Consider the following 115,343-nt stretch of genomic DNA (forward strand, 5'->3'; position numbering starts at 1 on the left):
ACTTTTGCTGATTAATTACATATAGTTGAAAAAGTGGTAAGATAAACATAATAAAGAACTCTCCAAATTAAACATGTAAAGGAGATTAAAGTTTGTCTACCAAAACCCAAAATCTAACCGAGATTGTTGATAAAATTGAAGCAAAAAGAATAAGTTATGGTGTTTTAAAAAAGTGTGAAATACACTTTCATACGCCAGCCTCACATGATTATGAGCTTATTAATGGAAAGAGTTATAATTTGTTAAATCTCATAGATATTATTAAGTATGCCGCAGAAGCTAACTATTTAACTAAAGATAATGTAAATGAATTAAAAGAGAACATCGATTATTATGAGACTGAAGAATATTCTAAGGTTCTAAGAAGAGAGAAAAAGCCGTTTGCATCATTTAAGGAATACATATCTTACATGATGATTGCTCATAAAATGTACCTTGAAGAAATAGAAGTGGCAGTAATAACTGACCATAATACAATTCAAGGCTATAAAAAATTAGAATTTGCTCTAAATGAATATTATAGAGAAAGAATAAAACCTCTAAAAGAAAATAGAAATTCAATAAAGCTTTTCTTAGGAGTAGAGATTTCTTGCTCAGAGCAAAATCACTTAATAGGTATTTTTGACGAGAGTAAAATAAAAGAAGTTCAAATATTTTTAGAAGATATTATTATTAGTGAGGAAGAGGGCACCTATTATACTAGTGAGTCCTTAATCAAAGAGATTGTTGGGAATTTAGATGGGATTACATATATTGCTCATTTGAATTCAAGTAACCTACATGGAAGTGGCCTTTATAATAGGACTTTGTTTGAATCAAAACAGATGGATGTTTTTGGCTTAACTAATTTAGCATCTGAGGATATGCAGAGGAAAAGAATAAGAAACTATAACAAATTTTCTTCTAATTGTATGGGCATTGTTCATGAAAGCGACTCACATTCAATAACTAGTATTGGGGTAAATAATACGTGGATAAAGTTTAGCAAGGTGAACTTTCCATCTTTAAAAAAGGCGTTTAAAAACCATAGTATTTGTATATATCCTGTAAAGCCTTTAAAATCCGATATCTTTATTAAGGGAATGACTGTACATCCTGGGACTAAAGGCTTTTTAAAGGCTAAGTATGATTCTTCTGAACCATTACTTATTGACTTCTCTAGAGATCTAAATTGCATAATCGGAGGTAGGGGTACAGGTAAAAGTACTTTGATAAATATTATCGAAGTTGCGTTAACTAGAGAAATCGATGATTTAGATACTTTGAAGTTTATTTCAAATCACAAAAAAATATATATACTATTTCGTTATCAGAAATTCGACTATTTATTAGAATTTATTCCCCAAATTAAAGATATTGATAAAGAGTACTTCGTTAATGATATATTTCTAGAAAAAGCTTTTTTTATAAATATGAGTGGAAGAAGGAAATTATCTTCCCATTGGACTTCATTATATAAGATAGAGGGAGATGATTTTGAAAAAATCAACGGAATAGAAGAATTAGAGGTACTTTCGGGAATTTATAGAAGGTCGTATTCTATCAACCATATAATAAGTAAAATAAATGAAGGAAAAGCAGATGATTTTATTCGGGAGGTAGTCTTATACGGGTTTAAGGGTGATAACTTTACTAACTACACCAATAAGATTAATAAAATCGATAACAGGAGCTTTAAGAAATATGTTAGGGAAAATAGCGAATCTATGATCGAAGCAGTTAAAAATCGCAAGAGCAAAATTAATGAAATGTTAGAGGGTTTTAACGATCTTCATAAAGATCTGATACTTATAAAATACTCCCCTAAACAGAAAGAAACTGATTACTACTTGAAAGATTTATTAGATGAAATAAGTTCCGATACTAATCTAGCAAATACGTATTTAACATGGAACGATGTTTCTCGATATATTCAAGAGTTTTCATTGAAATATGGTTTTATGCAATTTGTAAAATTGCTATTAAACAAAAGGTACACTGACCTTGATAAGAATTTAAATATTAACGGTATGGTGGATAAGAGTAGTATAGGGTTTAAAGAGGTTACTAACCTACAACCTGTTACAGATGAAGCCAAACCTAAACTTTATGCTTCCATATTTACAAAGGTAACAAAAGATAGGGATCTGTTAGAAGCGGCAATTATTAAGTGGTTTGATGTTATAGACGAATTTACAATAAAATTTAATGTGAATTCAAAAGAACAGAATGGAACTGTTGGCCCACTTATGAAAGATATAATTGATATGTCTTTAGGTCAAAAAGTAGTTGCAATCCTAACCCTTGTTTTCAAGTATGGATATTATACAAATGATCATACACCACTAATTATTGATCAGCCTGAAGATAATCTAGATAATCAGTATATTTATAAAAACCTTGTTGAGAGCTTAAGAAAAGTGAAAAATTCGAGGCAAGTTATTGTAGTGACGCACAATTCTACAATTGTAACAAACTCTGATACAGAGCAAGTAATAATTATGGAATCTAACAACAAAGAGGGCTGGATTGAAAATAAAGGATACCCTTCTGATAGCAAAATTACTAAAGCAATTATTAACTGTTTAGAAGGCGGAATTGATTCATTTAACCATAAAATGTCTACTTATGCTTTCTTCATTAAAGAGTTCAACCAATAATTAAAATACACCATCATTGGAAGATGGTGTATTTTGTGGATATTAAATTGTAATTCGCGTTTCTATAGTGCGTTGTAAAACAATCGCATGGCTGTAATCATTTAAAAATAAAGATCATAAGATCAATGGGTTTATATTCTCCATATTTAGCCTTAGATAATTTACTCCTTTTATAAATCTAATAAATTAAATTAATCATTTCGGATAGTTTCTCTCTGTCCCAAAGTATAATGTCTGCTCGCGAAGCTAGTTCTTTAGCTGACTTTGTATAATAATTATTTGTAATCACTGCACCTTTATCAGCCTGGTAATAGTTCATACCTGCTATTACTTGTTGGACTGCATCATTGCCAACTGAAGAACTGTAACATTTCAGTTGGATGGCGAGAGTCTCATGATTCTTCCTAGCAAGAAGGTCTACGCCTTGGTCCCCAGTAATGGATTGGTAGCTAAAAGGGATTTACTTTCATAAAACCTTTAAATGGTGTACGTAATAGGAAGTAAAGTAGTTAACGGGAAGTTAGGCAGAAATTCGCATCAAGCATCAAGTTGCTAAAGTAATAATTACATAGGTGAATTGTAAGTATATTTACATGAAAGTGGGTGATCTGGTGGACCTGACTACTTTTGCAAAAAGTTTTGCAGCTTATGCATTAAGTAAGGTGAAGAATCAAAAAATTGCTAGAGATTTTAGAGACAAATGGGTTAAGGATAATTATCATACTAAAGTTGTGTCCTTGTTTAAGGCAGGAATTGAAGATGCCAAAGAAGTGTTAGATATACCTGACAAACTTATAGAAGAACTTTTAGAAGATAGAACAAATAGGAGTGAGGTATTCCGTTGGATTCTTGAGGGCACTACCATGGAACAATTTGATGGAAATAAACTTTTCTTGGAACCTTACTTCGAGAGGTATCCGTTGTATGAAGAACAAATCATTCCTTTTTTTCAACTCATATTGCTTAAAATCCATGATTACAAGGAAAAAGAATGGGAGCCTGAATTCTTAACTATAATTAAGGGGATTACAGACTTTAGAGAAGAAATGAACTTGAGGTTTGATCGTGTTGAACAGCAAAATGAAAGACACAAAACCGAAATTAATGATAACTTTTCTACAACCTTGAGAGAGATTTTAGGTCCAGTAGAATATTTAGATTTAAAACAGCTTTTAGACCAAGAAAAGGTAGTTACAGCTAGAGAAAAAGCAGAAGAGAGATTAAAGACAGCCATAAAAAATGAAGATAAATTAGAACTTTATATAATAATTGCAAACAGCTACTTGTATAGTGACAAAGCAAGTGAATCAATTCCTTATATACACGCTGCTATCACGGTCTGTAATAATGACAAAAAGGTAAGTCGTTTAGAGGCTTTAGTGGATGTAATTGAAAAACGTTACGACTTTGCAATAAAAAAATTAAACGAAAACCTAACACTAGAAGTAAGGAAAGAAGACGTTCAACTTCTAGTAAACGCACACTTATTAAAGGGGGATCTTGACGAATGTATCTTTTTATTAGAAAAATATTCAGAGGTCTCTATGGAAATTCTCAAAGCACAAGTATACTTGTTAAAAAAAGATTATACTCAAGCGCTTGTAGAAATAGAGAAACAGGAATCGAAGCAAGCTCTTTTATTAAAGTCAGAGATAATTGTTTTGCAAATGGAGGAGGATTTATTAACTGAAAAAAAAATTGATGTAAAAGAGATTACAACACATGTGCAATATTTTTTAGAGAAAGTTGAAGAGAGCAATGAAAATTCTAAACAACTAATAAAAGTAAAGGAACTAAAAGCAGCATTATCTTTTAGGAATAAAAGATATAAAGAGGCTTCAGACTTATATAGTATTGTTTATCAAAAAGTGGAAAGTGAAAGAAAGGAGCAATATTTTAACAATTTAATTTATTCGTTATATCTCTGTAAGGAATGGAGTAAAGCAGAGAAGTTAATAAAAGAAAAGATTTCAGAAAGGTTCAACTTTAAAAATCTATTAGACCTAGGAAGAGTGTATTTAAATTCAAAAGAACCTGGTAAGGCTTTATTGGTATTAGAAAAATATAAAGACAGAGTTAATAATCAAGATATTAATTTAAAAGTAGAGTATTACTTAATAATGCTAAACTCGCTTTTCTTCTTAACAAAGCACAAAGAATTGACTGAGTTAATTAAATGTATAGAACATTCTGAGTCTGTAGAGCTAGCCGAAATTATTAATGGGTATTATTCTATTAGAATTAGCGACTGGGATTCCGCAATTTTAAAATTTGAAAATGTTCAAGGTAAATTTAATAGTATAATAAATCAAGAATTGTTAATTCATTTAGTTGATGCTTTAATGAAAAAAGGAACTGCAAATGAATTGGAAAAAGTTGTTAATATCATTCCGACTTTAAAAGGTTGGTTACAGCAAGAATTTTTAATTAAAGATTATGTTTTAGCACTTTACCGATTAGAAGAATTCGAAAAGATTCTTTCTTTTTATTATGAGAACGAATTCGAATATAACAACTTGTTTCTTTTGGAGATAGTTGCAAATATTTACTATAACTCAAAATGGTTTGAGATATCTAGTAATTTATTTGAAGTGATGTATCGAAAAACTCAAGATATAAAATACCTGGCCTATTACTCCAGTTGTCTATATCAATTAGGATATCCAGAGAAATGCTTAGAAAAACTACTACTAATTGAAAACCAAATAAAAGAGGACGCCAAATTAGACGATCTTCGTTTAATGGTAGTTGTTTATATAGAAGTAATGAACTTCGAAAAGGCCCTAGAATTTGCCTATAAGTTATTTGTACATGGTAAAAATTCACCTGATGCATGGAGATTTTATTTTGGACTATTTCCACAGTTAACTAACCCTTTAAAAGAAGTTCGAGAGGAATATAAAAACGCTTTTAATAGAGTAACTAATGATTTTCATAGCGTATTTCCTGATGAACCAGTATTATATGAGTCGTTTAATTTAATTAGTGGTGATGGGATAACAAATGACTTTCTAGGCAAGCTAAACGAAATTCAGTCCTTACAACTTGAGAAAGAGAATTACTTTGAAGACAATAAATTGCACGGATCTTTTTTGACTCAACTTTCAAAGGGAGATCCTTTTAGTATTTGGATGTATATGTCTTCTAACAGTCGATTACATTTTTGGGCAAGGTTAAATAATAAGAATCTTCAAAATGATGGAATTAGAACATTCTTCAATTCACGGCGGGTACTTTGTGATATCTTTTCTTTATTTACTCTAGAAAGGTTGGATCTGTTAAAGCAATTTTCAAAGAGTATCCAACCTTATGTGATGCAGGAACAATTTTCTTCATTTTATCAAGAGTATTCACAATTGAAATTGTCTAGGAACGAAGGAACATCCAGAATTGCTAACATTGAAGGGCAGGTTATAGTTAGTAAAACAACACCAGAGGAATTAGAAAATTTGCTTTTAAAATACGAATACTTAATCTCCTGGATTAATAATAACTGTATAAAGGTTGGGAATGGAAAACTTACTAGCTATAAAGATGATGAACTTGGTCTACAGGATCCCATCATACTATGCAAGGATAGTTTACTTACTTAATTGACAGCTTTCAAATAAAAACTTTGGCTAAGAAAGATTTTGAGGTTGATACATTTTCTGTAATTGACATTGTGGATGGGTTCTTATTAGAAGGGGTTATTGATCAAAAACGGTACTGTAATTTAATCAGCCAATTAATTATAATGGGGTACAGATATATTGAACCTCCTTCAGATGTATTTATCTATTACTTAGATGAGAACAATTTGGAGAACATGCATGATTTTAATATAATATTAGAGGTATTAAGTAAGGATAGTGTAAATAAAAAATATATATTGCTAACTTCGTTTGAGATATTAAAATGGATTTGGAAAAGTACTTATGGTATAGAAAGTAAGATACAAATTACCCTCCTCTTTAAACCTATCTTCTTAAAGTTCAAACAACCGTCGCTGATCTTAAGGGAATTTGTATCAAGTGAACTAAAGGGTATTTGTAAGGCAGAACAAAGAGAAATATATAACATAATTCAAACTATAGATGATAACTCTGTTTGAAAAAAGAAGGCGGCCTGTAAAAAGTCGTCTTTTTTTTATACTTTTATCTGAATGATTATATCTTTCTCACCACTAATGATTACTTTTTCGATAACTAATTTGATTAAATCTTTTGCTTCGAGAACTGGCAGAGATTCTAAAGAATATTTTAATTTACAGAACGCTTTGTTAATTTCTTTTCTATATTTTTTTAAATCCACTTTAGTGGATTTGTTTTTAGTATTTAGTTCTTTTACATCATTAAGTTTTCTTTTCTCTTTTCTTAAGTCATCTAGTTCAATTAACCCTTCAGCATAAGCCTCAGCTTTCCTCTTATACCTGCGTTCAAGCCTTTTAACTTCCTCCTCAGAATCCTTCTGACTTTCACGTTCTAACATTGACAATTGAACTACGACCTCTGAATCCAACTGGTTTGCCAAGTTCTCCAATCCCTCTAGGAACCACTTCTCCACATCATCCGCACGATACCCTTTACTCGTGCATGTTCCATTATTCTTATTCCGCGAACAACGATATACTCTGTACCGTTTATTCTTTGATCCTGACCAACTTATACTCATTCCTCCGCCACATTGGCCACACTTAAGAAGTCCACCTAATAAATGCGGTCTCGTTTGCGAACGTGAGTGGATTGGCTTCTCGTTTATTCTTTTCTGTGCTTTGTTCCATGTCTCTTTATCAATAATCGCTGGCAACTCATTATCAAGCATGATCCATTCTTTTTCATCTTTAAGTTTTCGTGTAGAGTAGGATGAATCCGTTCGGTTCCAAGCCAGTGTACCTTTATAAACAGGGTTACTTAGTACGAGCTTTACACCTCTATTTGACCATTGTTTTTTGTAGCGGGAAGGGATACTGCGTTTATTTAGCTCTTTTGCAATAAAGTAATATCCTCGTCCCTTGTTAACAAATACATCAAAAATCTCTCGTACAATTTCAGCTTCTTCTTCATGAATAAATAAAGTACCGTCTTTAAGGCGATATCCATAAGGGTGTTGGGTGAGCCACTTTCCTTTTCGTGCAGCATGCTCCATGTTCTCGATTACGCGTTCTCGAATACGCTCTCTTTCAAACTCTGCCATAGCGCCAAGCACTTGCAGGGTAAGTCGGCCAGATGGGGTACTGGTATCAAAGTTTTCCGAGATTGAGATAAATGAAACCTCGTGCTCTCTGAAGATTTTAAGGAGTGTTAAAAGATCCAGTAAGTTACGACTTAACCGATCCAACTTAGTGATTAACAAGCACTTGATTTCATTCTTTGCTACCTTACTAATTAAAGACTGTAATTGAGGGCGATCCATGCTCTTTGCAGAATACCCCTCATCCACGAAGAGATACATGGGGTCCTCAATTTTAAGCGCTTTACAGTACATCAATAAGCGCTCTTTTTGTTCTTCTAACGAAACACCTTCCCTTGCTTGTTCTTCTGTAGAGACTCGAGTATAAATTGCTACCCCACGCATAATCATCACCTTCTTTAAATTATGTATATGAATGCTTAGAAGATCATCATTCTTCATTTTCCAGGTTAGTCCCATAGGACTTCTTTCATATGCTTCAACAAGGAGGGGATGAGCCTGGACAAAGTTAATGTTCGTTATTCAATTACTACTGGTAAAGAAGTTATTACATTTTCTTCATTAAATGAAATTAGAAATTCAACAGTCCGAATATCACTTGAGAAGAGTCTTTTGGATTTGATGAAAAGCGTGAGGGTAGCAGCAGTAAATCATCATCTTGCAGAAAAGGGTATTAAAAATCAGATCGATGTTAGTACAACATTAGTCAACAAAGAAAAGCCCAACCATTATAGTGGTTAGGCTGTCTTTCTTTAACTAATTTATTCACATATAAAAATAATGTTTACAAATATGAATAAAAATTGGCAGGGTGATGCAAATTATGATTGTGAACGAAAGAAGGTTAATCCATGACGAAGTGAAGTGAGAAGGTAATCCGCTTCATTTGGATGTTTTTCAGCTAATTCCTTTAATTCTTTAAAAGACTTTTCCATTTCAAAAACAAATGGATCATCAGCTTTAAAGGGTGAGGAATATGTAAAGAGTCCGAGCATATTGTCGATTTTGGCAAGTGTTTCCCACTCGATATTGTTGGTCTTTCCAGTTTCGAGCTGGCTCAAGTATCCAGGTGAAACCCCGATTTCTCTTGCAAAATCGTTTAGGCCATATTCATTTTCGGTTCTTAAACGCCTAATTAACTGCCCCATATTTATCAAAAGTTCTGCCCCTCTCTTTATTGGTTACCTACTTACTTCGTTCATCTGTAGACATATTCCTACAAAGTGGAGGACAAAAATGGAGATAGAACAGGATAATCAACGTGTTTCAGTCAAAAAAATCGAGTATTTTGAAAATCAAGATTTACTAGATGAAGTAATTCACCGCTGTTACATCAAGATTAAGGGTGATTTCTTTAAGCAAATTGAAGAGAAAATGCGGGAGTGATTCAATGAAAAAGACAGCACTTTATGTCAGACAATCTCTCGAGAAAGACAAGCAAAAGATGTCCATTGATATGCAAAAAAGTGTTTGCATAGAATGGGCTGACAAAAATGGGTACCAGATCTCAAAGGTATATCAGGATTACAACGTCTCTGGGCTGAAAACAAAAATTGAAGATAGGAATGGGCTTAGTGAGTTGTTACGCGACATTGAAGGTGGATTTGTAGAAAATGTCATTGTTTATAAAAGAGATCGTCTTGCAAGGGACGTACAACAGTACTTAGAAATATACGAAAGGTTTAAAGATGAAAAGGTCCATATTCACTTTACAGCAGACAATGAACCACCATTGTTTCAAGGTCCAGTAGGGGAATTATTAGAGCTGGTCATAAGCGGGGTCGCTCAATATGAAGGGGAAAATATTAACAAAAAATTAATAGATTCGAGAATTGCGAAAGTAAAGATGAGTGTAGATAACAAGAAAATATATTGGGGAGGAGGTACTTTGCCTTTTGGGTTTGTAAGTAAGGACGGTGTACTTCAGCATATTAATGACGAAGCTGTAGAAAAGATAAGGTGCGTTTTCGAGACCTTTTCAAGGGGAGTTTTAGCAGATGAGGGAAATATTTCCATTCCTATCCCGAGCCTAACAGAAGCTGCTAAACATCTAAGGTTTAAAGATGCTAGCCAAGTTGAATCAATTGTCAAAAACAGAATCCATACTGGATATGTAGTACAACGAATCGGAAAATTTACAGCAGAACACTTTTTTAAAGACTTTAGGGTTGTAGATGAAGAGACTTTTCAAAGAGCACAAGAAATATACAATTCGTTTAAGAGGGGTAAAGTAAGTAGAAAATCCCCTCCAATAATAACGTGTGAATTTATCTGTGAAGAATGTCACAGCCCCATGGCCTTTAAAAAGGATAATCAAATGTACCGTTGTGAGAACAAGCCCCGTGCCCACAAAACACATCAAAACGATTTGGAAAATGCTGTTAGAAACCAAGTGTTATCGTATCTTGTTAAGCTCTTGAAAGTTAACAAGCGATACGTTCATAAGGAGCTTGCTAAGCTACTAAGTAATGAAATGGATTCTAAAATTGATACCTACAAGAAGGAAAGGGAAGAAAAAGTAAGTGAGCTAAAAAGGTATGTTGAGTGGGATATCAAAAGGAAGAAGCCTTTTCGTAAGGTTGATCTAAACAAAACATACCGAATTGTAAGTATGTGTGAAAAAAGATTTAATGTATTACTTAAAGAGAAGAAAAAGATAAAAAAGTGGATTGATAAGCATTCTATTGACTTGACAAGCGTTGAATCATTGCCTATGAAAGTTCAGGAAAAAGCTTTTGATCATATAGCGACTGTAACCTTCTCCCCGAAATCAGGTATTAAATGTATTTTTATAAATCACAATTACAGCGATGGTGAAGAAATTGGATGACTTGAAGAAGATTATCTACAATAAAAAAGGAGTTTTTTACGGTAGACACTCTACTGATAAGCAGGAGATTACTTGGCAGCAAAAAAGGGTGGAAGAGTTTATCGCACTTCACGGGGGTAAGCGGGCTAAGGACTTTGAATACATTGATAAAGCTGTTTCTGCGAGGAAGACAAAACTGAAAGACAGGGGGCAGCTTAATAGGCTGCTTGTTGATGCTGAACGGAAATGCTTTGAATTTGTTGTCATCTCTGATTATGATCGTATTGCAAGAGATCCTAAAGATCATTTAATCTTAAAAAAACATATGCAGGAATTAGGTGTACCTGTGTTTGTAGCTTCTACAGGCACGCAATACGGGAGTGAAGATTTTCTTACGCAATTATTGTTTGATGGACTTTCAAAGTTTGAAGCTGATCAAACTGCTCAAAGAACAAAAGATACCATAAAGTTGTTAGTATCAAATGGTAAATGGAAAGGTGGTAATACACCTTATGGATACATCTACGATAAGGATACGCAAAAACTTCTTCCCGATCCTTTAACTAAGGATAAAGTCAAAGAAATTTTTAATCAATATGAGCGTTCAAGGGGTTTTAAAACAATTTCTTCTTTTCTATCCAAACTGGAAAGTGATCAGTTTAAAGCAGATACAGATTATGACAAAACTCAAAGTTGGTATCCTCGAAAGATTAAAAGTATTATAACAAACCCCATCTACTCAGGGAGAGTAACACTTAATCGTAGAAAGCACCTGAAGGGCCACACACTTAATCCGAGAAGTGATTGGTTTGAATGGGAAGCAATTGAATGTATTGATGAACCAATCATAAGTGTTGATCAGTGGGAACGCTGTTGGAAAATTTACAATAAACGAAATGAAGAAAATTTAACTTCTTTAGATACACCATTTTATTTGAGGAACATAATAAAATGTGCCCATTGCCCAAACAAAGTTATTGGAAAAAACTACTCAACAAAAAAGTATGAGTATTATTATTATGTTTGTAAGAATTGCAAATACAAGGTATCTGTCGACCAAATACACCTTAGCTTTAATAAACAATGGCAAAAACAAATCACTGATCAAGGATTAAAAAAGAAGACTGAAGCTAAAATTGAAGAAATGTACGAAAGAGAAATTTATGAACTTGAGTGCGGATTAACACAAATAAAGGAAGGAATAGATCGAATCAATAATGAAATAAATGACTTATTAGATAAGAAACAAACATACGCTAAGGTTTCAAAGACAAACTATCCATATCTATTCGGCCTGGACTTGATCCTTAAAGAGAAGAAAGGTTTACTTGCTGAATTAGAGGTTAAAAGAGAAAAGCAGGAAGGCATGATTGGAGTTGCAACAAGGTGCGTAATACCGACTCCATTAATTGAGGAGTACCTTGTATTTGATTCTTTCACGGCAGCTGAAAAAAACGACTTGATTAAATTATTTGTTAAAAGCTGCACTATTTACAAAACAGGACGTCTGGATCTGGAGCTTCTGGACTTCTCCCCAAACGCATAAAATTTTGAACCCATTTAGGGTTCTTTTTTTCGTAAACAATCGGACAAGTCAAAAATTGATTGATTTTTACTCCTGGGACTCAAGTTCTAAAATTAATCTGAAAAGCAGATAATAAAAGTATTTAACTCGTCTGGTGGATCAGTTTAATTTGTGAAACTGATGCTCTCCAACCTAACCTTAGAATCAAGATTAAAATTACAACGTCTGAATGCGGCATTGAGGAGTGAACTTGTTTGGAGATTTGGACAAAGGTTTCCTATAAACCTATTAGTACTTCAAATAAATGGACTAGCTCAAGATTGTTTTTTCGGTAACAGGGGTCCAGTAGGGATCCCTACTGGACCCCTGTTACCGAAATGACCTAGTCCTATCTCCATTGCTGTAAAGCGGAAAGACAAGTATTCGAATAGTCTGTAAATGTAGCTTGGTCTATTGTTTCGGTAACAGGGGAAACAATCTATTGTTAAATTGAAACATTAAAATTTAACATTAAAAATTAATGTTAAAATTTTATATTAAAATGAATGAAAGCCATTTAAAAAGTTGCATTTTTTATCCACTTCATAGCTGACTATGGCTCGGCATACAAATGAAGGTGGAGGTGTGTAAAGTGAGAAGGTTTACAATTAATGAAGCAACTCAAATTTTAGCTAAATACTACATTTATGTTACACCTGAAAAGTTGACTCGGACTATTCGTGATGGTGATTTGACTGCATTCATTTCAAGTCGTAAAGAAGGTTATCGTATTGATGAAGAGGATCTGTTTGAGTACATTGAAATTCATCGTCCAGAGTTAAGGGAAATTATCGATGTTTATGAGCAAAATGAATATCAAAAAAGTAGTAATGCAACTAAGGCTGCAGAACAGAATTTGAATAATGAATTAACAGTTGTTTTAAAAAACATAAAAACTACTCTTGATTTACAAAACAAGTTTCTTACTGAGACGATGAAACACTCCTTTCCATTAAATACCTTACATCATCAATCAAGAATAACTGAAGAAAAAAACGATGCTGAGGAAGACGGTTTGTGTCAGGATAATTGTGAGCATAAAGAAAAAAGTAAAGATAATCATCCTAAAATAAAGAGAGTGGAATTCATTGATAAGTGTAAACAAATTTTTTCGAATGATAAGGACTATGACTTTGGAGGTTTATATGAACAGCTTCTAAAAGGGAAATTTGATTTGTATTACAGATCTGAACCATTCAGTATTCGAGTGAACGGTAAAGATTATGATATTTCCCCAAATAATGGTCAAAAAGGGGTTTCTCGAATGGTCAAATTATTAAAAACCTCTGTTGAGGATGCACAACCAACGCTTTTTGAAACAGCCGCTGGGGATAACCAAAATTAAGTAGTTGTCCAATATGTCGCATTAGTTAGGTAGTACTCTCATATGAATTAATTATCAGAATATGGGAGGTCATCGAATGTTAATTAATGACCGTGATAAAGAGCTTGTCAGAGCGATTGATGAAATAACAGAAATTGCAGATGGTTTCGGACTTGATTACTACCCTATGCGGTATGAAATTTGTCCCGCTGACATCATTTACACGTTCGGTGCTTACGGAATGCCGACTCGTTTTTCACACTGGAGTTTTGGAAAACAATTCCATAAAATGAAGCTACAGTATGATTTGGGTTTAAGTAAGATTTACGAGCTTGTAATTAACTCCGATCCTTGCTATGCTTTTTTGCTCGATACAAATACATTAATTCAAAACAAGCTGATTGTCGCCCACGTATTGGCACACTGCGATTTCTTTAAAAACAACGTACGTTTCTCCAACACGAGAAGAGATATGGTCGAAAGCATGACGTCTACGGCAGAACGAGTGTCCCACTATGAAATGGTTCATGGTCGAGAGGAAGTTGAAAAGTTCCTCGACGCGGTTCTGGCTATTCAGGAACACATCGATCCGAGTCTGGTTCGACCGAAGCTATCATGGACAAAAGAAGACATTTGGCTCGATGAAGAAGATGATGATCCAAAAGCAAGCCCTTATGATGATTTGTGGATTCTTGAAAACGCAGATAAGGTGAAGCCCAATCGACGTGACTTAATGAAAAAGAAAAAGAAACTTCCGCCCCAACCTGAAAAGGACATTCTCTTGTTTATTGAAGAATACAGCCGTGAGCTTGAAGAATGGCAGCGAGATATTCTAACAATGATGCGTGAGGAAATGCTTTATTTCTGGCCACAGCTGGAGACAAAAATAATGAATGAGGGCTGGGCCAGTTTTTGGCACCAAAGGATTATTCGTGAAATGGACCTCACCGAAGACGAAGCGATCGAATACGCCAAACTGAACGCAGGCGTTGTTCAGCCGTCCAAAACGCAAATCAACCCTTACTATTTAGGAATAAAAATCTTTGAAGACATCGAAGAGCGGTATGATAATCCGACTGAGGACATGATCAAGCGCCAGGGTGTGAAACCAGGCAGCGGCCGTGAGAAGATGTTCGAGGTTCGGGAAATTGAATCGGATATTTCGTTTATCCGAAACTATTTAACAAAAGAACTGGCCTCGCGTGAGGATATGTATCTGTTTCAGAAGAAAGGCCGTGACTATAAGATCGTAGATAAACAGTGGGAAGCTGTGAGGGATCAGCTTATCTCAAGCCGTGTGAATGGCGGGTTTCCTTATCTTCAGGTTACGGATGGGGATTATCTGAAGAACGGTGAGCTTTACATTTCTCATGCGTATGAAGACATTGAGCTTGATACGAAGTACCTTGAAAAGACACTGCCATACCTCCATCAGCTTTGGGGGCGACCTGTTCATATGGAGACTGTGCTGAGTGACCGTAAGATTGTATTCACATATGACGGAAAAAAAATCCACAAGAGATACCTGTGAGGGGGGTGAAACTATGGACCCCAAAAAAAACGAAGAGTTAATTGATGTATTAAAAGAGATAAGTGGTACGATAGCAAACTTAAATGAACAACTTAGTTATCAAGTTGAAATGTTGCATTCCTGTAAAGACGCAGCGGATAGGATTGCTTGTCACTTGGAGAGTTTAGTTTACAAGCAAGGTTAACTATTTTATAAGAAGCAACCTTTTTGGGGTGTATTTCCTAAGATGTGTATCTTTTCCAGTATGGAGGTCCCCTCAGATCAGTATAAAGCCATAGAGAATAATACTAAAAACTTGGAGAAGATACTGCCTTATTCGTATCAGCAATTGAGGGCTTAAGTTAAATAATTCAATAGTAGGATACGTTTAAAGGAATAAATTTAGAGCGAAATTAAAGCAACTAAAGGAAGATAAATAGGTGTAAAATATCTATCATCAAACGCCTCAAATATTATCAACTGCCATTTAGAATCTCTTGTATATATGTGATTGATTATTAGAAGTTCAGCTAATGAAAAGGCTGAACTTCTTATTTATCATTAGCGAAATATACAACTGAATATCGAAATGTTTCAATTATTTGTATTAGATTATCGCTTCCTGTACATTGTTGGAGTTTTCATAAAATGGTATTCTATAACTATATTAGGAAAAAGGAGGGAAGTATGTGGAAGAATATGAATTGTTTATTAGTCTTTTAGAACCTAAAGATATGAAAGAAATATGTGTAAGATTTAATATCCAGGTAGAAGGTTTTTCGAGATTAAGAATAACTCCTCCAAGAGAAAAGATGGTTGATGCCATAAGAATATACTTGATAAATGGTTTAATGAAAAAGAAAAAGAGAGCTATTAACTTTGCAACCTTGTTAAATTCTATTTCAAATTCAATGATAGAAAGAGACCCAACGTTGAGAGAACTTACTTTAGAGGAGTTTATTATTAGGGTTAAAATTGATCGGAATATAAAATTATATCAAGGTTTTGCAATGTTATATTCAATTCATAATAATATTTTTTATGAATTTAGAGAGTTGTTATTTCAGAATAGAAAAGAAGGAAAATGGTTATTTTCAAACTTAACAAATGCAGATAATTTACCTTCGCTTGATTTAATAAAAAGCTTAATTCATCAACAATCCTCATCTGAATTTGCAACAATACACAAAAAATTAAAATCTTATGAGAAATTAGAAAAAAATAGAATTGGAGAGGAGTTATATGAAAAACTTAAGTTAGAAATATCTGGATCCGAGGAGAAGTTGTTACAGGAGTTGGTAAGAACCCCAAAAGCTGAACACACTTGTTTATACCTTGTCTTCTTGTTAGAAAGTGATAATTACAAATATTCAAATTACTCTTTTATTGTAAAAGAAATAGATAGCGCTTACAAGAGTCAGGTGATAATTCAAAGAGTAAAAGAATACAAGGAAATGACAAATTTGCAATTGAAATATAGGGAGGAAGTTAATTTTCTATCAGAAAAGAATGAGATGCTAGAAGCCAAGAATGAAGAATTATTATTATCTATTAAAGAAAAAAATACTCTAATTAGTGAAACAGAGATTTTAAGGAAGAAACTAATGGAAGAAAAAACTTATATTCAAAAAAATGAACCATTCAGGTTGTTCTTTTATAAACTGCTGATTGATAAAGATTTTTTAATAATTACTATGGAGAAAGACAGCTTTGAGGAAACTCCATTTGAAGAGATAGTTATAAATAAAAAGGAATTTAGTACCATAAGTAAAAGAGATTTTAAAAAAATAAAAGGAAAGTATCTTTTTTTTATAAGAAATTCATTCACAAAACGAGAGTGGGAAGAAATCAAGAAATTTTTAGATACTAAGAACTTACTTTATTTTGAAGTCGGTAGATATACTATTACAGATTACATCGAAGAAATTATTTTACACTTGTATCGAGAGGAGAAGAATTATGAATTTTACAACTACACATGAGGGTTTAATTAATTCAGAGGAAAAGAGACGAATAGAAGAGTGTTTAATTATGGGAAGGTTAGCAGATGATGGTCCAGGATTACCTTCCACAGGGATAGAGCAAGGAAGAGCTGTCAGCTTAACAACTTTTGCGGGCCCAGATAAGGTTATTTTTTATATAAAGAGTTTATCTGAAGAACCTTTTTTATTAATGGAGAAGTTAGGGAAAAGAAATGAGGAAGTTTTTGTAACATTTGATAATAGAAATAAGACATATCTAGATCGCTTTAAGTATTTTACATTAAATGATGAGGAAAAAGTTGAATTTTTAAGAAGTCACTTTATTAATAAACCAATACTTTTTAAGCCGAAACTAACATATGGAAATCAAGAAAGGTATCATTATAATCTCGAAATGCAATTCGTTGAGACTGAACCATTCACATTGGAAGATAGTTATTTTACTATTCCTCATGTAAAGAAGGGGTTGCCTCATAATAGGTTTGAAAAGGCTATGATTGAAGGAAAACCAATTGAACTTCCGTCCTATAATCATGGATTAGAACTTCCAGAATTTATAATTTGTGATAAGTATTTGTATCGATTAGAAGATGATGCATTTGAAAAGTATCCGATAAACGATAACCTTTATCTATGCAAAAAACCTTCTTCTGTAAAGAGAATAGACATACCTAGTAAAGAGGAGTTTAAACAATTGACATTTAAGGAAGTATCCTTTGTTCCCTATAGTACAAAAATGGATTTTAATGACCTTCCTGGGCAGACAATTACAGAATTAAATAAGGCTGAAGAACAAAGAGTTAAAAAGAGTGAACGGGTAAATAAAGATAATAAAGCAAATAAAATAAATGAGGATAATTCTAAAAGTAGAACAAATTCTAACGTGTCAAATAATATAGCAGAAAACGAATTTATTGCTTGGTTACATTATTTGGCAGAGAAAAATAATTTAGTTTATGAGTCTCATGATTTAATAAATTTTCACACTTCCATGAAGACAGCAAGGTTTTCTATATTGGGTGGAATGAGTGGAACTGGTAAAAGTAAATTAGCTAGAGTTTATGCGGATGCCTTAGGATTAGAAGAGGGAAAAAATCTTCTATTCATTCCTGTTAGCCCTTCTTTTACAGAACCTTCGGATGTATTGGGATTTTTAAATCCTCAAACTGGTCTTTATTTAGAGAGTGAAACAGGGTTAATTAGTTTCTTGGTAGAGGCAAAAAAGAAGCCAAGACAGCTTCATATGGTTGTTTTTGACGAAATGAACTTAGGTCAAGTTGAGCATTATTTCTCACCTTTTATTTCTTTATTAGAAGGTGAAGAAGATGAAAGGATTCTACGACTTTTCAGTAAAAATCATTTCTCACACCATCCAGATTTAAAAGAGATAAAAATTGGTTCAAATGTATTATTTGTAGGTACAGCTAACTTTGATGAAACTACGAAGGATTTCTCTAATAGGATGCTTGATAGATCCAATGTAATATTATTGGAGAAAAAAAGGTTTATTGAGGCAAAGAAAGAAGAAGAGAAAGCAGCACAGAATATACTTGAATATCAAAACAAAACACTAAGTTCACTTGAAGATCCAAACCCAGTTTCAAAAGATAACTTTCTGTCGTGGATCAATAAAGAGAGTGGTCTTTCTTCACTAGAGGATGATGAATTAATTGTCTTAGACAAATTACATGAGGAAATTAGTAACTTCGATTCACAAACAGGGGTTAGCTTTCGAATTGCAAAAAGCATAGGGCATTATTTAGAAAATATCCCCAAAGATGAAGATGGTTATGATTTGTTTTCTCGAGAATTAGCCTTTGATTACCAGATAAAGCAACGTATTTTAACAAAAATTCGTGGTCATAGAGACCAAATTGAAAATTTAGTTGGTTTTATTGATGAGGAAGAAAACTATAGGGATGGACGAATAGGTCATATTCTTCCAGAAGAAGATAATCAATTTTTTATTTCGAGAAGATATCTGAAACAAAAAGCAAAAGAGTTGATGCGTAATGGCTATACTATGTAATGGGCAAAAGCTGCCATTGAAATTGTCGTTTTATTTTAGACCAAATAAAGAAGAAGAAGTTACCCAAGTATGGAAACCAAATAGCATGAATGGACAAAAAAATTTCATTACTATTAAGGAAAACTGGTATGTGGGTATAAAATTCTATTGTGAGAACAAAGAAGATTATTGTGATGAAGCCAGAGTATCTTTACAAACCTCACTTTATGATCAAGATGATAACCAACAGAAATTAACATATTCCCTCTCAAATAAAGATGAGATAAAGTGGATATATAATAAAGACATTAGCAAGGATACGGTATACCCATGGAGAATGGGGAGTTATTTTATAGATATTGAATATAGAGGAGAACGTTTTAGTACAGGTTTTATTGTATTGCCAACTCACTTGACTGTTGAGCAAATATATACCATTCATAATTTCTTAGAATCAAAATCTGAAGGGATTATATATGATCTCATTTATAGTACACCTTCTCTTTCCAAAGTAATTGAAGAGCCGACTTCTAATCAGTGGGTATACGATTATGCTCGTTTAATGGAAGATGTTAAAGATAAAATACTTTACTCTCTTTACGAAATTGATAAAAGCCCTAGCACCCAATTAGAAAACGTATATAAAATATCTCCAAAGCAGGGGAGACTAGGAATAAAAAGTGTGAAATGGGAATGCAGAGGTAAATCATCTTTTAAAAATAAAAATAAATGTGAAAGTGTAAATACCCCACCAAATCAATGGTTAGTGCATATATTACAGAAGTGGAAAAATCGTATAAGTGAAGTGAAGAAAATATTACTAAAAAACCATGTTATGTTAGAAGATGAACTTATAAGGATTAGCGATGAAATTGAAGAAATAAATGTTAAAAAGGTTAAGTTGAAAACTCATAGTAATGCAGCTAAATCTACATTTTACCATTATGAAAACCTATTGACAAAATATACCAAAAACATTAAGAAAAATGAATCATTATATTTGCAACATGAAAAATGGATAAACACGCTTGAGTTATTAGAAGGCAAAATGGGTTTTATGTTGACCAAATCCTTCCTAAAGTACACTGAACGAGGATTTAGACGCCCTTTCTTAAAACGAAATTCTTATGTGAATATTGATTCAATGTATGAAGAATCTTATAAAATAAGAAAAGATGATGGGTATCAAAAACGTATGCTCAAGATACTTAAGCCAACATGGCATATATACGAATATTATTGCCTTTTTAAAACCCTAGATTCAATTAAATGCTTGGGTTATAGACTTGTTGATGGTATAGGTCTTTCCTTTCTAAATCTATTTCAAGAGAATAATGTACCAGAAGGTCATAGGTTTGTATTTGAAAATGAGAATTCAATAATTCATGTTTGGTATGACAAGTATCATGCTCATACAGAGAAAGAAGCAATAGAAAAAGAAGAGTATTTCTTCACTCATCAAAATAAAAAACGTCCTGATATAAAAATTGATGTATTTAAAAAGGATGAAGAAAGGGGGCTGCTTTTTAAGGATAGCGTAGTCATAGATGCTAAATTTAGAAAATTGAGCAGTATCTATAGTCAAAATTATGTTAAGGAAGCGCATAGTCAACTATCCGCCTATCATTCATTCTTTTATTGTGGTGACAATCGTTTAAGTAATTCCTATGGAACTGCAGTCAACAGGGTAATATGTTTACATGCTAGCGGAAATGAGGACAAACCTAGACAAATATTAAGACCAATCACATACATTAATTTATTCCCTTATTTAGAGCAGGGGGGAGAAGAATTGGTGAATAATTCAATTAATGATATGGGAGCAGAAGAATTAAGAGAAGAGTTGAAAGAATGGCTTAGTGAATTAACAATTGAATCTAACTTTGTTTAGAAATTACTAACACACTCACGAAAGAGCAGGCCACGTGAGAAGACATGTACCAATTCTAGAAGAAAGGCCGTGACTACAAGATTGTGGATAAAGCAATGGGAAGCAGTGAGGAATCAGCTTATCTCAAGCCGCGAGAAAGGGGGATTCCATATCTTCAAGTTACGGAAGGAGATTACTTGAAAAACGGTGAGCTATACATAGCTCATGCGTATGAAAATATTGAGCTGGATACGAAGTACCTTGAAAAGACACTGCCATATCTCCATCAGCTTTGGTTACGCCCTGTTTATATGGAGACGGTGCTCAGTGACCGTAAGATTGTGTTTACCTATGACGGGAAGAAGATTCATAAGAGGTATTTATAAGGGAAAGGATTTATGGGAATCGTAAAAACCGACGAATTAATCCTTGTGAAATCTATTGCACAAAGGCACACCACAATGGTGTGCCTTTTGTTAAGATAACTCAAGGTTAGGATTCAACTCATATAGAGAAGAATCCATTGTTTCAATCCACAGATTCACCAAATCAACGCCATTGATTAGATCAATGTTTAAGTCTGAAGCATATTGTTTCGCCCCAGCAGTGAAATCACTTGTGGTTATTACATATCCTTTTTTAGCATTGTGTTTAATCATGTTGGAGTGGACAAGAGCAATAGGTTCATAATTTACATTACCTTTGTATGCTTTTACTTGTCCTAATGATAACTCTTCTTGGTTTTTAAGTTCAAAATCCACGCCAAAATCACCCGAAGAATTAGTTACAAACAGTTCTCCACCGTATTTTTCTTGAAACAGTTGACCTACAAAATGCTCAAAATCAGTAGGTGTATTTTTTAAAAACAACTCTGACACTTTTTCAGATTCGATATCCTTGTTTGCCAAGTTAAAGCGGTATGCTAAGCCCATGGCCAGTGTCTTTTTTAATTCTAGACTTGTATTGATTTTATTAGCTAACATATATGCCTCAATTTCTCTTCTTTTCTTTATATAAAGGCTCTGTTAAAGCTTGTTGTTGATATTTGCTCACACAGAACAAATGTTCTATAATAGAGTCATCAAAGTTGGGGGTAGTGATGACTGTGAGAGCAGCCGATATCATTAAAGCCATTCAAAAACTTAATCCAGCGGAAAAACATCGGCTACGGGAATATTTAATCGATGTTCTTACTGCCTCATCGTCAACAGGAACCGTGCTGGAAGAAATCTCGGAACGAAAGCATAAGGGTGGCTATCGTTGTCCTGGCTGCGAGTCAGAATATATTGTGCGGTTTGGAAGATACTCTACTATCGTAGATGGCGAAGAAGTGAAGAAGCAGCGTTATCGTTGTAAGGCTTGTAAAATGACTTTTACAGACCTCACCAATACGGCATTATATCGAACACGTCATCTCAATCGTTGGATGAAGTTTGTAGAATGTATGATAGAAGGTTATTCGCTTCGTAAATCAGCGGGGCTGATTGGAGACGTTACTCACGTCACATTATTTTATTGGAGACACAAGCTCTTAACGGCATTAAAACAAATGGAAAGCTCAAATTTCCAAGGTATCGTTGAAATGGACGAAACCTATTTCCTGTACTCTGAAAAAGGACAAAGAAAGATTAAAGATAGAAAGTCTCGGAAACGGGGCGGTTCTGCAAAGAAACGCGGCATAAGCAATGAACAGGTATGTGTCCTGGTCGCAAGAGACCGTGAGAAGGCGACCTTTTCACAGTCGTTGGGAATGGGACGATTAACTAAAGAGCAATTAGACAAAGCCATTGGGCATAAACTTACCAACGAGAATGTGTTATGCACCGATGCTTGGCGTGCCTTTAAAACCTATGCCACTGAAAAGGGAATATCCATTTACCAGTTTAAGTCTGACGGTAAAATTCGCACCAAGGGTCTATATCACATCCAAAACGTCAACAACTACCACCGAAGACTGAAGGGCTGGCTAGAACGCTTTAACGGCGTAGCGACCAAGTATCTTAACAATTACCTTGCGTGGTTTCAAACGTTAGAGAGCATCCATCATCAACGAAATGAAATTACAATGAACGATATGATAATAAAAGGGAATTTAATTCCAAGTACAGAAACATATGATACACTTAGATTATCCAAGTTTACTGTATAAGGGATATTTTCTTTATTCAACTAACGGGGAGATTCGTTTAATAAGGACATACCATTTTTTATTGAACTAACGAGCAGGATAATTGAAAAAGAAACGTGGGGGACTTAAATATGGATAGTTTAGAAGTTGTGAGAAAGTTTTATGATGAAACAGTAAATTATGAGTGGGAACGGCTCGAACGTCATAAAGTTGAGTATGAACTTAGCAAACGCTTTATGAATCGTCATATTAAGCCTGGGGATAAAGTATTGGACCTCGGCGGTGGCCCAGGTAAGTATTCACTTTATCTTGCTGAACGTGGATGCGATGTGACATTAGCAGATTTATCCCAAAATAATATCGATTTTGCTTTGAAAAAAGCACAGGAACTTGAACTTCCACTAAAAGGCTTGTGTGTAGATGCTCGTGATTTATCAAGCATTGAAGATGGTCAATTTGACCATGTGCTTTGTATGGGACCGATGTATCATCTCAAAATTGAGAATGACAGAATTAAAACTATCAAGGAATGTTTAAAAAAACTAAAGCCAAATGGAACTATATTTGTGGCATTTGTCTCTTCTTATTCTTTCGTTTGGGATTATCTAATCCGTAATCCTCAATTTATATTAGATGATGAACGGAAATCTCAATTAAATAATATAGTTGAAGATACGAACTTTGCAGGACAAGGGTTTACAGATAACTTTTTTATCTCTCCTAAGGATGTCCTTCCATTTTTTAATCAATTTAACCTTGAAAAACTTCATTTACTTAATTGCGAGGGTTTTCTATACTTACGAGAGACAGAACTACTCACCCAACCCCCTGAAGTAATATCTGCTTGGATTGACTTAGCAGAAAAAGTATGTGAACGAGAAGATTTACTGAGTTTATCAGAACATTTAATGTACATTGGTAAAAAGGCACAATAAATTTACTTCAACTAACGGGTAGCGTTAGTTTAATAAGGCAATAAAACAATACGGAACTTCCAGTTTTATGGGAGTTCCGTATTGTTCTATAAATATCAACATTGAACTTTAACAGAGCCTATATAAAAGAGCAGAGACCCGATGATAGCGAGTAAAGACATTACAATTGCTAATCCCATTGAAATCACCTCACATATTTAAGTTTCCAATAACAGCCTGTCCTTGTGACAATTTTTTAAACAAGAAACTAGAAAAGCTATAAAAGCACCAAACTAAGGTATTGGAATAAATTCTTCACCAAGTACCAACCAAGGTATAGAAATCAAAATTTATTTAGAAGTCCGTGCGTGATCAGTTTATCTCTAGCTGAATGAATGGGGGCTTATATCTTTAGGTTACAGACGGGGAGTACCTGGAGAACGGAGAGCTTTACATTTCTCATGCTTATGAAGGCATTGAGCTGGTTCGAAGTACCTGGAGAAGATACTGCAGTGCCTGTATTAGCTGTAGGGTGGCAATGGGCATATGGAGACGGTGCTCAGTGACCGTAAAATTATATTTACGTATGATAGGAAGAATATTCGTAAGATGTAGTTTTAAGAAATAGTTGTAAGAAATAAAGAGACTATGTCAAAAGGTTTATTTTTGGATAGCCTCTTTTTATAAAAATCAACACCTTAAGTATTCGGTACAAACTCAATAGTTCGGGCTGTTCGATTTGATGCTTCGTCACCAAGATATTTTTTTACGACATGTAGAGACATGTTGATTCCAGCAGAGATTCCTGCTGCAGTGATGACGTCTTCTTCGTCTACATACTTTACATCTTGCACAACTCTCGTATTCGGATAGGAACGTTCCATTAAGGCAAGTGCAGCTCTGTTTGTCGTCGCATTTTTATTATCCAACAAGCCTGCTTTTGCGAGGAAAAAAGCCCCAGTACAAACAGAAGTAATTAATGCTTGGCCACTTTGCTGTGCAATCCATTTAATGATTTTCTCGTCTGAATTTACAGTAGTTATAGCTTTAAAAGGACCTCCTGGAATGACAACAATGTCAAACAACGGAGCGTTGTTAAAAGCGCAGTCTGGCTTAACGACTAAACCATTATGGATCATAACTTCTTCTCCGTCTTTAGAGACAGTGGTAACCTTGAATGGCTTTTCTTCAATTAGGAGCTTACTCATAAATAATCTTTTTACATCTTCTTCATTATACGTGGTCAAGTTAAAAACTTCATAAGGGCCTGCAAAATCTAAAGCATCTACCATATCAAACAACAAAATACCTACGTTAAATTGTTTAATGTTAACCCCTCCTTAAAGAAAATATATACCTATACGGGGTATATGTAAATAGAAATTCCGAAATATGTAAAAAAGCCCCTCTTTAATATTTTTATGTAAACATTAAAATTCAAAATCTTTTAGAACCATTTAATAGAATCATATTTAATTTTTATGTGTATAAGTTATAATTAATTTACATGATAAACCCAAAGGAGGAAATATAATGAAACAACCTTGGTACCTGCAAACCTGGTTTATTGCTCTGTGGTTCAGTCTCACTTACTTTATAGTTCCATTTTTTATTGGAGTTGTGCTTCTTATTTGGCAATTTGTAGATAAGAAACGTCGTGAAAAAGAAATGGGGCTCGGTGAAGCATTTGACAAAGAAGCGTATAAAGAAAGAGCTGAAAAAGAAGCTGCTAAAGCAGAATCGAAAAAGGAAATGCTTGTGAGTGATATCACAAAGCTTGAAACTACCATTCAAGATAAAAGGAATGAACTTGTAGAAACAAATGAAGAAGTGCTATTACAATCATTCGGATTTTATGATCCTAAATATGAATTTGAAAAGGTTGAGGATTATAAGTTGGCATTGGATCGTATCCGACAGGAACAGAAACAGATGGTTAAAGATAATAGGGCGACCAATCATGCTGATAACTGGACCGTGGATGGCAGTAAGAAGAAAGGTGAGGCACTCAACAAGAATAACATTAAACTTACTCTCCGCGCTTTTAATAATGAGTGTGATGCTGCGATAACGAAAGTTACATTTGCAAATATTGATGCAATTGAAAAACGCATTAAAAAGGCTAAGGACACTCTTGATAAAACAAATAAAAACAATCGTATTGAGATACGACCTGAGTACATGGCAAAAAAAATTGATGAACTGTATCTTGCTTATGAATATCAAGTTAAAAAGGAAGAAGAGAAGGAAGAGCAACGCCAAATTAAAGAACAGATGAGGGAAGAAAAACGTATTCAGCAAGAGATTGAACTGGAAAAGAAAAAGTTGGAGAAGGAAGAACAGCATTTCGCCAATGCGAAAGCTAAATACCTAGAACAGTATAATGACGCTGACGAGGAAATGAAAAAAGAAATACTCGCAAAGATGGCTGAAATCGATGATAAACTTGCAGAACTTGAAAAAGCCAAACATGATGTGGATTTTAGAGAACAAAATGCTCGCGCTGGCTACGTATACATCATTTCCAATATTGGTTCTTTTGGTGAAAACGTATATAAAATCGGGATGACTCGCCGCCTTGAGCCTGATGAAAGAATTAAGGAGCTTGGAAATGCCTCTGTCCCGTTTATGTTTGATGTTCACGCAATGGTCTTCTCTGAAGACGCTCCAAAATTGGAATCGACCCTTCACAAGGTGTTTGAACAATATCAAGTGAATCGGGTAAACCCAAGAAAAGAATTCTTCCGAGTAACGTTGGATGAAATAATAGAAGTGGTGAAACAAAACCACAATAAAACAGTTGAGGTTACTAAACTTGCAGAAGCTGAAGAGTATCGAAAGTCCAAAAAGCTTGAAGAGGAAACAGAGGATAGAGTAGCAGTATAACCTAATAATTTGTATAGAGGAAAAGGATGAATGGTCTTAACTTATTGAGGTTCATTCATTCTTTTTCATTTTACAAGCACTTTAATTATCAGGAGGCGGCTTGTATGACTGAAAAAACTAGCATAAATATAGTACGAGAAATCAGTGATTTTATTAAGGAAAACAAAAAATCTTTACTCCTTACACTTGGTAAAGTCTCAGAAATAAAGCAGATAGATCAAGGGGGAAATGGTCTTGTTTATGGTGGAATTCAAAATAAAAGTGAGGTGGCAATTAAGTTTTGGTTGAGGATAGTCAGACAAGTAAATTAGAGCGCTTTAAGGCAGAATATTAGGTCATCACCTCTTCATAAAGATGGAGGTTATGCCAAATATCAAAAGCCAGACGTTGATTGACTTTGCAGAATGTCACATCCAAGGCGGCTCGGTGATTAGCAATGATGCGTACCATTTTTATAGAAAACTGTAAGATCAGGGATATACACACGAATACCACGTATACAACCCTAAGAAAACCCCCGATCACCTTCGTTGACTTCATCCCCTATTATCAAATGCCAAGGCACTTGTAGGCGGGACATTTCATGGTGATACTTCCCATCAGGAATAAATAACGGATTATTTTCATGACTTACTTCAATTGCACCTATGTATTGAATAACCCCCTTTACATAGCCCTCCTCATGTACTTCTCTTTGAAACGCTTCCTCTGGAGTTTCCCCTTTTTCAATATGACCACCAGGAATATTAAAACATCTATCCTTAACGTTTACTAACAATATTTTCTCCTGACTAAAACAAATCCCACGAACACTTGTAACTTTATTGTAGTCGATATTTAGTTTCATGGGGAGCCATGTAAGGTTAACTTCATGACCATCCCAATTAACGTGAATTTGGTTGTTCATTTGTTTATTTTCTTTTCATATATAGATTTCCGTATAGATAATAAACTCTTAAATTATTTTAATACTTCCTATTTTCTTCAACAATCCTCCCCGTTTGTTGAACAAGAGCAGCGACAGCATCTTGTGCTAACGCACCCAATAGTTGAATAACCCTTTTTAATTATCAACCTTATTTAAAAACTTTTCTAATATTCTCGAATATATATCTGGTTGTTCCGAATGAACCAAGTGGGATGCAAAAGGAATAATAGATACATGAACATCATCTTTTATTGAAGGATAAAATAATGTACCTTTAGCTTCAGCTTTATTCCCCTCACCAACCATATACAGAATAGGAGCAATAATACCATCCAAATCATTTGTCTCTTCAAATGGATACCAATTTTCGTTCTTAGCCATCTCAAGGAACTGTCTCCAATTGGACTTATGTAAATTTTCAAAGTAACCTACTGCATCATTATTTTTTAATAATTGAGACTGATGTTCAACACCTTCCTTTTGAAGTTCTATCCAATTGTCGGGTCTTTTGGCCAAAACACCAGAAATCGTTAAACTTTTTACTTTAGAAGGAAATCTTTTTGCGAAATAAAGTCCTACCAGAGCTCCTAATGAACATCCTACTAAATGTGTGGACTCTATACCTAAATGGCTAAGTGTTTCAGCTATGTCTTCTGCTGAGTCTTCAAAAAAGTTAGTAAAGTCATCTTCTACCGAATTGCCATGACCACGTAAATCAGGTAGAACAATTTTATATTTATTTTTAAAATATTCTCTCTGATATTCAAAGTCAGTCAGACCAGTTTGTAAACCAGTATGTAGAAAAACAATAGGTTGTCCTTCCCCAAAAACTTCAGTATGTAAAATCAAATTTAATTCCCCTCTTTTTTTACTTTCTTATGTTCAACTCTTCTCCCCGTTTAAGTACGCATATTCACAATATCTTTCCTAATTTTAACATACATTTAATTCATCGATATATTTCTTTAAATGAATGAGAAAACGTTTATGATCATGATCATACGAGTTTCTATAGCTATTCTGAGCTAATGGAATACTCATTAATGGTATTAGAATGAATAAGCACGAAGAGGTCAGTATCAGATTATAAGCTATAGTGATTAGAATAAAGCACCTAGACGAAACGAAGGCTGGGCGAGCTTCTGGCACCAGCGCATAATCCGTGAATTGGACCTCACAGAAGACGAGGCCATCGAATATGCCAAGCTGAACGCAGGCGTTGTCCAGCCGTCCAAAACGCAAATTAATCCGTACTATTTAGGTATTAAAATCTTTGAAGATATAGAGGAGCGCTACAATAACCCAACAGAAGACATGATCAAACGCCAGGGAGTGAAACCAGGCAGCGGGCGCGAGAAGATGTTCGAGGTGCGGGAGATTGAATCGGATATTTCGTTTATTCGAAACTATTTAACAAAAGAACTGGCCTCGCGTGAGGATATGTATCTGTTTCAGAAGAAAGGCCGTGACTATAAGATCGTAGACAAACAGTGGGAAGCCGTGCGTGATCAGCTTATCTCAAGCCGTGTGAATGGAGGATTCCCTTACCTTCAGGTTACAGATGGGGATTATCTGAAAAACGGTGAGCTTTACATTTCCCATGCGTATGAAGATATTGAGCTGGATACGAAGTACCTGGAAAAGACACTGCCATACCTTCATCAGCTTTGGGGGCGACCCGTTCATATGGAGACAGTGCTCAGTGACCGTAGGATTGTTTTTACGTATGACGGAAAGAAGATTCATAAGAGGTATTTATAAAATGAAAGGTATGGCCATCCGGGTCATACCTTTTTACTTGAATCATGAAGCAGTATTAAGAGAGAAGTGATTTAGAAGGTATTTAAATAATTGATTTCGACGTATGAAGGTATGTGGAAAAAAATCGTAGAATAAAGAATGTTATCAATTAAGATGTGAGTCTTTCACCCATAGGATTCCTTTTTTTAAGAATTGGGATAGTTTATGAACAAACGAAAAATGAAAACGACTTTAACTTTATTTGGAAGGCTTTTGGAATAATCTTTCCATTAACACTTTTTGTTTGGCAGACAATAACATTATTTCAGATTGAAAGAAAATGATTTAAGTACTAGTAAAGATTATTAACTCGTATGCTTGTATTATCAATTCGATTGGAGGAGAACTAAATGTTATTTATTTTAGCAAACGTATTCCTATGGATCTTTGTTTTTGTAGCTGTGTTACTAACTGCACTACTTCAATACAATTTACCAAGGTTCAATTTGGTTTGGTTATTTTCAGTCCTGGTACTGGTTGGATTTGTATATTCAATATCACACTTAGATTTTAGTCTCTTACTCTATTTTTTCATCATGTATGCCATTTTATGTGGAGTATCATTAATGAGTTTAAAAGTTCGCAGTAAATTAAAAGAGGTAGAAGAAAAGTGAAGCTGGAAAAATGGACCCCATAGTAGGAGAAGCCAAAGCTGAATTATGACCAAAACTCTCAATGAGCGTAAATCAAAAACGGAGTTTAACAGAGCCTTAAAATAAATGCTTTTTGCACTATTTCACAAATGGTAAAGGGAGCCCGTGGTCATGTTATACGGGAAAACATTCGTTTCACATAAATACGGAGATGTAACCAGACTTTTTGTCTGATTTTTTTGGATTTTTTTGTATCGAATGAATCCCGGCACAGTCTTACTTATGAAAGGGGGCGGGAGAGTGGATGACTTTCAATAGCCTCCCCCTGCCGGGATGCTGAACGTATAAAAGGATAAGGCTCTGTCATCTCACCAGCAATAAAATCAAAATGCATGCCCCCGGAGGACATGCATTTTGACGTGATATTCTTTATATCATTTACCCCTTCGGCAAAGGAGCCTTTTCAGACACAAACCCTCTGCCCACCAACTCCTCCCAAAAAGCGTGGGGAATACGTTCATCTTCAAGAGCAGTCAGATCTTCTTTAATCCGGTCGGTTCTTGTAGAGCCGGGAATCACAGCTTCTACTGCAGGGTGGGAGGAAGAAAATTGCAATGCAGCTGCTTTCAGGCTTGCACCATGCTTTTCAGCAATGTCTTTCAATTCCCTGGCGTGCTGCTTCTTTTCATCGGAGGCTTCTGCATAATCAAAGTAGTCGCCACCCAGTAAGGCGCCGGAATTATAAGGACTGCCAATGACAAAGCCCATTTCTTTCTTATCCGCCATAGGCATCATACGTTCCAGTGCCTGTTCATGCTGCATGAGCGTATATTGGGTAGCGGATAAACAAAGATTTGGCTGAACCTCTTCCAGCTCCATGACTTTCTCGATCGGCTCAGTCGTATTCACCCCAAGCCCCCACGACTTAATAACGCCTTCGTCCCGGAGACGGTCCAATGCAGGGAACGCCCCTTTACGGGCTTCCTCAAACTTGGCTGTCCATTCATCACCAAGAAAATCAGGTGAGATGTCGTGAACAAACACAAAGTCCAGGTGGTCTGTCTTTAAGCGTTTAAGGCTGTCTTCTATTGAGCGGAGTGTGCCGTCCTCAGAGTAATCAGTAAGCATTTTATTCTTTCGGCCGTGTTCAAAAAGCCCCGACTTATTCTCTTTTTCATCTAAAATGATCCTTCCCACTTTTGAACTGAGAATATAATCGCTTCGATCGTATTGGGACAAAACTTCTCCGAGGCGGATTTCCGAGAGTCCAAAGCCGTAAAAAGGAGCTGTATCATAATAGCGTATTCCGTGGTCCCACGCCGTTTGAATGGTTGCAAGAGCTTCCTCCTCGGAAACGTTTCGAAACATGTTGCCGAGTGGAGCAGTTCCAAGACCAATCTTCTTGTTTAAAGCATTTTTTAAATAACTCATGGTTTCCCTCCTATAGAACCTTCTCCAACGGGAATTACCCTTTTGTCCCCATATTTAAACGACTCTCCCAATGAGAATCAGGAAGCCTTCTTTCCGGTGATGGTATAATTAGAATAATTGAAATGCAGAACGGAGGAAGAGAAATGCCTCATTTCACACGTAAACCAACCATGACTGGAGAGAAGGTCATTCTAAGACCATTTAATACAGTCGAGGATTTTCCTTTTTTAGAAGAGTGTTTGAAAGACTATGAAGTGATTAAATTAACAGGAAGCTCAAATGAGTTCGATAGGGAAGCAGTACATAAATGGTACAGTACACGAAATGAACAGACGGACCGTTTGGATCTATCCATTATTGATAAAGCAGAAAGGAGACTCGTCGGGGAAGTGGTTGTCAATGCCTATGATGAACAGCATCACAGTATGAATTTCAGGATCCTCATCGGGCCGGGCGGGAGAAATAAAGGGTTGGGCTCGGAAGCGACCCGGCTTACAGTCGATTATGTTTTTATGAATACTGACTTGGACCAGCTGACTTTAAGTGTGTTTGCTTTCAATCCGAGAGCAAGGAACGTGTATGAAAAAGTTGGATTTACCTTGGACAGCATTGACAGAAATGAGTTGGAATATGAAGGAGAATGGATTGATTCACTGAACATGAAACTGAGCAGAAGCAACTGGAGGCAAAAAACAGAAAAATAGATTAAGTTTCAGCAAAAAAACGTTTTCAGAGAAGGCCACAGGTGCAAAAACCTGAGAATGGAGGTTGGAAGATATAGAAAGTGTTTAGCTGGGTATCCGAACAATACGCTGACATAGCAACGTTTATTTCAGGAGCGGTTTATCTGCACCGCATTTTATTTGTTCGGATTTTTGTTTCTAAAATTCCTTTTGTCCCCGCCTCAATCACCACCTGATGATTAACGCAATCATGTATTCAGGTATTCTCCAGGATAAACTGTTTAAACCTTTCGGCTGCAGGCGTTAGATATCTGCCCTTTACCCAGGCCAGGCCGATTGTTCGTTTGCACTCGGGACTTTTGACACGGATTTGTGAGATTTTACTTTGATCAATCCCTTTTAAATCCGGCAGAATCGATATTCCCAATCCGGCAGCCACAAGCCCTTCGACGGTTGCGGCTTCCTCCCCTTCAAACGTAATCTCAGGTGTAATACCTTCTTTTTGAAACAGGCGGTCAATCGTGTTCCGCAGAGAAAAGCCTTCTTTTAGATGAATAAACGGTTCATCTGCAATTTCATCAAATGTAATAAATGTCCGGCTGGCATACGTGTGGTCTTTTGGAACGATAACAAAAAGCTCTTCATCCCAGAGCTTTCTCCAATCAATTGCACCATTCCTTTCATTTGATACGATGAGACACAGATCGAACACTCCCTCCTGTAATTGCCTGGTCAGGCTGTGGGAGGGACCTTGTCCGAGCTTAAACGTTATTCCCGGGTAGGACGCACGAAACGACGCAAGCAAATCGGGAATATGGCTCGTACTTAACGTATGAAGAAAACCGAGAGACACTTCTCCCTGTTCCGGATCAAGCAAATTCTGAATATCCTTTATGCCTTCAGCATACTCGTTCAACATCGTATCCACACGGCTTAAAAACATTTGCCCATATTTATTTAACCGTATGGAACGCCCTTGCCGGTCAAATAACGGCACCCCTACCTCTTCCTCAAATCTCGCAATCGACCTGCTCAGGGCAGACTGAGAAATGGATAAAGCTTCCGCTGCCCGGGTAACGTGTTGTTTTCGTGCAAGTGTCTGAAAATAGATGAATTGCTGCCATTCCATCCTTCACACCTCTTTTAATTTTTCTACTATTATCGATAGACTAAAGAGCATGGTTGATTTGTGTTGCTGAAACGTTGGTACGATACCTAAAAAATTTCATGAAGGAAAAATCGTATTGATAACTTGGAGTTTGTTGTTTTAGAAGTGTTGAACTACTTAGTATTCTTTTTACTGGAAGCTTTCCGCGAGTTATTCTTGCTTCTTCCTATATTAGCTTATTAGTCTTCTGGAAGATGGGAAACGATGTAGCCGGAATGTCCGAAGACTCCTGCGGTAGCAGGGGCCAGGAGAGACCCCGCAACAGAGTGAGAAGGCTCGCCGGCACCACCGCGGAAAGCGCAGGACATTCCGACTACATATTGTATCTTCAGTTTTTATAACTTGTTCTATTACATAAACGCATTAAAATCATTAATATAATGAATTATACATCATAAATAAGCGGTGTTACTATAAAAACAACCAGCGATGACCGGACAATCAGTCACTTGTATTCAAATAATCAATAATAGGGTGATTGGATTATGAGTTACATACGACAAGGTACACCTAAGTTTCGTAAAACCAGCTTTGCTTTTTTTGCAGCTGGTTTTAATACATTTGCAATCCTTTACTGTGTACAGCCTCTGATGTCGGCATTAACAGACGAGTTCGGCGTCAGCCCGGCTGCTGCCAGTCTGTCTCTTTCCCTGACGACGATGGCACTTGCCATCAGTATGCTCGTTTTCGGATCCTTGTCAGAAGTGTGGGGCCGTAAAGCGATCATGGTCATTTCCATGCTTGCTGCTTCTGTATTCTGCATCATGACATCCTTCAGTCCGAATTTTCATTTTCTCCTTGTCCTGAGAACAATGGTTGGGGTTTCACTAGCCGGTCTGCCTTCTATTGCAATGGCTTATCTCGGTGAGGAAATTGAAGCAAAGAGCCTTGGGGCAGCAATGGGGTTATATATTTGCGGGAATGTCCTTGGTGCTGTATTCAGCAGGGTCTTCTCGGGTATCCTGAGTGACCATTTTGGATGGGACATGGCCATTGCGGGAATTGGAATCATCAGTCTGATTGCTACACTCATTTTCTGGTACAGCCTGCCACCATCACAGAACTTCAAAAGTCAGCCGTTGAACATAGGAGAACTAAGCCGGTCATTGGTAATCCATTTGAAGGATCCGGGTCTCCTCAGCTTATTTGCGATTGGTTTTTTACTTTTAGGAAGCAACGTAGCGTTGTTTAATTATATTGCTTTTGTTCTTCTTGGCAGCCCTTATTCCCTCAGTCAGACATTTGTGGGCTGGATATTCCTTGTTATGATCCTTGGTATGTACAGCTCGGTACTGACAGGGAGTTTAATCGATCACCATGGGAAGCAGAGAATATTAGTCATATGTATCGTCATTTCGTTAGCCGGTGTCTGTCTGACTTTGGCTTCTCCTGTCTTCCTTAAAATAGCGGGGCTTGGATTGTTTATTTTAGGCTTCTTCGGCGGTCATGCCATTACAAGCAGCTGGGTTGGGCAGCGTGCCCAATTTAATAAGGCACAGGCTTCTTCTTTATATCTTTTCTTTTACTACACAGGCTCAAGCGTAGTTGGAACAGTCGGAGGCGTGTTTTGGTACCTTTATCGGTGGGAAGGCGTCATTGCTATGATTGCGTGCTTTTTAATCCTTGTCCTTATCCTTGTTGGGATACTTTCAAAAGTTGAAAGTGAATCACAAAGAGGGACCACAGAAGACAGGTCCATTGGAAATGGATAAATCAGATTGATTTTTGTGCAAAAAATACTGAAATAACAGAAGAAACTGTGTTTATTTCGCAGACTGCGTGACAGTCGTATTTGGCTGTTTATGCTAAAGTGAGGTCAGGGTGAGACCTCGCAGAGCGCAGCTCAAGGCTCACCGGCACCTCCGCGGAAAGCGAAGGGCACTCAGGCGTCATCCCTATGAAAGGCGGGAAATTAAAATGCGATTAAAAGCAGGAGATACCATTACATTTGAACGAACGTTTACTCATAGAGATGTTGAACTATTTTCAAAGATTTCAGGTGATGAAGGGGTTCATCACAGAACTCCGGACGAACAGGGGAGACTTGTCATTCAGGGGCTATAAACAGCAACACTGCCCACAAAAGTAGGCGGGGATCATAACGTAATGGCCCGTAAGATGAATTTTGAGTTTTTAAGACCTGTGTTTACAGGCGATACAATCATTTGTGAAGTTGAGGTAAAAAAGTACGAAAGACAGCCCAATAACAGATCGGCTGTTACTGCCTCTTTTGTATGTAAAAAGCAGAATGAAAAAGAAGTAGTAATAGGAAAATTTTCAGGTGTAATACTGGATCAATAAGCTGCCCGGGCAGCTTATTTTATTGCCCCTTTACACCATAGACATGTTTAATGCTAAGATTAATTTATGCTTCATAATAGGAAAGCTGAGGAAGGTTTACATATGATAAGGAAACATTCACTGATGGTATTTTTCATAGTCTTCTTAACGGGCTGCGCAGGAAGTGAGAATGAGAGTGAAACCATTTATGTGGCAGCTGCATCTGACTTATACCACGCACTCACTGACATCGGAGACGCTTTTACAGAAGAAACAGGCATAATTGTAGAGTTTACCTATGGATCGACGGGACTGTTAACACAGCAAATCCAGGAAGGCGCTCCGTTTGATTTATTTGCTGCAGCACATGAATCGTATATTGACCAATTAATTGAGGGAAACGCCGTCTTTGAAGATTCAAAGGCGTATTATGGGATTGGCAGAATCGCAGCCGTGTCTTCCGGCGGTCAGGAAATCGTAATGGACAAAGACTATTTGTTAAGTGATGAAGTAAAGCTGATCACTATTGCCAACCCGGAACATGCCCCGTATGGAAAAGCGGCAAAAGAGACACTGGAATCTTGGGGCATTTGGGACGACATACAACCGAAGCTGGTTTTCGGGGAAAATATAAGACAGTCGTATCAGTATGTGGAATCAGGGAACGCCGATGCGGGAATCATCGCTCTGGCATTAATGAATGAAACGAATCTGCATTTTGATTTAATAGAGGAACATACGCATGAAACTATCCTTCAGGCGTTGGGAATTCCGGTTCAAACAGAGAAAAGGGAGTTAAGCGAACAGTTTGCCGACTTTATTCTGAGCCGGACAGGACAGGATATTTTAATCGAATACGGATTTGATCTCCCATGATGGACAGTATCCTGACTCCGTTATGGCTCTCCCTTAAAGTTGCCTCAACAGCAACGATTCTTGCGTTTATCATCGGACTTTTTTTAGCCTGGTGGTTTGCCTTTTCCAAGAATAAAGTAACGAACCTCCTATCCATTATCATTACGATTCCCCTTGTGATCCCTCCAACCGTTCTGGGGTATTATTTGCTCGTGGTATTGGGCAGGAACAGTTTTTTGGGGCAGTGGATAGAGGGGATAACAGGCGAGCCGGTAATTTTTACGTGGAAAGCGGCAGTTATCGCTGCAGCTATTGCAGCCCTGCCTCTGTTAATAAGACCGATGCAGGCCTCATTCGAATCAATCAATAAAGATATTATCCAGGCAGGAGCCCTCGATGGAGCAGGCAGACTTCAATTACTCCGTTACATCATCGTTCCCCTTGCTTACAAAGGTGTCCTTGCCGGGCTGTTACTGGGCTTTGCCAGAGCAATGGGAGAGTTTGGGGCTACGTTAATGGTTGCAGGCAACATTCCGGGGAAAACCCAGACTCTTTCCATTGCAATATATGACGCTGTCCAGGCCAACAGAATGATGGACGCAAATATTATGGTGATCATTTTAACAAGTACAACAATCCTTTTTTTGTTTCTGCTGCATAAATGGTTTAAGTAATTATAAAACAGGAGGCGAAAAAATGGCAGATTGCTGTTCTTCAGAAGTCGGTACTGAGTTCTTGCGGTGCCCGTCCTGCGGGAATAAAGGAAAAAAAGTAAAGATAATTACAGTTAAAGCCATGTTAAAACCAGCTTCACTCGGTACGCTTAATGCCGGTTCCGCTCATCTTTTCTGTCCGGCAAAAGACTGTCAGGCTGTCTATTTTGACGAAATCGAAAAGACATATGGGAAAACGGACGTTAAGGTTCCTGTCTATCAAAAAGAAGCTTCCTCTGATACTCCTGTATGCTAGTGCTTTAACTGGACAAAAGAGAAACTTAAAAATGTGATTCAGAAGGAGGAAGTTAATCCAATAGAACAGATACGTGAGAATATAAAGGAAGACCGTTGCGGGTGTGAGGTAAACAACCCTCAGGGCAACTGCTGTTTGGGAAATGTCACAGGGTTTATAAAGCAGGGCTGCGCATAAATGGCGCCGCCCTGTTCCTTTTTACGCTGGTTTTCTTCTATGAAATACAAGCAGGACCTGAGATATAACAGCCAAAATTGGCAGTTCCAGCAACGGGCTGATCACCAGCGTTAAGGCTATTAGAGGCTCGTCCGGAAAAGCTGTCATGGCAATCGCCAAAGCAATCGGTGAATTCCTTGCCAGAGTGGTCAGGCTTAAACTTGTTCTGTCAGGTAAAGAGAATTTCATAACCTGTCCGGCCGTTTGGCTGACGATAAAATTAATCGCAAAAAATAACAGGAGAGGTATGGTGATTTTCCAAAAAAGCTCAAGATTATCAAGTAATAACTGTCCCTGTGAGGCAAACATAGCCACGATCACAAGACTGAGGAACAGAATGGGCAGGGTGCTGACCTTAGAGAGAAACTTTTCAGCTGCGTCCTTGTTTCCGATGGCCTTTTTTGTAAGCAAAGCCAGACCAAGTGGTATCAACAATACAATAAGAATGCTCACTATCAAATATCCAGGTTCAACAACACCGGTGGTTCCTCCAAAATAAGGAGGCAGACCGGAAGCAGTATAACCTGTAAGAGTAAATTCAGCGGCAGGATAGCGGTTGACAGTGCCACGTATCCTTTCGCAATCTCTGTAAAAATCAAGTGCCAGTCTGTGCATGGTGTAACCATAAGTATAATAAAGCCGATATAAAGTGAAGGGTTGTCTCCAAGGAAAATCATGGCCAAAAGCCAGGCGAGCACGGGGACCCAGACAAAAATGATTAAAATTGAAGTGTAAGTAAACCTTATATTTTTGAATGCTTTCTTTACTTCTTCAAAAGGAATCTGCAGGAATGTGATATAAAGCATAACAACCAGCAAAGGCACAATCAGCAGGTCCGCATTTGTCCTTACCCACCCTATCTGCCCCAGGGCTGTTCCCAGCACGACAGCCGTGAAAATAATAAGCGTATAAAACTTCTCAACTATCCCCATAACAACACACCAGTTCCTATGAAATTTACATATTGATAATTTATACCATCTTTTATGGCTGCACCGATTCCATGTTTTCAAAGCATTAGCGAGTTTTCCGATTAAAAACAGTAAACCATTTCCGGTAAGCGATTAAGCAAACGTAAAACCAAAAGATGGAGATGGTGACTGCAGCAAGAATATCCGTTGGGAAATGCGCTCCGGTTACAATTCGGCTTAACGAAACGGTAAGAATAATCCCTAAAAGAAAGAGTGTTGCAGTGAGTTTTATCAGTTGTTTACTTATCAGTTGGTAACACAAGTAAATGAAGAAAGAAAACAAGATCACACTTCTCATCGTATGGCCGCTCGGAAAGCTGTAAGAAGATAGTTCAAGTGAATAGCCAAAAACTTCTATAACACTCATTTCACCAGGTCTCTCACGCTGGAATAAAACCTTAAGGGCAAAATTTAATAATATACCTCCAAATACAAGGGAAATCAGTAGTATGGTATAGCCAAACATTTTTTTCATTATTAAGTAAAAGCCTGTTATCACTGTAATAATTAAAATAACTTCTCCTGAACCGATTTTTGTGGCTTTTTCCATCAAACCGGTAATGAAAGGAGTCAGGGGCGCCTGCACCGTCCTAATAATTACCTGATCAAGAGCTGTTAAGTGGTTTTGTATGGATAAGACCGAAACAAGGATAAACAGAAAAAAACAGTTAACCGCCAGTATCTTTTGATATTTGTATGTTGATGCCATAAATAGTCACTCATTTCAAAATAAGGATAAATAATGATTATATCACTACTGTTCTAAGCTTTAAAACAGGGGAAACAATGTTTTCTGGCGGCATGGTCGTTTATATGTATTAAAGGTGTGTACAGCACTGCACAAGCACACAGTACGTTTTAACAGTATAATAATAAACCAATGTTTATTTTTATGGATGAGGCTGTTTTACAGGTTACCAGTAACGCACTGACGAATCTTCCACTTTATTCCCTTCATAAAATAGTATATAATTATCAGATAATACTAGATATTTTATTGTGGAAATTATTATAATAGTCTTGGATAATTTTTTATGAGACTTAAAAGGGATGTTCCCGGGCAGGGCCTTGAAGACCCTGGCAGGACAGCCTGTTGTTTTTTTGTGCAAGTGAAGAAGGAGGCCTATAATGAGTACCATCCAGAAGAAAACCGACGTTATTTTAATTGGTGCCGGAGTCATGAGTGCCACATTGGGATCATTACTGAAAGAATTGGCGCCGGACTGGGAAATCAAAGTTTTTGAGAAACTTGCAAATGCAGGTGAAGAGAGCTCCAACCAGTGGAACAATGCCGGTACGGGCCATGCTGCACTGTGCGAGCTTAACTATACATCAGAAAAACCTGACGGGTCGATCGATATCAGCAAAGCTGTAAAAGTCAATGAACAGTTTCAAATTTCAAGGCAGTTTTGGTCCTACCTTGTGAACTGCGGTCTTATTCGTAAGCCACAGGACTTTATCATGCCAATACCTCATATGAGTCTTGTGCAAGGGGAACAGAACGTTACTTTTTTAAAGAAACGTATGGAAGCGCTGTCAGATAACCCGTTGTTTGAGGAGATGGAATACTCCGATGACCCTGAGAAGCTGAAGGAGTGGCTGCCTCTTGTCATGGAAGGCCGAACATCAAATGAACCAATAGCCGCAACAAAAATTGATACCGGAACGGATGTTAACTTTGGTGCGTTAACCTGCACATTGTTTGACCAATTAAAGAGTGAAAACGTCGAGATTAACTACAATCACAGTGTGGAGGATCTTAAGCGCACAAGCGACGGTTCATGGGAAGTAAAAGTGCGTAATAATGAAAGCGGTAATATTGAACACCATACGGCGAAGTTTGTCTTTATCGGCGGCGGAGGAGGAAGCCTTCATTTACTGCAGAAGACAGGGATTCCTGAATCAAAACAGATTGGAGGATTTCCTGTAAGCGGGCTGTTTATGGTGTGTAAAAATCCTGAAGTTACAGCCATGCACCATGCAAAAGTCTACGGTAAAGCGAAGTCAGGCGCTCCGCCAATGTCTGTTCCACACCTTGATACAAGATATATTGATAATGAAAAAGCGCTGCTGTTCGGACCGTTTGCAGGCTTCTCGCCAAAGTTTTTAAAGACAGGTTCAAACCTTGATTTAATCACAAGCGTAAAGCCGAATAATGTTCTTACAATGCTGGCTGCAGGCGTAAAAGAGATGTCATTGACAAAATTTTTGATCCAGCAGGTGCTGTTATCGAATGAAAAGCGCTTGGATGAGTTACGTGAGTTTATCCCAAACGCGAAAAGCGAAGATTGGGAGATCGTAACGGCGGGTCAGCGTGTGCAGGTGATCAAGGATACCGAGGAAGGCGGTAAAGGAACCCTTCAATTTGGTACGGAAGTGGTGAGCGCCGCTGACGGCTCCATTGCTGCACTGCTCGGTGCGTCACCGGGTGCTTCCACTGCCGTTCATGTCATGCTTGATGTACTGGAAAGGTGCTTCCCGCAGCATATGAATGACTGGGAACCAAAAATTAAACAAATGATTCCTTCTTATGGTGTCTCCCTGTCGGATAACCCTGAAATGTTCAGAGAAATTCAGGCATCAACAGCAGAGACACTTGCCCTGAGCGAAAAAGAACTGGTTGTTAGTTAATTAAAACGAAGAACCTTCAATCTTTCACGGATTGAAGGTTCTTCATTAATTTAGCTGAACTAAATGTCATCGGATATGATCTTTTTATTCGATATGAATAACAATTTTTTTAGAGAGGTGGAAGTCTGAATGAAAATAAACCGCCAGCCTTTACCCACGTTGTCCATGTACCGTATTACAGCAAGACTGTTCACCCATGTGGAAGCGGCTGTGAACGCCGCATTCGGAGAACATGGAAAAGAGCTGATTCAAAAAGGTGTAAGCAGATTTGGTTTTGACCTCGCTCAAAATATTTCTTTAAGAGCGGCCGGTGAAGGGGAAACACACATCTTAGGCGATTACATACCAAGCCGGACTGAAAAGAAAAAGCTGGATCAGAATGAAGCAGTCATTTACAGTCAGATGGCCAGACTGTTCGGTCAGGTCGCAAAAGCGGTGGTGGATGTATACGGCGAAAAAGGAAAAGATGCCGTCCGTGAAGGTGTGAGAACCTTTGGCGAAGCAAGAGGGAAGGGAATTGCCGAAAGAGCCGCACACCTTGGTCAGGATAATACGATCGAAAATTACCTGTCAAACTATGATATGGGACGAAGCAAACTCTTTGAAATGGAAACACACCATTCCCCCGAGGTGATTGAACAGACATTTACAGCATGCCCGTTTGGACAACAGTGGGCAGATGACAATATGGGCGAATACGGGATTTTATATTGTGAAATGATCGACCCATCCATTGCCAAAGGCTATAACAAAGATTTTGAAGTGGACCATGATCAATATGTTTTAAAGGAAGGCGTTTGTGAATTTAAATTTAAGCTTAAGAAATAAGACTTGTTGCGTTCATTTTTATTTCACAGAGACCGGTCTTTACCGGATTTAAAATGACAGGATGACAGTTTTGCGGGGAGATAAAATGAAATCAGGAGGTGATTGTATGACGTTGGTCGAGTCGTTAAAGCAGACCATTAACATAATTGAAAAAGCGTTGCCGGATTCTGTTTCCATGGAGGAAGCTGCTAAAACGGCCCATATGTCACCGGCTCACCTGCAAAAAGCCTTCACGGTATTGACCGGCATGACGGTGGGAGAATACATCCGCAAACGAAGACTCACTCTTGCAGCAGAAGAACTGACCAGGGGAGACCGGAGAGTCATTGATATAGCTTTGGCCTTTGGATATGAAACACCTGAGTCATTTGCAAAAGCGTTTCGCAGGCAGCACGGAATTGCTCCTAAGGAAGCAAGGAACCCCGGGGCTCGTCTTTCGTGCTACAACCGGCTTCTCATTCACGTAACCTTGAAAGGAGAAAAGGCGATGAACTACAGAATTGAAGAGAGAGAAGAGTTTCAGGCAGTTGGCATCCACAGAGAGATGTCCATGGTTGATAACGAGCAAAGCAGGAAAATTCCAAAGCTGTGGGGAGAGGTAAACGAAAACGGAACGTCCGAAACACTCTTCAAGCTGAATAATGGAGACTTGGAAGGGGTACTCGGGGTCTGTGTGGATAAAGGAAATGAGATGCTGGATTACTGGGTCGCAACGGAATTCAAAGGGGCAGTTCCGAAGGGGTTTGAACAGATCAAGATTCCTGCTTCAAAGTGGGCTGTTTTCGAAGTTCACGGTGCAATGCCTGATGCTATGCAAAAGGCGTGGGAGCAAATCTTCTCTGAATGGTTTCCTTCAAGTAACTATGAGCATGCAGGGACTATGGACTTTGAAATGTATAAAAAAGGCGATCCAATGAGTGAAACCTATTACTCGGAAATTTGGATTCCGGTAAAATAAGGAGTGAGCGGGTGGGGAGTATTCTCCACTCGTGTTTTAATGAATGTACAAATAAAATCTGTTTGCTTATTTGTAGTGTTAAGCTCGTCACTGCCACAGAAGTCTCAGAAACTTCGGCTTCCTTATCTTTCAGCAAAAACAACAATCTTTACGAAAACAGAGATGCAAACGTATTCGTACCATAGCGCATGAAAATAGGCTTTGGGCTTTTTTCAGCTGAATTATTCTGTTCCTCTTATGTTTACAGCGCATCGTAGTTGAACGGAATACACGAGACTCCTGCGGAAGTGCGAGACAGATAAAGCCCCGAGGAGGCTCGGCGCGAGTACGCGGAAAGGGAGTGTATTCCGTTCAACGAAGTTGAATATCAATGAAGGGTTATAACACCTTTCCTGATTCATTTAAGGGTAACCTTTTAAATAGACCAACGTACGTTTTCCAGTCACAGGCATATCGTGTAGAGAGAATGCCTATGAAAGGAATGACTAACGTGTATTCGTATCCATATTATTACAGAAACACCTCGAATCAAATTGTAGAAGCCATTCAAGAAGGATTGAACAAAGAAGCAACTGCTGTGGACCTCTACAGCAGATTGGCGCATGAAATGCCAAACCAGGACCAGCAGCAGAACATTCTTCAAGCTGCCCAAAACAGATACATGCACTTTAACCAGTTTGCCAGTCTTTATCACTCCCTGACCGGAGTACAGCCTGTTTATCAAATGGAAAATATCCGTTTCCAGGACTTGCGGGAAGGCCTGGAAAAAGCCCATCAATTAGGGTCTGAATCCTCGAAGACTTACCGTAAACATGCTCAAAGCACACTCTATCCTTTGATTCAGCAGGTGTTTTTACAGGCGGCGGAAGATGAAGAAGCAGTCCGTTCGTTGTACCGGGATGACATTCAGGATTACGGGCAGACCCCTTATGTCGTTGATATTGAGGAAATAGTGAAACAAAACGATACATTCCGTACTGCACTCTGGACAGGAGAGCATTTGCAGTTAACGCTGATGAGTATTGAAGTTGGTGAAAGTATCGGCTTGGAAGTACATCCCGACGTTGATCAGTTTCTCCGCATTGAAGAAGGTGAAGGACTCGTTCAAATGGGGGACAGTGAGGATAATTTAACGTTTGAAACAAAAGCCTCTTCAGACTACGCAATCTTTGTACCGGCAGGAAAGTGGCATAACCTCACAAATACGGGTGATGTACCTCTCAAGCTTTACACAATCTACGCCCCGCCGGAGCACCCGTTTGGTACGGTTCAAAAAACTAAAGAAGATGCAATGGCAGCCGAGGAAAATTAGGAGAATAATAAAAGGCATGGACTTCAATGGATGAAGTTCATGCCTTTTTAATCCTTAAGAAAAGTGGAGGTGTTTGTTTGTTGGATGATAATCATTAGTGCTTATCAAGTACTTTATATAATTCTAAAATGTCTTGAAGGATTCTCTCTTTTAACGTGTAGTCATTGCTTTCTTCAAGTTCCATTTTCATTTTTTCAATTTCGTGCAGAAAAATCTGTTCTTCAACATCTGAAAGCAAGACTGCACCTCCTTTTCATCCTAAGTACAATTAAATGTACCATAACATTCTTTTCCATATGAAAACAAACGTTAGCTGCTGATAACTTACAAATCTTTATCATAAATGGAGAAACGCTTAAAAATATAATAGGCTGTTTGAAGAGTTTACCAGAAAATACAAGGGGTACATAAAGTTGGAAAAGTGGGTGGTCGCTCTCACAATTCTCTCTCTTCATGTTTTTCTGAGTGGATATGCTCATATCGAAAAAGAAGTCGCTGCAGAGAATTGTGGAGTGATCGAAACAATGTTGCATATAACGGTAGAGGATGAGCGTGCCGAAGCATTAATGGATGAACTGCCGGACTTATTCAACAGCTACGCAAGTTATGAAGTTTGGATAACAGAAGAAGAAGGGTTCACAACTGTAAGCATGACTGCCGGATTGTATGAAACTGATATTGCAGCAGCGCTTTCACACTATGAAACTGAGATTGCCGGCTACAGCAGCGCAGTAAGAAAAATCTGCCGTTTTACTATGTTGAAAACGTAGAAACAAATCTGACTCTTTCTGAAGATCTTGCTGTATTTTTAGAAGAAGAGGGTCTTGAATTAGAATCCTCCAATATTGTGAGTTACCCGGGAATGAAATCTGATGCTTCTGGAGATGGAGAAGATCACGTTTGGAAGTCAGACACAACCAATTTTCAATTTGAGTTTACGGTTGAAGAAAATAACCTGTATCTTCCGGCTGCAGGAATTCTCACAATCCTTGACGGAGTGATCGGTATTTATATACAAAGAAAGAGGGAGTCTCATGAATTATGTATCATAGGACTGCTTCTTTTAAAAGGGAATCTGCTCATCAATATCATCAATCAATAACTTTGTCTCTGCAAGAGCTTCCATAGCAGTGCCGAAGGATTCGAACCAGGCTCCGATAATACCGAGCTTTCTTCCCTGGATCTGCTGGCGTTCATCAGGTGAAATTTCAAGACTGAAACCAAATGCTGCGAGGGCTGTTCCGATTGTCTGCAGCCAGACCCCGGAAACCGCCTGCCGCTCCAATGCCAGTCCTTCATCATCTGTTTCGCCTTCTTCCTGAAGAGCCTGAAGTTCTTCCGTCACTCCGATTGCTTCAAGAGCCGAGCCGGCAAATTGAATCCATACTCCTGCCAGGACTTTGCTTTCTCCTGAAGAAAGGGCCGGGCTGGATTCTTTTTCAGCATGGTTCAACTGTGTCTGCAGTTCCCGTATGCTGTTTTTATTTATTTTCCCGTTCTCATCCAAAACAGGCTGACTGAACTGCCGTTTCTTCCCGTATTTTTTCGGCCCCATCTCGCTTCCTCCACCTGTTAAGTATCGCTACCTTCAACGTATTCGTGTAACACAGACGAGGTGAACAAAAGGCGGGTAATGGGGCTTTCTTTATTGGAAATTGTTTGTCCTGCCCGGCTCCGGTAAAAAACGCTGTTTGGAATAACCAATCCAGTCTGGTATAGAAAAAGGTATTACCCCCCCTTTAACATGGTAGAATAACGATATTGTTATTTTATTATTCAGATAAATAAAAGTGGAGGAATTCAGATGAGTGAGTTAACAGACCGTGAACGTCACCACCAGTTTAAAGAGGATATCGTCCGTGCTTTGAAAAAAGATACCTATGCGGAGCATTTGGGAATCGAGCTTACTGATATTGGTGAAGGAGAGGCAGCTGCTGAACTTCTGGTTAAAGAACATATGCTCAATGCCCACGGTACGCTTCACGGAGCGGTCACCTTTGCCATTGCTGATTTTGTGTTCGCTGCTGCCTGCAATTCACACGGCAGGACGGCTGTCGCATTAACCAATACTATCAGCTATATGGCAGCGGGAAAAAACGGTGCACGACTGAAGGCTTCGGCTAAAGAGATCAAGAAAAATTATCGCACAGCGTGGTACAAAATAGACATTTTAAGCGATGATGAGTTAATTGCCGCAATGGAAGCAACCGCCTACCGGAAAAATCATTATTTTGTTGGTGAAAAGGAATGAAAAGAAGAGACCCGTTTAAGACGGCGCAGTCATTCATCAAAGAGAATTATCCTGAATGTGAGGGAGCGCTTTTGGCCGGCAGTACAGTGAGAGGGCAAACCACTTCAACTTCCGACTTGGACATCGTCGTCTTTAGCGGAAAGGTCGCATATGCCTTTAGAAAATCACTTACATACAATGGCTGGCCTGTTGAAGTTTTTGTCTATAACCTCAATTCGTACCGCGACTTCTTTAAGAGTGATGCAGACAGAGGCCGGGCTTGTCTGCAGCGAATGGTCAAAGAAGGAAAAATTCTCGCAGACAGTGGATTGATTACAAGGATAAAAAAAGAAGCGGAAGAGAGCCTCAATGCCGGCCCTGCAGAGTGGGACGAGCCAATGCTAAGGATGAAGCAGTATTTTTTAACAGACCTGCTGGATGACTTTACCGGATCTGACGATCGTGGAGAGGGAATCTTTATTGCAGGAAGTTTGGGAGAAGCTGTCCACGAATTTCTGCTGCGTACAAACGGGAAGTGGATCGGGGCATCAAAATGGATTGTCCGTTCATTAAACGAATACGATGAATCAATGGCTAAGCATTTTATAAACGCGTTTGATACCTACTACCGGACAGGTGAAAAAGGGGAGGTCATCTCTTTTGTAGAGGATGTGCTCGAGCCATTCGGCGGGAGACTTTTTGAAGGGTTTTCAATAGGGAAAGAACAGGAGATTTATAGAAGGTGTTGATTGGAACGAATGAGCGACACTCCAGTCTTGAGTTTTATGAATAATTCCGGGACAGCAAGTTTTTAAAAATCAAGCCTGGCCCTGAGGAAGAAGATGAGAGAAAAGACCGGTTTAAGAAAAAATGAGTCGAATGGAACGTTTTACGTCCTCCATGACCGGTAATAGACACCTAACACATAAAGGAGGAATTGAATATGGCCAATAACGACAGTACATCTGATAAAGTAAAAGGGAACGTAAACAAGACGAAAGGTGAAGTGAAGGACCAGACAGGAAACCTCACGAACAATAAGGATCTTCAGCGCGAGGGCAAGAAGGACAAGGCAAAAGGCAAGGTTCAGGAAGAGGTTGGAAAGTGGAAAAATTAAGTCAGGAAAACCGGCCGGAGACGGCCGGTTTTTTTGTGGAAAAGCCTGCAGTTGCTTCGTTTTTGGAAGTTTGTTATTCGGCTCCCAATGTTAAGGATTGCACCTTTATTATTAAAAATTCCTCCCTGAATGTTGGCAATTGGATATCTTCTTTTATTAAATTGGATCCTCCAGCTATCTCCCGATTCATCAGCAATGCTTCAACCCCCTCAATCCATTCCCTATCGTATAACCTGGAATTAATGTGACGTAAAAAATACGCCACCTGTAAATAACATCTAAATTTATCAGTTAATTTAGAAAATAACAATAATAATCCTTTCTTCGTATTGACAGCGCTTTCATATGCCGTTACTTTTAATATAACGAGAAAGTTACTTGGCGTTATTTTTTTATGACAGGGAGGAAAGAGTGCATGTCATTTTATGTTCGGGAAGAAACACTGGGAAAAGAAGAAATGGAATCCATTCAGTTTGCTCGTCTCAAAACCACTGTAGACAAAGTCTGTGAAAACGTCCCGTTTTACAAAGAGAAGTTCCAGAAAGCAGGTGTGAAACCGGAGGACCTCACCAGCCTTGATGACCTCAAAAAGCTTCCTTTTACCAAAAAGACAGATCTTCGTGATCACTATCCATTTGGCCTTGTAGCTGTACCTATGGATGAGATAGTCCGTATACACGGATCTTCAGGAACGAGTGGGAAGCCGACTGTTGTAGCGTATACGAAGAATGACATCAATCATTGGTCGGACATTGTGGCCAGGTCGATTTATCTTGCCGGCGGAAGAAAAGGGGATCTTCTTCATAATGCCTATGGATACGGTCTTTTTACCGGAGGGCTCGGCCTTCATCATGGATCCGAACGGCTTGGGTGCGCCACTGTCCCTGTATCCGGAGGGAATACTGAACGGCAGATAACGCTGATCGAAGATTTTAAACCGAGGGTTATCTGTTCCACACCTTCGTATCTCCTGAACATTGGAGAAACGATGATTGCCAAAGGCCTCGAGCCAAAGAAAACAAGCTTGAAGTTTGCCATCCTTGGTGCTGAGCCATGGTCAGAAGAAATGAGAAATACCATCGAAGACATGTTTGACCTGAAAGCGATGGACATCTACGGTCTCAGTGAAGTGATGGGTCCGGGGATTGCCATGGAATGTGTGGACTGCCAGGATGGACTTCATATTGCAGACGATCACTTTATTGCAGAAGTCATTGACCCGAATACGCTGGAGCCTGTACCGGAGGGGGAGGACGGTGAGCTGGTCTTTACGAGTCTCACAAAAGAAGCGCTGCCGGTTATTCGTTACCGTACCGGGGATATTGCTTCCATTACCCGTGAGAAATGTGCATGCGGCAGAACCTCAACAAGAATGAGCCGGGTTAAAGGGAGAATCGATGATATGTTTATTATCCGCGGGGTGAACGTGTTTCCTTCTGAAGTGGAGCGAAACATACTGCAAATGGACGAGCTCGTCTGCCACTATCAGATCCACCTAAAGAAAAAAGGTTCCATGGACCATGCGGAACTTCACGTGGAAGTGTGCGACCCGTTTTTTGACAAACTGCCTGATGGGGACTTGAACCAGGGAGAAGGTCCGGAGCTTGTGAATAAAATCAAACACACACTGAAAACACAGGCACTCGTTTCGATGGATGTGTACTTAAAGCCGCCTCATTCCATTCCGAGGTCTGAAGGAAAAGCGAAACGGGTTGTTGATCATAGAGCAAAAACCGCACTTGCAGCAAAATAATCTGCCTTAATTTATCAGAAAGTTCTAACGACTATTTCGGGGAGGATAAAGAATGAAGATTGAAAGGAAGTATGGGGAGATACAGCCGGGGATTAAGTGGGGGCCGTTTACAATGCGGCTCCCGGGTGTGCACCTGAAGTTAACACCCAGTCAGCACATTCAAGGGGGTCTTCTTCTTTTAGCCACCTGTGGTTCAATCACGCCTTTAATGATGACGTATTTTGAAGTGTCGTTTGAAGTTGCCTGGACAGTCAGTCTCGTCATGCTCTTCTGGGTACTGGCCCAAACGGTTCTGTTCGGGGACATTTACGCTGCCGGGGCGATAACGCCGGCGTTACCGTTAACCCTCGTTTACATGAACACACTCGCTCCGGGAATTGATGCTGTACAAGGAATGATTGCCCTTTTCCTTGTGGTGATCGCCCTGTTTTTATTCTTTGGTTTAACAAAGCTCGGGGAGCGTTTTAACAACATGGTACCAGTCGCCTTAAAGGCAGGTATTATTATGGGTGCTGCTATTGCCGCGTTCCAGTCGGAAATTAACCGCCTGCCGAGTATGCCGTATTCTCTCATCACATCCTGGGTTATCGTCCTGGTGCTTTTATTTTCGATTCCATTTTCAAAGCTTCCTGATACAAGGTCAAAGATTATGATGGGATCAAATGCCCTACTCCTATCCCTTTTAGTAGCGGGGGGCGTCGGTTTTTTCACAGGAGAAATGACGTTTCAAATGGAGTGGGGATTCTTCGTTCCGCCCATTGCTGAAACAATGAGCACACTCTCGATCTGGGCTGTCGGCATACCTTCATGGGAAGTGTTCCTCGCAGTATTTCCCATCGCCCTGGTCGTTTATGTTCTTGCTTTTGGTGACCTGGTGATTGCTCATACCCTTTTAAGGGGGGCAGATAAAGCGAGGAAAGATGAAAAGATCGACATTAACCCAACACGAAGCCACTTTGTTCTGGCTGCACGAAACGCAGCCCAGCTGATGACAGCCGGACCGTTGCTGTGGATTCACGGTCCAATCTGGACAGGGGTTCAGGTATTCCTCATTGAGCGGTATAAAAAAGGCCGGAACGTTATGGAATCCATTTATGATGGTCCCATGAACTTTTACATTATGGCCATCCCCCTTGGTCTGTTGCTGCCGGTGATTGCGATAATCATGCCAATCTTCCCGGTCGCACTTAGCGTATCTCTCCTGTTAACGGGATTTGCCTGTGCCTACGTGGCGATGTCACTCGTAAAGAGCAACATCTCAAGAGGGGTGGTTCTAGCTATCGGTATGCTTACTGCTACATACGGACCGGTGTGGGGTATCGGCGTCGGAATCGCCCTCTACATTCTATTAATCGGCCGTCACGGTGAAAAAGTAGAAGAATCCCTTGGCGTGGAAACAGAAGAGGAGAAAAAAGAGGAAGCAGCGTCATAAATCAGTAGTAGTTTCAGTTCAAAACTAACAGGGTGACTCCTTCATGGAAATGGAGGAGTCACCCTGTTTATATTAACTTTGAATAGAGGACTATGGTTTCGACAAAGTTCGGATGGTGACAGTGCACCGGGATCATCTTGGTGCATGGTTGTTTCGTTTCTTGCGGTTGTTAAGCATATTTACGCCCATGACGACAGCGATCATTTCTTCATCGCTGATGTTCTCTGAAAGGTTCTTAAGTTCGTAGGATGAGGATTCGAAAAAGCTGCTCACCTTCTGGAATTCCCCGGCAGCATTTTCGTTGGCGTCAATGATTACATACTCCTAGCTGAGTGCTTTACCATTAATTGTATATGTGCCGCGACTGTCGGTTACGTACTCGTATTTTTTTGAAAAAAACGTAATGTTCTGCCTGAGTATACCCAGCTGCTTCCCTGAGTAATCCGTGATGATCCATCTGTTGGAGAAGAAGGGGAATGCTCCTTTCACGAGAAGTTCATCGTCCTTGTTAAGGATATCCACGTTGGAATTAAACGCACTTTTTAAATCGAGGGAGCCGATTTTTTTTACCTCCGTTGTAGATGGTCGTTCTTCCTGCAGAGAAAAAGTTGTCGGAAAAATGCATAGTCGTCATAGAGATCATCTCCGTTCATTAGTCGGTGGTAGTGTATACGGGTGAGGGAGGGGGAGGGTTTCATGGCTGATAATGAACAAATCGATGAACAAATGGGAGAATTCGCTTAACAAATCGGGCAAATTGATGAACAAACCGTGGAACTCGATGAACAACTATACAAAGGTGATTAACAAACTTTAACGATCAACGAGGGCCTCTGCTAGTCTATGATCCGCCGGGCTCCCTGATATTTTTTCTCCCACTTCGAATCAAGCTTTGAAACAGAGACACGACGGACAGGACGGAATGTATGAAGCATTTTGCCATTTCCCAGATAAATGGCCACGTGTCCGATTTTTTGCAGGCCGGTAAGGCGTTTTCGCTTTTTCGTCGTGAAAAATAACAGGTCGCCTCGCCTGATGTCATCTTGTCTTACACGGGTTCCGAAAAGATACTGCTGTCTTGAACACCTGGGCAGGCTGATACCGTGTACAAAAAAGATGTATTGAATAAAAGAGCTGCAGTCAAACGTCTCAGTCTGAAATGGCCGGGCGTTGAACAGGTACGGTTTGTCCATATGTTTAAACCCTGTAGCGATGATGTTGTTTATCAGCATGATGTTTACCTCCTGTTAGTCAACCTCTAGTATTCTATTAAAGATTGAAAGAGATTGTCTGGACAAGATGAACAGGGTGATCGTACATATTTCACATACTGCATTGAGGTACGAGAATAAAACAACTTCAAAAACAATCTAAAGTCATCATTCCAAAACCTGTGTCCAATCCGCTATAATGGAGAAACAAATAGCAGTTAATCAGGAGGATTTATGACGAAAAAAACGATTGTATTTACAGGTGGCGGTTCAGCCGGTCATGTGACACCGAACATTGCCATTATTAATGAACTTGACCAGTCGAAGTGGGACATCAAATACATCGGTTCGAAAAAAGGAATTGAAAAAGAGCTTATTGAAAAGAGGAACATTCCTTACTACAGCATTCGAAGCGGGAAGCTGCGCCGTTACATCGATAAAGAAAACATTATTGATATGTTTCGTGTCATAAAGGGGTGCCAGGAAGCGCGCTCTGTTCTAAAAAAACTCAAACCTTCTCTCGTGTTCTCAAAAGGGGGATTCGTCTCTGTTCCGGTCATTATTGCTGCACGATCTCTGGGGATTCCGATTTTTATCCACGAGAGTGACATGACGCCGGGGCTTGCGAATAAAATATCCCAGCGTTTTTCAACGCGGATCTTTACTTCTTTTGAAGAAACAAGAAAGTACTTTCCTTCAGCGAAAACAACCGTTATCGGATCACCAATCAGGAAGGAGATCCTTGCAGGTTCTGCTGAAAAAGGAAGAGCGATGCTTGACTTCACGCGCAAGCTTCCTGTTCTCACGATTATGGGAGGCAGTCTCGGGGCGAAGAAAATTAATGATTCGGTCAGAGGATCGTTAAACGAGCTTACAAAGGATTATCAGATTGTTCACCTGTGTGGAAAAGGGAACCTCGATGAGAACCTGACAGGAGTGAATGGATATAAGCAGTTTGAATATGTGAATGAAGAGCTCGCTGACATTCTGGCTGCTACAGATATGGTGATCACCCGTGGGGGATCAAACGCCATATTCGAGTTTCTTGCTCTTCACATCCCGATGATCATCATCCCTCTGACAAAAAAGCAGAGCCGGGGTGACCAGATTCTCAATGCCCAATCCTTTGAAGAAAAAGGCTTTGCCTTGAAGCTTGAAGAAGAGGACCTTACAGAGGTGTCCTTAAAAAAAGCGCTCGATACACTTAAGAAAAGACGTAACGACTACGTTGAGATGATGAAGTCATCGAAAGAAAGCAGTGCGCTTGATATTCTGGTTAAAGAGATTAACGAATATCAATAACAAAAAAAAGACGGAACCGTCATTGTAAGATGGGTTCCGTCTTTTAGCAGTTTATAAATTCTTAGTTTTAAGTATAACTTTTTCGTAAAACTTTTCCACGTCCAGCTACTGCGCCAAGCCAAAAAGCGGCTTGAATTTGATAGCCTAAAAAATACTTTACGCTCGTAATCAAGGCGCTTACGCTTTTGTTTTTGCCTATACTTTTTCCACGTAGGTACCGGCGATCAGGTCATGGAGGCTACGGTGGTCTTTTCTCACGATCACCAGGATGAGGCTGATAAAGGTGGTGAGTCCAAAGGTGAACATGGCGAGGAGAAAGTAGCCGATAACCTGCCGCATGAGCATGGTCCAAATGGTGAGAGGTTTCCCGTCTATGCGTGCGATCCGGATTCGGAGCAGCCGCTTTCCGACAACGTACCCTTTCCAGAGGAGAGGGGTCACGGTCAGGTAAACGACGTATGCGTAATCCCACCCGGACCGTTCAATAAAGGTAAACCAGTTTTCCCCCATGACGAGGGATACGATCAGGGTGGCGGGAAGGAGGATAAGAAAGCTGTCCGCCAGAAGTGCGCCTAGTCTGGGTAAAAATCCTGCTGCGTTGTCTTTGGGTGTCATATGTTTTCCTCCATTAATGTCTCTTAATAATAGTGTAGTACAAATATTCACGGGATGCGATACATACATTTTTACACAGGAGGTGTGTTTATGTTTCCTTCCAGAACTGTTACACTGGATGGGAACGGATGTTTCGCTCATTTTGTATTACGAGGAGTTTTTCATATATGCATAAATTCATTTCCGCTTCAGTGAAAAGGATGAGAGAGGGAGACGGAGGTCACATTTTTTACAAGTTTAACGACAGTGAAGCATACTTGAACAACGCTGTCACGTTTATCTTGGAAGGAGTCAATGCGGGTGATGATGTCGCTGTGATTGAAAGCGAAAGGATCATGCCCGCGCTCCAGTCTAAGTTAAATGAAGTGTTGACTGAAAAACAGCAAAAGAAGATTCACTATATGAATAACTTTCAGTTTTATCTATTTAACGGTAATTTTCATATCCATAAAGTTCAGAATTATTTCTCCAGGCTGATTGAGCCCTATGAAGGTGAAATCCCAGGTATTCGTACGTGGGCTCATGTGGAGTGGGGGGAAGACAGTGAGCTGCAGGATGAGGTTGCTAAATTTGAAGAAATTGCTGATGAGATGGTCAGTGAGAATAAATTAATTTCTGTCTGTGCATACAGTGCCGACCGCATATGCGAGAAAATAGAAGACCGCCTCCAGCGGTGTCATCCGTTTTTGATGACCGATAACAATCTTGTCCCTTGTGAAAGATACAAAAAATTAAGTTAAGAAAAGACCAGTCTGCAGGCTGGTCTTTTTTTTGTGCAGCGTGAGGGCGTGTGGTCCTGCTCCAGAGATGGTACTAAAGAAGAGTTTCCATTTATTTAGGCTTAGATATCCAATTCTTAACAAAGAGGGAGGAATTCTTAACAAAAAAAGTGTGAATTTTTAATAATCGTATCGGAATCCTTAACATAAATGTCAGAAAAAGAGAGCGAGCCTGCCCCTCCATCCCTGACCATCAGCACCATCAGAAAATAAATATTCCCAGCATATTGCAAAAATTACCACAATAACATATACTACATTACAACACTAACGCACTAACCTTGAGAGGAGGTGCCTCCTTTTGATTATTAATCCAGATGGCGCCAAACCTATTTATGTTCAAATATCAGAGTGGATTGAAACAGAAATTTTGAATGGGAACTTTACAGAAGATGAAAAAGTGTATTCGCAATATCAGCTGGCAGAAATGATGAACATTAATCCGGCCACAGCAGCCAAGGGATTAACAAAGCTTGTTGAAGAAGACATTCTTTATAAAAAGCGAGGGCTCGGTATGTTTGTAGCAGCGGAGGCGAAAGGAATTATTTTGAACAAAAGGAAGACGAACACGTTAACGAAACTGGTCGAAGATGTTGTTGCAGAGGCCAATCATTTAAACGTAAGCGAATCGGAACTTATAACCATGATTAAAACAAGTATGTCGGAAACGAAAGGGGAAAAGTCATGAACGCAGTTACATGCAGTCACCTGACAAAAACATATAGAGAGAAAAAGGCAGTTAATGACCTGTCAGTCTCCATCGAAGAGAATAAAATCACAGGGATCATTGGAAGGAACGGCGCCGGGAAAACAACATTCCTTCAAATTGTGGCAGGGTTTCAAAAGCCTACTTCCGGGGAGGTCATGGTTTTTGGGGAAAATCCATTTAATAGTCTGAATGCTTCTGCCAACACGATTTTTATTAATGACACTATGAATCTTCCAAACTCCCTGACGGTTTACGAGATTTTGGAGTCAGCAGCTTCGTTTTATCCGAACTGGGATAAAGAACTGGCTGAACGGTTGTTTGAGTACTTCTCCTTTCAGCGGTCACAGCGTCACGACCGGCTTTCAAAAGGAATGCGGAGCACCTTTAATATGATTCTCGGTCTGTCTTCAAGGTGCCAACTGACGATCTTTGATGAGCCGACAACCGGGATGGACGCGGCTGTCCGCAGTGACTTTTACAGAGCGCTCTTGAAAGACTATCTTGCTCACCCTCGGACACTTCTGCTTTCAAGCCATCATCTAAATGAAATTGAAGAGTTAATTGAAGACGTCTTTTTAATCAAAGACGGGACCGGTCACCTGCACCTGTCTGTTTCTGATTTGAAAGAGTACGGTGTTGGAATACAGGGGCCGGATGAGCAGGTCGAAGAATGGATAGAAGGAATCGATGTTTTTCATAAACGGGACATTCCGGTAAATAAAAGCTATGCCGTCATAAAGCGGGAAGATTTAAGGTCCGGATATGAAAAAGCGGGGCTTACAGTTTCTCCTGTATCGGCTACTGATATGAGCATGTATCTGACTGAAAAAAGAACAGGGGGAATTGATGATGTCTTTAACCGCAGTTAGCTTCTGGAGTGTTGTAAAAAAACAGTACTGGTTTAAAGTGAAAGCCTACAAGAATGCTTTTTCAACTCTGGTCATTCTCCAGCTTCTTGCCATTCTTTTTTCTATGAACGGTACATCACAGATGGGGTCGGGAAGTGAAATGGTTTATGTTTCCGTTACACACTATACCTCGTCGGTGGTGATCATTTTTTCGATGATCTGGTGCTTTATTACTGCGATTTTAATTACAACCAAGGCTTACAAAAACGATGACTTTGCCTTTGTGACGAACCGTTTGAGCGGAAATGCGGCCAACGTTCTTTTCTTATTGACAGCAAGCGTTATTGCAGGAATTACGGCGAGCCTCAGCGGCTATGCAATAAGAATTTCCGCCTTTTTTATCCACGGTGTGGAATATATGGGGGCGGAATCGATGCTGCAAAATCCATTGGAAGTACTGATGGGGACAGCTGCGGCTGTCTTGTATATCTTCCTGTTGGGGTCACTCGGCTACCTTCTCGGTAATCTGAGCCAGATAAACAGAGTATTTACATTTTTGGTGCCGGTCATCTTTTTCGGCTTTGCTTTTACGGGAGGGGGAAGTGAAGGAGGGGTTCTTGCTCAAATCGTTACCTTTTTTTCCGGTGAATCGTCTTTTCTCCTGTTCATGTTAAAAGCCATCATTGTCTCGACTGCTCTATACTCCCTGACATCGTGGCTTACGAATAAAATGGAGGTGCGTTTATCATGATGCTGGCTATGGTTTTACAACTGGTTGTATTCATTCTTTTGTTCGGCGGTATTTATTTTGTTATAAAAAAACAAAGAAGGATGGGAGTTGCCATGGTTAAAGGCAGAAGCCGGAACTGGTTTTTTACCCTTTACATTTGTGCACTTCTTATCTGTGCAGCTGCATTTTACCTGATCCCGGGTGAGCAGTTTAATCAGACGGTGGCTCTGGAATATGAGGCGGCTTTTGAAGCAGAGGAAGAACTTCGAACCTTATTGAATGAAGGGCGTTATGAGGAAGCTGTGGGAAACCTTGTGAACAGCTTTACCTTTGATTATTTCGATGATGTAGTGGTTGTTAATGCCATGTACAGAGACTACTTTGACGGATCGGTTATTGTAGATGCGACAGATGAACTGGACGGGGAAATGGAAGCGTACCTATATATGGGGAGGTCCTATGTGGATGGCTTTGACTTCACAGGCCAGATTAACGCTCCGCACCTGGTTGTTCACGAGGATGAGTTGCAGATTCATCTGGAAGAGACAAATATCAGCTTTGCCAACCTGGGTAAAGAGTTCACTATCTCTCAATTTATGGAGGATAATGACAGTGACGACCCCTTTGGTCATCGTTCTTCATCCAGCTATCACGGAAGCACTTATATCTATTTGAGAGTTCCGGCTGGAGTGAGTGTGGAATCTGCAGATGACGGATTGTATGTGGAGGAAGTGAAGAGGTAGTGGGAATGGTTCTAAACGTAGAATGACGGCGGCGAAGTGCAAAAACGGTCACAGTAACCGTTAAAAAGCGTGAGCTAAACGTTAAATAAGCAGATGCAAGTGTAAAAAGCACGGCAGCACCAGGAGGAGTCATTCTCTGCCGCAGGCTGGGGCGGAGCGAGGGGGCAAAACGCAGATAAGAGTTGTAACCGTAAATTAGCAGCAACCTACATCAATTCAGCGTTCACCCTCTCCTTTTCGAAATTGACAAAAACGCTTTCATTCACATATGATGGTATTAATTAATGGAAAGGAAGGTACCTTATACGATGAAGCAGTAATCCTATTTTCAAAGACAAGAATTTCATTTAACAAGAAATCATTTTGTCTGGATAGGATTAGTGTGTACATTTTTAAGGGAGCCTTCATATCGAACAAGACCGCCCTTTTCAGGGGGGAGGTCTGCCCAAAATGAATGCACACAATCCTCTCAGGCTTATCAGGGAGGATTTTTTATGCTTTTACTAAAGACTGCACCACTTGAGAAAAGTTATGGCGACAGAGTCATTATTAAAACGGAGAAATTGAGTATTTATAATGGGGAGAAAATCGGAATCGTCGGGCGGAACGGGGAAGGGAAATCGACGTTTCTTATAATACTGGCCGGTGAGCTCCCACCCGACAAAGGCGAAGTTCTTGCCCTTGCTGACAGGGCCTATTTGCCACAGCTCGAAGCAGGACAGATGCCGGTTACTAAAAAAGAGCGCAGCAAATGGGCTGTTCCCGATGGAAAGGGTATGAGCGGCGGTGAGGAAACAAGAAAGAAAATTGCTGCTGTCCTTTCCTCTGACGCTGAGCTGATTTTGGCTGATGAACCGACAAGTCACCTCGATATTGAGGGGGTTGAACAGTTCGAGAAAGGGATTTTAAAAAGAGAAGGAGCGGCAGTGCTCGTCTCTCATGACCGGGAACTGCTGGACCGTGTCTGCACATCCATATGGGAAGTGGAGAATGGCGAGCTTCTCATATATGATGGGAATTATTCCAGTTACACAGAGCAAAAGCAGTTAAAAGAAGAGCGGGACTGGTTTGAGTATGAGCAGTATACAAAAGAAAAGGCCAGGCTCACAGAAGCAAAGCTTGAAATATCACAGCGATCAACTGCACTGAGAAAAGCCCCGAGGAGAATGGGGAACTCGGAAGCCCGGCTTCATAAACGAAGTGTAGGAAAAAAGAAAGCAAAACTGGATAAAGGGACAAAAGCGATACAGTCAAGAATTGACCAGCTGGAGAAGAAAGACAAACCGAGGACAGAATCCGAAGTGACGTTTGATATGGAGAGGTTCACACCACTACACAGCAGAACAGCTGTAGCTTTCGAAGATGTTACTGTTAAAGCGGCCGGCCGTCTTCTGATTGAAAAGCTTCGGGCAGCTGTTAAACCGGGAGAGAAAGTTGCAATCACCGGTTGTAACGGAGCAGGCAAATCCACCCTCCTGAACATGATTAAAAACAGGGAGAGTGGTGTACGTGTTGCAAAGCCGGCTAAGATCGGTTTTTTCTATCAGCAGCTGGAGAATCTCGATGAAGAAAATTCGATTCTTGGGAATGTAATGGACACGACCAGGTATACTGAAGAGTTTGTCAGAACGATTTTGGCCAGGCTTTTATTTAAACGGGAAGAGGTTCACAAGGAAGTCTCAAAACTCAGCGGCGGAGAGCGTGTGAAAACAGCACTTGCAAAAGTATTTCTCAGTGATGTGAACGTACTTCTTCTCGATGAACCTACAAACTTTATCGACCTCCCCACAAAAGAAGCGCTCCAGGAAGTCCTTAGTGAATATCCCGGTACTATACTCTTTGTTACTCACGATCGCTACCTTATCCGCCATTTAGCTGACCGGGTCATCGAAATCGCAGGCAAACGGGGCATTGTCCAGGAGCCGGAAACCCTCGGAAACCCCCTTCATACCGGAGCCGAAGAGGAAGAGGCGATGGCGGAGCTTGCTATTGAATTGAAGCTTGCAGAATTGCTAGGAAAACTCGGTGAATCTGGGGATGAAGATGAGAAAAAACGTTTAGATGAAGAATATGCACGTATGCTTCAAAAGAAACAACAGTTATAAAAGGCTGATATGACAGTGGTTTTAGAACCGCTGTCTTTTTTTTGCCCACTTCCAATCAGCGTCTCGTGTCCTCTCACGCTCTCTCGTGCCGTATATCGTGATTAGAGGACCCTGTCGGAATAATGGAGGCGCTTTCATTCACTATTTGCCGTTTATCCTCACTACCTCACATTAACCCCTTGAAGTCAAAAATGAGAGTGTTACGATAAATAGCGGATTGAACAACAGGACGGAACAACAAATGCTTACAGATAAAAAAGGAGCTGGATATAGATATGGATACTAACTTACGCGTTGCATTTATCGGTGCAGGAAACATGGCAGAGGCGATGATTTCCGGCATTGTAAAAACCGGAACTCTTGAGCCGCATCAGGTGATTGTTACAAACAGAAGTAACGAAGAGAGGTTGCTCGAGCTTCACAATCGATACGGAATTCAGGGAATGGTACGTGACCGTTTGCCCATCCAATCAGCAGATGTGATTATTCTTGCGATGAAGCCAAAGGATGCAGAACAATCACTTCTTTCAATAAAAGATCAAATCAGACCCGATCAGGTGGTCATGAGTGTTCTTGCCGGGATCTCAACAAGCTTTATGGAAGAACATTTAAACACAAATCAGCAGGTTATCCGTGTGATGCCTAACACATCAAGCATGCTGCAGGAATCAGCGACAGCGATTTCCCCAGGTGAGCATGTAACGATGAAAAATGTAAAGATGGCGAAGACATTATTGAAATCAATCGGTGAAGTTTATGTGATCGAAGAAGATCAGATGGACCTTTTCACAGGAATTGCAGGAAGCGGTCCTGCATACTACTACTACCTGATGGAACACATTGAAAAGATTGCAAGAGAAAACGGAATGGATCCGGCGCAGGCAAGAGAAATCGGCGCCCAAACCATCCTCGGAGCAGCGAAAATGATGCTTGAGCGTGAGGAATCCCCTGCACAGCTCAGAGAAAATATAACGTCCAAAAACGGTACAACAGCTTCCGGCTTGGAAGCACTTGCTGAAAACGGCGGCGGTAAAGCAATTAAAGCAGCTGTTGAAGGCGCAATGAACCGCTCAAAAGAAATCAGCAAACAACTGGAAAAAACACCAGCCCACCAATAAGAAGTCTTATAGAACGTAGGAGTGATGAAATTAATGACTTTAACAAAACGTGTTGTAATTAAAATTGGAAGCAGCTCACTAACGAGCCAATCAGGAGATATCAGCAGAAGAAAACTTGAAAAGATTACAGACCAGGTTGCGGAACTTAAAGATCAAGGCCACGAAGTTCTTCTCGTATCATCAGGAGCGGTAGCAGCAGGCTACAGAACGCTCGGCTTCGTAAACCGTCCGACATCACTGCCTGAAAAACAGGCAGCCGCTTCTGTCGGTCAGGGCCGTTTAATTGAAACCTATTCCGAACTCTTTTCGTCACACGGATATGCTGCGTCTCAAATATTAATTACACGCGGCGACTTTTCCGACGAAAAACGATACAACAATGTCAGGAACACCGTGAATGTTCTTCTTGAACGAGGCATTGTTCCGATTGTTAACGAAAATGACACCATCACGACAGACCGTCTCCGCTTTGGCGATAACGATACACTGTCTGCGAAAGTAGCCGGTCTTGTGGATTCAGATCAACTGATCATTTTATCCGATATTGACGGGTTGTACGATGATGATCCACGTAAAAATCCAAATGCAGAACTGCTGCCAAAAGTAACTGAGATTACTGATGCAATCGAAGACATGGCCGGTGAACCAGGCTCTGCTGTGGGAACAGGCGGTATGCGCTCAAAAATCGATGCCTTTAAGATCTCAATGGCATCCGGCATTCCATCTTTCCTCGGACGTTCCGGTGTGAAAAATATTCTTATTGATGCTGTTGACGAAACAGCAAGAGGAACCTATTTCTCCTGTGAGGAAACCGTACACAATCTTGATCATAAGCGTCAGTGGATTGCGTTCAACTCTGGTCCTGAAGGGGAAATTACGATCATTAATGAAGCACGAGAAGCGATTGTTGATAACAAAGCCCACCTTCTTCCGAGTCAGGTTTACCAGGTTGACGGGCACTTCAGCAAGGGCTCTGTCGTAAAAATCCGTGACATCAACGGTACACAGCTCGGGCTTGGAATGATGAACTACTCCTCAGAAGATCTTGCAGCATTTCAATTAAAAAAGACACAGGATAAATCCCTTGATGCCGTAATGAACAGCGAAGCATTTGTTTGTGAACTGGAAGTGGCAATTCCTGTTGGAGTTTAAATCAGCGTGGCGTAATTTATAAATTAGAAACACCTCAATGATCAATACTGTTTTCAAGAGATTGTTGCAAAAACGATGCAGCCGGAATGCTCGAGACTCTGCGTGAGCAATTGCCGGGGGAAGAGCCCGTAATGGGGAGCAGACACACAGGCGGGCGTAGAAAGGAAGGGCATTTCGGTAGCATCAATATTAATTTATTACCTGAAGGAACAATTTCTTAGAAAGCAGCCAATAAATACAAGGAGTGGTTTGGTGACTAAAGTAGTCGAACCAGTAAGTGTAAAGTCTCAGGCAAAGTTGGCACAGAAAGCGTCAAAGTCCCTAGGAATGCTTTCAACGCAAGTAAAAAATGAAGCATTGCATGTGGTGGCGGACTATCTTGATCAAAATGTTGCAACAATTTTGACAGCCAATGAACAGGATCTTCAAAACGGAAAGAAAGCAGGCTATGATGACGCGTATATGGACCGTCTCGCCCTAAGTGAAGCGCGGGTAAAGGAATTTGCTCAGGGTCTTCGTGACGTAGCGAAGCTTGACGATCCATCAGGTGAAACATTAGATGAGTGGACACTTGAGAACGGTCTGAATGTAGCGACTGTCAGAGTACCTCTTGGAGTCATCGGGATGATTTACGAAGCCCGTCCTAACGTAACAGTCGATGCGACCGGTCTTGCCTTAAAATCCGGCAATGCGATCGTATTAAAAGGTGGGTCTTCTGCGATTCATTCGAACCGTGCGATCGTAAAATTGATGAAAGAAGCTCTCGCTAATACAGAAGTTTCCTCAGATGCCGTACAATTCATTGACAGCACTGACCGCGAAGCAACTGAAGAGTTGTTTACAATGAAAGAGCACATCGACGTGCTCATTCCACGTGGAGGCGGTAAACTAATTTCCGCAGTTGTAAACAACGCAACGGTGCCTGTTCTTGAAACGGGTGTAGGAAACTGTCACATTTATGTTGACAAAGATGCAGATGCACAAAAAGCCATCAGTATTTTTGTGAATGCAAAAACGGACCGCCCGGCTGTCTGTAATGCTGCAGAGACATTAATTGTTCACAGTGAATGGCTGAGCGCCAACAAAGAAGCTCTTGTGTCTGCTTTTAACGAACATGGAATCGGTGTTTACGGCTGTGAAAAAGCAGTGAAAGAGATTGAGCGAGCAGAGCCTGCGACAGAAGATCACTGGGCAAGTGAATTCCTCAGCCTAGATATAGCGGTGAAAGTAGTTAACGACGTTTCCGAAGCGGTTGAACACATCGACAACTACGGAACAAAGCATTCTGAGGCTATTGTAACGGAAAGTAAAGAAACGGCAGCCCGCTTCACAGGACTTGTTGATGCAGCTGCGGTTTATCACAATGCATCCACTCGTTTTACGGACGGAAGTGCCCTTGGCTTTGGTGCTGAAATCGGGATTTCTACTCAAAAACTCCACGCACGTGGCCCGATGGGACTGCCGGCGCTTACAACAGTGAAATATGTCATGAGCGGAAGTGGACAAATCAGATAGGTTTACTGGTATGGCCCTGAGGCTTTTAAAGCTTTCGGGGTCTTTTTTTTTTGCGAATTTAAAGGATACAGGACTTCTATCCAGAAGAGTGTGAACAAGGGGAGATTTTCTCTCCTAATACGAAATGGAGGAGTTCTTTTTTTGGAATTTCCTGAACTTGAGACGAAAAGGCTACGCCTGGTAAAGATCACCTACGATTACACAAAAGAACTTTACGACATTCTCTCGAGAAAAGAAGTCATGAAATATTACGGTATGGATCGTATTTCAAACTATGAAGAAGCTGCCCAGGTGATTGAATCGTACAGAAAGAATTTTGCAAATCAGCGAGGAATCCGTTGGGGCATTGTCATAAAAGATTCGAACGTATTTGTTGGAACAATCGGATTAAGTAATTTACTGCAAAAAAAAGCGGAGGTTGGATTTGAACTGCATCCGGATTATTGGCGAAAGGGATACATTTCTGAAGCTTTCAGAGTGATACTGAGATATTCATTTGAAGAACTTGATTTATTCAGGCTGGGAGCGGTAACTTTTCCTGAGAACACAGCATCCATATTTTTATTGGAGAAATTTGATTTTGAGAAAGAGGGCTGCCTGAGAGGATACTTTTATCAAAACAAAACCTCCTATGATGCACTCATCTTCTCCGTAATTTATCCAGAGTGGAAAGGAAGTATTTAAAGATTTTGACATTGTAAAATATTGTCGATATTTATTCAGGGAATCACATCATTCATACTCCTGCATTCATGAAAATAGTTTATAATTATTTAGATGAGATTAGTGGGTTTTAAAACTTTTCTTTAAAAAGGAAGGGGGTAGAAGAAGTGATAAACGAGGTTAAACCTCCATCATTGAGTGGGCATGTGTTTCTTGCGAAGCTGATTACGCAATATGCACACATTCACGAGCGTACAGTCGGTAAAGGAGCCCGGGATTATATCAGAGAAATCGGACTTCGAACCGGGGAATGGCTTGAAAGGTTTTATAAAGACGATCAGGAACGCTGGTCCGTTGAAAAATACGCAGACGTTATTGTCGATATAAAAAATTCAATCGGTGGGCACTTCAGGATCGTTGAAGTGTTTCCCGATCACGTGGTAGTCAGAGCAACAGCATGTCCGTTTGGGGATGTTGTACAGGACGCACCGCATTTATGCATGATGACCTCCAGTGTATTTGGAGGCATTGCGGCCCGCCAATTTGGATACAGTAAAGTAAGTTTGCGGGAGCGCATTGCATTAGGTGATGGTGGCTGTGAAGTAGCGATATACTTCTCACCGGCAAGCACTGAAGAAGGGGATGAATATAAAGATTTACGGATCACTCCTCATTACGGCGATCCGTTTAACTGGGAAGAAGAAACCATATCCATGCTCAATGAAGAGCTTAGGAAAAGTGACACGATGATCGAGATGCTGTTAGAAGAGCTTGAAGAACTGAAAAAAGAACGAAATTAATGAGACCCGCACAGCTTTTGAAGCTGTGCGGGTTTTTCATTTTCAATGAAGGAACAGTCTGGATTCCCACTAGCCTGTTTTCTTATCTTTCACACCACCGCTGTCCTCCGCTCATATACTAATACAAGCATATAATGATAACAAGAATGGAGTTGCAATGATGAAAACAGTATTAAAAAGCTTACTTACAAGCTGGCTTTTCTGGTGCCTGATAATTCCGGTATTTATAGTATACGGTACTTTATCCTACGCTACTTACAATTTAATCTGGATTAATGCAGAAAAGCTGGAGACGATGGAGCCGGAAATTATTGAAGCAAAAGAGGCAGGGGAGACCCTCCCCTTCAGAGAGAGGTATGCCTATGAATCTACCTACAATCTCTATCATAAATCCCAGAACCTTCTCCAAAGCTTTTGGATGAAATACATCTTCCCCTTCCCTGAATTCACCGAACCACTCTAACATTCTTGCCAATCTGAAAAAAATTAGGACGGATGCTGCACCTTTCAAGATATTTCAGCATCTTTTTTGTACGGAATATCCTCCCTTTCCGCGGACTGGCACTTCCGCAGGATGCTCGGTAGTTCACCCCACGATGCTTGGAGAAAACAGAAGATAAAGATAAAACAATCTGACAGCCAACGTAAATAGTACCAACATATGAACAGCCCTTGGAATGGACTTGCATTTCAGAGGCTGTTCCTTTCCTTAATTTGTGTAAAATTGTGGGATATTCAGTCCGGGAAGGGTGGGAAGTGTAAACGGCGAATTGTTAAGGAAAGTTTGTGGAACGGCCGGCATAGAGTAGGACAAAGGTTGATGCTCAAAGGGGTTACCCTGTCAAATATCACAGTTTTTCTTGATAATAACTGAATTTTATGAATTTATTTGTCGGAAAAGGGTAACGGAAATGTAGAGTACTCTTGATTTCGGAAAGGGGATTTCTGTGACTAAGAAGAGAAGAGTTATCTTGGTTCTGCTGCTCTCTGTTTTGGTTGTTGCTTTATCCTACGGTACTCTTAGGCCGAGTGCGGTCCATGAGTTTCCCGTTCCGTTCCATGCGGAGATCGAAACGGTTCATTCTGAAAACAGCTTTACCTACAAACACACAGGGATTAACCGTTTATATCTGCTTCAGGCACGACTGTGGGGATGGAAGAAAGTTGACAGCATGGGATCTCTGCAGGTCTTTGAGAAAGACGGAAAAAGGGTCGATGTGATCACGTTTCAGGATGGATTTGATATCGGGGCTTCCATTGAAGAATAGTATATGGATACTCATTCACCGGAGGGTCTGGTAAAAAAAAGCACGTACCTCAATGCTGATGGACGTGCTCTTTTCCGTGTGCTTAACGATTTGTCAGTAAATACAACAGCCACACACCATGGTTTTGTTCATCCCATGAGGCTCTGCGAAAGGAGTTTCTTACGGCAGGTACGTCGGCCTGCTCGGCTGCATTCAAGTATTCAGCCACGTTATTCTGTTTGTTAAAGAATGCTTCCTTTAGTCCCCTTTCATAAAGATTACTGCAGACGGCAATCATTTGAGGAGTATGTTCCCTGCCTGTTAAATTAAAGTAAAGCTCAGCAAACATCCGGTAATGACGGAATTCATCAGCGCGGATGGCAAGGATACGCTCCCTCTCTTCCAAAGAAGGTGCCAGTTGGGCAAGTGTTTCAAGACAGAATATAGATGTGTATTCCACGTTCATCGCTCTTGCAATGTTATTAATCTGTTCGGGGTTAATCCCTTCAGTCAGCTGTAGTGTCGAGTTATACATAAGACAGACTCCTTAAAAATCGTTATCGTGATCATTATGTTATTCGCTAAAAAGCTGTCCCGTGTAAGTTGTTATCCTGTGAAAAGCCAGGACTCTTTTCGCGGTGATTTCCAGGTTGAGACTCACTGTAACTTATTATTAAACAGATCTGAAAGTAAAGAATGGTAAGATAAAAAAAGATAAATAAAAAGGAGGAAGTTTGCATGAAACTGGACAATTTACGCCTTCTTGTAACCTCTTTTGAAGAGTGTTTTTACTTTTACAGAGATACGATGGGCCTGACAGTCACATGGGGAGAGCCATCAGGGGAGTATGCGAGTTTTGAAGATTCAGTAGAAAATACGGTGGCCATCTTTAATCGCCAACTAATGGCCGAAGCTCTCGGAAAAGGAGAGCTTCCCAGCTTTTCAAACAGCCAGGATCACTTTGCTTTAATTTTCAGAGTGGAGGACCTGACTGAAGAGGTCAGCCGTATCAGGGGAAATGGCGGAGATGTGTCTGACATCAGGAAGCAGCCGAGCTGGGGGATCGAATCAGCATATATCCGTGACCCTGACGGAAACCTGATTGAACTCATGTCCAGTATGCCGAAGTCATCGTGGGATGAATCGTTATTAAAAGAAGATGATAGGTATTCCCGTCAGTGAATGAAGAAAAAGATAATGATTATTTGTCCAAGCCTTGTTAAAATGGCAATGGATCGTTAAAAATAGCAAAGAGCAACATAAAAAGGAGTTTTCACATTATGGCAAATGAAAAAGTACTTATCTTTGGTCACAAAAGCCCGGATACAGATACAATCTGCTCAGCCCTTGCGTATGCTGAGCTGAAAAAGGAATTGGGAATGGATGCTGAACCTGTCCGTCTCGGTGAAGTAAGTGAAGAAACACAATATGCTCTAGATCGTTTTAAGGTTGAAGCGCCCCGGCAGATTGACAAGGCAGCACCTGACGCAGATCTTGTTATCCTTGTGGACCACAACGAACGCCAGCAGAGTGTCGAAGATATTGACAGTGTCCGTGTACTTGAAGTCATTGACCACCACCGTATTGCAAACTTTGAAACAAAAGATCCCTTGTACTATCGTGCTGAACCGGTTGGTTGTACGGCAACGATTTTAAACAAGCTTTATAAAGAAAACAATGTAGAAATCAAACCTGAGATTGCCGGGTTGATGCTTTCTGCCATTATTTCCGACTCATTATTATTTAAATCTCCTACCTGCACTGAAGAAGATATCCAGGCAGCCAAAGAGCTTGCTGAACTTGCCGGTGTTGACGCAGAGAGCTATGGTCTTGAAATGCTCAAAGCAGGTGCAAACCTTCAGGATAAAACAGTTGAACAGCTGATCTCCCTTGATGCAAAAGAATTTACGATGGGAAGCGCAAAAGTGAAGATCGCCCAGGTAAACACGGTAGACACAGACGAAGTATTTGAGCGTCGCAGCGAATTGGAAAAGGCGATCAACAACGATGTTTCTGAAAAAGGGCTTGATTTATTCATCCTGGTAGTGACAGATATCCTTACAAATAACTCTACGGTTTACGTAGAAGGTGAAGCATCAGAGAGTGTGGAAAAAGCATTTGATGTGAAGCTTGATAATAAAACAGCCGTTCTTGAAGGTGTCGTTTCCCGTAAGAAACAGATCATTCCCCCACTAAATGGTGTATTAGCATAGTTGACAAAAGAGGCTGCCGCAATGGCAGCCTCTTTTGTCAAACGGTTTTTTCCGGTCAGTGATTAATCCCAATTGTTTCTTCTACCGGGAGGATGAAAGCAATTCCCTTTCCCGGCTGATTGAGGGAGGCTTCTTCTTCGATTTGGTGTAGGACTCGTTTGACCTTATCCCGGGTAACCAGGGTAAGAACGATTTCTTTCTCAGGCTCAATGATCATGGAAAGAAGCTTTGCCTGTTCGTGAATGCCTGATCCTCTCCCTGATAATATGGTGCCACCTTCAGCCCCGGCTCGTTTGGAAGCATCTACAACGATACCGGCATCTCCTTTATTTACAATCGTCACGATCAGCTCAAAATTAACATGATCAATCATTCTTTCCAATGCCTCCTCTTCGAATGTCAGGTCCATCTGATTATGAACAATCCCTCTTACAGCCAGAACATCAACAACAAATCCGATGCCGGTTCCTTGTTTATTTAACTTTGCTTCTTCTTTAATATGTTCAAGGATATTTGACAGCCGGTCTTCTGGAATAAGCGTGAACACGATCTCCTTTTCGTAAAGCATATCAATCCCGAAAAAAGATTCCTTTTCATGAATCCCAAGCCCCGAACCGAGAAGAATGGTACCACCTTCAGCGCCGCCTTTTTTTGCTGCTGCCATTACTTTATTGGCTTGTTTCTTTTTCACGATTGTGATGATCAGCTTGTAATGATTTTTTTGTGTAGTCACGGTCTGCATCCTCCTTTTTACTATATAGCAGTCCAAGGAAAAGAACAGATAGAATGGGGGTCAGTGCAACGAGAGAAATCATTCCGAAACCGTCCAGCAGAGGATCCCGTCCTTCTGTTACATTAGCTACCCCGACAGCAATGGCCATGATAAATGTTACTGTCATCGGACCTGTAGCCACTCCTCCTGCATCAAAGGCAATCGTGATAAAGCGTTTCTTGGAGAAACGTACTAAACTAAATGCTGCAAGGTAACCGGGCACGAGAATCATCCATAATGGAATACCCACAATGATCCTGATCATTGATAAAGCGATAGAGACAGCAACCCCGATCGACAGCGTGAAAAGCAGGATATTACTTGAAATGGATCCTGCTGTGACTTTTTCCACTTCGTGATTGAGTATCCGTATGGCAGGCTCTGCGAATGTCACGACAAACCCAAACAATAATCCGATTAGGGGAAGATAGAGCCAGGCTCTTGTATTCTGCCCGAGTATCTCTCCGATAGCCTGACCTGCCGGGAAAAAGCCGATGCCTACCCCTTGGAGGAAAAAAGAGAGACCAAAGAAAGTAAGGGTAATACCAAACATCATCTTCCACACTTTCTTCAAGCTAAGGCGGAGAAAGAAAATCTGAAATGCGGCAAACAAAATAATTAAAGGTAAAACGGCCAATGCCACTTCATGAAGAATATGGTCAAAACCTTGAAAAAAGTGAGTGATCAACCAAAAATCACCCCCAGGATCATAATAGCCAGTACAGGACCGATCGAAGCCAGTGCTACAAACCCAAATCCGTCACTTGTCTGCTTGGAGTCGGCCCGTCTGACTACAGACGCCACACCTACACCAAGGGCAAGAATAAACGGTACTGTCATCGGCCCGGTTGTGACTCCGCCGGCATCAAAGGATATGGGAATAAAATTAGGAGGTGTGAAGAGGGCAAGGATAAAAATAAGGGTATATCCCCCAATCAATAAATGAATGAAATTTAAGTTATATAAAATCTTAACCATTGCCAAAGCAACGAAGATAGCAACCCCAAAGGCGACAGTATAAACAAGAAGGTCATTTGAAATACGCCCCCCTGATACCTGGTCAACCTGGAAGGCGAGAACCCGTACATCCGGTTCGGCAATGGTAACCACGAGTCCAAGAAAGAAGCCAACCCCGATAATGAGCCACGATTTCTTGATTTTTGGGAGAGAAGAACCGATCAATTCCCCAATAGGCAGAAGGCCGATATGCACCCCCACAAGAAACAGAAACAGCCCGATCCCAACAAGTACAACGCCTGCTAAAAAAGATATAAATACATCAGAAGGAAGACCGATGACAGTAAATTGAAGAACAATAACAACGAGGGCCAGGGGAATGATTGCAAACGTCACTTCTTTTAACTGATCAAGAATGTAGGCCATGTGTTTCTCCTCTCTGTGTTCTGCCAAAAGGAAAGAGAAGCCGGAACGCTGCCATCTGTTTTATGTAAGGAGTCATGTTCATTAACGTGACTTAGGTGAGGCGTTCAAATGTTACATAACTCTATAAAATTATTATATTATGTAACCTTTGGAGGAATCCTATGAAAAATGTCGAGGCTGTAAAAAGATTTGTGCTCAACCAGAATACAGTGAGGCCGGTAATCCTCATAAATACAAAAAGAGAGACATCCTGATTTCAGGACTGTCTCTCTTAAATTTATTAAATATTCCTTTCACATTGCATAGTGACCGATGATTGCAAAGAAAAAGACAAGTCCAAAAGCAAAAAATGTACGGCGCATGCTGCAACCCTCCTCGATAAAATAGTCCGGAATAAGAGATAAAACCTGGTTGAATGCTATAAGGTATCATAAGAGTTGTTTACCGTTAACTAACGTTAATTAACTCTTAATAACTTGATTTTAAATCATATATCGACAGATTTAAAGTATTTTAATTATTATTTTTCCGTTTTTTTGTCAGTTAAAACATAGAATCTCAGGTGGAGAATATATGAAAAATGCAAAGATAATTAGACATTTTGTCAAAAAAATTACATTTTGCAATAAAAAGTTTACATTTTGCAATAGATACCGTACAATAAAAAGTAAGATGATGGAAAAGGAAGGAATGCCATATGCTAAGAAATCGTGTAAAGGAGCTCAGGGCCCGGTTCAGCTTAACGCAGACAGACTTAGCCAATAGAATTGGTGTAACCCGGCAGACAATCGGGCTGATTGAAAAAGGTGACTACGCCCCGAGTATTACCCTTGCCATCAAAATGGCAAAAACATTCGATACGGCCATTGATGAAGTATTCTGGCTTGAAGGAGATGAAGAGTAGGATGTTGGAAAAAGTGATTCGCTCCCCTTTAATTCTTATTGTTTCTCTATTTTTAATGACGATTATGCTTTGGTCTGTTTATTACGGTGCATTCTCAAATGTTTTTGAAAGTGTGCTATTGTTCGTCTTAATTATTGCTTTAAGCACGTTTCTTTTCTTGATTTTGTTCCATAATAAACGGAACCCCGAACGAAAGATCAGCTGGAAAAGTTGGACACCTTACGAGCTGAAGGAAGAAGATGAAGGTCAGCAGTGGGTAACATACCGGGCTACCCGTAAAGTGTACATCTTTTTCTATTTCGCTATTCCTGCAGGGTTAATGGTGGTGGCTGTCTTCAGGCACATTGAGTTCATGCCTTTGGTCGTTTTGTTTGTATTAGGAACAACCCAGTATGGAATCTACTGGCATGAATCCAGAAAATATTTAAATGACCGGGAGGAAGTTTAAGGATGACTACATTTATTGCCTATGTTGTTGTGTTTTTACTCGCTGCCACTCCGTTTTTTGAAATGATTGCCGTTATTCCTCTCGGCGTTGCTGCAGGTCTTCATGTTGTTCCTGTTACCATTCTTGCATTTGCAGGTAACGTAGTAACTGTTCTTCTTGTTATTCTATTAATCAATCAGATTCAGGCCTGGTTAAAAAGAAGAAGAGAAGCAAAAGGAAAGGACGGCGACTCCAAAAGAGAAGGCCGGGCAAAGAAAGTATGGAAGCGATTTGGACTTCCCGGCCTTGCCATTGCGGGACCGTTTTTTATCGGGAGCCACCTCGCTGCTCTTATGGGAATGAGTTTTGGAGGAACGAAGAAACGAATGGCTGTCTGGATGGTCGGGAGTTTAACAATTTGGTGTCTTGTAACAGCTGTAGCTTCTCATATTGGAATAGACTTGTTGTTTAACCACACCGACCGGGAAGGTTTTCTGGTAGATTACCTGGAGCGTTAGAGTCAGAAGAATTCCGGATTGTGTTTCAAATGGTAACAGCAGTTTGAAAATGAATTCGCACGCTGCCTTGTCCGGCAAAAAAACATTTTGCTTTATTCACGTAAAGATAATAATGGCTCCTCTTATTATTTTGAGGCTGATCCAGCTTTTGGATCAGCTTAATTTGCTTTGTATATGCCGAAATAGTGTACGTCATTGGAGCATATAGTGAAGTAACGTCTTTTGATTGCAGATGAATCATTTAATAAAGAGGAGTGAAGCATCATGAGGGCAGCAACCATCAACCTGATCACTTTCTTGTTTGTTTCTCTGTTTGCTGCATTGGGGATTTCAGGTCAATTTACAGAAGTAAACAATGCTCCCCACTGGTGGCTGTACCCGAGCATTGTCTGGACCTTTGCATTATTCATTCAGCAGATTCCCCACCTTTGGGTAAAGTTGAGCGGTCTGGCACTTGCCTGCCTGAGTGCACTATTTTGTTTTGTATTTATTTTACCGGAGTTGTTCAACCTGCTTTAAGGACATTGTAAAAAATGGGAAGCAGGAAATCTCTGATCATCGTTGAATACGTTTATAAGAGATGAACATTTAGATCTGCTGTGTGTCAAAAATCTTTGTTCAATTAGGGCCAGACACTGATGTTTTTTAATGACACAGCCGTAATAACGTTCCCTGAAACCATTGAATAGAAAAATATGTTAACTTGACTTGTATAACCGGAAGAAAATAAGTGAAAAAGTTAGGAGAGGGCTTTATGAAAGGGTATCTGTTGATGATCCCATTCCTGCTTATGGCGGCCTGTTCAAATCAAGTTGAATCAGAAATTAATAAACAAATGCTTGATGATGAAGTTGATTTTTCATATACCATTCCTGAATTGGATGGATACCTGATTACGAAAATTGACGTCAGTCCCCGTGGCGGTGATGTTAGCCGAATAGATATTTACTACACGGATGTTGATAATGTTGACGATGACCGGCAGCTAATGGATGCTGAAGAAGAATATGATGAAGAATTTAATATCAGGACGGTATACGGTCCTTATGAAGAGTGGGCGGAGCATGGAATTGTACTGATTCAAAGTCCGAAAGAGCTGGGTTATTCATACAATGAGGTCATAGAGGTTGAAGGCCAGGAAGTCCCTTTTAATCATACGAAGAGCGGAAAAGAGTCTATCATTGCCTTTGAATTAACGACTGAAGAAACGTATTATTACGGGACGATCTTTAACGTGAAAGACAATCCGTCTGATAGACAGATCAGACGCAGCATTTCTCCAATCTACGAACAAATTTTAGAGGAATACGGCGAGGAGTAAAAAGAAAGCCTGGACATAGATGCCAGGCTTTCTTTTATGTGTCCTCTGACTCTATAAGCTGGTGCTCAAGAATTTCCGCTCCATGGGCTTCGAGAGTTCTAAAGATGTTCCGGCGCATGGATGCCAGGTTGTGGTCGTATGTGAGGGTGAAGTTATCATTGTTCTCGGTTCTGAAGACGAAGTGGGTATAATAATCCCCGTTTTCCTCTCCATAAGTCTGAACTTCTTCTATACTTCCCCATGGGTAATGGTCTGCCTGGTAGGAGGTGAGTTCGTTTATATGGAATCCCTCATCGTCAATAAAGTAATAGTTTGTTACACCGAGAGTGCAGATGGGAATAAACAGCAGACCTGCCAGTACAAAAGCCCAGCCGTGCTTCATTTCCTTTTTTGCTCTGTCCCTCAGATGACTCACAATCATATAAGCAACCATGATAAGTACCGTCCAGAGCATCCCGGCCCCAAAAGTGTAATAGGCAGAACGGGGGGCTACAAAAATCCAGTGATCACGTGAAAAATAAAACACATCCTGTAAAATTAAAATAAACACTAAGGGCAGCATAAAACTGCTCAAAAAGATCATGACACTTAAAATCACGAGAACCATATTAAGCTGGTCCGGGTCAATTTTCCATTTTATCAGCCTTTCTGTTGACATATATACCGCTCCTTTTAAAGGGTTCTAGCTAAGTCTACGGTATGGTATCACAAAAGTTTCAGAAATTTCCATCAAATAGGTTGTTAAAATTCATCATTTATTCACAAACTCCCACATGATCATCTTGTGATGCCATTGAAATTTCACTATAATTTACATACAGAATACGGATAGGAGGAGGAGACATGCTTCGTGAGGAACGAAAAAAACGAATACTTAACTGGATTGATGAGGAAGAATACATTCGCATTACAGAATTGAGTAAGCGGTTAAATGTATCAGAAATGACCATATACCGGGATATTCAATCTTTATCTGAAAAGGGTCTGCTGAACAGGTCCAGTGGCGGGGTGACAAAAAAACACACTTCAACACATGAGGGTACTAACATTTGTGCGTATTGTAAAAAAGGACTTCACAGACGCCAGCAGGTACAATTGATCTTTAAGGATCAAAAAGTGGAAGAGCTGTGCTGTGCCCATTGCGGACTTCTTCGTTATCAGGAAGTGGATATTGAAGTCTCTCACTTATTATGTAAAGACTTTCTCGATGATTCTACAATGAGTGCGAGTATGACGCATTTTCTAATTGGTTCAGATCAGGTAATGAACTGCTGTTACCCTCAGACTCTTCCATTTGCTTCCAGAGAGCAGGCTGTAAGGTTTCAAAAAGGATTCGGAGGACAGCTCTGTACATTAAAAGAAGCACTCAGTGAATTGAATAAACAGATGAACGTTTCAGGATGCTGTAAAGACCACTAGACACACCAAAGGAGTAATTCTATGAAAAAGTTTCTCGCATTTGCGTTGATAAGCGTATTAATGATCGCTTGTGGACAGGAAGAAGAGGAAAGCCACGGTAACGAATTGGAAAACCTGGGACCGATCGATGTTGAAGTAACGATGGACAGTGAAGGGGATCCTGGTGAGTGGACACTTGAAGCTTTAGTTACCCAGGGGGAAAATACGGTGAATGACGCGGATGAAGTCACATTTGAAGTATGGAAGCAAGGGGAGAAGGAAAACAGCGAAATGCTGGATTATGAAGATGTCAATGACGGAATGTACACAGTTTCATACACATTCGAGGAGGATGGCCATTATTTTGTGATTCCTCATGTCACGGCTCACGGTATGCACGTTATGCCAACCCATGAACTGACAATCGGGGAACCGGAATCAACAGAATCTGAAGAAGCTGATGACCATGAGCATGGACACGATGATCACGACCATTCTGATGGTCACAGCCACCATTCTGACATTGTAGATGTGGAAAGTAACTTTGAGAGTCTTGACCGTGATACTCCAATTGAAGTGACCATTACTGAAGATGGAGAAACACTTGAAGATGCCCGTGTCCGCCTTGAAATCTGGCAGCATGGCGATGAGATGAGAACTTGGATCGATGCTGAAGATGAAGGGGAAGGTGTGTACAAAGCTGCCCACGATTTTGAAGAAGCAGGAGATTACCACGTTGTGATCCACATTGAAAATGATGAGATTCATGAGCACCTGGATGATTCATTTACAATTGAATAGAGGTCTATATTCCTCTTATGAGATATAACAAGGGACAAAAGCCTGTTATGGAGGCTCGGGAAAACTGGGTCTCTTTTTTATGCTATGCTTTATACAAAAACAAATGCCTCAATATATGTTAACTTAAATTGGAGTAAAGTTAACATATGGAGGGATTTCATTGTTTAATGATTTATCTGTATTAAAAAAGTCGGGCTTATGTTTATTGTTTGCTTTAATAACCGGTGTTTTTGCACAAATCACGATTCCGCTGCCTTACATCCCTATAACCGGTCAGACACTGGCTGTTGGTCTGGCAGCAGTAATACTGGGAAGCAAGCTGGGAGCGGCTACCATGGTTGTCTACCTCCTCCTTGGTGCAGTCGGTCTTCCTGTATTTTCTGACTTGCAAAGTGGTGTTAATGTTCTTGTTGGACCGAGCGGCGGGTATATATTCGGGTTTGTGTTAACCGCGTATGTAACGGGGCTGATCCTGGAAAAGTCATCTTTCACCCTTGGCTGGGCGACAGTGGCTAATATTGTTGGAATGGGGATTACACTCGCATTTGGAATGGTCCAGCTTATGATTGTGCTGGAATTGACTTTTACAGCCGCTTTACAGGCCGGTGTTATTCCGTTTCTTATAACAGGTGTTATTAAAGCTTTTCTGGCAAGTGCAGGAGGCGTCTGGGTAAGGCAGTTTTCAGGGCAAAAGCTGAAAAAAGAACAACTGGGAAAAGCCAGCTGATTAAAGCTGGCTTTTCGTTTTAATGTATGGCAAATCTCACATGAGGCGTTTCATCTAAATATGCATATCGTAGTAAGAAACGAGGTGCACATATGAATCCAGAGGAAGCATTTCAGCAGTATGCTGCCCATTCGTCTGCTGCAGACCATTTCGGCAGGTTAAAAGCAGCTTCAGCCGGTAATCCGGATTAGTATTACATGTATGCTGAAAGAGAAGCCTACCACCATTGGAAAGCTGTCTATTACCGGAGGTTTTTTAAGTCCCCCCTTGTTGATTAAAGGAACATAAAGATCACTGTTCCACCAGCAGCACCGATGAGTACGACCATCCATGCCGGTACCTTCCAGAACACAAGAAGTCCGAACAAGCCGGCTGCCAGTGCAAAATCTACCGAAGATGTTACTGCGTTTGTAAAAATCGGATTGTAAAACGCAGCGGCTAAGATGCCCACAACAGCTGCATTGACACCTAATAAGGCTCCTTGAATAGTTGGATTTTTACGAATCACATTCCAAAAAGGAAGAGTGCCCAGGATCAGCAGAAATGCGGGCAAAAAGATTGCTATGGTTGCTACAAGTCCGCCAATCCAGCCGTTTGCAACCGTCCCAAGGTATGAGGCAAAAGTAAATAACGGACCTGGAACAGCCTGTGTAGCTCCGTAGCCTGCAAGAAAGTCTTCTGCTCCTACAATACCTGCCGGAACAACTTCTCGTTCAAGTAAAGGAAGGACGACGTGTCCGCCTCCAAAAACGAGAGCGCCTGCTCTGTAGAAGCTGTCGAAAAGAGCAAACAGATCAGATGTAAACACATTCCTAAGGGCAGGAAGAGCAACCAGAAGAGAGAAAAAGGTTACAAGACAGATCGAAGCGAAGCGATAGCTGAGCCTGATCCCCAAATCAACCGGATTTTCGTCCTTATTTCCCCGGTAAATGATAAGTCCTGCTAAGCCGGCCAGAACAATAAGAATGACCTGGCTGTAGACGGTCTGCCAGACGAGTAATAAAATAAGTGTAATGATGGCAATGCTTGCTCTTGTCCGGTCCGGAGCCAGTTTTTGACCCATTCCGAGTATCGCATGTGCCACGACTGCAACAGCTACAAGCTTGAGACCGTGAATCCATCCTGCCTGGCTGATGTCAAAGCTTTGCATTAAGGTGGCAAAAATCATCAGGGCTAGAACGGATGGAAAAGTAAATCCGATAAAAGACAAAATAGCTCCCATAAGCCCGCCGCGCATCAGGCCAATGCCGATGCCTACCTGGCTGCTTGCAGGTCCCGGAATGAACTGGGCCAGTGCAACGAGGTCAGCATAAGCTTTGTCATCCAGCCAATTCCGGCGTTTTACATATTCATTGTGAAAATAGCCTAAATGGGCAACGGGTCCCCCGAATGAGGTAAATCCAAGCCGGGTGGAAACGAGCAAAATTTCAAGTAATGTTTTTAGATGCATGCACAGCACTCCTGTTTCGCAGAATCGCAGTCAGTATACCATAAGGATATCAGTGGTTTGTTAATTCAATGTAAAAAATTGAGTGAAATGAAACATTTAGAATTTATTTGTCTCAGGTATGATGAATGAGGAAACTGGAACTCCTGTATTGAGGAGTAGGTGAATATAATCAGCCAAAAAACAGCTTGTAAATGCCAATGGTGATTAATACGAGGGAGGGAAGTACTTTTTTGTTTTTTGTAAGGTAAGGAAATCGTGCCGAGTTTCCTATAATGATTCCAGTTACAAACAAGGCGAAAAAGCTGCAGGCAACAAACACACTTGTAAGAGGGTGAACTTCCTGTACACCTGAGATAACTCCGTATCCAATATTGTCAATATTAACAATGATAAACAGGTTCCTTACAAGCCGGCCGAACATAAACCCTCCGGAGTGTGTGAGCTGAAAAAATCCGATTGCTAAAAAAACCAGCCCTGAAGCCTGGTTTAAAAAGCGGGTCGATCCTTCAAACCCGATTATGGAGCCGAACATGTACGTAAAAAAGAAGACAAAACCTACTCCTGCTGAAAGGAAGAGGAGCTGCCCAACCGGGAAGTATATTCGCTTATAACCGATAATTGCTCCCCATAAGAGCCCGTCAAACCCAATCAGGAGGCAAAACACAAGTGTTGTTAATGCCATTATCCTCACACCTTTACTACATGTGTATTACCCGGGCAGGACGAGTAGGACTTAGGGATAAAAAAAGGGATGCCCTTTGTGCACTTGCACATCGGACATCCTCTACGTTCGGGGGGCACTTCATTAAATTAATTAGCGCGTTTATTTTTCCCTGGCTTACTGCTTGTTTTATTGGCAAGTTTGTCGTCAAGGCGCTCTTCAATTCTAGAGAGCTCCTTTTCGTTCGTCATCAGTTCTTCTTTATTTTTATTAATAAGAATACTCATTGATGTTTTAATCACAAGAATCATCCTTTCCAGTTGATTTAACCCTGCGTTCATGACATCGTTTAAAGCGCTAAAGCTTATACTTATAATATAGATGATAACAATTCTCACCGTCAAGAAGATTGCACCCACTTCCACAGTTTCACATAGAAAGCCGGAATTATGCTTACTTTATAAACAGGGTTGTTCTAAGATGCTGGCGGAGCAAGAAGCAGGTTATCCCCCCAAGCATTATGAAAATAGCCTTTTTAAACCATTGGTTTTGTTAAAGATCTTGTTGATTTTTTTAAATAATGTTAATTGCAGCGACTGCGTCACACACCTGCGGGAAAAACGAGTTCCGGGAAGACCCCGCATACGCAAAGCGTCGAGGAGGCTCCCGAACCGCCCTGGAGTGCAATGAGCGTAAATCAACACCCGGCTTTTCTTAGCCTATTTTAAAGGAAATGGACTTTTTCAGCGTCCTCTGCGGAGCACTAGGAGGCTCACCGGTGCCCCCGCCAAAAAGCGAAATGAGCGTAAACCAACAACTGAATTTAACAGAGCCCAGCCTTTAATAAAAGCGGGTATAAAAATAATATATTAGAGGTTGATTATATAACTGATTGATTATATAATGGTGTCGAAAGCTGAATCCAGTAAAAAAAGGAGTTCTATCTATGACGAAACCAATCATTTACTTCTTATGCACAGGAAACTCCTGCCGCAGCCAGATGGCTGAAGCGTGGGGAAAACATTATCTGGACGGTAAATACGACGTTTACTCTGCCGGAATTGAGGCTCACGGGGTTAACCCTAAAGCTGTAAAGGCAATGAACGAAGTGGACATTGATATCAGTGATCAGACTTCAGATACGATCGATAAGGACCTGCTTGACCGTGCGGATCTTGTTGTTACGCTATGCGGACATGCCAATGACGTTTGCCCGGCTACGCCTCCTAACAAGGACCGGGTGCACTGGGGCTTTGATGATCCGGCGAAAGCAGAAGGTACGGATGAAGAAAAATGGGCTGTATTCCAGCGCGTCCGTAACGAAATTGGCGAGCGGATAAAACGCTTTGCAGACACAGGTGAATAAACCAAAGAAGCCGGGACGTTCTCGGCTTTTTCTATAGGAAAGGATGTTGAATAACATGACAGTCATTCGGGTTTATGATCCGGCTATGTGCTGTGAAACCGGGGTTTGCGGGCCCGTAGTAGACCCGGAACTTACAAGAGTAGCTAATGCATTATTTCTCCTGGAGCAAAAAAGTATTGATGTGAAACGCTATAATCTTGGAAATGAACCTCAGGCGTTTGTCGATGAAACACTCATACAAAAGCTTTTGGAAGAAAAAGGGGTGGATGCTCTGCCGGCAGTCATTGTAAATGGAACTGTTGTAAAAACAGGAGAGTATCCAACTAACAAAGAACTAGCTGAATGGACAGGGGTCCGGGAGGATGAACTTCAGCCTGAGAAGAAAGAAAAAGACGATTTGACTTTATTTTAGCCGGAGGTGTACAGCATGTTTACCAATTTTACTTTACCGGAGTTTTCCCGGACGCCATTTATTTTTTTTACAGGGAAAGGTGGAGTCGGGAAGACATCGACTGCAAGTGCCACAGCTGTAGCCCTCGCTGATGAAGGTAAAAAAGTTCTTCTCGTCAGTACCGACCCGGCCTCAAACCTCGAGGATGTGTTTGGGATAGGTGTTAGCCTGAAACCTGTCAGGGTTCCGGAAGTAGAAGGCCTGTTCATGATTAACATTGACCCCGAGGCGGCTGCTTCCGACTATCGGGAAAGTGTGGTCGGTCCTTACAGAGACAAACTTCCTGAACCTGTTGTTACTCAAATGGAAGAGCAGCTGTCCGGAGCTTGTACTGTGGAAATTGCGGCTTTTAACGAATTCGCTTCCTTACTTACAAAAAAAGAAGTAATTGACTCTTTCGACCACATTATCTTTGATACTGCACCCACAGGCCATACATTACGGCTTCTTCAGCTGCCTGCCGCATGGTCTGGTTTTTTGGAAGAAAGCACTCACGGAGCTTCCTGTCTTGGCCCATTATCAGGGCTTGGAGAAAAGAAAGCTTTATACGAAAGCACTGTTCAGGCGTTGTCGGACCGTGAAAAAACAATTCTCATTTTAGTTACCCGGCCTGATGAAAGTGCGATATGGGAAGCAGAGCGGACAGCTCGTGAACTGAATGACATCGGATTGTCCAATCAGCGCCTGCTGGTCAATGGTCTTTTTGAATCCGGCTCCGATGACAGAGTGGCAAACGCCTTTTATGATAAACAAAAGGCAGCGCTTGCTTCAATCGGATCTTTGTTTAAAGATATCCTTGTTCTTAAGCTTCCTTATATTACTTATCCTTTAACAGGAGTTAGTGCCCTTCGAAGCTTTTTAAAAGGTGAGCAAAAATTAAACTCAGACGGGGGAAGTCAGGATGAAACTCGCTCCCTTCCTGGTCTCGCCCGCCTCATTGGTGATCTTCGCCATAAATCTTCAGGTGTGGTCATGACCATGGGAAAAGGCGGGGTAGGGAAAACAACAATGGCCTCTGCAATAGCATTAGGTCTCGTTAAGGAAGGGAAAAAGGTCCATTTGACAACGACTGACCCTGCTGCCCACCTCGATCAGGTAATGAAAGAAGAAGGGATATCCGATCAGCTGTCCATCAGTACAATTGATCCGGTAAAAGAAGTGGAGAAGTACCGTGCAGAAGTGATTGCTGAGTCTGCCGGCCAGCTGGATGAAAAAGGACTTGCGTATTTAAAGGAAGACCTTGAGTCTCCCTGCACGGAGGAAATTGCCGTTTTCCGCGCTTTTGCCGATGTAGTTGAAAGAGCAGATCGCGAATTTGTGGTTATTGATACGGCACCAACAGGACATACGCTCCTTCTTTTGGATGCCAGCTCGTCTTATAATAAAGAGGTTGAACGTTCCACAGGGGAAGTTCCAAGAGCGGTTCGCCAACTGCTTCCCCGGTTAAGAAACAAAGAAGAAACTTTAGTGGCAGTTGTAACCCTTCCCGAAGCTACCCCGGTTCTTGAAGCATCAAGGATGCAGGATGACCTGAAAAGAGCGGGTATTATGCCAGCCTGGTGGATTGTGAATCAAAGTATGGCAGCGACAGACACGAAAGATCCGCTTCTTTCAGTCCGGGCCAAACACGAGTGGAAATGGATCGAACGGGCTGCCGGGGAAAATGAAAACACGGTTGTCCTTCCGTGGTTTACAGAAAAAATGACGGGCGCAAAAGCACTGATGAATATGTATAGAAATGAGGTACGCTAGCATGGAGATTACAAATGAAGCAAAGCAGTTTTTACAGGAAATGATGACACGCAAAGAAGTGAATACAGTTCGCTTTTTCTTTGCAGGAATGGGCTGCGGCAGCCCTCAGATGGGTGTCCGTCTGGAGGAAGCGCAGCCTGAAGATGAAACAATGGAAATAAACGGCGTTAACGTTGCGATTGATCCGACGATCAAGGGTCAGTCTGCAAACGTGACTCTGGATTTTGAAGAACGGGAAGGCTCAAGAAGTATTGTCCTGCACGGCCTGGATTCCTGTTGTTGATCAAATGCTATTTTTTGTTCTATAAACAACGAAGAAGCAAATGAAGCCTGACTATTATCCTTCGTTTATTCATTCTCTTCATTAAAATAAAAGGCGGCTCAGAAGGTGGAATTATCCCTTCTGAGCCGCCTTTTTTGATAGCCGGTGAAACCCCTGGCCCCGCAGCTCATCCCCTACTTCTTTTTCGCATTTTCTTTTACTTCAGTGATTTTAACGCTGCAGCAGGAAGGTTTTTTCTGATCTTTCTTTAACGAAAAAACGAATTTTTTAAACACCACAATCCCTCCTTTCCCGGATAATAGCAACGCCTTATACAAAATAGAAGATAAACCCTGATAGTGTGGACATGGTAAGAACCGATACTACGAAAGCGAAAATCAATTGTTTTTTAAAGATCGACTTAAGCAGAACGATTTCGGGGAGGCTTGCACCTGCAGAACTGATGAGCATAGCCATCACAGGCCCGGTTGCCATCCCGCTTGAGATCAGAACCTGGGATACAGGGACCATACTGGAAAGCCGGATGTAGAGGGGGATTCCAATAATTGCAGCTGCAGGTATGAGCCACCATGCATCTCCGCCGAGATGACTGGCAATGAAATGAGCGGGTACAAGTCCGTGAATAACTGCACCGATAGCAGCGCCAATCAGCAGATAAGGATAAACAGTTTTCATCATGTTCCACGTTTCCCTCAGTGCACCTTTTAATGAAAAATGACGTTCAGCCTCTGGGTCAAACCCCTCCAGAACGACTTGCTTTAAGGATGAGGCAAAGCCGAGTTTCTCTAACGTTAATCCCATTACGATGGAGAAAGTGACGGTTACAAATGTATAGATGAGTGTGACTTTCCATCCCATGATTACAGCCATTACAGTCAATATGGTTGGGTCGAGAATCGGTGATGCGAATAAGAACACCATTACGACGCCAAAGCGAACGTGGTTTTTCAAAAGGTTTACGATAAACGGGATGGTAGAGCAGGAGCAGAATGGTGTGATAAAAGCGAAAAGGACTGCCAGGAAGCTTGCTTTCACAGGGCTGGTACGCTTTAACCAGCGCTCCACTTTAGCGTAGGGGATGCGGGACTGGATAAAATAAAGGGCAAAAGAAACAACGACAAACAAGACGGTAAGCTGTAGTGCGATGTGGATAAAACTTTGAATGGTTTCGATCATGGTAAGAACCTCTTTTCGTTTATTTATCAAATATATTTGATGTATAAATCAAAAAAATTGATATTAAGTCTAAGTCCTGCCGGTACTATTCGGCAGGACGGAAGAGGCAGCAAAGGTCTTCTGACAATAAAGCTGAAAGCTGTGAACCACTGCTGCTGTAGTAGTTCCAAGTGCCTCTTTTTTCTCGTGTAATTAACTCTGCGTCAAGAAGAAGCTTCAGGTGATAGGACAGTTTGGATTGAGGCATGTTCATGTCTTCCTGAAGGTCACACACACAAACTTCGCCTTTATTACAAAGCAAAGAAAGAATCTCCAGTCTTTTTTCATCGGCAAGTGCTTTAAATTGTTTTTCGTACGTTTTAAATGGCGTTGGGCCTGACAACTGGTCTTCAGATAATGTACGGCTCATGTGGAAAGGTCTCCTTTGATCAAAAATATTTGATGAATTAATCATAATGGAAAATAAATGAAGATGCAAGTGTTTCATCAAGAAAAATTGATGTATTCTTTTGTCTTTTTTTGTCTTTCACCTGTGGTACAATCATGATGATGGAAAATAGCACCAGTCACCTTGTCTTTGGAATGTAATTCTTCAGGAGGGACGTCTATGAACAGCAAACCGTCAGCGATGTTTACGATGATTCTTGTTGCTTTGTTTTTACTTATTCCCCCGCTGATTGTTTTCCTGCATAGTACAGGTAATCCTATTACAAATAACCAAATTGAACAGGACATACTTGCCTACCTGGAGGAGCGGGGATACTCGGAGTCTGACATCACATCGTACAAACAGATCAGGAATGCAGACGACAGTCTGAATACTCATCGTACCCGGCTGAAGGTTGTTTTTGAGGATGAGCCGGACCATGGGTACGTTTACGTGAAGATGGAGAGCGGTGATGTACAGCAATTATGTACGGTTCGCCGGTTAAATTCGGGCAATGTAAGTGGGAATGAATCAGATCCAATACATCTTGACGACCATTGCTACAACCCTGAAAGAGGGGAAGCATCAGGTTAGAAACGCTTTTACTTAATTGAGATAAGCTTCTTGATATATAAGAACGGGGAAGCTCTTTTCCAGCCGTTTAGATAAAGAGATGATAATAGAATAGGAGAAATGGGAAATGGAGTATGGTTTCGTTGCAGCTTGTTTCGTTTTTATAGTTGGTTTTTTAGCATTGTACAGTAAAGTGATGGGCCCGGTGTCACGCGAAGAAGCAGGAAGAGAGGAGTTTCGGAAGCTGCAGACTGCTTTTTTCATTCGTTTTGCCATTATGGAAACGCCGGTTATTGCAATTATTGTTCTCGTTTTTATATTATTGGAAGGTCAGGTGGGGATTGACTTTATCATGCCTGCAGCTATTATAATGGTGTTGACCCTCGTTGGCATTGTTTTTACGTTTATCATGGCAAGGGGCGCATGGGAAAGCAGGGGTGGAGAAAAGTTCCGGTTTTCACTTCATACGTTTTTCTTTATCGGTGTGGCACTGATTACTGCCATCCCAATTGTATGTGTGGTTCTCCTATATGTACTAAGAGAGCAGGGAGTGTCGTAATTGCGTGGAAAGAATAGTTTCTCTCCTTTGTATGTTATAGGAGGAGCGTGTTTTTTAGCAGCCATGGCAGCGGCTCATATTTATGATTCTGATTTATTCAGGGCTGTTGGCAGAGCCGGACTGCTGGGATTGCTTATCGTTCTTTTCTTTCAGACGAAAAGAGGGAAATGAATGTTTCAATTTAAATATTTCAGGCTATATGAAGTAATACAAAAGCAGACGACTCATAGTGAGCCGTCTGCTTTAATCATTCTATAAAATCAGAGAGATTTACAAGAATGGAAGGATTATTGATTAATTGGATTCAAGAATTTGAACTTCTACTGTCTGACGGCCGAACTCTAGAGCTTCCTCTTTTGTAGCCATGTGAAGATCGATACGGTTACCTTTGATTGCACCGCCGATGTCGCCGGCAATTGCTTCTCCGTAACCCTCAACATATACTTTAGAACCTAGAGGAATGACGTCCGGATCAACGGCAACAACTTTTTTGTCTGGGTTAGCACGAAGATCCTGCCCAGTGTAAGTGATGCCTGTGCAACCGTCACAATATGCAGTGTAAGCAGTTGCTTCCATTTCAATTACAGATTGTACTTCAGAAGAAGACTCTTCTTCTGAGCCAGAAGTTGTTTCTTCAGTCGCTTCCTCTTGAGCTGGCTCTTCAGAAGCTGGCTCTTCAGATGAAGATTCTTCCTGAGCTGGTTCTTCAGACTCAGTGGACTCTTCTGCCGGAGCTTCTTCGGAAGTTGTTTCTTCTTCTTTTGCCGTTTCATTAGAACCTGTCAGTGCGGCATGCAGTGTTCCGTAGGTTTGTGGGCCTGCTAAACCGTCAACAAGAATGTCTTTAGCAGATTGAAAGTCTTTTACTGCATCGTGAGTGCCACGATCAAATTCTCCATCTGCATCTGCCTCAAAATATCCAAGTTCCTGCAGGCTTTCCTGAAGGGCTGCAACAGCTTGTCCTTCATCACCTTCACCCAGGATCGATAATGCACCGACTGTTTGTACCCCAGCCAGTCCGTCTACTAAAATGTCAGAGTCCGTCTGGAACTCTACTACTGCTTCTTTTGTTTGTGGATCAAATACTCCGTCTATGGCATCCTGATCTAAGTATCCGCGCTCATGAAGAAGTTCCTGAAGTTCTTCAACCTGGGAGTTCTCCTTACCTTCAAGAAGAAGTCTGTCCCCTAAGTTTGTTTCACTTCCCGCTTCACTGATCGCCGGTGATACGAAGAAAAGTGCACCTGCTGCGATTATGGGTAAGCCAAGTGTTTTTAGTTTTGATAAACCAAAGCTTTTCATATGTCAGCCTCCTTAAAGTTTAAGTGATCTTCGCTAACGAGTTCAATACTACCAATCAGGCCGATACAAAAGCAATGGAAAAAGGGTTACTTAAAGGAATTGAAATATAGTTGTAATTGCTGCAATCTGTTTTAACACATTCGCCATGAATGTAACTGTATTTGTGACAAATACCGCTAAATTACGTACTTTTTTTGACGCAAATTCCAATAAAAGGAACATTATGTGGGTGGTTGTGGGAGAGTGCAGATATTATATCTTTAAAGTAATATATTAGTTTACCATATAAACAAAATAAAATATTGTCTCTTTTATTCAGCGAAATCCGATATAATAGAATAGAGTCTTAATTGGAGGAGTGAATGCAGCTTGGTTCTATATAATCGAATCGGGTCAACTTATGATGTCTCGAGAAAAGCTGATGCTGAAATTGTCAACCGTCTTCTTTACTTGTTGCAGATGAATTCAAAAGAACAGGCGAGTATACTTGATATTGCTTGTGGTACAGGAAATTATACGATTTCTATTAAAGACAAAGGATATTCCGTCAGCGGCCTGGATATCTCTGAAACAATGCTGGATCAGGCCAAAAGAAAAAGTGCTGACATAGAATGGATTCATGATGACATCAGAAGCTGTAATTTACCGGAGAGTCGCTTTGATGGGGCTACATGTGTTCTCAGTGTACATCACTTTGAGAACCTCGTTGAAAGCTTTTCCAACGTATATAAGACATTAAAACCGGGTGCGAGGTTTGTTATTTTCACCTCAGGGTCTGAGCAGATGCAGCAATACTGGCTGAATGCTTATTTTCCTGAGATGATGAAAGCATCCATGGCAAAAATGCCGTTGATCAGAGAAGTGACGAAAGCGTTGAAGAAGGCCGGATTTACTTTTCAGGGGTCCGAGTCATTTCTCGTGCAGCCTTCGCTGGAGGATGCCTTCCTGTATGTAGGGAAAGAAAACCCGGAGATGTATCTTGATCCTGATGTGCGAAAAGGGATCAGTTCTTTTTCAAGCCTCATTACAGATGAGGAACTTGAGAAGGGTCTTGATTTATTAAAAAAAGATATTGAAGAAGGGACCTTTGCCGAAAGAACAGCTTCATTCGACAGCCGCAAAGGTGATTACTTGTTTATGGTGGCAAAAAAATCATAATAAAAAACGATGGTCCAGCGCTTTTTCTAAGCAGGATCATCGTTTTCTTTTTTTTGTATATAATCTTTTTTTAACATCGCCATTTCATACATATCCCAGTATTCATCCCCAACACGTCTGAAGTCACGGAAATATCCTTCCTCCGTAAAGCCCGTCTCCCGATACAGTTGGTAAGCCGGGGTATTAAATGAGAAAACGCCTAAAGCAAGACGATTCAGGTCGAGGTATTCAAAGGCGAATTCCAAGGCTTTTCTGATGGCTGGCTTTGCAAATCCTTTTCCGCGGTAATCTGGAGAAATAAGAACTTTACCAAGCCTTGCACAGCTGTGGTAGCTGTCAATATTCCGTAAAGCCAGGTGACCTGCCGCCTCATTTGTCTCATCCACTACCACTTTAAAGATAAAAGCGTCACTGCCGGATTTGTTAGCTCCTTCCGAATAGTTATGGAGCTGTTCTATTGTGAGGGGATAGGTAAAGGTAGGGCCGCTCCACTTCATAAAAAAAGCAGGGTCAGTGTGGTTCACCCATGAAATGAGATCGTCAAAATCCTCTTCCGTAAAGTAGTCCAGTCTGATCACAATTTGCTGCTCCTTTGTCATCGGTTTCTGTTCATAGTTTATCATAAAACGAATGAACAAGGTTCAATCTTTAAATAATGAAGGGAGTCTCATAAGGCGTACAGCCACCTTATGAGACTCCCTTTTAGAAACGGTTGATCCGCTGGGAAAGAAGGCGGTTGTAATTTTCATTTACAACGGCTTTTTGTCTGGGGATATAAGGTTTATAATGCTGCGTTTCGAGTGTCGGTTCCGCTTGAACAGGACTGCTCGTGTGTTTTCCATGTTTCTTTTCCCAATCACTGAAGTAGATGACTTTAGGATCATGATCAGGTGGTTCAGGCAGGTTGGCTGCGAACTCAAGCAGGTTTCCGTCCGGGTCTTCAAAGTAAACAGAAGCCATCGGTACCCACGTATGAACGAGTGGCTCTGTGGGATCGAGTCCGAATGCTTGTTTTGCAACAATTTCACGGTCTTTCAGCCAGCTGATCGCTGATTTCATATCTTCAACAGGGATTTGAAAGGCGAAGTGGCTTTTTTTCCATTCCACCTCGGGTTTTTCCCAAATGCCAAACACCTGGCCGGAGCCACCGGGAGTGTAAAAAATGACGCCCCGTTCTTCCATTACTAAAGATGGCGTCAGGCCTAGCTGCTCTTCATAAAACGCTCTTGCTTCTTTCAGGTTCCTTACATCTGCATGGGTTTCATATATGCCGTTAATCATTAGGATCTGCCTCCTTAAGGATTTTCTTATAATTTCATTATAGGAAGGAGGCAGGTTAATAAAATCGGGTCCGGGGTTGATCTTTTTCCGGCAAAGAGAATGATTTTTTCTAAGACCTGAGTCGTATTGAGCTACAGAAGTTTATGGCGGATGGCGAGAAGAGCGGCCTTTGTTCTGTCTTCAACAGCTAATTTTGCAAAAAGGTTTGTTATGTGTGTTTTAACTGTTTTTTCAGTAATAAATAAAGTGTCGGCAATCTCGCGGTTGTTTTTCCCTCTGGCGATTTCAATGAGCACTTCACGTTCCCGTCTTGTGAGCGATTGAACTGCTATTACCTCGTCTGACTTTTCGTGGTGGACGTGCTGAAAAAGGTGACCTGCCACTTTTGGATCAATATTTTTAGATCCTTTTACTACTCTTTGGATCGCTTTAAGGAGCTCTTCAGGGTCCGTGTCTTTTAAACAGTAGCCATCGGCACCGGCTTGAACGGCGGAAATGACATGGTCCTCGTCCTCAAAGCTGGTAAGGACAAGAACCTTAACAGAGGGATATTGTTTTTTTACAAAGCTGGTTACTTCAACGCCCCCTATACCGGGCATGGAAAGATCAAGGAGGATCAGGTCGGGATTTGTCCCCTCTGAAAGAATCTTCATTGCTTCCTCTCCTGTGCCGGCTTCTGCTGTTATTTCCACGCTTGCTTCCTGTTTAAAAAAGTAGCAGAGCCCTTTACGGACTACAAGGTGATCATCTACAATCATCACTTTAATTTTGTCAGTCACCCGGTTCACCTCTCTTCAATACCGTAATTGTAATCGTTGTTCCCTGCTCAGCTGCGCTTTCTATACAAAAGGACCCGCCGAGAAGAGAAGCGCGCTCTTTCATGCTGATCAGTCCCATCCCGTCAGATGTAAGAGTATCGGGTTTAAAGCCCTTTCCGCTGTCCGAGACTTTCATTTCATAGTAGAGGCTGTCTTCTTTCAGGGATATTGTACATGTATTTGATCCTGAATGTTTCGAGATGTTGTTTAATGCTTCCTGCCCTATCTTCCACAGCCCCACTTCGATTTGTGAAGGAATGGAAGTGAACTGTCCGGTCGTGATAAGTGTAAGACCGAGCTTTTTTGAATACGTACCAAGCCGGTTTGCAAGTCCTTCTTCAACTCGGTCTGACCTGAGCTGCCAAATCAGAGCTTTCATTTGAGCAAGGGCATCTTTTGACATCGAATGGATGTCTTTAAGAGCAGCATTGACAAGGGGGTCTTTTGTCTGGCGCTTTACTCCGGTAGCTGTATACATGATGGAAAAAAGCTGTTGATTAACTGAATCATGGAGATCTCTGGCAAGTCTGTTGCGCTCTTCAAAAACTTTCATTGTTTTTTCTTTTTCAGAAAGGCGGATCCGTTCATATGCCGAGCCGATCTGATAAGCGATGGATTCAAGAATATGCAATTCATCCTGAGTAAAAGAATTTTTGCCAGGGGCGGCAACGTTTAAAATACCGAAAAGTTCTTCACCGGATTTCAACGGGACACTAGCATGGTGGGTAATATCATCAATTTTTCCTCTGTCTGAGCGAATGGCGTCTTCGATCCGTTTGCATTCAATGATATTTGCTGCCTCTTTCAGGCGCCCGTCTATATATTGATTAATGCAGTAGCATCTTCCTTCACAAAGATATCGTTTATTTTCGTATGCCAGTGCTTCAGGTAAACGAGAAGAAGCGGCAAGAGTGTAGTGTTGCTTCTCGTCGAGGAGGAAGATCCAACCAGTCTGCAGGCCGGTTAAGTGGAGTAATTTATCAAGGACCTGCTGAAGCATTGAGGTCAGATCAGTTTCTTTATTCAAAAGTTCAGCTATGTTTTTTATAAGGTAAAGTTCCTGGTCACGGTTCATATAGCATTCTCCTTTGAGCTGGTGAAGGATATGAATTCAGTGTAGCAGAGAAGTGTGAAAAGTTGGGAGGAAAAATGAATGGATTTGAAAAGTGAGGGAGGTGAAAAGCAGAGGAGTCAAACGATCACAGTAGTTTGGCAATGTCTCCGCACGCTGCTCCTCCGGCAGAAGAAAACCCACCCCTGCCGGTCTCTTTAAAGCGGGCAACGACTCCGCTCAACCTCTTTAGTCTGTTGTATAGTTAAATGGTTGATTAGACGGGGTGAGGGTAGTCAGGAGATCATAGGAAGAGCTCTTGTTTACAATAGTAAATGAAAGGGGGAGAGCTTCTGCTCTTAGAATACCCTCCTCGCAATGGGGGCCTGAAACGAGATCCTTGTCAGAGTAGATTTTAAATGAATCAAAAGGGATGCTTGAAATTCGAGTGTGATTATGAAATAAATATCCGTCTTCAATACATATTGTATACGAATCTCCCATTTCTTCTCTCTGGTGGATGCTTCGTAATTCCGACACGACCAGGTTTGCTTCCTGTGTCAGTGAAATGTCCGCGCCGGTCCGTACGTGGAACAAATTAGCCTGGATTAGAAAAGTAATTGCAATGGCACCAATGAGACCGAACAAGGCCAAAGCAGCGAGTAATTCGATTAAGGTGACGCCTTTTTGGTTCGAATTTCTTATTTTTTTCATCATATCACCTTACAATTTGTGAGTTTTATACTATTATTTATTATATAGGAATTCATAGGGAAATGGTGAAAAAAATGGCTCAAACAAAGAAATGGTACACGACTGAACAGGGATTTACTCTTATAGAACTTCTGGTTTCAATATCTATTTTGTCCATCGTTGCAGTGGTTTTCTTTTCTTTTTTCACTCAGGCTTCCCTGTCTAACCAAAAAGCGGATACTCAGGTCGCAGCAGTGAATGTTGCAGAACGGGTACTGAATGATATAAAAAGCAGCGGTCCGGCACTTGGTTGTGATGAAAGTCAGTTAGGATATGAAAATGACGGAAAGGGGTTCTATATAGTTAACGGTAAGGAAAAATATTATGTAAGTGTTACTTGTGACGATACTTATGACGTAAATGGATTAATGCTAGTTGAAACTGTCCTTTACGATGATGAGGATAGAGAGTTAGTAACCATGTATGATTATTTCATTGACTGGGAGGAAGAGTGATGATCAGAAATGAGAGAGGTGCCGCTCTTATTATTGTGTTACTGACTATTGTTGTAATTGGATTAATGTCTGTGGCGTTGGTGAATCAGGTTGCGGGAAGCCACCTTCAAGGACAACGGGCTGAAGAGAAAGTAATTAGTAAACATAATTCCGGGCTCGGTAAAGTCCATTTCCGCCAGCTGGTTATAGATGAAGTAGGTAGGTTACCCGGAAACATTGCGGATGCAGGAGAGATACTAAGAAATACTTTTAATGATGAAATAAGAATATCTTTGATCGGACCAAATGGCAGTGAACAGAATGTAAGAATTGATGATGTTGAAGTGACGCCGAGTATGGAGGATGACTTAATTCAAATCTCTTATTCAAGTTACGGCTATTATCATAATGATATAAATGTAGAACAAGAGACACTTATACTTAATTTAACAACAAAAGAAGTGGAGGTTCCTGGCTGGAACTTGGAGGGTTACGATAAAAAGGAAAAACGGGTTTTTAACAGGGGACGAAACAGACAGAATTATGGGGCCCCTAATCCAACCTTAACAGGTAATTTTCATTTTTATAACACAGAATTCAGAGGAAACAGCCATGTGACTGTAGATGGAAACTTATACATTTCAGGTGATTATGTTATGGTTCCGCCCGCTAAATTAACTGTAACAGGTGACTTAATTATTGGTAGAGGAACGAACATAAACTTAATAAACAATAATGATGTTTGCGTCTTAGGAGTCATTCATATAGAAGGTTTGAACGATATCAGAGGTGAAAATGGTTCTTGCACGATGCTGGAAAACGGATATTATAACAATGGAAATTCTCGAATGGAAGAAACAACATGGTCAATAAGAAACTAATCACATTTGCTCCAACCTCCTTACAATTGGTATGATAAAACCGGTCACCTTTTTGAGGGAGATAACATTATTTAAAGGTAGGCATTTAGATTAGTGTGGAAGGGGTTCGTCCAGTGATTACAATAAAGTCGGAGCGTGAAATAAAATTAATGCATGAGGCGGGAAAACTTTTGGCCAGCTGCCATAAAGAAATAGCAAAGATGATCAAGCCAGGCGTATCAACGATGGAAATTGATACGTTTGTTGAAAAATACTTAGCAAAGCACGGTGCCACGCCTGAACAGAAAGGGTTTCACGATTACCCTTATGCAACGTGTGCGTCGATTAACGATGAAATCTGCCACGGGTTTCCCAGAAAAGAGCCGTTGAAAAACGGAGATATCGTTACCATTGACTGCGTTGTCAATCTGAATGGGGGACTGGCTGATTCGGCATGGACATATACAGTGGGAAACGTGTCTGATGAAGCAGAGGAATTGTGTAAAGTAACGAAACAGTCTCTTTACCGCGCTATTCGTCAGGCAAAACCGGGAAAACGTCTCGGTGATATCGGGCATGCGATCCAATCCTATGTGGAAGCGAAAGGCTACTCTGTTGTCAGGGATTTTGCAGGGCACGGTCTCGGACCTACCATTCATGAGGAGCCGAACATCCCTCACTTCGGTGTCCAGGGAAGAGGTCTTCGTTTAAAAGAAGGAATGGTCATCACAATCGAACCGATGATCAATCTCGGTGCCTGGGGTTCACAGATGGATTCCAACGGCTGGACGGCAAGAACGGTAGACGGATCCCTGTCTGCCCAATATGAGCATACCCTTGTGATTACAAAAGAAGGTCCGGTTATTTTAACCGAACAGGATGTTATATAGAATCAGGCACTCCTCTCTAAAAGAGGGGTGTTTTTTTTATGGCTGTGTTTAAGATCATTGTTAATTTAATGCATCAGATGCACCACACTCCTGTTTGAAGAGGTTCACTGGCGACCCCGGTGCAGTGAGCGTAAATAACACCTGAGTTTAACAGAGATTTTATTATATAGCCGGATTCCCGATAACCAGTCAAATGATCCGGCAAACCAGAGTGAGACCACTTCGATACATAGGATCACCCCTGAAAGGAGACCCTAATTCAATATGTATAAGGGCAGGTGGGACAGTTGGACAGCCAAATTACAGAAGTTGTAATCCGGAGCTTTGGTGCGTATACCATTCTTTTGATTATTAACAACATGCTCGGGAAGCAGACTTTGTCACAGATGACCAATCATGATTTTATTACATCCATCATGATGGGAGCGATCGCCGCCAATCTTGCCTTTGATACTCAGGTCAGCTACTGGCACTCCTTTATCGCACTTTTAATTATCGGAGGAATCGGGTATTCGACCACGTATCTTTCCATGAAAAACCGAGGTGTCCGTAAGTGGTTTTCAGGATCACCGTCAGTGTTTATCGAGAATGGAAAAATACTTGAGAGCAATATGAAAAAACAGAAGTATAATATGGATTCCCTCAATCAGTCACTGAGGGAGAAGGATATTTTCAATATAGAGGAAGTTAAATATGCTGTTTTGGAGCCGGACGGTCACCTCTCCGTTATGAGAAAGGAAAAAGGGGCGAATTTATTCCCGGTCGAACTTATAATGGATGGGAAAATTGTAGAAAAAAACTTAAAGGACATTAAACTTTCCGAAGATTGGCTGATTAAGGAAGTGAGCAGACGTGGGTATGCGGTTAATGATGTATTTTACTGCGTCCGTGGGCCTGATGGGACACTTGCTTTTGATTATAAGGATGACAGGCTTAAGGCACCGATTGACCGTGAGCGGTAGGCAAGCACCCTTCCACTTTTCCTGACATAGTTTATTAAGAACTATTTGAAAGGGGAGGGCACTGTGTATAACGACGACAGACAATTTCCTGGCGGGATTTATTCATTCCTGTTACCAGGGCAGCAACAACAGTTTGGACCTTCAGGACAACAATTCGGACCACCGCCATTCGGACCGCCACCAGGACAGGGGGGACCACCATTCGGTCCACCACCAGGGCAGGGAGGACCGCCGCCGTTTGGACCGCCGGGACAGGGACAGCAAGGAGGCCCGGGGGGACCTCCTCCAGGCCCGCCGCCATCGACACCGCCGGCACAAATGCAGGCAGGTCCGGCAGCTGCATCCGTTCAAGGAGCTGGAGGAGCTCAGGTATTTGCAGTTGATCCCGGATCATTGTATGGATGTTTGTTCCGCTACACCTACATCCGTTTGATTACAGGTCAGCGTTTCTGGTTCTGGCCGGTATTTATCGGCAGAACTTCAGTTGCAGGGTGGCGCTGGAGACCACGTGAGTACCGCTGGGTTTATACCGGCTTTGATACGCGCTTAATTCTGTCATTTTCATGCTAAGAGGTTTTCAACTGTCATAAAAAAGAAGTCCCGAAAGGTAACGCGCTTTTGGGACTTTTTCAATTAGTCATTCAAAAGCGCTTTCTGGGAGTATGCCAGTTCATAGCTTTGACTGTCATCCTCTTCTTGGAAGTGATCGGCTTTTTTTACGTCAGGGACTGTGAGACTGATGAAGGAGACAGATCGTGGATACATGAAAAACCTCTTTTAGGTAAAATGGTTGACCATACATGTATATACCTTTTGTTTTTCCTTTTTTTAACGGCAAAATGTTCTCGTATTACGTGTAAATATATGCCATAATTAATCTTGTCGATCTATTTTATGTTTAGATTAAAATTAATGTATTTTGTTTAAAAAACAGGTTTAATTAAGTCTCGTTTGAGGTAAAGGCTTACGATATCTACATTAGAGATAAAGCGGGAGGAAAGAAAGATGATGAGCGAAAATCATATGGTTAAGATAGGTGAGGCGATTATTGAAAGAAGTGAGGAACTTTCAATCCGTCTTTCCCGGGAGCATGATGGCAAGTACAGCTCCTCCCAAAGTCTCAGTTATTCTGCGGAAGAAACCATTGAACATCGTAAAGGCTTTTTTGTTTTGCTTGGAGAAGCATTGCTGACCGGGGATATTGAAGAAAAATTAAATCAGGTTTATATGTGGGGGAAAAATGCCGGGAAAGAAGCTGTCAAGCATGGAATTTCGGCAGATACAGCTGTATTAAGTTTAAACCCCATCAGAAAAGCGCTTTATGAAGCAATCAGAGAAGAGTTCAACAAGCTCGGCTTAGGATTCGATGCTTATTTTGATGTTTCGGACAGGCTGGATCCAATTTTAGATCACGCTGTTTATTCATTTACCCAGGCGTTTGTAGAATATAATGACGAAACGTTTTCGCAGGCACAGGATGAACTTTTAGAGCTTTCTGTTCCTGTTGTTCCCTTGACAGGTAATGTGGCTATACTTCCTGTAATTGGAACGATTGATACATTCAGATCCAAAAAGATGCTCGATCAGGCCCTGGAGAGAGGAACAGAACTCGGTCTCTCTTATATGATTATTGATCTTTCAGGAGTACACATGATTGATACTGCCGTAGCTCATAATCTTTTCCAGCTGAACGATGCCTTAAAAATTGTAGGGATTAAAGCCATTATCAGTGGATTGCGCCCCGAGCTTGCGCAAACAATTGTAAGTTTAGGCATTTCCTTTAACCATATGACCGTTACGAACAGCCTTGAGCAGGCACTGATGAAAACCGGCTTGACGATTCAGCCGGAGGATACAGTTGAGACTAAAGAAAACTTCAAAAAAGGTTTGCTTATATAAAAAATGAAGCACTCGCGCCTTGCGGGTGTTTTTCTTTGTTTTTTGTCCGTCGCAAAAGTATGAATATTGTTTACATTTTCAAGAAATGAATGATAATAAATGGCATTTACCTCAATCTTTAGCTCGATTTCTAGGTTTTAATTACTGGAAATCCTTTCCCTTTGCACACAATACGGAATTCTTATGGCATAATGATGTCCGTGGAGGTGTTGAGTACATGTTAAAAAAACTCATTTACTCAGTATTGGCTGTTGCAGTTGCAGTTCCTTTGGTTGTGGGGAACACAGCGGAAGCGAGCTCAACTCATACAGTTGAATCAGGAGACACATTGTATAAAATTTCTCAACAATACGATGTAAGTCTTTCTGATATTATTGATGCAAACAGTGACATCGATAACCCGGACATGATCTACCCAGGGCAGCAAGTGACATTGCCTTCTGCTCAATCAGCTCAGCAACCAAGTCAAACGTCTGAGCAGACTTCAAGCGAACTTAGTGAGTTCGAGCAGGAAGTTGTTCGTTTGACGAATGAAGAGCGTGCACAGCACGGCTTACCTGAGCTTGAGATTGCAGAGGACGTTTCAGAAGTTGCTCGTGATAAGTCGGCTGATATGAGAGATAACAACTACTTTGATCACAACAGCCCGACCCACGGAAGCCCGTTTGACATGATGCGCAGCTACGGAGTAAATTACAACGCAGCTGGTGAAAACATTGCTGCAGGTCAGCAGACACCAGAGCAAGTTGTCGATGCTTGGATGAACTCTCAAGGTCACCGTGAAAACATCCTCAGCAGTAACTACACTGAAATTGGTGTAGGGCACGTTGAAGGCGGACAGTACGGCCACTACTGGACACAAATGTTTATTTCTCGATAAAGAGATTGCAAGAACAATAGATTATCATGTTAACCTGAGCACCTGCCTCCAGAAATGGAAGCAGGGTAAGCTCGGGTTTTTTTATTGTGTTTTTAATAGAGAGGGGATTTTACGGAAATTTGCTACCGGCTGAAAAAAAGCTGAAATATAAAATGCCAGGCCCGTTAATGTGGATCTTTAATTGAAGAATGACCTCATTCATGTGTGAAAAAATATAGCGAAAGAATTCAACGTGTTTTTGATAGAATTAATGGCATTTTCGGTAGAAAAAATGGAATTATTGATAGAATTAAGAACGGTTTCGGCAGAATTAAATACAGTACCGGCAGAATAAACACTTAATCCCGATGGCAATCCCCCAATCTTCAGCAATCAATTCACATATAACATAAGCAGCCTTAACCTCCTCTAAATTGTCGGGGGACGGACCCCGCACAATTTCGCACAATTTAGAGGAGGTTGTCTTCGGTTTGGAGGGCACGGTCTGTTTCAGGATTATCGGGTCCGGGGGGCACCGCTTTTGTGAGGAACCAGCCTCCGATCGCAATAATGACCAGTACAGACCAGAAGGTTATCTTCCAAGGAGTGGATTCCGGAAACGAATGTGGAATAACGGCAACATCAGGATGTGCAAGGGTAAAGACCACCAGCTTTACACCTACCCATCCAACGATGAGAAACGCTGCAGTTTCAAGTCCGGGTCGTTTGTGAAGGATACGAACAAAGTAGGTTGCTGCAAATCTCATAATGATCACTCCGATCAATCCCCCTGTTAATATGACGGCAAACTGACCTCCGTCCAGCTCCCCGACGTTCGGAAGCGGGGTCGGAGACAAGGTCAATGCGAGGGCAATGGCCGCAAGAATAGAATCAACGGCAAAGGCAATGTCTGCAAGCTCCACTTTCAAAACGGTCATCCAGAATCCCGATGAGCCCTTTTTCTGTGCAGCTTTTTTAAGCTTATTTCCGTATTTTTTAAATACATATTTCTTAAATAGATGATTACAAGCGATAAACAATAAATAAGCGGCTCCGATAGCCTGGACCTGCCACACATTTACGAGAAACGATATAGCAAACAGGGATAAAAACCTGAAAATAAAAGCCCCAGCAAGCCCATAGAACAATGCTTTTTTTCGTTCATTTTCCGGGAGGTGCTTTACCATAATGGCAAGAACGAGAGCGTTATCTGCAGCTAAGATTCCTTCGAGGCAGATTAATACAAGCAGAACCCATGCGTATTCCAGAAGAAGTGTAAGATCCATAATGAGCAGCCTCCTTCTTCCTACTTTGTCCAACATTTTAGAAATTAGTAGTAAAATTACACAAGTTTGATTTGAATTTTTAGAAAATAGACGATAATTTACCTAAATTATGGTACGATTAATTACAATCATGCGTTATAAAGTGAGGTGAACTCGTTTGTTTGATTGGAAGTGGATGACGAAAGAGGACGCGTTGACAATTGCAAACTGGGAATACGAAAAACCTTACGACTTTTATAACATGAATGAAGATTCGGAGGACTTGGATGAGTTTTTGAATCCGTTTAACTGGAAACACATGTGTACAGCTTACATGGATGGCAGACTTGCCGGTTTTGCAGTTTTTAAGAAGTCCGATGAAACAAATGAAGTAGAAGTAAGCCTGGGACTCAGACCGGATCTTACGGGAAAAGGATTCGGTACTGCGTTTGTTGAAACAACAATGGACAAGGCGTTTGAAAACGGCCATGTGGATGTTCTGGTAATTAACGTAGCTGCGTTCAATCAAAGAGCAATCTCTGTTTATGAACGTACAGGTTTCAGGAAAACAGCGGCTTATTTGCAGAAGACCAACCAAAGCTCCTATCCATTTGTGAAAATGAAAAAGGTCTCCAAAATGGAAATAAGTAAATAATTTATGATGAGAGTATCTTAAAAGTAGATTGGCAATAGCTAGGCTCATTGCTTCGAGGTTGATCCAAAGGTAAATACCTGCCTTTTGGGTCAACCTCTCTTCACAACCTGAGAGAAAGAAGAAGCGCGAAGAAGGTGAGGTGATAGAGGTGGCGTTAAGGAAGTTTGATTCCCCTCGTGAATTTTTACATTATACTGAAGCCTTTCTTGAAGAACGGGAAGCAGCCCATAATCTTCCGCTCGGACTGCTTAGAAGGCTTATAAAAGACGAAGATGTAAACAAAAAATATGAGAACCGTAAAGCCCCGTTTATGGCCGTAAGTACAAATGGAAGGTTCTGTATGCTTCAAACACCTCCATTTAACCTGATCATTGCAGGAAAGGAAGAAGGTGTTCCTGATGCCGTGTCCTGGCTGGTAAACCAAGGGATTGATATGCCGGGTGTCACAGGTGAAAAAGAATTAACATTTGCTTTCATTGATGAATGGGAGAAGCAGACAAAGAAAAAAGGAAAGCCTTTTATGCGTCAGCGGATTTATAAGCTTGAAAAGGTAAGGGACGTCATAAGGAAGAACGGTACTTTAACCGTGGCAAAAAAAGAAGACCTTTCCCTTATTACGGAGTGGGTTCAACTCTTTCATAAAGAAGCCCTAACACCAATCAGTAAGTCGGAAGCAGAAGACTTTGCCGGCAAATCAATTGAACAAAGAACAATCTATTTATGGAAAAATGAAAATGATGTACCTGTTTCCATGGCAAAGAAAGCCCGTGAAACAAAAAACGGAGTATCTGTAAGTCTAGTCTATACCCCGGATGAATATAAGCGTGAGGGCTATGCTACAAGCTGTGTGGCTGCACTTAGCGAACATCTTCTTAATGAGGGATATTCGTTTTGCTGTCTTTACACCGACCTGGACAACCCCGTCTCAAATTCAATTTATACAAAGATAGGGTATGTACCTGTAGCTGATTCCATTGATTATCGATTTGGATGGGATAACTGACGTAAAGCAGGGAGGCAACTATGTTATCACTTTATTTTACAAGACATGGTGAGACAATGTGGAACCGTGAAGGACGCCTTCAGGGCTGGCATGACTCGCCACTCACAAAAGAAGGAGAAAACATCGCAAAAAGTCTGGGCCATTATTTCAGGGATATCCCTCTTTCTACAATCTATACAAGTACGAGCGGAAGAACGATTCGAACAGCTGAATTAATTAACAGTGGACAAAATACCCCGATCGTACTTGATGAAAGACTAAGAGAAATTCACCTTGGTGAATGGGAAGGAAAAACAAGAGAGGAGATTGCTTCAGCCTACTCAAAAGAAAGACTTGAGGCGTTTTGGAACAACCCTGAAGCCTACAAGCCTGCAGGAGGAGAAACCTTTTGTCAGGTTGAGAGCAGAGTGAATGATTTCATCAGTGACATTTACAGGAACCATCAAAATGGGCATGTGCTGCTTGTTACTCACACAGTAATCGTAAAGCTTTTACTGAAACGGTTTAAAAACAGGATGCTCCATCAATTATGGGATCCCCCTTTTATACACCCGGGATGTTTAAACCTGGTTGAAATAGACCGGAACAGACAGATGAACGTCCTTCTGGAGGGAGATTTGAGTCACGAAAAATATTATGGCAGCTGACAGGTGCTGGTTAATTCAAGGGAGGACAGTCGATGAAGACGATAGGTGTAATTGGCGGTATGAGCTGGGAATCAACGCATATTTATTACAGGTTGTTAAATGAAAATATAAAAAAACGGATGGGTGGTCTCCATTCTGCTGAATGCATTATTTACAGCGTTGATTTCGCACCTGTGGCTAAAATGCAGGAGGAATCAAGCTGGGGAGAAGCAACCGAAAAGCTTGTTGGCATTGCAAGAAATTTGGAAAAAAGCGGTGCAGAGGGTATTGTAATCTCGTCTACTACTATGCACAAACTTGCCTCCGGGATTGAGGATGCTGTTTCCATTCCCCTTATCAATATCGGAGATGCACTGGCAGAGAGTGTAAAACTTCGCGGCACTGATAAAGTTGCCCTTCTGGGAACCCGCTATACGATGGAAGAATCTTTTATGACCGACCGGTTGGAACAACACGGGTTACAGGTGATAACGCCTGAAAAAAATGAACGTGAACTCATTCATCATATTATCTTTGAAGAGCTTTGTGTCGGGAAAGTCCGTGATACGTCAAGAAAGCGTATGCTTGAAGTAGTAGAACGGCTTTATGAAGAAGATGTACAGGGTATTATTCTTGGATGCACGGAACTTCATATGCTGATCAATCAGGAAATTGTAGATCTCCCTATTTTTGATTCAACCCAGCTTCATGTCGAAAGAATAGCCGATTTTATGCTTGATGGAGTGGATGTTAGATAATAAACGGAAACGTCATCGTGTTATCAGGTGCACAATTCTTTAGAGGAGGGAATCCGTCTTGAAGAGATGGATGATTATTCTGTCATGTGCTTTCTTCATGGTTTTTGCAGGGTGTTCACAGGAGGAACCCGTGATGAATTCGGATGCGGAGCAAACGGCATATGAAGAACGGATAGGAGAACTTGAAGAGGAAATAAAAGCTCTGTTATCAGAGCTTGATAAAGACCAAAAAGAACACGATCTTTCAAAACAGGAGTATCAGGAAAGAATTGACGTGCTTGAGAGCCAGCTTGCTGAGCAGCAGAATGGACTGAAAGAAACAGAATCCGGTGTCAGTCAATTTCAACTGTCAAATGAGGAAGATTTCTATACTCAGTTCTGGTTTTCAGATGGCAAAACCGACATAGAAGAAGAATTGGGGTTTGAGCCTGGAATAACGGATTGGCAAACCTTTGCTCACGAAGGAGATGATCATGAAGGTGACGGCGGTTTATCCATTTCGGCACTTGCTCTTGACTGGATACGTGAACGTGAGCTGGATGTTCACATGGATACAGAGGAGGAACTGGCTTTTCGTACACAGATAAATTACGAGTCAGGCATCGGAAAGGTATTGGTCCTGCTTTGGGGACTGAAGGATGATGCTGTTGCCGGTACTGATTATCTGCTTCATTTTAACAGAACAGAAGAGAAGTGGAATCTCGAAGAAGTGGAAGTGAGGCACTACTGCAGGCGCTCGGTTACAGAAGACAGGGCTATGTGCAATTAAAGAATCAGAGGGGAAAAAGCATGTTTTACTATACAATAAATGAAGTTACAAAGCTTGAAATCCTACAGGAAAAACACGGTGACGCTCTTTTTGCTTTAACAGAATCAGGAAGAGAATATCTCAGCGAATGGATGCCATGGGCGCCTGATATTAAAGGAGCGGAAGATACGAAAGCGTTTATCCGCTCTACTTTAAAAGCTTTCGGAAACCAGGGAAGCTTGTCCTGTGCCATTATTTATAAAGAGGAAGTTGCAGGAGTTATCGGTTTTCATGAGATTGATTACCGCAATAAAAAAACGAGCATGGGTTACTGGCTGGGAGAGGGATTTCAGGGGAAAGGTATCATGACCGAAGCATCACGGGCTTTTGTTCAATATGCCTTTAATGAAATCGGCCTGAACCGCCTGGAGATCCGTGCAGGTGTCGAAAATAAAAAAAGCCGTGCTGTTCCTGAAAGGCTTGGGTTTATGTATGAAGGAACTCAGCGGCAGGTGGAAGTCGTGAACGGACGTTTTATTGATCATGCCCTTTACGCCATTTTAAAGGAAGACTGGAAAGGATAATCATTTGGTGGTTTACAAGAAAGGGATTTTGTGGTTAGAATACAACTAACAACATATTCCGCGATCGCACTAGGGGTGCATAAAGAACTGTTCTTACACGGACAGCTCGAATAGCTGAGATTCAGGTGAAAATCCTGTTAACCCTTTGAACCCGAACTAGGTAATACTAGCGTGGGGAAGTGCAGTAGACGTCTTTAGCGTAATTGCGCTTTATCTTTCTGACTAACACTGCATTTCTCACTTTGAGAAATGCAGTTTTTTATGTTTTTGCGGCCGGACATGTTGAATACGATCATAATGGAGGATACAAAATGAAAGGTTTAAGCTGTGGTACAAGCAGAATCGTAGGATGTCGTTTTTCCATCTATCCGATGGCTGACAACTTCGTAGATATTATTATAGGAGCCCTTAAAGAAGTTGATACGAGTAAAGTGTGGATGAAAACAGATGATGTCAGTACATGTGTAAGAGGAAGAAGTGAACATGTTTTTGATGTTACAAAAGCAATCTTTACCCATGCTGCAAAAACAGGTGTTCATGTTGTGTTCAATGGTACCTTTTCGATCGGCTGCCCGGGGGATTCCGAGGGAGATACGTACATGTCGGAAAGTGATGAACGATTAAATGAAGAAGCAAGCAGGGTTGAAAAAGTAGAAGTAGCGACACAGTTTGCTCTCTATCCCCTCAACAACCCTGACTATATGCAGGTGATCGCCGACCAGGTTGGTGTCGCAGCCGACCACGGAACATTTACGAAAGGTGTTCATTATGCGAGCCGCCTGGATGGAGATGTACACGACGTGTTTCAAAGTTTGGAAGAAGCCTTCGTAAATGCATCAAAAACGGACGATCGCAGCCACGTAACAATGACAGCTGCAGTTTCTGCTAACAGCCCATCAACGAAAGACAACTAAAAGGACGGTGCAGCTAATGTCACATGCATGGAAACTACGAGAAATTGTTTTAATGTCCATATTAGGCGTCGTGTTTGGCGTCATCTACCTGATGTTTTATTTCTTCGGTCAAGGTCTTCGAAACGTTCTTGCCCCGTTTGGTCTTGGGCCGTTTGGCTACGAAGTGATTTTCGGGATCTGGTTTATCGTTTCAATCATTACCGCCTATGTGATCAGAAAGCCGGGTGCTGCATTGATCTCGGAAACCATTGCAGCTACAATTCAGGTGCTGATCGGAAGTCCCGCCGGACCCAGGCTGATTGTTTCAGGTCTCATTCAGGGACTGGGAGCAGAAGTCGTCTTTGCCGCCACCCGGTGGAAGAATTATAACCTCAGCGTTCTCGTTCTGGCCGGGGTTTCAGCAGCCATTTTCAGTTTTGTATGGGGCTGGTTTATTTCCGGGTTTGCTGCCTTATCCACTTCGATGGTCCTTGCCATGTTCATTGTCCGCTGCATAAGTGGTGCACTGCTTGCGGGGCTTCTTGGTAAGTGGATCAGTGATCAGCTGGCAAACACCGGCGTATTACGAAGCTATGCCCTCGGAAAGGAGTGGCAGGCAAAGCGTGAAAAAAAAGCATCGTAACCGCACGCTTGTAGAAGTGGATAACTATTCCTTTGACTACGAGGAGAACAAGGATGATCCTCTTTTTAAAAACCTGACGTTTTCCATAAAAGAAAAAGAAACCATCCTTTTAATGGGGCCCAGCGGGGCAGGAAAAAGTACCCTCGCTCTCTGTTTAAATGGATTGTATCCCGAGGCTGTGGAAGGATGGGCTGAAGGAGACATTTGCTTTAAAGGAAAGTCGATAAAAAATTTCATGCCGGGTGAACTCAATAAGAGTATAGGGGTTGTGTTTCAGGATCCTGAAAGCCAGTTTTGCATGATTACCGTTGAAAATGAACTCGCCTTTACTATGGAGAACCTATCGATTCCAACTGAAGAGATGGACGACCGGATGGAACTTGTCCTGCAGGCAGTTGGGATGACTTCAGAGCGCAAGAGAAATATCCATGAGTTATCCGGTGGGCAAAAACAGAAGGTCGCACTTGCTTCTGTTCTTCTGCTTAATCCGTCTCTTCTAATCCTTGATGAACCGACGGCTAATCTGGATCCGGCTTCCAGATATGAGTTTATCGGACTCATTGAGAAGCTTAAGCGGGAATGGGGAATGTCTGTATTGATTATTGAACACCAGCTCGATGACTGGATTGCTCAGACCGACAGGGTTCTCGCGATGAACAGCAGGGGCGAGGTGTTCATAGACAGTCCGCCACGGGAAGCTTTTTACGAACGCTGTACAGAGCTGGAACAAGAAGGCATCCACCTTCCAAAAGTCGTCAAAACCGCGGTGAATATGGGTGTTGAGGCATTTCAGAAAGAGCCTCTTACAGAAGAAGAACTGGGGTTGCTTTTGATGGACAATCCGGGAGTTCAGGGAGAATCGGGTGAGATTAAAGCCGGCGTTAAACAAAAATTCAATGGAAGTATTATCGCCCTTAACGATTTGTATTATCACAGGAAAAAGAAGTTTCCAATCCTATCAGGAGTAAACCTTGAGGTGAACAAAGGGGAATTTATCGGGATTGTCGGTGAAAATGGAGCAGGAAAATCAACGTTGCTTCAAATTATGGCTGGGATCCTGACACCGCAAAAAGGTGAACGGCGCTTTATAGACAGAGATTATGAGAAGTGGGGACAACGTGATTTGCGCCGAGAGCTTGGCTTTGTTTTTCAGAACCCGGAACATCAGTTCATTGCAGATACTGTGTATGATGAGATTTCGTTTGGAATGAAACTGAACGAAAAGGATGAAGGGGTCATTTTGGACCAGACAGAGGAACTTATGCGGAAGTTCCATCTTGAAAAAAAGAAATGGGCGAATCCATTTTCCTTAAGCGGCGGGCAGAAAAGACGGCTGAGTGTTGCCACCATGCTTGATGAAACCCCCGGTGTTTTATTATTTGATGAGCCCACCTTTGGGCAGGATGCTAAAACGACGAAAGAGCTCATGAAAATGGTGACCGATCTACGGGACCAGGGGATGGCTATCGTGTTTGTGACACATGACATGGATCTGGTGGATCGTTACTGTGATCGTGTTTATGTATTAAATGAAGGAAAGATCGACTTTGATGGATCACCAGCTGAACTTTGGAACAACCGGCAGCTCATAAGAGAGGCAAAGCTTCGTCTTCCATACAGGATCCGCATCAAGGACAGGAAAGAAGTCAAAGAAGAGGTGGCTGGTCATGCTTAGTACGATAAATCCTACGATGAAAGCTTTGACGATCTTTATTCCGGGACTTCTCCTTGCCTTTGTATTTGATCCGTTCACGCCGCTGGTTTATCTGATATTTACAATTCTGATAACCTTTTTACTTAGTGACTTGTCAGTGAAACGGTGGCTGCTGATTTTCGTACCATTTGTATTCGTTGCTCTCAGTTTTTCATGGATGACGATGCTTTACTCAAGTGATACTTTCAGCGACGGAAATGTTTTGTTTTCATTCTGGTGGTTTGAAGTAACGGAAGGGAGCATGATAGTAGCGGTAAGTCTGGGACTACGTTCATTATGTCTGGTTGCCCTCTCCCTTATGTTTGTGCTTACTACTGATTCCACAAAGTTCATGCTGAGCCTGATGCAACAGGCTAAACTGCCGCCTAAACTCACTTATGGAATACTGGCGGGATACCGTTTCCTCCCTACGTTTAAGCATGAGTTTGAGGTTCTTCGCCAGGCACACAAAATCAGGGGTGCAGGAAGAGCAAAAGGTGTAAAGGGCCGCATTCGGCAGTTTCGCCGCTATGCCATTCCTCTCCTTGCAAATACCATCCGCAAGGCAGAACGTGTTGCTGTAGCCATGGAATCAAAAGGTTTTACCGGCTCTACAGAACGGACTCACTACCATAAAATGAGTATTAGAAAGAGGGACTGGATGTTTTTCTCTGCCTTTGTATTTGTTTTCTTTGCAACTGTGTTTGCTTCCTATCTTTTCGGTTATTTAAATATCTTTGGCCGGCAGTTCTGAAGTGGAAGAGGCCCCCGGGAGTGCAATGCTTCCGGGGCATTTTTGTATTGATGGATTAAAAACAGCACTCAAGGCTCTTTATAATCCCGGAATGATAATCGTAACGAAGAAGGTGAGTTTTCAGAGGGTTTTAATTGATTGATCTCGAAGAAGACAACAAATGTAAACTGGAGGCGTTTAATGTGAACAGCGAACGTGATCAAAGGATACCGGTTCAACGGGAGAAAGTGAAAAGCCGTATGGAGGAAGATCTGATCTGTGACGATAACGTGATTGGACTGTATTATGGCGGTTCAGCAGCAGCAAATAATATGGACCTTTATTCAGACCTGGATGTCAGGGTAGTTGTCAAAGACCATTCGTTCCAGTCTTTTATCCATAATAAAAATGAGCGGACAAGAGGGTGGGGGACTGTATTGTTTTTTGAGGATCCGGGCAGTAACGTGCCTTATACCATTGCTCATTATAAGTGGTTTTTTAAAGTAGACCTTTTTATTTATAAACTTAAGGATCTGCATCCTTCTCCGTGGCTGAAAGGAATAAAAATCATACACGACCCTTGTGGAGAAATAGGCAGCATACAAAGGGAATCGGCTGCATTAACGATTCTGTTTACCAAAGACGATTTTCATAAGTGGCGGGGAAAGACTCTCGCTTATGTACATGAAGCTTACCGGCGGACTCACAGAGGGGAGTGGTACTACGCCAGCCAGTGTATCGATTCGATCAGGTGGTCAATTGCAGCAGGCTGGCTTGTGGAAATGGGACATCCGATGAATGGAACGATGGACTGGGCAAAAATCGAAGGAAGCAGAAGTCCTCTTACCCCTAAGCAAAAACACATTCTTGCCTCCTGGGAGACAAAACGATCTCCAAGTCACCATAATGAGCTGTTAAAAGAAATGGTGGAGCCTTACCTTGAAGTAGAGAAGAAGCTCGCCAGTCTGGTAAATGAAAAAGATAGAACGGGTGAATCGAAAGACATATGGGAAATGGCGGTTTATTAAAGGTTTTAGCTTGAATGTGTTTCATGTGAAATATTCCAGCTTGGCATTTGGAAAGTATTTGTCAATGAAGCTGTTGAGTGTTTCTTTTAAGTCTTCCTGCTCATCTTTTTGATAAATGTATTTTCCGATTCCGTATTTTCCCCATTTGTATTTTCGCTTTTCCTCGTCAAGTTCCAGCTTGGTCATTGGATAGTTTTTCTGAATCACACGTTTTGCAGGTTTGGTGAACCGGTGCTGAATCAGCTCAAAGGTAAGATCATCACGAGCCCTGTCCGAAAGCTCTGCATCCAGTTTCTTAAACATCTCTTCGTAACCCTGCTTCCACCCTTCGTGAATATAAAGAGGAGCTACGATAAAACCGAGCGGATACCCTGCATTTGCTACTTTACCTGCAGCCTGGATACGGTAATCAAGAGGTGAAGTGCCCTGCTCAAAATTCTTGATTACATAATCGGCATTGATACTGAAACGGAATCTTGTTTTCCCTTTGTGATCGGCATCCAGTAAATGATCAACGTGGTGGTACTTAGTCACAAACCGGAGTTTACCGTTCTCAGAATTACCAAAGTATTCAATGGCTTTTTTCAGTGAATGGGTAAGGTGATCAATTCCTACTATGTCAGACGTGCATGCCGCTTCAAACCTTGTGTCCTGGGGAGCCCGTTCACTCATGTACTGCTCGGCCTGATCAAAGATTTCTTCAAGGTTGACGTATGTGCGGATATAAGGTTTATCTCCCATGGTTGTCTGCAGGTAGCAGTACTGACAATGGCCCATACAGCCGGTAGCAAGGGGAATGGCATACTCTGCAGATGGCTTTGAGGTATCAAACTTCAGTGTTTTTCTGACTCCGACCACAAGAGTAGACTTTGCATTCCGGTACTTTTGTAGATGGTTTTCGCCCGGTATGTTGCGTACCTGGTTATGGGAAGTGGTTTTGCGAATCTCTACACCCAAATCCTCGAATTTCTTTTTTAACTCAGCACCCAGGTGGTATTCTAATGCTCCCGGTTCAATATATACGAGCTGAGGCATGAACGGTTTAATCACAGGTTTTCACACCTTTCTAAAAAAGTTAAGTTCACAATATCTCTTTACTTCAGCTGCATCACAGCTAACAGCTAATATAGATCCTCATCCTGAGGAATATCAAAATACTGATTATACATTTCTTCTGCTTCCTGATAACTTGTGTACATGGCATATTCATCTGTTAATGGAAAATGTTCTTCAAAAAGATATAAACTCATTCTCCCAGGATTATGAGGATCTTCAATTATCGAAGCCTCCTGTATCTGAGCGACATTCTGTGTGTGCGGATTCCGGTAAATCACATATACCGTGTCTCCGGAGGTTAATTCAGAAATATTCATCAAAACTCTCCCTTTAACTGTATTACGTATAGGTTGAGTCAGGTGAGTATTCTTATACCAGCTCATATCTGTAATATATTGTAAAGTTACAAAAAAAGAGACCGTCCGCTAAGGGGAACACCCGAAGTGAACAGTCTCTTTAAATTTGATTAATAGTTATTCGTTTCTGTCCGGGTCTTCGTAAGGGACAGGGTCATTCTCCACGCCGGGCTCGTTTTCACCGCTGTTTTCAAGTGAAGCCACTCTTGCATCAAGCTCAGCGATTCGCTGTTCCAGAGCCGTAACTTCAGCCTTTGATGCAATATCCAGATCACTGAAGAATTTTTGAGCCTTCTCCTTTGAACGACGGTTCCAAGTTTCTTCAGTCTGAGTTCCTTTCTTCTCGAATTCCTTCATCATTTCATTTGCTTCATCGGGAGTTACTTTCCCTTTGACAATCAGCTCCTGAAAGTATTTCTCAGCTTTTTCCTTACTCGTAATAGCGGCACCAAGTCCGATTAAAAATCCTTTTTTCAATAGATCACTCACGATTATCACTCCTTATAAAATTTCAATCATTATTCTCTCTGAATCCTGAAACCCAGCGATTATGAAGATACAAAAACATGATCGTCGAACCAAGTCCTGTCGCGGAAAGTGCAGCAGTTACACCAAACAGATTTTGAACATCCATAATGATGCTGAGAAACAAAAAGATAAGGCTTATCAGAAAGGTAAGGCTCGAAATACCGATAAACAGAAGGTAGCGGTGGTGATCGTATCCACGCCATTCCCTCCTGGTTTCGGCCCGTCTTGCATATTTTGGGCCCTGCAGCCATTCATTTAAGTTACGGGGCACAGCCAGTAAAGGTTTCGCCGAATCTTTAAGAACCTGGAACTGGAGGCTTCCTTCTTCTTCCTCGGTATCGTTAATCCAATCCTGTACTACAGGTTTCCCGAGTTTTATAAAATCAATTTCAGGATCAACAATCGTCAGTAAGCCTAAAGCGATGGATGCTGCCCGCCCGAGAAAGGCAAATTCCGTAGGAAGCTGGATCGGCTGCTCCTGGACGAGTTCCTGAATGTCTTCAAAAATCTCTCCAATCAGCTCCTGGTCCACAGTTCCGACACCGTTTTCCAGATACGTTTCAACAGATTGTCGCAGGATCGCCTGAAGCTTGTGCTTGTTTGCATGGGGGAGGAGAAAGCCAAGCTCGCCCAACTGCTTCACTACAAGGGCATAATCTTCAAGGACAAGTCCCTGGACCACTTTTCTTAACATAAGAGCATCCTGTTTTTTTATAACCCCGACCATTCCGAAGTCAAGTACTACCAAAGTTCCATCGCTCTTTACTAAAATGTTTCCCGGATGAGGGTCGGCATGAAACATCCCATCTTCAAGGAGCTGATCCATAAAGAACTTAAAAACCTTCTCAGCCAGTTGTTTTTGATTAATGTTATGTTTTTTTAGAAAAGACGTATTGTTCATTTTTTCAGCTTCTATCCATTCCATTACGAGAACACGGCGGGTTGAGAAATCCTCAAAGTAATGGGGGATATACAGCTCGTTGCTGTCATGGAACCGTTTCTTGAAATAAACACCGTTTTTCAGTTCCTTAGAGAAATTGAGTTCATCACTCATCACCCTCACCAGCTCTTTGTGAAGGGATTTCAGGTCTGCCTGCTTACCGAATTTAGTAAATCGCTTTGCGATCCATAATACAATCCGAAGGGCTTTAAAGTCTGTTCTGAAAATCTTTTCAATATTATGGCGCTGGATCTTGATGGCTACTTCTTCACCGTTATGTAACCGCCCTTTATAAACTTCTCCGATTGAAGCGGAAGCAACGGGTTGATCACTAATTTCCACAAGCCAGTCACCTATATCACGTCCCCATTCTTTTTCCAGGATCTGTCTTGAAATCCTCGCCGGAACAGGAGGAACACGGTCGATCAGGTCTTCAAGTTCTTTGAGGAAAACTTCAGGAAACAAATCGGCCCTGGAGCTTAAAAACTGTCCGGCTTTAATCATAAGGCCTTCCAGCTTAATCGCTTTATCCCGGTACTCCCCTGCTTGTTTCTTTAGAAGCTCCTCCCACTTTTCACGGGTAGCAGCGTCCCAGTGTGTGTGGCGTTTGTTGAAGAAATAAAGCTGTGCAAGAAATTTAATGAACATCGTAACAATAACGAAAATGCGGTATAGTGAATTATTCTTCATCGGCTGACCTCCTGACTGTCCCGCGCATCATGCTAAAACTACCTATTCCCTTAAACGTGCTCAGATATGTCACAGATTTATGACTTTTGTCAGGGATTTTACGTTTCTTCGGTTATGCCTGAAAGCCTCTTGTATACTGCCGGGGGTCTTGTCTGTCCCTCAAGACCGTCTACTCAACGATTAGGCTCGAGGCGAGTCCGCGTCAATGGAGCGTATTACGTTCAGCGCAGTGGAGCGTTAATGGAGGATAATAGTACCTTCCCAACTTTATTTTCAGGGCAGCCGATACAATAAAAATTATTTATACCCAATAGAAAAAAAAGCACCCAGCCTGTTAAAGGTTGGGTGCTTTCTTTCTGTTCTATACTTCTTCTTTTGTAACGAATTTTGCGTACAGGAATGTGAGTGCAAAAGGAACAACGATTGCAATGATCATACCGATAAAGAATGACATCCAGAAATCAGGAATGATGGAAAGTATTCCTGGGATACCGCCGATACCGATGGAGTTGGCCAGTACACCGTTAAGGGTGATAAACATACCCGCTGTTGCCGCACCAATAATCGCGCAGATGAACGGAAACTTGTAACGGAGGTTAACCCCGAACAACGCAGGCTCCGTAACCCCAAGGTAGGCAGAAACAGATGATGTAAGGGAAAGACCTTTCATGTTTTCATTACGTGTGGCGAACATAATAGCCAGTGCAGCAGAACCTTGGGCAATGTTGGAAAGAGCCAAGATCGGCCACAAGAATGTTCCATTTCCGGTACCTACGAGCTGAAGGTCTACGGCCAGGAACGCATGGTGCATTCCGGTAATAACAAGTGGAGCATAAACTGCTCCGTATAACAGACCTCCAATGGCAGGCAGACTTGAGAAAAGCCATATAAATCCGCCGGTAATAGCATTGGCAATTGTAAATGTAACAGGACCGATAACAATGAATGCAAGAAAACCGGTAATAAGCAAAGCCACAGGTGCAACAACCAGCATTTGAATGCTGTCCGGAACACGCTTTCTTAAGTAAATATCAATCTTAGCCAGAACCCAGGCGGATACAAGTACAGGAAGGACTTGTCCCTGATAGCCGATAGCTTCTACCTGGAGGCCGAATAAGTTCCAGGTTGGAACGTCTCCTTCAGCACTTGCATCTGCATATTCCCAGGCGTTAAGTAAGTCAGGGTGGACAAGGAATAAACCAAGTACAATACCAAGAAGCTCACTTCCGCCAAATCGTTTAACTGCCGACCAGCCGATCAGGGCGGGCAGGAACACGAAGGCAGCACTGGCAATAATATTAATTATTTCAGCGATGCCGGCCCATTGAGGGTAACGCTCTACAACGGATTCAGCAAAGAAAATCCCTTCTCCGGTAAGGATGTTGTTAATCCCGAGAAGAAGACCGGCTGTTACGATTGCCGGCAGGATTGGAATAAAGATGTCAGCAAGCATCTTAACGCCTCGCTGGAGCCAGTTTTGCTTGGAAGCTGAAGCCTCTTTAACATCGTCTTTTGTTGCTTCGCCAATCCCGGTCATGGCTACCATTTCCTTGTAAACCTTATCTACCGTTCCCTGGCCGATAATGACCTGAAACTGTCCGTTCGTGGAAAAAGAACCTTTGACAATATCAATGCTCTCCAGTTTCTCTGAATCCACTTTTGATTCATCTTTCAGCGACATTCTAAGCCTCGTCACACAATGTGTGGCTTTTTCAATATTCTCTTTGCCGCCAATGGCTTCGAGTATTTCTTTCACTTGCTTTTCGTATTGAGCCATCTTGCATCCTCCTTAAAATTATAATTTCGTTATAAAGTAAATGGAAGTAAAAGGGAAGGTAATCGTTTTCATAGCCGTGGTTAACAGGACCTGACTCATAGAATTCCCTATGACTGGGCGATTATGAGCAAAAGAAAGACTCGCTCCTTTATACCTCTGAACTTGCCATGTTAAACATTTGAATCAATTTTTATGTTGAACATATGTATATACAAGTAACCTGTGAACACTTTTTATTTTATCTTGTATATACACGTTTTGCAAGCGTTTTAGTATCATTTTTCGACAAAAAATGCCGAGGGTGTTTTATCCTTGGTGCAACAACGCTTTTGACATGAAAATGGGTGAAAACGAAAGCGTTTTACACCTTCGTTTCACCCGGTAAAGTAAGACTATTTATTTTTGACCATCACATTCATTTTTAAAAGCCTTCTGGCGATGAGGAAGCTGAAAATGGTAAACACCGCGAAACCTAACCAGTAAGCAGTAATCTGAAAGTCAGTCATGCCCCAGGGAACAATGGCAGAGACAATCATGCCTCCCAGCAAGGCGAAGCACGCAACAATTCCAACCAGAAAGACAGGGTGGAGCTGTTTAAAGATGAGGAATTCGCCGTTATGCTCAACTTTGTTGCGTTCATAAAGGAGGAAGCCCCCGAGCAGGGTGGCGGCAATCCAGATGATCCCGAGCAGGACCGGGTTTGCCAATTCCTCAGCAGGATTCACAAAGGCAAACAATAATGGGGACACATATGCAAGCCATAAAGGCGGGTTCCAGTTAAACCCGAAGTGAAGGTCTGCAAGGTAACCTATAAGAACGAATGCACCGTAGGGAAAGATGGCAAATATAAAAGTCAGAACCACCTGAGTAATCATCTCTCCTGCAATCGTACCGATAAGCATGGCAAAGGAGAAGAACAGGATATATCCAAGCAGGGGTGTGAGAAACAGCTCCGTCAGGGTAAATGAACCCAGCCGGGAGGCAAACTCAGATGTTGCGACAATGGCATAGGCTGTGAAAAAGGTAACTGCATGAAGAGTGGCTATGATTAATACACCATAAATCCATTTGGCAAGAAATATGTCCCTTCTTTTAAATGGCAGGGAAAAAGTAAAATCATTACGTCTTGTGTTTCGTTCAATCCCTATTAAAAGCCCTGCGAAGATCGCGGAGGCAAAAAGAATGAATACAGGAAGTGTACCGCCTATAAAAAGCCTGTAAACTTCATATGTAGAATTACTGTACATGTAAGGATATTCACGCCAGTTTTCGAGTGTAATCATCGTCTGGAATGGAAGGTGGACGGCAAAAATTATTGCGAAAATCCAGACAAGCATTTTTGATTGTTTATAATTTTGTAACCAAAGTGCCTTATGAAACAAATTCTTCGCCCCCTAACTTAACTACAAACACATCCTCCAGGCTCATAGACAGTTCTTC

General features: G+C 41.0%; 121 protein-coding genes, 5 pseudogenes and 1 riboswitch (1 of these 127 running past the window's edge). Of the genes and pseudogenes, 85 read left to right on the top strand and 41 right to left on the bottom strand.

Annotated elements, in window-relative coordinates; all coding sequences use genetic code 11:
- The first annotated feature begins 92 nt into the window (after positions 1-92).
- Positions 93-2,639: a Spaf_1101 family AAA-like ATPase gene (locus EBO34_RS00780; protein WP_122896065.1), complete on the top strand. Its 2,547-nt coding sequence runs from the start codon at positions 93-95 to the stop codon at positions 2,637-2,639.
- A 178-nt stretch (positions 2,640-2,817) separates the two neighbouring features.
- On the opposite strand, the gene EBO34_RS21175 is transcribed toward EBO34_RS00780, so the two are convergent.
- Positions 2,818-3,099, bottom strand: a complete 282-nt coding sequence (locus tag EBO34_RS21175) for a restriction endonuclease (RefSeq protein ID WP_122896066.1) — start codon at positions 3,097-3,099, stop codon at positions 2,818-2,820.
- 151 nt (positions 3,100-3,250) lie between these two features.
- On the opposite strand from EBO34_RS21175, the gene EBO34_RS00790 reads away from it, so the two are divergent.
- Positions 3,251-6,232 (top strand): PIN domain-containing protein, encoded by a 2,982-nt coding sequence (locus EBO34_RS00790; protein WP_142996755.1) that lies wholly within the window; start codon positions 3,251-3,253, stop codon positions 6,230-6,232.
- A 535-nt stretch (positions 6,233-6,767) separates the two neighbouring features.
- Here the strand turns inward: EBO34_RS00790 and EBO34_RS00800 are convergent.
- The gene (locus EBO34_RS00800) at positions 6,768-8,195 is read right to left on the bottom strand and encodes a recombinase family protein (RefSeq protein ID WP_249413962.1); all 1,428 of its coding nucleotides are present in this window, start codon (positions 8,193-8,195) and stop codon (positions 6,768-6,770) included.
- Between the two features lie 108 nt (positions 8,196-8,303).
- Between EBO34_RS00800 and EBO34_RS00805 the strand changes: the two genes are divergently transcribed.
- On the top strand, positions 8,304-8,552 hold the full coding sequence (locus tag EBO34_RS00805) for a hypothetical protein (protein ID WP_122896069.1): 249 nt from the start codon (positions 8,304-8,306) through the stop codon (positions 8,550-8,552).
- 80 nt (positions 8,553-8,632) lie between these two features.
- On the opposite strand, the gene EBO34_RS00810 is transcribed toward EBO34_RS00805, so the two are convergent.
- Positions 8,633-8,959 carry a helix-turn-helix domain-containing protein gene (locus EBO34_RS00810; RefSeq protein ID WP_249414047.1) on the bottom strand — a complete coding sequence of 109 codons (327 nt, stop codon included), beginning with the start codon at positions 8,957-8,959 and terminating at the stop codon, positions 8,633-8,635.
- Between the two features lie 88 nt (positions 8,960-9,047).
- Here EBO34_RS00810 and EBO34_RS20495 point away from each other — a divergent pair, with 88 nt between their 5' ends.
- From EBO34_RS20495 to EBO34_RS00850, 10 genes and pseudogenes are all read left to right on the top strand, one after another.
- Entirely contained in the window at positions 9,048-9,197 is a 150-nt protein-coding gene (locus EBO34_RS20495; protein ID WP_183163650.1) for a hypothetical protein, read from the top strand.
- A gap of 4 nt (positions 9,198-9,201) precedes the next feature.
- Positions 9,202-10,641 (top strand): recombinase family protein, encoded by a 1,440-nt coding sequence (locus EBO34_RS00815; protein WP_122896071.1) that lies wholly within the window; start codon positions 9,202-9,204, stop codon positions 10,639-10,641.
- A 1-nt stretch (position 10,642) separates the two neighbouring features.
- Positions 10,643-12,166: a recombinase family protein gene (locus EBO34_RS00820; protein WP_183163651.1), complete on the top strand. Its 1,524-nt coding sequence runs from the start codon at positions 10,643-10,645 to the stop codon at positions 12,164-12,166.
- Between the two features lie 610 nt (positions 12,167-12,776).
- Positions 12,777-13,529, top strand: coding sequence for a helix-turn-helix domain-containing protein (locus tag EBO34_RS00825; protein ID WP_122896073.1), 753 nt, complete (start codon positions 12,777-12,779; stop codon positions 13,527-13,529).
- A gap of 76 nt (positions 13,530-13,605) precedes the next feature.
- On the top strand, positions 13,606-15,039 hold the full coding sequence (locus EBO34_RS00830) for a SpoVR family protein (protein WP_122896074.1): 1,434 nt from the start codon (positions 13,606-13,608) through the stop codon (positions 15,037-15,039).
- A 13-nt stretch (positions 15,040-15,052) separates the two neighbouring features.
- Complete coding sequence (locus EBO34_RS20500) at positions 15,053-15,223, top strand: hypothetical protein (protein WP_183163652.1); 171 nt, start codon at positions 15,053-15,055, stop codon at positions 15,221-15,223.
- Between the two features lie 484 nt (positions 15,224-15,707).
- The gene (locus EBO34_RS00835; protein ID WP_122896075.1) at positions 15,708-17,000 is read left to right on the top strand and encodes a hypothetical protein; all 1,293 of its coding nucleotides are present in this window, start codon (positions 15,708-15,710) and stop codon (positions 16,998-17,000) included.
- Complete coding sequence (locus EBO34_RS00840; RefSeq protein WP_122896076.1) at positions 16,978-19,029, top strand: McrB family protein; 2,052 nt, start codon at positions 16,978-16,980, stop codon at positions 19,027-19,029. Before EBO34_RS00835 ends, EBO34_RS00840 begins: the two co-directional genes overlap by 23 nt.
- A complete protein-coding gene (locus tag EBO34_RS00845; RefSeq protein ID WP_122896077.1) occupies positions 19,013-20,899 on the top strand; it encodes a hypothetical protein in 1,887 nt (628 codons plus the stop codon). Before EBO34_RS00840 ends, EBO34_RS00845 begins: the two co-directional genes overlap by 17 nt.
- Before the next feature lie 38 nt (positions 20,900-20,937).
- Positions 20,938-21,264: pseudogene (locus EBO34_RS00850) on the top strand (stage V sporulation protein R); the annotation flags it as partial.
- Between the two features lie 90 nt (positions 21,265-21,354).
- On the opposite strand, the gene EBO34_RS00855 reads toward EBO34_RS00850, so the two are convergent.
- Positions 21,355-21,861, bottom strand: a complete 507-nt coding sequence (locus EBO34_RS00855) for a restriction endonuclease (protein ID WP_122896079.1) — start codon at positions 21,859-21,861, stop codon at positions 21,355-21,357.
- A 116-nt stretch (positions 21,862-21,977) separates the two neighbouring features.
- Here EBO34_RS00855 and EBO34_RS00860 point away from each other — a divergent pair, with 116 nt between their 5' ends.
- Together EBO34_RS00860 and EBO34_RS00865 are read left to right on the top strand one after the other, a co-directional pair.
- Entirely contained in the window at positions 21,978-23,027 is a 1,050-nt protein-coding gene (locus tag EBO34_RS00860) for an IS1595 family transposase (RefSeq protein WP_122896080.1), read from the top strand.
- 110 nt (positions 23,028-23,137) lie between these two features.
- Entirely contained in the window at positions 23,138-23,941 is an 804-nt protein-coding gene (locus EBO34_RS00865) for a class I SAM-dependent methyltransferase (protein WP_122896081.1), read from the top strand.
- A gap of 677 nt (positions 23,942-24,618) precedes the next feature.
- On the opposite strand, the gene EBO34_RS00870 is transcribed toward EBO34_RS00865, so the two are convergent.
- Positions 24,619-25,221: a DJ-1/PfpI family protein gene (locus EBO34_RS00870; RefSeq protein WP_283234572.1), complete on the bottom strand. Its 603-nt coding sequence runs from the start codon at positions 25,219-25,221 to the stop codon at positions 24,619-24,621.
- 232 nt (positions 25,222-25,453) lie between these two features.
- Between EBO34_RS00870 and EBO34_RS00875 the strand changes: the two genes are divergently transcribed.
- Positions 25,454-26,806, top strand: coding sequence for an SNIPE associated domain-containing protein (locus EBO34_RS00875; protein WP_122896083.1), 1,353 nt, complete (start codon positions 25,454-25,456; stop codon positions 26,804-26,806).
- A gap of 104 nt (positions 26,807-26,910) precedes the next feature.
- Positions 26,911-27,117 carry a hypothetical protein gene (locus EBO34_RS00880; protein WP_122896084.1) on the top strand — a complete coding sequence of 69 codons (207 nt, stop codon included), beginning with the start codon at positions 26,911-26,913 and terminating at the stop codon, positions 27,115-27,117.
- A gap of 194 nt (positions 27,118-27,311) precedes the next feature.
- On the opposite strand, the gene EBO34_RS00885 is transcribed toward EBO34_RS00880, so the two are convergent.
- Positions 27,312-27,713, bottom strand: a complete 402-nt coding sequence (locus EBO34_RS00885; RefSeq protein WP_122896085.1) for an NUDIX hydrolase — start codon at positions 27,711-27,713, stop codon at positions 27,312-27,314.
- A 156-nt stretch (positions 27,714-27,869) separates the two neighbouring features.
- Positions 27,870-28,583: an alpha/beta fold hydrolase gene (locus tag EBO34_RS00890; protein WP_122896086.1), complete on the bottom strand. Its 714-nt coding sequence runs from the start codon at positions 28,581-28,583 to the stop codon at positions 27,870-27,872.
- A 273-nt stretch (positions 28,584-28,856) separates the two neighbouring features.
- Between EBO34_RS00890 and EBO34_RS00895 the strand changes: the two are divergent.
- Positions 28,857-29,495: pseudogene (locus EBO34_RS00895) on the top strand (SpoVR family protein); the annotation flags it as partial.
- 1,070 nt (positions 29,496-30,565) lie between these two features.
- On the opposite strand, the gene EBO34_RS00905 reads toward EBO34_RS00895, so the two are convergent.
- Positions 30,566-31,558 carry an aldo/keto reductase gene (locus tag EBO34_RS00905; RefSeq protein WP_122896088.1) on the bottom strand — a complete coding sequence of 331 codons (993 nt, stop codon included), beginning with the start codon at positions 31,556-31,558 and terminating at the stop codon, positions 30,566-30,568.
- Positions 31,559-31,701: 143 nt separating this feature from the next.
- Here EBO34_RS00905 and EBO34_RS00910 point away from each other — a divergent pair, with 143 nt between their 5' ends.
- Positions 31,702-32,262 (top strand): GNAT family N-acetyltransferase, encoded by a 561-nt coding sequence (locus EBO34_RS00910; protein WP_122896089.1) that lies wholly within the window; start codon positions 31,702-31,704, stop codon positions 32,260-32,262.
- A 235-nt stretch (positions 32,263-32,497) separates the two neighbouring features.
- On the opposite strand, the gene EBO34_RS00915 is transcribed toward EBO34_RS00910, so the two are convergent.
- Positions 32,498-33,370: a LysR family transcriptional regulator gene (locus tag EBO34_RS00915; protein WP_122896090.1), complete on the bottom strand. Its 873-nt coding sequence runs from the start codon at positions 33,368-33,370 to the stop codon at positions 32,498-32,500.
- Between the two features lie 524 nt (positions 33,371-33,894).
- Here EBO34_RS00915 and EBO34_RS00920 point away from each other — a divergent pair.
- The 5 genes and pseudogenes from EBO34_RS00920 to EBO34_RS21130 all read left to right on the top strand — a co-directional run bounded on the left by EBO34_RS00920 (position 33,895) and on the right by EBO34_RS21130 (position 37,690).
- A complete protein-coding gene (locus EBO34_RS00920) occupies positions 33,895-35,121 on the top strand; it encodes an MFS transporter (RefSeq protein WP_122896091.1) in 1,227 nt (408 codons plus the stop codon).
- Positions 35,122-35,326: 205 nt separating this feature from the next.
- A pseudogene (locus EBO34_RS00925) lies at positions 35,327-35,710 on the top strand (hotdog domain-containing protein).
- A gap of 102 nt (positions 35,711-35,812) precedes the next feature.
- A complete protein-coding gene (modA, locus tag EBO34_RS00930; protein ID WP_183163654.1) occupies positions 35,813-36,565 on the top strand; it encodes a molybdate ABC transporter substrate-binding protein in 753 nt (250 codons plus the stop codon).
- On the top strand, positions 36,562-37,218 hold the full coding sequence (gene modB, locus EBO34_RS00935; protein WP_249413963.1) for a molybdate ABC transporter permease subunit: 657 nt from the start codon (positions 36,562-36,564) through the stop codon (positions 37,216-37,218). The genes modA and modB overlap by 4 nt, the downstream gene beginning before the upstream one ends.
- A gap of 22 nt (positions 37,219-37,240) precedes the next feature.
- A pseudogene (locus EBO34_RS21130) lies at positions 37,241-37,690 on the top strand (putative iron-sulfur cluster-binding metallochaperone).
- 21 nt (positions 37,691-37,711) lie between these two features.
- Here the strand turns inward: EBO34_RS21130 and EBO34_RS00945 are convergent.
- Positions 37,712-38,661: pseudogene (locus EBO34_RS00945) on the bottom strand (arsenic resistance protein).
- 85 nt (positions 38,662-38,746) lie between these two features.
- Positions 38,747-39,409, bottom strand: coding sequence for a phosphatase PAP2 family protein (locus tag EBO34_RS00950; RefSeq protein ID WP_122896093.1), 663 nt, complete (start codon positions 39,407-39,409; stop codon positions 38,747-38,749).
- A gap of 419 nt (positions 39,410-39,828) precedes the next feature.
- Between EBO34_RS00950 and EBO34_RS00955 the strand changes: the two genes are divergently transcribed.
- From EBO34_RS00955 to EBO34_RS00970, 4 genes are all read left to right on the top strand, one after another.
- Positions 39,829-41,331: a malate:quinone oxidoreductase gene (locus tag EBO34_RS00955; RefSeq protein WP_122896094.1), complete on the top strand. Its 1,503-nt coding sequence runs from the start codon at positions 39,829-39,831 to the stop codon at positions 41,329-41,331.
- Positions 41,332-41,460: 129 nt separating this feature from the next.
- A complete protein-coding gene (locus EBO34_RS00960) occupies positions 41,461-42,159 on the top strand; it encodes an L-2-amino-thiazoline-4-carboxylic acid hydrolase (protein WP_122896095.1) in 699 nt (232 codons plus the stop codon).
- Positions 42,160-42,265: 106 nt separating this feature from the next.
- Positions 42,266-43,117 carry an AraC family transcriptional regulator gene (locus EBO34_RS00965; protein ID WP_122896096.1) on the top strand — a complete coding sequence of 284 codons (852 nt, stop codon included), beginning with the start codon at positions 42,266-42,268 and terminating at the stop codon, positions 43,115-43,117.
- 472 nt (positions 43,118-43,589) lie between these two features.
- Positions 43,590-44,429 (top strand): cupin domain-containing protein, encoded by an 840-nt coding sequence (locus EBO34_RS00970; protein WP_122896097.1) that lies wholly within the window; start codon positions 43,590-43,592, stop codon positions 44,427-44,429.
- A gap of 94 nt (positions 44,430-44,523) precedes the next feature.
- On the opposite strand, the gene EBO34_RS20505 is transcribed toward EBO34_RS00970, so the two are convergent.
- The gene (locus EBO34_RS20505) at positions 44,524-44,667 is read right to left on the bottom strand and encodes a hypothetical protein (RefSeq protein WP_183163655.1); all 144 of its coding nucleotides are present in this window, start codon (positions 44,665-44,667) and stop codon (positions 44,524-44,526) included.
- Between the two features lie 175 nt (positions 44,668-44,842).
- Between EBO34_RS20505 and EBO34_RS00975 the strand changes: the two genes are divergently transcribed.
- Positions 44,843-45,199: a hypothetical protein gene (locus tag EBO34_RS00975; protein ID WP_122896098.1), complete on the top strand. Its 357-nt coding sequence runs from the start codon at positions 44,843-44,845 to the stop codon at positions 45,197-45,199.
- Between the two features lie 92 nt (positions 45,200-45,291).
- Positions 45,292-45,531, top strand: a complete 240-nt coding sequence (locus tag EBO34_RS00980; protein WP_142996756.1) for a hypothetical protein — start codon at positions 45,292-45,294, stop codon at positions 45,529-45,531.
- On the opposite strand, the gene EBO34_RS00985 is transcribed toward EBO34_RS00980, so the two are convergent.
- Entirely contained in the window at positions 45,493-45,984 is a 492-nt protein-coding gene (locus EBO34_RS00985) for a hypothetical protein (protein ID WP_122896100.1), read from the bottom strand. The two genes, EBO34_RS00980 and EBO34_RS00985, sit on opposite strands and share 39 nt — an antisense overlap.
- A gap of 249 nt (positions 45,985-46,233) precedes the next feature.
- On the opposite strand from EBO34_RS00985, the gene EBO34_RS00990 reads away from it, so the two are divergent.
- The 5 genes from EBO34_RS00990 (at position 46,234) to EBO34_RS01015 (ending at position 50,961) form a co-directional block, all read left to right on the top strand.
- Complete coding sequence (locus EBO34_RS00990; protein WP_122896101.1) at positions 46,234-46,680, top strand: PaaI family thioesterase; 447 nt, start codon at positions 46,234-46,236, stop codon at positions 46,678-46,680.
- Positions 46,677-47,408: a nucleotidyltransferase domain-containing protein gene (locus EBO34_RS00995; RefSeq protein WP_122896102.1), complete on the top strand. Its 732-nt coding sequence runs from the start codon at positions 46,677-46,679 to the stop codon at positions 47,406-47,408. Before EBO34_RS00990 ends, EBO34_RS00995 begins: the two co-directional genes overlap by 4 nt.
- 194 nt (positions 47,409-47,602) lie before the next feature.
- Complete coding sequence (locus EBO34_RS01000; RefSeq protein WP_122896103.1) at positions 47,603-47,776, top strand: CsbD family protein; 174 nt, start codon at positions 47,603-47,605, stop codon at positions 47,774-47,776.
- A gap of 415 nt (positions 47,777-48,191) precedes the next feature.
- Positions 48,192-49,529 (top strand): phenylacetate--CoA ligase PaaK, encoded by a 1,338-nt coding sequence (gene paaK, locus EBO34_RS01010; RefSeq protein ID WP_122896105.1) that lies wholly within the window; start codon positions 48,192-48,194, stop codon positions 49,527-49,529.
- Between the two features lie 52 nt (positions 49,530-49,581).
- A complete protein-coding gene (locus EBO34_RS01015) occupies positions 49,582-50,961 on the top strand; it encodes a hypothetical protein (protein WP_122896106.1) in 1,380 nt (459 codons plus the stop codon).
- 132 nt (positions 50,962-51,093) lie between these two features.
- Here EBO34_RS01015 and EBO34_RS20510 read toward each other — a convergent pair whose 3' ends face one another.
- On the bottom strand, positions 51,094-51,234 hold the full coding sequence (locus tag EBO34_RS20510; RefSeq protein WP_183163656.1) for a hypothetical protein: 141 nt from the start codon (positions 51,232-51,234) through the stop codon (positions 51,094-51,096).
- A gap of 563 nt (positions 51,235-51,797) precedes the next feature.
- Positions 51,798-52,193 (bottom strand): C40 family peptidase, encoded by a 396-nt coding sequence (locus EBO34_RS01025; RefSeq protein WP_122896108.1) that lies wholly within the window; start codon positions 52,191-52,193, stop codon positions 51,798-51,800.
- 213 nt (positions 52,194-52,406) lie between these two features.
- On the opposite strand from EBO34_RS01025, the gene murG reads away from it, so the two are divergent.
- Positions 52,407-53,474, top strand: coding sequence for an undecaprenyldiphospho-muramoylpentapeptide beta-N-acetylglucosaminyltransferase (gene murG / locus EBO34_RS01030; protein WP_122896109.1), 1,068 nt, complete (start codon positions 52,407-52,409; stop codon positions 53,472-53,474).
- Between the two features lie 195 nt (positions 53,475-53,669).
- Here murG and EBO34_RS01035 read toward each other — a convergent pair whose 3' ends face one another.
- Complete coding sequence (locus tag EBO34_RS01035; RefSeq protein WP_122896110.1) at positions 53,670-54,089, bottom strand: RDD family protein; 420 nt, start codon at positions 54,087-54,089, stop codon at positions 53,670-53,672.
- A 167-nt stretch (positions 54,090-54,256) separates the two neighbouring features.
- Between EBO34_RS01035 and EBO34_RS01040 the strand changes: the two genes are divergently transcribed.
- The 13 genes from EBO34_RS01040 (at position 54,257) to EBO34_RS01100 (ending at position 66,519) form a co-directional block, all read left to right on the top strand.
- Positions 54,257-54,829: an MEDS domain-containing protein gene (locus tag EBO34_RS01040; protein WP_183163657.1), complete on the top strand. Its 573-nt coding sequence runs from the start codon at positions 54,257-54,259 to the stop codon at positions 54,827-54,829.
- A gap of 340 nt (positions 54,830-55,169) precedes the next feature.
- Entirely contained in the window at positions 55,170-55,556 is a 387-nt protein-coding gene (locus tag EBO34_RS01045) for a GntR family transcriptional regulator (RefSeq protein WP_122896112.1), read from the top strand.
- Complete coding sequence (locus EBO34_RS01050; protein ID WP_122896113.1) at positions 55,553-56,446, top strand: ABC transporter ATP-binding protein; 894 nt, start codon at positions 55,553-55,555, stop codon at positions 56,444-56,446. The genes EBO34_RS01045 and EBO34_RS01050 overlap by 4 nt, the downstream gene beginning before the upstream one ends.
- Positions 56,427-57,176, top strand: coding sequence for a hypothetical protein (locus tag EBO34_RS01055; RefSeq protein WP_122896114.1), 750 nt, complete (start codon positions 56,427-56,429; stop codon positions 57,174-57,176). The genes EBO34_RS01050 and EBO34_RS01055 overlap by 20 nt, the downstream gene beginning before the upstream one ends.
- Positions 57,173-57,898 carry a hypothetical protein gene (locus tag EBO34_RS01060; protein ID WP_122896115.1) on the top strand — a complete coding sequence of 242 codons (726 nt, stop codon included), beginning with the start codon at positions 57,173-57,175 and terminating at the stop codon, positions 57,896-57,898. Before EBO34_RS01055 ends, EBO34_RS01060 begins: the two co-directional genes overlap by 4 nt.
- 494 nt (positions 57,899-58,392) lie before the next feature.
- The gene (gene abc-f, locus EBO34_RS01065; protein WP_122896116.1) at positions 58,393-60,003 is read left to right on the top strand and encodes a ribosomal protection-like ABC-F family protein; all 1,611 of its coding nucleotides are present in this window, start codon (positions 58,393-58,395) and stop codon (positions 60,001-60,003) included.
- A 275-nt stretch (positions 60,004-60,278) separates the two neighbouring features.
- Positions 60,279-61,121: a pyrroline-5-carboxylate reductase gene (proC, locus tag EBO34_RS01070; RefSeq protein ID WP_122896117.1), complete on the top strand. Its 843-nt coding sequence runs from the start codon at positions 60,279-60,281 to the stop codon at positions 61,119-61,121.
- A gap of 24 nt (positions 61,122-61,145) precedes the next feature.
- Positions 61,146-62,273 (top strand): glutamate 5-kinase, encoded by a 1,128-nt coding sequence (gene proB / locus EBO34_RS01075; protein WP_122896118.1) that lies wholly within the window; start codon positions 61,146-61,148, stop codon positions 62,271-62,273.
- 252 nt (positions 62,274-62,525) lie between these two features.
- Positions 62,526-63,788 carry a glutamate-5-semialdehyde dehydrogenase gene (locus EBO34_RS01080; RefSeq protein ID WP_122896119.1) on the top strand — a complete coding sequence of 421 codons (1,263 nt, stop codon included), beginning with the start codon at positions 62,526-62,528 and terminating at the stop codon, positions 63,786-63,788.
- Between the two features lie 141 nt (positions 63,789-63,929).
- Entirely contained in the window at positions 63,930-64,472 is a 543-nt protein-coding gene (locus EBO34_RS01085) for a GNAT family N-acetyltransferase (protein WP_122896120.1), read from the top strand.
- 146 nt (positions 64,473-64,618) lie between these two features.
- Positions 64,619-65,251 carry a methanogen output domain 1-containing protein gene (locus EBO34_RS01090; protein WP_249413965.1) on the top strand — a complete coding sequence of 211 codons (633 nt, stop codon included), beginning with the start codon at positions 64,619-64,621 and terminating at the stop codon, positions 65,249-65,251.
- A 160-nt stretch (positions 65,252-65,411) separates the two neighbouring features.
- Entirely contained in the window at positions 65,412-65,714 is a 303-nt protein-coding gene (locus tag EBO34_RS01095) for a hypothetical protein (RefSeq protein ID WP_122896121.1), read from the top strand.
- A gap of 484 nt (positions 65,715-66,198) precedes the next feature.
- Positions 66,199-66,519 carry a hypothetical protein gene (locus EBO34_RS01100; RefSeq protein WP_142996757.1) on the top strand — a complete coding sequence of 107 codons (321 nt, stop codon included), beginning with the start codon at positions 66,199-66,201 and terminating at the stop codon, positions 66,517-66,519.
- Positions 66,520-66,601: 82 nt separating this feature from the next.
- Here the strand turns inward: EBO34_RS01100 and EBO34_RS01105 are convergent, their stop codons facing one another.
- Positions 66,602-67,033: a ferritin-like domain-containing protein gene (locus EBO34_RS01105; protein WP_122896123.1), complete on the bottom strand. Its 432-nt coding sequence runs from the start codon at positions 67,031-67,033 to the stop codon at positions 66,602-66,604.
- Between the two features lie 203 nt (positions 67,034-67,236).
- Here EBO34_RS01105 and EBO34_RS01110 point away from each other — a divergent pair, with 203 nt between their 5' ends.
- Entirely contained in the window at positions 67,237-67,680 is a 444-nt protein-coding gene (locus tag EBO34_RS01110) for a VOC family protein (protein ID WP_122896124.1), read from the top strand.
- Between the two features lie 98 nt (positions 67,681-67,778).
- Positions 67,779-68,711, top strand: coding sequence for a manganese-dependent inorganic pyrophosphatase (locus tag EBO34_RS01115; RefSeq protein WP_122896125.1), 933 nt, complete (start codon positions 67,779-67,781; stop codon positions 68,709-68,711).
- 55 nt (positions 68,712-68,766) lie between these two features.
- On the opposite strand, the gene EBO34_RS01120 is transcribed toward EBO34_RS01115, so the two are convergent.
- Genes EBO34_RS01120 through EBO34_RS01130 form a run of 3 tightly spaced genes read right to left on the bottom strand, consistent with a single transcriptional unit; the run spans position 68,767 to position 70,866 of the window.
- The gene (locus EBO34_RS01120) at positions 68,767-69,453 is read right to left on the bottom strand and encodes a P-II family nitrogen regulator (RefSeq protein WP_122896126.1); all 687 of its coding nucleotides are present in this window, start codon (positions 69,451-69,453) and stop codon (positions 68,767-68,769) included.
- Positions 69,380-70,171, bottom strand: coding sequence for a DUF1538 domain-containing protein (locus tag EBO34_RS01125; protein ID WP_122896127.1), 792 nt, complete (start codon positions 70,169-70,171; stop codon positions 69,380-69,382). The genes EBO34_RS01120 and EBO34_RS01125 overlap by 74 nt, the downstream gene beginning before the upstream one ends.
- The gene (locus tag EBO34_RS01130; RefSeq protein ID WP_122896128.1) at positions 70,168-70,866 is read right to left on the bottom strand and encodes a DUF1538 domain-containing protein; all 699 of its coding nucleotides are present in this window, start codon (positions 70,864-70,866) and stop codon (positions 70,168-70,170) included. The genes EBO34_RS01125 and EBO34_RS01130 overlap by 4 nt, the downstream gene beginning before the upstream one ends.
- A gap of 697 nt (positions 70,867-71,563) precedes the next feature.
- Between EBO34_RS01130 and EBO34_RS01135 the strand changes: the two genes are divergently transcribed.
- The 5 genes from EBO34_RS01135 to EBO34_RS01155 all read left to right on the top strand — a co-directional run bounded on the left by EBO34_RS01135 (position 71,564) and on the right by EBO34_RS01155 (position 74,036).
- Positions 71,564-71,770, top strand: a complete 207-nt coding sequence (locus EBO34_RS01135) for a helix-turn-helix transcriptional regulator (protein WP_122896129.1) — start codon at positions 71,564-71,566, stop codon at positions 71,768-71,770.
- 4 nt (positions 71,771-71,774) lie between these two features.
- Positions 71,775-72,218: a hypothetical protein gene (locus tag EBO34_RS01140; RefSeq protein ID WP_142996758.1), complete on the top strand. Its 444-nt coding sequence runs from the start codon at positions 71,775-71,777 to the stop codon at positions 72,216-72,218.
- A gap of 2 nt (positions 72,219-72,220) precedes the next feature.
- Entirely contained in the window at positions 72,221-72,715 is a 495-nt protein-coding gene (locus EBO34_RS01145; RefSeq protein WP_122896131.1) for a small multi-drug export protein, read from the top strand.
- Positions 72,716-72,979: 264 nt separating this feature from the next.
- Entirely contained in the window at positions 72,980-73,234 is a 255-nt protein-coding gene (locus EBO34_RS01150) for a hypothetical protein (protein ID WP_122896132.1), read from the top strand.
- Positions 73,235-73,469: 235 nt separating this feature from the next.
- Complete coding sequence (locus EBO34_RS01155) at positions 73,470-74,036, top strand: hypothetical protein (RefSeq protein WP_122896133.1); 567 nt, start codon at positions 73,470-73,472, stop codon at positions 74,034-74,036.
- A 34-nt stretch (positions 74,037-74,070) separates the two neighbouring features.
- Here EBO34_RS01155 and EBO34_RS01160 read toward each other — a convergent pair whose 3' ends face one another.
- A complete protein-coding gene (locus EBO34_RS01160; RefSeq protein WP_122896134.1) occupies positions 74,071-74,694 on the bottom strand; it encodes a hypothetical protein in 624 nt (207 codons plus the stop codon).
- 185 nt (positions 74,695-74,879) lie between these two features.
- Here EBO34_RS01160 and EBO34_RS01165 point away from each other — a divergent pair, with 185 nt between their 5' ends.
- The 3 genes from EBO34_RS01165 to EBO34_RS01175 all read left to right on the top strand — a co-directional run bounded on the left by EBO34_RS01165 (position 74,880) and on the right by EBO34_RS01175 (position 76,962).
- A complete protein-coding gene (locus tag EBO34_RS01165; protein WP_122896135.1) occupies positions 74,880-75,455 on the top strand; it encodes a DeoR family transcriptional regulator in 576 nt (191 codons plus the stop codon).
- A gap of 21 nt (positions 75,456-75,476) precedes the next feature.
- Positions 75,477-76,235 (top strand): FixH family protein, encoded by a 759-nt coding sequence (locus EBO34_RS01170; RefSeq protein WP_122896136.1) that lies wholly within the window; start codon positions 75,477-75,479, stop codon positions 76,233-76,235.
- A gap of 160 nt (positions 76,236-76,395) precedes the next feature.
- Entirely contained in the window at positions 76,396-76,962 is a 567-nt protein-coding gene (locus EBO34_RS01175) for a biotin transporter BioY (protein ID WP_183163658.1), read from the top strand.
- Positions 76,963-77,236: 274 nt separating this feature from the next.
- Here the strand turns inward: EBO34_RS01175 and chrA are convergent, their stop codons facing one another.
- The 3 genes from chrA to EBO34_RS01190 all read right to left on the bottom strand — a co-directional run bounded on the left by chrA (position 77,237) and on the right by EBO34_RS01190 (position 79,375).
- Positions 77,237-78,412 (bottom strand): chromate efflux transporter, encoded by a 1,176-nt coding sequence (gene chrA / locus EBO34_RS01180; protein WP_122896137.1) that lies wholly within the window; start codon positions 78,410-78,412, stop codon positions 77,237-77,239.
- Between the two features lie 169 nt (positions 78,413-78,581).
- Complete coding sequence (locus tag EBO34_RS01185) at positions 78,582-79,094, bottom strand: hypothetical protein (RefSeq protein WP_122896138.1); 513 nt, start codon at positions 79,092-79,094, stop codon at positions 78,582-78,584.
- Positions 79,095-79,222: 128 nt separating this feature from the next.
- Positions 79,223-79,375: an FbpB family small basic protein gene (locus EBO34_RS01190; RefSeq protein WP_249413966.1), complete on the bottom strand. Its 153-nt coding sequence runs from the start codon at positions 79,373-79,375 to the stop codon at positions 79,223-79,225.
- 644 nt (positions 79,376-80,019) lie between these two features.
- Here EBO34_RS01190 and arsC point away from each other — a divergent pair.
- Genes arsC through EBO34_RS01210 form a run of 4 tightly spaced genes read left to right on the top strand, consistent with a single transcriptional unit; the run spans position 80,020 to position 82,925 of the window.
- Entirely contained in the window at positions 80,020-80,439 is a 420-nt protein-coding gene (gene arsC, locus EBO34_RS01195; protein ID WP_122896139.1) for an arsenate reductase (thioredoxin), read from the top strand.
- A 55-nt stretch (positions 80,440-80,494) separates the two neighbouring features.
- Positions 80,495-80,851 (top strand): arsenite efflux transporter metallochaperone ArsD, encoded by a 357-nt coding sequence (gene arsD, locus EBO34_RS01200; RefSeq protein ID WP_122896140.1) that lies wholly within the window; start codon positions 80,495-80,497, stop codon positions 80,849-80,851.
- A gap of 15 nt (positions 80,852-80,866) precedes the next feature.
- On the top strand, positions 80,867-82,642 hold the full coding sequence (gene arsA, locus EBO34_RS01205; protein WP_122896141.1) for an arsenical pump-driving ATPase: 1,776 nt from the start codon (positions 80,867-80,869) through the stop codon (positions 82,640-82,642).
- Position 82,643: 1 nt separating this feature from the next.
- A complete protein-coding gene (locus EBO34_RS01210) occupies positions 82,644-82,925 on the top strand; it encodes an iron-sulfur cluster assembly accessory protein (RefSeq protein WP_122896142.1) in 282 nt (93 codons plus the stop codon).
- Positions 82,926-83,234: 309 nt separating this feature from the next.
- On the opposite strand, the gene EBO34_RS01215 is transcribed toward EBO34_RS01210, so the two are convergent.
- Both EBO34_RS01215 and EBO34_RS01220 read right to left on the bottom strand, forming a co-directional pair.
- A complete protein-coding gene (locus EBO34_RS01215; RefSeq protein ID WP_122896143.1) occupies positions 83,235-84,101 on the bottom strand; it encodes a permease in 867 nt (288 codons plus the stop codon).
- An 85-nt stretch (positions 84,102-84,186) separates the two neighbouring features.
- The gene (locus EBO34_RS01220) at positions 84,187-84,510 is read right to left on the bottom strand and encodes an ArsR/SmtB family transcription factor (RefSeq protein ID WP_122896144.1); all 324 of its coding nucleotides are present in this window, start codon (positions 84,508-84,510) and stop codon (positions 84,187-84,189) included.
- Between the two features lie 198 nt (positions 84,511-84,708).
- On the opposite strand from EBO34_RS01220, the gene EBO34_RS01225 reads away from it, so the two are divergent.
- The 3 genes from EBO34_RS01225 to EBO34_RS20515 all read left to right on the top strand — a co-directional run bounded on the left by EBO34_RS01225 (position 84,709) and on the right by EBO34_RS20515 (position 85,831).
- Positions 84,709-85,122 carry a DUF3139 domain-containing protein gene (locus tag EBO34_RS01225; RefSeq protein ID WP_122896145.1) on the top strand — a complete coding sequence of 138 codons (414 nt, stop codon included), beginning with the start codon at positions 84,709-84,711 and terminating at the stop codon, positions 85,120-85,122.
- A gap of 106 nt (positions 85,123-85,228) precedes the next feature.
- The gene (locus tag EBO34_RS01230; protein WP_122896146.1) at positions 85,229-85,660 is read left to right on the top strand and encodes a hypothetical protein; all 432 of its coding nucleotides are present in this window, start codon (positions 85,229-85,231) and stop codon (positions 85,658-85,660) included.
- Positions 85,661-85,831, top strand: a complete 171-nt coding sequence (locus EBO34_RS20515; RefSeq protein WP_183163659.1) for a hypothetical protein — start codon at positions 85,661-85,663, stop codon at positions 85,829-85,831.
- Between the two features lie 123 nt (positions 85,832-85,954).
- Here EBO34_RS20515 and EBO34_RS01235 read toward each other — a convergent pair whose 3' ends face one another.
- Positions 85,955-86,962: a peptidoglycan-binding protein gene (locus EBO34_RS01235; RefSeq protein ID WP_122896147.1), complete on the bottom strand. Its 1,008-nt coding sequence runs from the start codon at positions 86,960-86,962 to the stop codon at positions 85,955-85,957.
- Between the two features lie 369 nt (positions 86,963-87,331).
- On the opposite strand from EBO34_RS01235, the gene EBO34_RS20875 reads away from it, so the two are divergent.
- Entirely contained in the window at positions 87,332-88,120 is a 789-nt protein-coding gene (locus tag EBO34_RS20875) for a class I SAM-dependent methyltransferase (RefSeq protein WP_122896148.1), read from the top strand.
- Positions 88,121-88,146: 26 nt separating this feature from the next.
- Here the strand turns inward: EBO34_RS20875 and EBO34_RS01245 are convergent, their stop codons facing one another.
- The 5 genes from EBO34_RS01245 to EBO34_RS01265 all read right to left on the bottom strand — a co-directional run bounded on the left by EBO34_RS01245 (position 88,147) and on the right by EBO34_RS01265 (position 91,984).
- Positions 88,147-88,698 carry a GNAT family N-acetyltransferase gene (locus tag EBO34_RS01245; RefSeq protein ID WP_183163660.1) on the bottom strand — a complete coding sequence of 184 codons (552 nt, stop codon included), beginning with the start codon at positions 88,696-88,698 and terminating at the stop codon, positions 88,147-88,149.
- A 124-nt stretch (positions 88,699-88,822) separates the two neighbouring features.
- Entirely contained in the window at positions 88,823-89,401 is a 579-nt protein-coding gene (locus tag EBO34_RS01250; RefSeq protein ID WP_122896150.1) for a VOC family protein, read from the bottom strand.
- 131 nt (positions 89,402-89,532) lie between these two features.
- Positions 89,533-90,180, bottom strand: a complete 648-nt coding sequence (locus EBO34_RS01255) for a response regulator (protein ID WP_249413967.1) — start codon at positions 90,178-90,180, stop codon at positions 89,533-89,535.
- Complete coding sequence (locus EBO34_RS01260; protein WP_122896151.1) at positions 90,173-91,294, bottom strand: GAF domain-containing sensor histidine kinase; 1,122 nt, start codon at positions 91,292-91,294, stop codon at positions 90,173-90,175. The genes EBO34_RS01255 and EBO34_RS01260 overlap by 8 nt, the downstream gene beginning before the upstream one ends.
- 225 nt (positions 91,295-91,519) lie before the next feature.
- Positions 91,520-91,984, bottom strand: a complete 465-nt coding sequence (locus tag EBO34_RS01265; RefSeq protein WP_183163661.1) for a prepilin-type N-terminal cleavage/methylation domain-containing protein — start codon at positions 91,982-91,984, stop codon at positions 91,520-91,522.
- Between the two features lie 62 nt (positions 91,985-92,046).
- Between EBO34_RS01265 and EBO34_RS01270 the strand changes: the two genes are divergently transcribed.
- From EBO34_RS01270 to EBO34_RS01290, 5 genes are all read left to right on the top strand, one after another.
- Positions 92,047-92,478, top strand: a complete 432-nt coding sequence (locus EBO34_RS01270; RefSeq protein WP_249413968.1) for a PulJ/GspJ family protein — start codon at positions 92,047-92,049, stop codon at positions 92,476-92,478.
- A complete protein-coding gene (locus EBO34_RS01275) occupies positions 92,478-93,338 on the top strand; it encodes a hypothetical protein (RefSeq protein ID WP_122896153.1) in 861 nt (286 codons plus the stop codon). Before EBO34_RS01270 ends, EBO34_RS01275 begins: the two co-directional genes overlap by 1 nt.
- Before the next feature lie 113 nt (positions 93,339-93,451).
- On the top strand, positions 93,452-94,207 hold the full coding sequence (gene map, locus EBO34_RS01280) for a type I methionyl aminopeptidase (RefSeq protein ID WP_122896154.1): 756 nt from the start codon (positions 93,452-93,454) through the stop codon (positions 94,205-94,207).
- 287 nt (positions 94,208-94,494) lie between these two features.
- Positions 94,495-95,169 carry a DUF421 domain-containing protein gene (locus EBO34_RS01285; protein ID WP_249413969.1) on the top strand — a complete coding sequence of 225 codons (675 nt, stop codon included), beginning with the start codon at positions 94,495-94,497 and terminating at the stop codon, positions 95,167-95,169.
- Positions 95,170-95,232: 63 nt separating this feature from the next.
- A complete protein-coding gene (locus EBO34_RS01290) occupies positions 95,233-95,739 on the top strand; it encodes a hypothetical protein (RefSeq protein WP_221175148.1) in 507 nt (168 codons plus the stop codon).
- 63 nt (positions 95,740-95,802) lie between these two features.
- On the opposite strand, the gene EBO34_RS21015 is transcribed toward EBO34_RS01290, so the two are convergent.
- Positions 95,803-95,934, bottom strand: coding sequence for a hypothetical protein (locus EBO34_RS21015; protein ID WP_283234573.1), 132 nt, complete (start codon positions 95,932-95,934; stop codon positions 95,803-95,805).
- A 240-nt stretch (positions 95,935-96,174) separates the two neighbouring features.
- Between EBO34_RS21015 and EBO34_RS01295 the strand changes: the two genes are divergently transcribed.
- Positions 96,175-97,068, top strand: coding sequence for an STAS domain-containing protein (locus EBO34_RS01295; RefSeq protein ID WP_122896155.1), 894 nt, complete (start codon positions 96,175-96,177; stop codon positions 97,066-97,068).
- A 217-nt stretch (positions 97,069-97,285) separates the two neighbouring features.
- Entirely contained in the window at positions 97,286-97,948 is a 663-nt protein-coding gene (locus tag EBO34_RS01300; RefSeq protein ID WP_122896156.1) for a CAP domain-containing protein, read from the top strand.
- 449 nt (positions 97,949-98,397) lie between these two features.
- Here EBO34_RS01300 and EBO34_RS01305 read toward each other — a convergent pair whose 3' ends face one another.
- The gene (locus EBO34_RS01305; RefSeq protein ID WP_122896157.1) at positions 98,398-99,213 is read right to left on the bottom strand and encodes a TerC family protein; all 816 of its coding nucleotides are present in this window, start codon (positions 99,211-99,213) and stop codon (positions 98,398-98,400) included.
- Positions 99,214-99,370: 157 nt separating this feature from the next.
- Here EBO34_RS01305 and EBO34_RS01310 point away from each other — a divergent pair, with 157 nt between their 5' ends.
- From EBO34_RS01310 to EBO34_RS01360, 11 genes are all read left to right on the top strand, one after another.
- Positions 99,371-99,847 (top strand): GNAT family N-acetyltransferase, encoded by a 477-nt coding sequence (locus tag EBO34_RS01310; protein WP_122896158.1) that lies wholly within the window; start codon positions 99,371-99,373, stop codon positions 99,845-99,847.
- 148 nt (positions 99,848-99,995) lie between these two features.
- Positions 99,996-100,850: a GNAT family N-acetyltransferase gene (locus EBO34_RS01315; RefSeq protein WP_122896159.1), complete on the top strand. Its 855-nt coding sequence runs from the start codon at positions 99,996-99,998 to the stop codon at positions 100,848-100,850.
- Positions 100,851-100,870: 20 nt separating this feature from the next.
- Complete coding sequence (locus tag EBO34_RS01320) at positions 100,871-101,497, top strand: histidine phosphatase family protein (protein WP_122896160.1); 627 nt, start codon at positions 100,871-100,873, stop codon at positions 101,495-101,497.
- 32 nt (positions 101,498-101,529) lie between these two features.
- Positions 101,530-102,234, top strand: coding sequence for an aspartate/glutamate racemase family protein (locus tag EBO34_RS01325; protein ID WP_122896161.1), 705 nt, complete (start codon positions 101,530-101,532; stop codon positions 102,232-102,234).
- Positions 102,235-102,367: 133 nt separating this feature from the next.
- Entirely contained in the window at positions 102,368-103,003 is a 636-nt protein-coding gene (locus EBO34_RS01330; RefSeq protein ID WP_142996759.1) for a hypothetical protein, read from the top strand.
- 20 nt (positions 103,004-103,023) lie between these two features.
- The gene (locus EBO34_RS01335; RefSeq protein WP_122896163.1) at positions 103,024-103,566 is read left to right on the top strand and encodes a GNAT family N-acetyltransferase; all 543 of its coding nucleotides are present in this window, start codon (positions 103,024-103,026) and stop codon (positions 103,564-103,566) included.
- Between the two features lie 61 nt (positions 103,567-103,627).
- A riboswitch (TPP riboswitch) is annotated at positions 103,628-103,761 on the top strand.
- Between the two features lie 116 nt (positions 103,762-103,877).
- Positions 103,878-104,480, top strand: coding sequence for a YkoF family thiamine/hydroxymethylpyrimidine-binding protein (locus tag EBO34_RS01340; RefSeq protein ID WP_122896164.1), 603 nt, complete (start codon positions 103,878-103,880; stop codon positions 104,478-104,480).
- Between the two features lie 16 nt (positions 104,481-104,496).
- On the top strand, positions 104,497-105,102 hold the full coding sequence (locus tag EBO34_RS01345; protein WP_122896165.1) for an ECF transporter S component: 606 nt from the start codon (positions 104,497-104,499) through the stop codon (positions 105,100-105,102).
- On the top strand, positions 105,083-106,777 hold the full coding sequence (locus tag EBO34_RS01350; RefSeq protein ID WP_122896166.1) for an ABC transporter ATP-binding protein: 1,695 nt from the start codon (positions 105,083-105,085) through the stop codon (positions 106,775-106,777). The genes EBO34_RS01345 and EBO34_RS01350 overlap by 20 nt, the downstream gene beginning before the upstream one ends.
- The gene (locus tag EBO34_RS01355; protein WP_122896167.1) at positions 106,770-107,549 is read left to right on the top strand and encodes an energy-coupling factor transporter transmembrane component T family protein; all 780 of its coding nucleotides are present in this window, start codon (positions 106,770-106,772) and stop codon (positions 107,547-107,549) included. Before EBO34_RS01350 ends, EBO34_RS01355 begins: the two co-directional genes overlap by 8 nt.
- 134 nt (positions 107,550-107,683) lie before the next feature.
- Complete coding sequence (locus EBO34_RS01360; protein ID WP_122896168.1) at positions 107,684-108,556, top strand: hypothetical protein; 873 nt, start codon at positions 107,684-107,686, stop codon at positions 108,554-108,556.
- A 21-nt stretch (positions 108,557-108,577) separates the two neighbouring features.
- Here the strand turns inward: EBO34_RS01360 and splB are convergent, their stop codons facing one another.
- The 7 genes from splB to EBO34_RS01395 all read right to left on the bottom strand — a co-directional run.
- Entirely contained in the window at positions 108,578-109,606 is a 1,029-nt protein-coding gene (gene splB, locus EBO34_RS01365) for a spore photoproduct lyase (RefSeq protein WP_122896169.1), read from the bottom strand.
- A gap of 71 nt (positions 109,607-109,677) precedes the next feature.
- Positions 109,678-109,929 carry a transcriptional regulator SplA domain-containing protein gene (locus EBO34_RS01370; protein ID WP_122896170.1) on the bottom strand — a complete coding sequence of 84 codons (252 nt, stop codon included), beginning with the start codon at positions 109,927-109,929 and terminating at the stop codon, positions 109,678-109,680.
- Between the two features lie 156 nt (positions 109,930-110,085).
- Positions 110,086-110,457, bottom strand: a complete 372-nt coding sequence (locus tag EBO34_RS01375) for a phasin family protein (protein ID WP_122896171.1) — start codon at positions 110,455-110,457, stop codon at positions 110,086-110,088.
- Between the two features lie 22 nt (positions 110,458-110,479).
- Positions 110,480-112,126, bottom strand: coding sequence for an ABC1 kinase family protein (locus EBO34_RS01380; RefSeq protein WP_122896172.1), 1,647 nt, complete (start codon positions 112,124-112,126; stop codon positions 110,480-110,482).
- Positions 112,127-112,487: 361 nt separating this feature from the next.
- The gene (gene treP, locus EBO34_RS01385) at positions 112,488-113,903 is read right to left on the bottom strand and encodes a PTS system trehalose-specific EIIBC component (protein WP_122896173.1); all 1,416 of its coding nucleotides are present in this window, start codon (positions 113,901-113,903) and stop codon (positions 112,488-112,490) included.
- 392 nt (positions 113,904-114,295) lie between these two features.
- Complete coding sequence (locus EBO34_RS01390) at positions 114,296-115,285, bottom strand: ABC-2 transporter permease (protein WP_122896174.1); 990 nt, start codon at positions 115,283-115,285, stop codon at positions 114,296-114,298.
- On the bottom strand, positions 115,275-115,343 hold the 3' portion of the coding sequence (locus EBO34_RS01395) for an ABC transporter ATP-binding protein (RefSeq protein ID WP_122896175.1). Its footprint extends 807 nt past the window's final position; only the last 69 of its 876 coding nucleotides appear in the window; its start codon lies beyond the right edge, outside the window; its stop codon occupies positions 115,275-115,277. Before EBO34_RS01395 ends, EBO34_RS01390 begins: the two co-directional genes overlap by 11 nt.

Origin of the sequence: Alteribacter keqinensis, assembly GCF_003710255.1 — a bacterium.
Classification (GTDB): Bacteria; Bacillota; Bacilli; order Bacillales; family Salisediminibacteriaceae; genus Alteribacter; species Alteribacter keqinensis.

Bases quoted from the DNA above. Each gene is read 5' to 3' on its own strand.
- EBO34_RS01135 (WP_122896129.1), top strand. From the start codon at position 71,564: ATGCTAAGAAATCGTGTAAAGGAGCTCAGGGCCCGGTTCAGCTTAACG.
- EBO34_RS01170 (WP_122896136.1), top strand. From the start codon at position 75,477: ATGAAAAAGTTTCTCGCATTTGCGTTGATAAGCGTATTAATGATCGCT.
- EBO34_RS00910 (WP_122896089.1), top strand. From the start codon at position 31,702: ATGCCTCATTTCACACGTAAACCAACCATGACTGGAGAGAAGGTCATT.
- EBO34_RS00960 (WP_122896095.1), top strand. From the start codon at position 41,461: ATGAAAATAAACCGCCAGCCTTTACCCACGTTGTCCATGTACCGTATT.
- EBO34_RS01265 (WP_183163661.1), bottom strand. From the start codon at position 91,984: ATGAAAAAAATAAGAAATTCGAACCAAAAAGGCGTCACCTTAATCGAA.
- EBO34_RS01105 (WP_122896123.1), bottom strand. From the start codon at position 67,033: ATGTATAACTCGACACTACAGCTGACTGAAGGGATTAACCCCGAACAG.
- EBO34_RS00990 (WP_122896101.1), top strand. From the start codon at position 46,234: ATGAGTGAGTTAACAGACCGTGAACGTCACCACCAGTTTAAAGAGGAT.
- EBO34_RS01250 (WP_122896150.1), bottom strand. From the start codon at position 89,401: ATGATTAACGGCATATATGAAACCCATGCAGATGTAAGGAACCTGAAA.
- EBO34_RS01165 (WP_122896135.1), top strand. From the start codon at position 74,880: ATGCTTCGTGAGGAACGAAAAAAACGAATACTTAACTGGATTGATGAG.
- EBO34_RS01215 (WP_122896143.1), bottom strand. From the start codon at position 84,101: ATGATCGAAACCATTCAAAGTTTTATCCACATCGCACTACAGCTTACC.
- proC (WP_122896117.1), top strand. From the start codon at position 60,279: ATGGATACTAACTTACGCGTTGCATTTATCGGTGCAGGAAACATGGCA.
- EBO34_RS00965 (WP_122896096.1), top strand. From the start codon at position 42,266: ATGACGTTGGTCGAGTCGTTAAAGCAGACCATTAACATAATTGAAAAA.
- EBO34_RS01340 (WP_122896164.1), top strand. From the start codon at position 103,878: ATGAAAGGTTTAAGCTGTGGTACAAGCAGAATCGTAGGATGTCGTTTT.
- EBO34_RS00845 (WP_122896077.1), top strand. From the start codon at position 19,013: ATGGCTATACTATGTAATGGGCAAAAGCTGCCATTGAAATTGTCGTTT.
- EBO34_RS00970 (WP_122896097.1), top strand. From the start codon at position 43,590: ATGAAAGGAATGACTAACGTGTATTCGTATCCATATTATTACAGAAAC.
- EBO34_RS00815 (WP_122896071.1), top strand. From the start codon at position 9,202: ATGAAAAAGACAGCACTTTATGTCAGACAATCTCTCGAGAAAGACAAG.
- EBO34_RS01130 (WP_122896128.1), bottom strand. From the start codon at position 70,866: ATGGCCTACATTCTTGATCAGTTAAAAGAAGTGACGTTTGCAATCATT.
- EBO34_RS01325 (WP_122896161.1), top strand. From the start codon at position 101,530: ATGAAGACGATAGGTGTAATTGGCGGTATGAGCTGGGAATCAACGCAT.
- EBO34_RS00805 (WP_122896069.1), top strand. From the start codon at position 8,304: ATGAGCCTGGACAAAGTTAATGTTCGTTATTCAATTACTACTGGTAAA.
- murG (WP_122896109.1), top strand. From the start codon at position 52,407: ATGACGAAAAAAACGATTGTATTTACAGGTGGCGGTTCAGCCGGTCAT.
- treP (WP_122896173.1), bottom strand. From the start codon at position 113,903: ATGGCTCAATACGAAAAGCAAGTGAAAGAAATACTCGAAGCCATTGGC.
- EBO34_RS01095 (WP_122896121.1), top strand. From the start codon at position 65,412: ATGAAAACAGTATTAAAAAGCTTACTTACAAGCTGGCTTTTCTGGTGC.
- EBO34_RS01335 (WP_122896163.1), top strand. From the start codon at position 103,024: ATGTTTTACTATACAATAAATGAAGTTACAAAGCTTGAAATCCTACAG.
- EBO34_RS01235 (WP_122896147.1), bottom strand. From the start codon at position 86,962: ATGAAAAGCTTTGGTTTATCAAAACTAAAAACACTTGGCTTACCCATA.
- EBO34_RS01355 (WP_122896167.1), top strand. From the start codon at position 106,770: ATGCTTAGTACGATAAATCCTACGATGAAAGCTTTGACGATCTTTATT.
- EBO34_RS00865 (WP_122896081.1), top strand. From the start codon at position 23,138: ATGGATAGTTTAGAAGTTGTGAGAAAGTTTTATGATGAAACAGTAAAT.
- EBO34_RS01060 (WP_122896115.1), top strand. From the start codon at position 57,173: ATGATGCTGGCTATGGTTTTACAACTGGTTGTATTCATTCTTTTGTTC.
- EBO34_RS00920 (WP_122896091.1), top strand. From the start codon at position 33,895: ATGAGTTACATACGACAAGGTACACCTAAGTTTCGTAAAACCAGCTTT.
- EBO34_RS00880 (WP_122896084.1), top strand. From the start codon at position 26,911: ATGACTGAAAAAACTAGCATAAATATAGTACGAGAAATCAGTGATTTT.
- EBO34_RS00980 (WP_142996756.1), top strand. From the start codon at position 45,292: ATGAAATCTGATGCTTCTGGAGATGGAGAAGATCACGTTTGGAAGTCA.
- EBO34_RS01000 (WP_122896103.1), top strand. From the start codon at position 47,603: ATGGCCAATAACGACAGTACATCTGATAAAGTAAAAGGGAACGTAAAC.
- arsC (WP_122896139.1), top strand. From the start codon at position 80,020: ATGACGAAACCAATCATTTACTTCTTATGCACAGGAAACTCCTGCCGC.
- abc-f (WP_122896116.1), top strand. From the start codon at position 58,393: ATGCTTTTACTAAAGACTGCACCACTTGAGAAAAGTTATGGCGACAGA.
- EBO34_RS01225 (WP_122896145.1), top strand. From the start codon at position 84,709: ATGAACAGCAAACCGTCAGCGATGTTTACGATGATTCTTGTTGCTTTG.
- EBO34_RS20500 (WP_183163652.1), top strand. From the start codon at position 15,053: ATGGACCCCAAAAAAAACGAAGAGTTAATTGATGTATTAAAAGAGATA.
- EBO34_RS00885 (WP_122896085.1), bottom strand. From the start codon at position 27,713: ATGAACAACCAAATTCACGTTAATTGGGATGGTCATGAAGTTAACCTT.
- EBO34_RS00855 (WP_122896079.1), bottom strand. From the start codon at position 21,861: ATGTTAGCTAATAAAATCAATACAAGTCTAGAATTAAAAAAGACACTG.
- EBO34_RS01345 (WP_122896165.1), top strand. From the start codon at position 104,497: ATGTCACATGCATGGAAACTACGAGAAATTGTTTTAATGTCCATATTA.
- EBO34_RS01220 (WP_122896144.1), bottom strand. From the start codon at position 84,510: ATGAGCCGTACATTATCTGAAGACCAGTTGTCAGGCCCAACGCCATTT.
- EBO34_RS01145 (WP_122896131.1), top strand. From the start codon at position 72,221: ATGACTACATTTATTGCCTATGTTGTTGTGTTTTTACTCGCTGCCACT.
- modB (WP_249413963.1), top strand. From the start codon at position 36,562: ATGATGGACAGTATCCTGACTCCGTTATGGCTCTCCCTTAAAGTTGCC.
- EBO34_RS01150 (WP_122896132.1), top strand. From the start codon at position 72,980: ATGAGGGCAGCAACCATCAACCTGATCACTTTCTTGTTTGTTTCTCTG.
- proB (WP_122896118.1), top strand. From the start codon at position 61,146: ATGAAATTAATGACTTTAACAAAACGTGTTGTAATTAAAATTGGAAGC.
- paaK (WP_122896105.1), top strand. From the start codon at position 48,192: ATGTCATTTTATGTTCGGGAAGAAACACTGGGAAAAGAAGAAATGGAA.
- EBO34_RS01185 (WP_122896138.1), bottom strand. From the start codon at position 79,094: ATGGCATTAACAACACTTGTGTTTTGCCTCCTGATTGGGTTTGACGGG.
- EBO34_RS01300 (WP_122896156.1), top strand. From the start codon at position 97,286: ATGTTAAAAAAACTCATTTACTCAGTATTGGCTGTTGCAGTTGCAGTT.
- EBO34_RS01330 (WP_142996759.1), top strand. From the start codon at position 102,368: ATGAATTCGGATGCGGAGCAAACGGCATATGAAGAACGGATAGGAGAA.
- EBO34_RS21015 (WP_283234573.1), bottom strand. From the start codon at position 95,934: ATGTATCCACGATCTGTCTCCTTCATCAGTCTCACAGTCCCTGACGTA.
- EBO34_RS01160 (WP_122896134.1), bottom strand. From the start codon at position 74,694: ATGTCAACAGAAAGGCTGATAAAATGGAAAATTGACCCGGACCAGCTT.
- EBO34_RS01295 (WP_122896155.1), top strand. From the start codon at position 96,175: ATGATGAGCGAAAATCATATGGTTAAGATAGGTGAGGCGATTATTGAA.
- arsA (WP_122896141.1), top strand. From the start codon at position 80,867: ATGTTTACCAATTTTACTTTACCGGAGTTTTCCCGGACGCCATTTATT.
- EBO34_RS00800 (WP_249413962.1), bottom strand. From the start codon at position 8,195: ATGCGTGGGGTAGCAATTTATACTCGAGTCTCTACAGAAGAACAAGCA.
- EBO34_RS00875 (WP_122896083.1), top strand. From the start codon at position 25,454: ATGAAACAACCTTGGTACCTGCAAACCTGGTTTATTGCTCTGTGGTTC.
- modA (WP_183163654.1), top strand. From the start codon at position 35,813: ATGATAAGGAAACATTCACTGATGGTATTTTTCATAGTCTTCTTAACG.
- EBO34_RS00995 (WP_122896102.1), top strand. From the start codon at position 46,677: ATGAAAAGAAGAGACCCGTTTAAGACGGCGCAGTCATTCATCAAAGAG.
- EBO34_RS01025 (WP_122896108.1), bottom strand. From the start codon at position 52,193: ATGCTGATAAACAACATCATCGCTACAGGGTTTAAACATATGGACAAA.
- EBO34_RS01320 (WP_122896160.1), top strand. From the start codon at position 100,871: ATGTTATCACTTTATTTTACAAGACATGGTGAGACAATGTGGAACCGT.
- EBO34_RS00810 (WP_249414047.1), bottom strand. From the start codon at position 8,959: ATGGGGCAGTTAATTAGGCGTTTAAGAACCGAAAATGAATATGGCCTA.
- EBO34_RS01120 (WP_122896126.1), bottom strand. From the start codon at position 69,453: ATGCAGACCGTGACTACACAAAAAAATCATTACAAGCTGATCATCACA.
- chrA (WP_122896137.1), bottom strand. From the start codon at position 78,412: ATGCATCTAAAAACATTACTTGAAATTTTGCTCGTTTCCACCCGGCTT.
- EBO34_RS00860 (WP_122896080.1), top strand. From the start codon at position 21,978: ATGACTGTGAGAGCAGCCGATATCATTAAAGCCATTCAAAAACTTAAT.
- EBO34_RS00985 (WP_122896100.1), bottom strand. From the start codon at position 45,984: ATGGGGCCGAAAAAATACGGGAAGAAACGGCAGTTCAGTCAGCCTGTT.
- EBO34_RS01230 (WP_122896146.1), top strand. From the start codon at position 85,229: ATGGAGTATGGTTTCGTTGCAGCTTGTTTCGTTTTTATAGTTGGTTTT.
- EBO34_RS01275 (WP_122896153.1), top strand. From the start codon at position 92,478: ATGATCAGAAATGAGAGAGGTGCCGCTCTTATTATTGTGTTACTGACT.
- EBO34_RS00830 (WP_122896074.1), top strand. From the start codon at position 13,606: ATGTTAATTAATGACCGTGATAAAGAGCTTGTCAGAGCGATTGATGAA.
- EBO34_RS00905 (WP_122896088.1), bottom strand. From the start codon at position 31,558: ATGAGTTATTTAAAAAATGCTTTAAACAAGAAGATTGGTCTTGGAACT.
- EBO34_RS01155 (WP_122896133.1), top strand. From the start codon at position 73,470: ATGAAAGGGTATCTGTTGATGATCCCATTCCTGCTTATGGCGGCCTGT.
- EBO34_RS00915 (WP_122896090.1), bottom strand. From the start codon at position 33,370: ATGGAATGGCAGCAATTCATCTATTTTCAGACACTTGCACGAAAACAA.
- EBO34_RS01210 (WP_122896142.1), top strand. From the start codon at position 82,644: ATGGAGATTACAAATGAAGCAAAGCAGTTTTTACAGGAAATGATGACA.
- EBO34_RS00955 (WP_122896094.1), top strand. From the start codon at position 39,829: ATGAGTACCATCCAGAAGAAAACCGACGTTATTTTAATTGGTGCCGGA.
- EBO34_RS01040 (WP_183163657.1), top strand. From the start codon at position 54,257: ATGCATAAATTCATTTCCGCTTCAGTGAAAAGGATGAGAGAGGGAGAC.
- EBO34_RS01270 (WP_249413968.1), top strand. From the start codon at position 92,047: ATGGTGAAAAAAATGGCTCAAACAAAGAAATGGTACACGACTGAACAG.
- EBO34_RS01305 (WP_122896157.1), bottom strand. From the start codon at position 99,213: ATGGATCTTACACTTCTTCTGGAATACGCATGGGTTCTGCTTGTATTA.
- EBO34_RS01035 (WP_122896110.1), bottom strand. From the start codon at position 54,089: ATGACACCCAAAGACAACGCAGCAGGATTTTTACCCAGACTAGGCGCA.
- arsD (WP_122896140.1), top strand. From the start codon at position 80,495: ATGACAGTCATTCGGGTTTATGATCCGGCTATGTGCTGTGAAACCGGG.
- EBO34_RS01380 (WP_122896172.1), bottom strand. From the start codon at position 112,126: ATGAAGAATAATTCACTATACCGCATTTTCGTTATTGTTACGATGTTC.
- EBO34_RS01115 (WP_122896125.1), top strand. From the start codon at position 67,779: ATGGCAAATGAAAAAGTACTTATCTTTGGTCACAAAAGCCCGGATACA.
- EBO34_RS01055 (WP_122896114.1), top strand. From the start codon at position 56,427: ATGTCTTTAACCGCAGTTAGCTTCTGGAGTGTTGTAAAAAAACAGTAC.
- EBO34_RS01110 (WP_122896124.1), top strand. From the start codon at position 67,237: ATGAAACTGGACAATTTACGCCTTCTTGTAACCTCTTTTGAAGAGTGT.
- EBO34_RS01050 (WP_122896113.1), top strand. From the start codon at position 55,553: ATGAACGCAGTTACATGCAGTCACCTGACAAAAACATATAGAGAGAAA.
- EBO34_RS00950 (WP_122896093.1), bottom strand. From the start codon at position 39,409: ATGGCATCAACATACAAATATCAAAAGATACTGGCGGTTAACTGTTTT.
- EBO34_RS20495 (WP_183163650.1), top strand. From the start codon at position 9,048: ATGGAGATAGAACAGGATAATCAACGTGTTTCAGTCAAAAAAATCGAG.
- EBO34_RS01015 (WP_122896106.1), top strand. From the start codon at position 49,582: ATGAAGATTGAAAGGAAGTATGGGGAGATACAGCCGGGGATTAAGTGG.
- EBO34_RS00840 (WP_122896076.1), top strand. From the start codon at position 16,978: ATGAATTTTACAACTACACATGAGGGTTTAATTAATTCAGAGGAAAAG.
- EBO34_RS01260 (WP_122896151.1), bottom strand. From the start codon at position 91,294: ATGAACCGTGACCAGGAACTTTACCTTATAAAAAACATAGCTGAACTT.
- EBO34_RS01370 (WP_122896170.1), bottom strand. From the start codon at position 109,929: ATGAATATTTCTGAATTAACCTCCGGAGACACGGTATATGTGATTTAC.